This is a genomic window from Chryseobacterium sp. MHB01, assembly GCF_034651565.1.
GTDB lineage: Bacteria > Bacteroidota > Bacteroidia > Flavobacteriales > Weeksellaceae > Chryseobacterium > Chryseobacterium nepalense.
This window is the reverse complement of sequence record NZ_JAYEDA010000004.1, coordinates 1-115,343: the sequence shown is the minus strand read 5'-3', so window position 1 is coordinate 115,343 and position 115,343 is coordinate 1. Positions and strand designations below refer to the sequence as shown.

The 115,343-nt window shown below is 37.4% G+C and carries 94 protein-coding genes and 7 tRNA genes (1 of these 101 running past the window's edge); 63 read left to right on the top strand and 38 right to left on the bottom strand.

Features of this window, described 5'->3' with window-relative positions:
• Together U9K52_RS08470 and U9K52_RS08465 are read left to right on the top strand one after the other, a co-directional pair.
• Positions 1-1,378, top strand: partial view of a tape measure protein gene (locus U9K52_RS08470; RefSeq protein ID WP_322925969.1) — the final stretch only. It extends 2,933 nt beyond the left edge of the window; the window shows 1,378 of its 4,311 coding nt (coding positions 2,934-4,311); its start codon lies beyond the left edge, outside the window; its stop codon occupies positions 1,376-1,378.
• Complete coding sequence (locus U9K52_RS08465; protein ID WP_322925967.1) at positions 1,365-4,043, top strand: hypothetical protein; 2,679 nt, start codon at positions 1,365-1,367, stop codon at positions 4,041-4,043. The genes U9K52_RS08470 and U9K52_RS08465 overlap by 14 nt, the downstream gene beginning before the upstream one ends.
• A gap of 93 nt (positions 4,044-4,136) precedes the next feature.
• On the opposite strand, the gene U9K52_RS08460 is transcribed toward U9K52_RS08465, so the two are convergent.
• Positions 4,137-4,715 (bottom strand): hypothetical protein, encoded by a 579-nt coding sequence (locus U9K52_RS08460; protein WP_322925966.1) that lies wholly within the window; start codon positions 4,713-4,715, stop codon positions 4,137-4,139.
• Positions 4,716-5,125: 410 nt separating this feature from the next.
• Between U9K52_RS08460 and U9K52_RS08455 the strand changes: the two genes are divergently transcribed.
• The 13 genes from U9K52_RS08455 to U9K52_RS08395 all read left to right on the top strand — a co-directional run bounded on the left by U9K52_RS08455 (position 5,126) and on the right by U9K52_RS08395 (position 14,775).
• A complete protein-coding gene (locus U9K52_RS08455; protein ID WP_322925965.1) occupies positions 5,126-7,234 on the top strand; it encodes a hypothetical protein in 2,109 nt (702 codons plus the stop codon).
• Between the two features lie 10 nt (positions 7,235-7,244).
• Complete coding sequence (locus U9K52_RS08450) at positions 7,245-7,778, top strand: hypothetical protein (RefSeq protein ID WP_322925964.1); 534 nt, start codon at positions 7,245-7,247, stop codon at positions 7,776-7,778.
• A 19-nt stretch (positions 7,779-7,797) separates the two neighbouring features.
• Positions 7,798-8,313, top strand: coding sequence for a hypothetical protein (locus U9K52_RS08445; protein ID WP_322925963.1), 516 nt, complete (start codon positions 7,798-7,800; stop codon positions 8,311-8,313).
• 2 nt (positions 8,314-8,315) lie between these two features.
• On the top strand, positions 8,316-8,990 hold the full coding sequence (locus U9K52_RS08440; protein WP_322925962.1) for an SGNH/GDSL hydrolase family protein: 675 nt from the start codon (positions 8,316-8,318) through the stop codon (positions 8,988-8,990).
• 1 nt (position 8,991) lies between these two features.
• Positions 8,992-9,768, top strand: coding sequence for a hypothetical protein (locus U9K52_RS08435; RefSeq protein WP_322925961.1), 777 nt, complete (start codon positions 8,992-8,994; stop codon positions 9,766-9,768).
• Between the two features lie 16 nt (positions 9,769-9,784).
• Complete coding sequence (locus U9K52_RS08430; RefSeq protein WP_322925960.1) at positions 9,785-10,699, top strand: T9SS type A sorting domain-containing protein; 915 nt, start codon at positions 9,785-9,787, stop codon at positions 10,697-10,699.
• A gap of 9 nt (positions 10,700-10,708) precedes the next feature.
• The gene (locus U9K52_RS08425; RefSeq protein WP_322925959.1) at positions 10,709-10,945 is read left to right on the top strand and encodes a hypothetical protein; all 237 of its coding nucleotides are present in this window, start codon (positions 10,709-10,711) and stop codon (positions 10,943-10,945) included.
• A gap of 306 nt (positions 10,946-11,251) precedes the next feature.
• A complete protein-coding gene (locus U9K52_RS08420; RefSeq protein WP_322925958.1) occupies positions 11,252-11,542 on the top strand; it encodes a hypothetical protein in 291 nt (96 codons plus the stop codon).
• Positions 11,514-11,987, top strand: coding sequence for a M15 family metallopeptidase (locus U9K52_RS08415; RefSeq protein WP_322925957.1), 474 nt, complete (start codon positions 11,514-11,516; stop codon positions 11,985-11,987). Before U9K52_RS08420 ends, U9K52_RS08415 begins: the two co-directional genes overlap by 29 nt.
• An 84-nt stretch (positions 11,988-12,071) precedes the next feature.
• Positions 12,072-13,022: a hypothetical protein gene (locus tag U9K52_RS08410; protein ID WP_322925956.1), complete on the top strand. Its 951-nt coding sequence runs from the start codon at positions 12,072-12,074 to the stop codon at positions 13,020-13,022.
• Positions 13,019-13,522 (top strand): hypothetical protein, encoded by a 504-nt coding sequence (locus U9K52_RS08405; RefSeq protein ID WP_322925955.1) that lies wholly within the window; start codon positions 13,019-13,021, stop codon positions 13,520-13,522. The genes U9K52_RS08410 and U9K52_RS08405 overlap by 4 nt, the downstream gene beginning before the upstream one ends.
• A gap of 143 nt (positions 13,523-13,665) precedes the next feature.
• A complete protein-coding gene (locus U9K52_RS08400; protein ID WP_322925954.1) occupies positions 13,666-14,442 on the top strand; it encodes a GLPGLI family protein in 777 nt (258 codons plus the stop codon).
• Between the two features lie 45 nt (positions 14,443-14,487).
• Entirely contained in the window at positions 14,488-14,775 is a 288-nt protein-coding gene (locus tag U9K52_RS08395; RefSeq protein WP_322925953.1) for a hypothetical protein, read from the top strand.
• Between the two features lie 329 nt (positions 14,776-15,104).
• On the opposite strand, the gene U9K52_RS08390 is transcribed toward U9K52_RS08395, so the two are convergent.
• From U9K52_RS08390 to dinB, 3 genes are all read right to left on the bottom strand, one after another.
• Entirely contained in the window at positions 15,105-15,329 is a 225-nt protein-coding gene (locus U9K52_RS08390; protein WP_322925951.1) for a hypothetical protein, read from the bottom strand.
• Positions 15,330-16,208: 879 nt separating this feature from the next.
• The gene (locus U9K52_RS08385; protein ID WP_322925950.1) at positions 16,209-19,262 is read right to left on the bottom strand and encodes a DNA polymerase III subunit alpha; all 3,054 of its coding nucleotides are present in this window, start codon (positions 19,260-19,262) and stop codon (positions 16,209-16,211) included.
• A gap of 10 nt (positions 19,263-19,272) precedes the next feature.
• Positions 19,273-20,415, bottom strand: coding sequence for a DNA polymerase IV (dinB, locus tag U9K52_RS08380; protein WP_322925949.1), 1,143 nt, complete (start codon positions 20,413-20,415; stop codon positions 19,273-19,275).
• Positions 20,416-20,476: 61 nt separating this feature from the next.
• Between dinB and U9K52_RS08375 the strand changes: the two genes are divergently transcribed.
• From U9K52_RS08375 to U9K52_RS08365, 3 genes are all read left to right on the top strand, one after another.
• Positions 20,477-21,256 carry a LexA family transcriptional regulator gene (locus U9K52_RS08375; protein ID WP_322925948.1) on the top strand — a complete coding sequence of 260 codons (780 nt, stop codon included), beginning with the start codon at positions 20,477-20,479 and terminating at the stop codon, positions 21,254-21,256.
• A gap of 86 nt (positions 21,257-21,342) precedes the next feature.
• On the top strand, positions 21,343-21,570 hold the full coding sequence (locus U9K52_RS08370) for a hypothetical protein (RefSeq protein ID WP_322925947.1): 228 nt from the start codon (positions 21,343-21,345) through the stop codon (positions 21,568-21,570).
• Positions 21,558-21,887 (top strand): hypothetical protein, encoded by a 330-nt coding sequence (locus U9K52_RS08365; RefSeq protein ID WP_322925946.1) that lies wholly within the window; start codon positions 21,558-21,560, stop codon positions 21,885-21,887. Before U9K52_RS08370 ends, U9K52_RS08365 begins: the two co-directional genes overlap by 13 nt.
• A 28-nt stretch (positions 21,888-21,915) precedes the next feature.
• Here U9K52_RS08365 and U9K52_RS08360 read toward each other — a convergent pair whose 3' ends face one another.
• From U9K52_RS08360 to folB, 7 genes are all read right to left on the bottom strand, one after another.
• Positions 21,916-22,488: a hypothetical protein gene (locus U9K52_RS08360; protein WP_322925945.1), complete on the bottom strand. Its 573-nt coding sequence runs from the start codon at positions 22,486-22,488 to the stop codon at positions 21,916-21,918.
• The gene (locus U9K52_RS08355) at positions 22,469-22,801 is read right to left on the bottom strand and encodes an STAS-like domain-containing protein (protein ID WP_322925944.1); all 333 of its coding nucleotides are present in this window, start codon (positions 22,799-22,801) and stop codon (positions 22,469-22,471) included. Before U9K52_RS08355 ends, U9K52_RS08360 begins: the two co-directional genes overlap by 20 nt.
• 3 nt (positions 22,802-22,804) lie before the next feature.
• Positions 22,805-23,884 (bottom strand): hypothetical protein, encoded by a 1,080-nt coding sequence (locus U9K52_RS08350; RefSeq protein WP_322925943.1) that lies wholly within the window; start codon positions 23,882-23,884, stop codon positions 22,805-22,807.
• Between the two features lie 288 nt (positions 23,885-24,172).
• Positions 24,173-24,243: transfer RNA gene (locus tag U9K52_RS08345), tRNA-Cys, on the bottom strand.
• Between the two features lie 60 nt (positions 24,244-24,303).
• On the bottom strand, positions 24,304-24,810 hold the full coding sequence (locus U9K52_RS08340; protein WP_322925942.1) for an RDD family protein: 507 nt from the start codon (positions 24,808-24,810) through the stop codon (positions 24,304-24,306).
• 13 nt (positions 24,811-24,823) lie between these two features.
• Entirely contained in the window at positions 24,824-26,188 is a 1,365-nt protein-coding gene (locus U9K52_RS08335) for a DUF4403 family protein (protein ID WP_322925941.1), read from the bottom strand.
• Positions 26,189-26,223: 35 nt separating this feature from the next.
• Positions 26,224-26,592, bottom strand: a complete 369-nt coding sequence (folB, locus tag U9K52_RS08330) for a dihydroneopterin aldolase (RefSeq protein WP_248394806.1) — start codon at positions 26,590-26,592, stop codon at positions 26,224-26,226.
• Positions 26,593-26,814: 222 nt separating this feature from the next.
• Between folB and U9K52_RS08325 the strand changes: the two genes are divergently transcribed.
• Entirely contained in the window at positions 26,815-27,006 is a 192-nt protein-coding gene (locus tag U9K52_RS08325) for a bacteriocin-like protein (protein WP_248394804.1), read from the top strand.
• A 62-nt stretch (positions 27,007-27,068) separates the two neighbouring features.
• On the opposite strand, the gene nadA is transcribed toward U9K52_RS08325, so the two are convergent.
• The 4 genes from nadA to U9K52_RS08305 form a co-directional block, all read right to left on the bottom strand.
• Positions 27,069-28,088: a quinolinate synthase NadA gene (gene nadA, locus U9K52_RS08320; RefSeq protein WP_248394803.1), complete on the bottom strand. Its 1,020-nt coding sequence runs from the start codon at positions 28,086-28,088 to the stop codon at positions 27,069-27,071.
• A gap of 119 nt (positions 28,089-28,207) precedes the next feature.
• Positions 28,208-28,807, bottom strand: coding sequence for a guanylate kinase (gene gmk / locus U9K52_RS08315; RefSeq protein WP_322925940.1), 600 nt, complete (start codon positions 28,805-28,807; stop codon positions 28,208-28,210).
• A gap of 64 nt (positions 28,808-28,871) precedes the next feature.
• On the bottom strand, positions 28,872-29,729 hold the full coding sequence (locus tag U9K52_RS08310) for a YicC/YloC family endoribonuclease (protein WP_248394801.1): 858 nt from the start codon (positions 29,727-29,729) through the stop codon (positions 28,872-28,874).
• Between the two features lie 30 nt (positions 29,730-29,759).
• Complete coding sequence (locus tag U9K52_RS08305) at positions 29,760-29,897, bottom strand: hypothetical protein (protein ID WP_322925939.1); 138 nt, start codon at positions 29,895-29,897, stop codon at positions 29,760-29,762.
• 17 nt (positions 29,898-29,914) lie between these two features.
• On the opposite strand from U9K52_RS08305, the gene miaA reads away from it, so the two are divergent.
• Positions 29,915-30,835, top strand: coding sequence for a tRNA (adenosine(37)-N6)-dimethylallyltransferase MiaA (gene miaA, locus U9K52_RS08300; protein ID WP_322925938.1), 921 nt, complete (start codon positions 29,915-29,917; stop codon positions 30,833-30,835).
• Positions 30,836-31,063: 228 nt separating this feature from the next.
• Here miaA and U9K52_RS08295 read toward each other — a convergent pair whose 3' ends face one another.
• From U9K52_RS08295 to U9K52_RS08280, 4 genes are all read right to left on the bottom strand, one after another.
• A complete protein-coding gene (locus U9K52_RS08295) occupies positions 31,064-32,476 on the bottom strand; it encodes an efflux transporter outer membrane subunit (RefSeq protein ID WP_322925937.1) in 1,413 nt (470 codons plus the stop codon).
• A 277-nt stretch (positions 32,477-32,753) separates the two neighbouring features.
• Entirely contained in the window at positions 32,754-35,936 is a 3,183-nt protein-coding gene (locus U9K52_RS08290; RefSeq protein WP_322925936.1) for an efflux RND transporter permease subunit, read from the bottom strand.
• Between the two features lie 224 nt (positions 35,937-36,160).
• Positions 36,161-37,321 (bottom strand): efflux RND transporter periplasmic adaptor subunit, encoded by a 1,161-nt coding sequence (locus U9K52_RS08285; RefSeq protein WP_322925935.1) that lies wholly within the window; start codon positions 37,319-37,321, stop codon positions 36,161-36,163.
• 331 nt (positions 37,322-37,652) lie between these two features.
• Positions 37,653-38,249, bottom strand: coding sequence for a TetR/AcrR family transcriptional regulator (locus U9K52_RS08280; protein ID WP_248394793.1), 597 nt, complete (start codon positions 38,247-38,249; stop codon positions 37,653-37,655).
• Positions 38,250-38,552: 303 nt separating this feature from the next.
• Here U9K52_RS08280 and U9K52_RS08275 point away from each other — a divergent pair, with 303 nt between their 5' ends.
• Positions 38,553-39,107, top strand: coding sequence for a thioredoxin family protein (locus U9K52_RS08275; RefSeq protein ID WP_248394791.1), 555 nt, complete (start codon positions 38,553-38,555; stop codon positions 39,105-39,107).
• Between the two features lie 90 nt (positions 39,108-39,197).
• Here U9K52_RS08275 and U9K52_RS08270 read toward each other — a convergent pair whose 3' ends face one another.
• Positions 39,198-39,821, bottom strand: coding sequence for a response regulator transcription factor (locus U9K52_RS08270; RefSeq protein ID WP_263602337.1), 624 nt, complete (start codon positions 39,819-39,821; stop codon positions 39,198-39,200).
• A 657-nt stretch (positions 39,822-40,478) separates the two neighbouring features.
• On the opposite strand from U9K52_RS08270, the gene U9K52_RS08265 reads away from it, so the two are divergent.
• The 6 genes from U9K52_RS08265 to pelA all read left to right on the top strand — a co-directional run bounded on the left by U9K52_RS08265 (position 40,479) and on the right by pelA (position 58,200).
• On the top strand, positions 40,479-41,105 hold the full coding sequence (locus U9K52_RS08265; RefSeq protein WP_322925934.1) for a hypothetical protein: 627 nt from the start codon (positions 40,479-40,481) through the stop codon (positions 41,103-41,105).
• A gap of 99 nt (positions 41,106-41,204) precedes the next feature.
• Positions 41,205-51,896: a hypothetical protein gene (locus U9K52_RS08260; protein WP_322925933.1), complete on the top strand. Its 10,692-nt coding sequence runs from the start codon at positions 41,205-41,207 to the stop codon at positions 51,894-51,896.
• A gap of 73 nt (positions 51,897-51,969) precedes the next feature.
• Complete coding sequence (locus U9K52_RS08255) at positions 51,970-52,500, top strand: hypothetical protein (protein ID WP_248394783.1); 531 nt, start codon at positions 51,970-51,972, stop codon at positions 52,498-52,500.
• Positions 52,501-52,727: 227 nt separating this feature from the next.
• Positions 52,728-55,715 (top strand): VIT domain-containing protein, encoded by a 2,988-nt coding sequence (locus U9K52_RS08250; RefSeq protein ID WP_322925932.1) that lies wholly within the window; start codon positions 52,728-52,730, stop codon positions 55,713-55,715.
• 274 nt (positions 55,716-55,989) lie between these two features.
• Complete coding sequence (locus tag U9K52_RS08245) at positions 55,990-57,174, top strand: DUF4861 family protein (RefSeq protein WP_322925931.1); 1,185 nt, start codon at positions 55,990-55,992, stop codon at positions 57,172-57,174.
• A 3-nt stretch (positions 57,175-57,177) separates the two neighbouring features.
• Entirely contained in the window at positions 57,178-58,200 is a 1,023-nt protein-coding gene (gene pelA / locus U9K52_RS08240) for a pectate lyase (protein ID WP_263602342.1), read from the top strand.
• Positions 58,201-58,270: 70 nt separating this feature from the next.
• Here pelA and U9K52_RS08235 read toward each other — a convergent pair whose 3' ends face one another.
• From U9K52_RS08235 to U9K52_RS08175, 13 genes are all read right to left on the bottom strand, one after another.
• On the bottom strand, positions 58,271-59,380 hold the full coding sequence (locus U9K52_RS08235) for a pectate lyase family protein (protein ID WP_263602343.1): 1,110 nt from the start codon (positions 59,378-59,380) through the stop codon (positions 58,271-58,273).
• 231 nt (positions 59,381-59,611) lie between these two features.
• Positions 59,612-59,950, bottom strand: a complete 339-nt coding sequence (locus U9K52_RS08230; protein ID WP_322925930.1) for a cupin domain-containing protein — start codon at positions 59,948-59,950, stop codon at positions 59,612-59,614.
• A 20-nt stretch (positions 59,951-59,970) separates the two neighbouring features.
• Positions 59,971-60,708, bottom strand: coding sequence for a rhamnogalacturonan acetylesterase (locus tag U9K52_RS08225; RefSeq protein WP_322925929.1), 738 nt, complete (start codon positions 60,706-60,708; stop codon positions 59,971-59,973).
• A 53-nt stretch (positions 60,709-60,761) separates the two neighbouring features.
• The gene (locus tag U9K52_RS08220) at positions 60,762-61,739 is read right to left on the bottom strand and encodes a pectinesterase family protein (RefSeq protein ID WP_322925928.1); all 978 of its coding nucleotides are present in this window, start codon (positions 61,737-61,739) and stop codon (positions 60,762-60,764) included.
• A gap of 180 nt (positions 61,740-61,919) precedes the next feature.
• Entirely contained in the window at positions 61,920-62,828 is a 909-nt protein-coding gene (locus tag U9K52_RS08215; protein ID WP_322925927.1) for an alpha/beta hydrolase, read from the bottom strand.
• 36 nt (positions 62,829-62,864) lie between these two features.
• Positions 62,865-64,532: a glycoside hydrolase family 28 protein gene (locus U9K52_RS08210; RefSeq protein WP_322925926.1), complete on the bottom strand. Its 1,668-nt coding sequence runs from the start codon at positions 64,530-64,532 to the stop codon at positions 62,865-62,867.
• 1 nt (position 64,533) lies between these two features.
• Complete coding sequence (locus U9K52_RS08205) at positions 64,534-65,379, bottom strand: rhamnogalacturonan acetylesterase (RefSeq protein WP_322925925.1); 846 nt, start codon at positions 65,377-65,379, stop codon at positions 64,534-64,536.
• Between the two features lie 81 nt (positions 65,380-65,460).
• Complete coding sequence (locus tag U9K52_RS08200; RefSeq protein ID WP_322925924.1) at positions 65,461-67,104, bottom strand: glycoside hydrolase 43 family protein; 1,644 nt, start codon at positions 67,102-67,104, stop codon at positions 65,461-65,463.
• A gap of 54 nt (positions 67,105-67,158) precedes the next feature.
• The gene (locus tag U9K52_RS08195; RefSeq protein WP_322925923.1) at positions 67,159-68,412 is read right to left on the bottom strand and encodes a glycoside hydrolase family 88 protein; all 1,254 of its coding nucleotides are present in this window, start codon (positions 68,410-68,412) and stop codon (positions 67,159-67,161) included.
• Between the two features lie 46 nt (positions 68,413-68,458).
• On the bottom strand, positions 68,459-69,871 hold the full coding sequence (locus U9K52_RS08190; RefSeq protein ID WP_322925922.1) for a hypothetical protein: 1,413 nt from the start codon (positions 69,869-69,871) through the stop codon (positions 68,459-68,461).
• Positions 69,872-69,902: 31 nt separating this feature from the next.
• The gene (locus U9K52_RS08185) at positions 69,903-70,925 is read right to left on the bottom strand and encodes a pectinesterase family protein (RefSeq protein WP_322925921.1); all 1,023 of its coding nucleotides are present in this window, start codon (positions 70,923-70,925) and stop codon (positions 69,903-69,905) included.
• Between the two features lie 77 nt (positions 70,926-71,002).
• Entirely contained in the window at positions 71,003-72,838 is a 1,836-nt protein-coding gene (locus tag U9K52_RS08180; RefSeq protein ID WP_322925920.1) for a RagB/SusD family nutrient uptake outer membrane protein, read from the bottom strand.
• A 10-nt stretch (positions 72,839-72,848) separates the two neighbouring features.
• Positions 72,849-75,866, bottom strand: a complete 3,018-nt coding sequence (locus tag U9K52_RS08175) for a TonB-dependent receptor (RefSeq protein ID WP_322925919.1) — start codon at positions 75,864-75,866, stop codon at positions 72,849-72,851.
• A gap of 846 nt (positions 75,867-76,712) precedes the next feature.
• Between U9K52_RS08175 and kduI the strand changes: the two genes are divergently transcribed.
• The 8 genes from kduI to U9K52_RS08135 all read left to right on the top strand — a co-directional run bounded on the left by kduI (position 76,713) and on the right by U9K52_RS08135 (position 86,845).
• Positions 76,713-77,549: a 5-dehydro-4-deoxy-D-glucuronate isomerase gene (gene kduI / locus U9K52_RS08170; protein ID WP_263602355.1), complete on the top strand. Its 837-nt coding sequence runs from the start codon at positions 76,713-76,715 to the stop codon at positions 77,547-77,549.
• Between the two features lie 8 nt (positions 77,550-77,557).
• On the top strand, positions 77,558-78,340 hold the full coding sequence (locus U9K52_RS08165; protein WP_322925918.1) for a gluconate 5-dehydrogenase: 783 nt from the start codon (positions 77,558-77,560) through the stop codon (positions 78,338-78,340).
• A gap of 18 nt (positions 78,341-78,358) precedes the next feature.
• Complete coding sequence (uxaC, locus tag U9K52_RS08160; RefSeq protein WP_248394753.1) at positions 78,359-79,756, top strand: glucuronate isomerase; 1,398 nt, start codon at positions 78,359-78,361, stop codon at positions 79,754-79,756.
• Positions 79,757-80,058: 302 nt separating this feature from the next.
• Positions 80,059-81,063 carry a sugar kinase gene (locus U9K52_RS08155; RefSeq protein WP_322925917.1) on the top strand — a complete coding sequence of 335 codons (1,005 nt, stop codon included), beginning with the start codon at positions 80,059-80,061 and terminating at the stop codon, positions 81,061-81,063.
• Between the two features lie 78 nt (positions 81,064-81,141).
• Positions 81,142-81,801 (top strand): bifunctional 4-hydroxy-2-oxoglutarate aldolase/2-dehydro-3-deoxy-phosphogluconate aldolase, encoded by a 660-nt coding sequence (gene eda / locus U9K52_RS08150; protein WP_322925916.1) that lies wholly within the window; start codon positions 81,142-81,144, stop codon positions 81,799-81,801.
• A 155-nt stretch (positions 81,802-81,956) separates the two neighbouring features.
• Positions 81,957-83,495, top strand: a complete 1,539-nt coding sequence (locus tag U9K52_RS08145) for an MFS transporter (protein ID WP_263602359.1) — start codon at positions 81,957-81,959, stop codon at positions 83,493-83,495.
• Between the two features lie 265 nt (positions 83,496-83,760).
• Positions 83,761-85,224, top strand: a complete 1,464-nt coding sequence (locus U9K52_RS08140; RefSeq protein WP_322925915.1) for a tagaturonate reductase — start codon at positions 83,761-83,763, stop codon at positions 85,222-85,224.
• A 4-nt stretch (positions 85,225-85,228) separates the two neighbouring features.
• Positions 85,229-86,845: an altronate dehydratase family protein gene (locus U9K52_RS08135; RefSeq protein ID WP_322925914.1), complete on the top strand. Its 1,617-nt coding sequence runs from the start codon at positions 85,229-85,231 to the stop codon at positions 86,843-86,845.
• Positions 86,846-87,023: 178 nt separating this feature from the next.
• On the opposite strand, the gene U9K52_RS08130 is transcribed toward U9K52_RS08135, so the two are convergent.
• Positions 87,024-87,473 (bottom strand): hypothetical protein, encoded by a 450-nt coding sequence (locus tag U9K52_RS08130; protein ID WP_322925913.1) that lies wholly within the window; start codon positions 87,471-87,473, stop codon positions 87,024-87,026.
• Positions 87,474-87,688: 215 nt separating this feature from the next.
• Between U9K52_RS08130 and U9K52_RS08125 the strand changes: the two genes are divergently transcribed.
• Positions 87,689-88,249, top strand: coding sequence for a hypothetical protein (locus U9K52_RS08125; RefSeq protein WP_322925911.1), 561 nt, complete (start codon positions 87,689-87,691; stop codon positions 88,247-88,249).
• A 154-nt stretch (positions 88,250-88,403) separates the two neighbouring features.
• Here U9K52_RS08125 and U9K52_RS08120 read toward each other — a convergent pair whose 3' ends face one another.
• The 3 genes from U9K52_RS08120 to U9K52_RS08110 all read right to left on the bottom strand — a co-directional run bounded on the left by U9K52_RS08120 (position 88,404) and on the right by U9K52_RS08110 (position 90,298).
• Positions 88,404-88,601, bottom strand: coding sequence for a hypothetical protein (locus tag U9K52_RS08120; RefSeq protein ID WP_322925910.1), 198 nt, complete (start codon positions 88,599-88,601; stop codon positions 88,404-88,406).
• A gap of 188 nt (positions 88,602-88,789) precedes the next feature.
• Entirely contained in the window at positions 88,790-89,275 is a 486-nt protein-coding gene (locus U9K52_RS08115; RefSeq protein ID WP_323673786.1) for a hypothetical protein, read from the bottom strand.
• A gap of 228 nt (positions 89,276-89,503) precedes the next feature.
• Entirely contained in the window at positions 89,504-90,298 is a 795-nt protein-coding gene (locus U9K52_RS08110; RefSeq protein WP_322925908.1) for a hypothetical protein, read from the bottom strand.
• A gap of 248 nt (positions 90,299-90,546) precedes the next feature.
• On the opposite strand from U9K52_RS08110, the gene deoD reads away from it, so the two are divergent.
• The 19 genes from deoD (at position 90,547) to U9K52_RS08015 (ending at position 106,626) form a co-directional block, all read left to right on the top strand.
• The gene (gene deoD, locus U9K52_RS08105) at positions 90,547-91,257 is read left to right on the top strand and encodes a purine-nucleoside phosphorylase (protein WP_322925907.1); all 711 of its coding nucleotides are present in this window, start codon (positions 90,547-90,549) and stop codon (positions 91,255-91,257) included.
• A gap of 272 nt (positions 91,258-91,529) precedes the next feature.
• The gene (locus U9K52_RS08100; protein WP_263602367.1) at positions 91,530-92,558 is read left to right on the top strand and encodes a LacI family DNA-binding transcriptional regulator; all 1,029 of its coding nucleotides are present in this window, start codon (positions 91,530-91,532) and stop codon (positions 92,556-92,558) included.
• A 36-nt stretch (positions 92,559-92,594) separates the two neighbouring features.
• Positions 92,595-93,236, top strand: a complete 642-nt coding sequence (locus tag U9K52_RS08095) for a hypothetical protein (protein ID WP_322925906.1) — start codon at positions 92,595-92,597, stop codon at positions 93,234-93,236.
• Positions 93,237-93,473: 237 nt separating this feature from the next.
• Entirely contained in the window at positions 93,474-94,607 is a 1,134-nt protein-coding gene (locus U9K52_RS08090; RefSeq protein WP_322925904.1) for an AAA family ATPase, read from the top strand.
• Entirely contained in the window at positions 94,580-95,323 is a 744-nt protein-coding gene (locus U9K52_RS08085) for a hypothetical protein (RefSeq protein WP_322925903.1), read from the top strand. The genes U9K52_RS08090 and U9K52_RS08085 overlap by 28 nt, the downstream gene beginning before the upstream one ends.
• The gene (locus tag U9K52_RS08080) at positions 95,314-97,713 is read left to right on the top strand and encodes a hypothetical protein (protein ID WP_322925902.1); all 2,400 of its coding nucleotides are present in this window, start codon (positions 95,314-95,316) and stop codon (positions 97,711-97,713) included. Before U9K52_RS08085 ends, U9K52_RS08080 begins: the two co-directional genes overlap by 10 nt.
• On the top strand, positions 97,697-99,376 hold the full coding sequence (locus U9K52_RS08075; RefSeq protein WP_322925901.1) for a hypothetical protein: 1,680 nt from the start codon (positions 97,697-97,699) through the stop codon (positions 99,374-99,376). The genes U9K52_RS08080 and U9K52_RS08075 overlap by 17 nt, the downstream gene beginning before the upstream one ends.
• Complete coding sequence (locus U9K52_RS08070) at positions 99,366-100,385, top strand: soluble NSF attachment family protein (RefSeq protein ID WP_263602372.1); 1,020 nt, start codon at positions 99,366-99,368, stop codon at positions 100,383-100,385. The genes U9K52_RS08075 and U9K52_RS08070 overlap by 11 nt, the downstream gene beginning before the upstream one ends.
• Before the next feature lie 738 nt (positions 100,386-101,123).
• Positions 101,124-101,195 (top strand) — tRNA-His (locus U9K52_RS08065).
• A gap of 88 nt (positions 101,196-101,283) precedes the next feature.
• Positions 101,284-101,357 (top strand) — tRNA-Lys (locus U9K52_RS08060).
• A 93-nt stretch (positions 101,358-101,450) separates the two neighbouring features.
• Positions 101,451-101,521: transfer RNA gene (locus U9K52_RS08055), tRNA-Asp, on the top strand.
• Between the two features lie 513 nt (positions 101,522-102,034).
• Positions 102,035-102,107 (top strand) — tRNA-Phe (locus tag U9K52_RS08050).
• Between the two features lie 202 nt (positions 102,108-102,309).
• Positions 102,310-102,380 (top strand) — tRNA-Trp (locus U9K52_RS08045).
• A 119-nt stretch (positions 102,381-102,499) separates the two neighbouring features.
• A complete protein-coding gene (locus U9K52_RS08040) occupies positions 102,500-102,985 on the top strand; it encodes a ribonuclease H-like YkuK family protein (RefSeq protein WP_248394728.1) in 486 nt (161 codons plus the stop codon).
• A gap of 77 nt (positions 102,986-103,062) precedes the next feature.
• Complete coding sequence (locus tag U9K52_RS08035) at positions 103,063-103,434, top strand: cyclic-phosphate processing receiver domain-containing protein (RefSeq protein ID WP_322925900.1); 372 nt, start codon at positions 103,063-103,065, stop codon at positions 103,432-103,434.
• Complete coding sequence (locus tag U9K52_RS08030) at positions 103,435-103,992, top strand: DinB family protein (protein WP_322925899.1); 558 nt, start codon at positions 103,435-103,437, stop codon at positions 103,990-103,992. It begins immediately after the preceding gene.
• A 78-nt stretch (positions 103,993-104,070) separates the two neighbouring features.
• Positions 104,071-104,634 (top strand): metallophosphoesterase family protein, encoded by a 564-nt coding sequence (locus U9K52_RS08025; RefSeq protein ID WP_322925898.1) that lies wholly within the window; start codon positions 104,071-104,073, stop codon positions 104,632-104,634.
• A gap of 336 nt (positions 104,635-104,970) precedes the next feature.
• A tRNA-OTHER gene (locus U9K52_RS08020) sits at positions 104,971-105,035 on the top strand.
• A 493-nt stretch (positions 105,036-105,528) separates the two neighbouring features.
• Positions 105,529-106,626: a slipin family protein gene (locus U9K52_RS08015; protein ID WP_322925897.1), complete on the top strand. Its 1,098-nt coding sequence runs from the start codon at positions 105,529-105,531 to the stop codon at positions 106,624-106,626.
• Between the two features lie 57 nt (positions 106,627-106,683).
• Here U9K52_RS08015 and U9K52_RS08010 read toward each other — a convergent pair whose 3' ends face one another.
• A complete protein-coding gene (locus U9K52_RS08010) occupies positions 106,684-107,133 on the bottom strand; it encodes a VOC family protein (RefSeq protein ID WP_312173537.1) in 450 nt (149 codons plus the stop codon).
• A gap of 162 nt (positions 107,134-107,295) precedes the next feature.
• On the opposite strand from U9K52_RS08010, the gene U9K52_RS08005 reads away from it, so the two are divergent.
• From U9K52_RS08005 to U9K52_RS07970, 8 genes are all read left to right on the top strand, one after another.
• A complete protein-coding gene (locus tag U9K52_RS08005) occupies positions 107,296-108,834 on the top strand; it encodes a SulP family inorganic anion transporter (protein WP_322925896.1) in 1,539 nt (512 codons plus the stop codon).
• Between the two features lie 265 nt (positions 108,835-109,099).
• Entirely contained in the window at positions 109,100-109,774 is a 675-nt protein-coding gene (locus U9K52_RS08000; protein WP_322925895.1) for an HAD-IA family hydrolase, read from the top strand.
• Between the two features lie 3 nt (positions 109,775-109,777).
• Positions 109,778-110,602: a phosphoribosyltransferase family protein gene (locus U9K52_RS07995; RefSeq protein WP_322925893.1), complete on the top strand. Its 825-nt coding sequence runs from the start codon at positions 109,778-109,780 to the stop codon at positions 110,600-110,602.
• A complete protein-coding gene (locus U9K52_RS07990) occupies positions 110,592-111,146 on the top strand; it encodes a TerD family protein (protein ID WP_248394717.1) in 555 nt (184 codons plus the stop codon). Before U9K52_RS07995 ends, U9K52_RS07990 begins: the two co-directional genes overlap by 11 nt.
• A 7-nt stretch (positions 111,147-111,153) precedes the next feature.
• A complete protein-coding gene (locus U9K52_RS07985; RefSeq protein ID WP_322925892.1) occupies positions 111,154-112,323 on the top strand; it encodes a toxic anion resistance protein in 1,170 nt (389 codons plus the stop codon).
• Between the two features lie 15 nt (positions 112,324-112,338).
• The gene (locus U9K52_RS07980; protein ID WP_322925891.1) at positions 112,339-113,289 is read left to right on the top strand and encodes a hypothetical protein; all 951 of its coding nucleotides are present in this window, start codon (positions 112,339-112,341) and stop codon (positions 113,287-113,289) included.
• Between the two features lie 45 nt (positions 113,290-113,334).
• Entirely contained in the window at positions 113,335-113,946 is a 612-nt protein-coding gene (locus tag U9K52_RS07975) for a TerD family protein (RefSeq protein WP_312173517.1), read from the top strand.
• A gap of 166 nt (positions 113,947-114,112) precedes the next feature.
• Entirely contained in the window at positions 114,113-115,153 is a 1,041-nt protein-coding gene (locus tag U9K52_RS07970) for a TerC/Alx family metal homeostasis membrane protein (RefSeq protein ID WP_263602381.1), read from the top strand.
• Positions 115,154-115,343: the final 190 nt, after the last annotated feature.

The window sequence follows — 115,343 nt, the reverse complement described above, 5'->3', positions numbered from 1 at the left end:
GCATGAGGTCCAAAACATTTATGCTCAAAAGGGGTTAACCAATGCTGAAAAGGAGTATCTATTATCAATCGCTGATCTAAAGGCGCAAAGAGAAAAAAATAATCTTCGTAAGCAAGAACTTTTAGATCAGGCAAAAGCAATACAAGATAATGCTACTAAAGTTAATGTCAACGGGTCTGAAACCTCTTTATTAACTCCAGATCAGGCGCAAAAGCTTAAAGATATTCAAAAAGAGATCAAAGAACTTGAAAATGCAAATGTTCAGATCAATATCAATATTGATGATGAATCTTTGAAACTTTTTGAAGATAAATGGGCGGGCCTCAAAGAAACTCTTTCGCAAGGATTTTCAGATCTGGGACTGGAAAATATTGCCAACAAAATAGGAGGTCTATTTGATTCTATTTTGATGTCCCAAGAGGAATTTAATAAGAAATATGGTGAAAATGCTGAAAAATGGAAGGTTGGAATTCAGGCAGGAATAGCGGCAGTTCAGGATATCGCCAATCAGCTTATTGAAGAATCTACAAACAAAAGAATTTCCGAACTTGATAAACAACTTGAATATGCCAAAGACAACAGTGATCAGGAAATAGAGTTTTTGCAGGGTCGTATTGACCAGCTCAACGGTTTGGAAGAATTGACCGCCGAGCAGGAAGCCGACCGCCGGGCAATGGAAGATGAGCAAAGAGCTTTACGGGAACAGCAGGCGCAACGAGAAAAACAAATCGAAGCGCAGAAATCCAAAGCAGAACAAAAGGCGGCAGCGCAAAAAGCATTGATAAATGGTGCATTAGGAGCTACTATGGCGCTAGCAACCCAAGCTCCTCCGGCCTCTTATATCATGGCGGCTTTAGCTTTGGCTTTCGGCGTTGCACAATCAGCAACTATCATGTCAAAAGATCCGGTTCCAAAATACTTTGTCGGCACCGATTACGCCCGGAAAGGTCTTGCTTGGACAGATGAGAGAGGAGCGGAAATCCACACCGATAGACATGGGAATATTAAGGATTTCGGTAGTTCTGGCGGTCCGCGATTAAAATACCTGGACGAAGGGGATAAGATTTTCACCGCTGAAAAGTCGAAAACAATGATGGGGCAAATGTTTAAAGCTCCGGAAATGCAAAGTGAGGATTATTTGAGGTTGGCAATGAGAAGAATACATTACCCGCTAAATATCAAAAATGAGGTTAATATCGATTATGATCTTTTGAGCGATAAGATAGCCCAGAAGCAGGAAGCTATTGCACGAAAATACACTCCGGTGAACACATTTGAAGTAGAGGGCTATGTCTACATGCAGGAGCCAGGAAAACTGCCGAGAATAGTTGACAGAATAAGAAGAACAAGTAACAGCGTAAGAAATGCAAAAGATTAGCAACATAAGACTGGAGGATGGTGTAAATGATATTTTCCATCTAAAAATAATTGAAAGTGAAATCTTAAACGGTTCATACGCCATCCAACCGCCGGACGGGATTGATGATACTGATTTCGTTGTAGATATAAACGAAGAGACTTTCAACGTAGAAAATATGATTCTGGGTGATTCCCTGAAGCTTAAAATATATCAATATTACGACAGACAAACATACGATCTTCTGACACAAGTTTACAAAGAACGTGGCGGCGATTCCCGGGCAATATTCATCTGGAAAATCCAGAAGGGAAACGATGTTATTGATCTTCTCAATGAAGATTATGAGATCAATTTCAATAAGTATATCGATAGGTATGGAAAGTCCGGAAAATACATTGAGTTTGAAGTAAAGAAAAGGGAAAGCCAAAATAAATTCTATGCCCGAAAAGATAAAACAATTGACCTCTTTTCAACCAAAAATATTGATAACAATGATATTCTTCCGGTGGTTCCCACCAAAGGAATTTACAAGGAAAGCGACAGAACCCTGGAAAGCTTTTGGTTTTACGATGGGTTTTATGATAATGATGATTTGCTTTATTATGAGACAGATTTTAACGACAATGATTTTAAACCAAGCAATCCCTATTTTCCACGAATGCGCAGAAGCGATGACAGTCAACTTGGAACTTATTATGAACATTTCGGAAGCAGGGTAGAGGTTGATTCAAGTTTCTATGCTAATAATGATATGGCTTTTTCATTTCCGCTTACAGTTCCTCCTTTTACAAAAGCTGAATGGGGGACAATGCTCTATGCAGAAGCTGATTATAACGATATTACAATCACAATTTCAAACCTCGTTTTTCGGTCCCGTAGAGTGCAAAATAATACACCTATTCCTTTTACGATGTATTTGATTAAAGGATATAAAACTGTCATCTCACCAAACGACTGGCAGAATCAAATTTTAGTTGAAGAGGTGATTTGGTCTAGTGAGAACAAAAACGAAAACGGATTAAACTGGGCGGAACTGGATATTTCCACCCATCCGTTAGCAACTGGAAATGCTACAAACAGCGAACTGAAGTTGACAAAGGCAAATTTTCCGAACTTGCTGACATCATTGAGTAAAGATGAGCATCTCCGGATTATGATCAGAAATAACAATGGTTATGTGTTCGATGAAGAGGACACCTTTATAATTAGAAACACAGGCTTTTCAATTAAAGCGAGCATTAATGGCACTCCTCCTGCGAGAAGAGTTTTAATGGTCAACCTTCGTGAAGCGATTGATAAGATCAGCGAAAACATCACTGATAACGGAATCAGAATTGAAAGTAATGTTTTGTCAAGCGGAATTTTCAATCATCAATATATAAGCACCGGACAGTTTTTGAGAGGTACTGTGTTTGAAAAATATTTATTCCAAACAAAATTAGAGCTTGATTTCGAGACTTTATTTGAAAAAGGCGCTGCCAAATTGCTTGGTCTTGGTTACGATGTTTATAACGGGAAAATCGTAGTTGAAGATCTGAAATACTTTTTTAAAGATGTTGAAAGCTATGATTTCACCGACAAAGAATTTGTTGAGGACGAAACGTACTTCTCCAACGACAATGAACTTTGTTACAACAGCATAAAGACCGGGGGGAAAAAATATTCAACCGAAAGGCAGGACGATATAAAGAACTTTAATACCTTTCTTGAAACACAGACACCGATCATTTCTAAAGGCAAAACATTAGATCTACAGAGCGAGCTTATTGTGGATGAAAAGAAAATTCAGGAACTCATACTGGATACTTCATCATCTACCAATAATAATGATGATGACATCATACTGATTGATTGCCTTGAAAGAAGCAACTTTTCGGACCGTGGTGTTTTTAAGAAACTGAAACATTTCAACAGTGGCGGTTACCTATGGATTCAACAGTTTGAGCAGGCGTGGGACACGATCCCGATTGTAGTGAACCAAAATCTCTCAATTGTAAACGGAGGTCTTAATATAGGAACTTACCAGATTCTTGAAATTACAGCTACCAGAATCAAACTGAATAAAACTATGAACATCCAGACCGGGGAAGGCTTCGGGGAGATAGAATACTTATTTACTTCATCTGCTATTAAAAGCCGTGTCGGAATCCCGGATGAGGGCATTATAAAGGCAGAAGGCGTACTGAATAAAAATACCAGTTCCAACTTGCTACACAATCCAAAGTACCAGCTTGCAAGATGGTTTCCTTTCTTTTCCGGAATGCTTGAAAAGAAAAAAGGCAGCGAGTTATTGAAAACCCTGAAGTATAAAAATAACGGCAAAGTTCAAATTGAAGTTAAGCCGGAACTTTACGAATTCGGATTGCAGGGTGAGATTACTTTGCAGGATGATATTTCTCTCGAAACTATGCGATCACAGAAAGATACATTCTTTTCCAGCGGAATGCAAACGGTAAGGCTGAGGGATGTAACTTTTTATGAGTATCTGGAATTTATGAATAACTGGCGATACGGAAAGCTGGAGTCTGGTAACTTCAACCGGGAGACCTGCCGGGGATATGTAACGGTTAACCTACAAGGTGAGATTGTGAAAATTTATCCTTTCGGCAGCGGAAGCATTAAATATTTCAACAAGTATAATGAGCTGGAGATTTCCGGGAAAATAAAGAGTAGTGTACCATGATTTAAATAAAATTCCCTGGCAAATTGCCGGGGAAACCCAATTTAAAAATCTGCTGTTTCCAGCTTAGAATAAGTATTAAAGTTAGTTGTATAGTTATTTTAGTAATGATTTTTTGTGATAATCATTTTTAATAGAAATTTTAATTTTTTCTATATCAATTCTATTTATAAATTGAGTAAATAATTTGTTGTCAGAAAATATTAGAATAGATGGCTTTACATCGTTGTAAAAGGGAGTTCCAATAGAGATAAAGCTTTTCCCATTTTTTATAAAATAGCGAGTGTGTAGTAAAGTATCCGACTTACTCGGACCATCTTCATAAATGCAGTTTATTTTAAACTGATCTTCATATTCAATAATTTTATCGCAATCTAATATCTTATTTTTTAAACTTATTGCGTCCCACTCTATTTTTTTATTTAATAAGAACTTTAAATATTTTGAAAAACTTTCTATTTGATCTCCTTTTATATAAAATTTTGATTTATTGAATATGATATCTAATGATTCGACATCAATAATTAGATAATTTAAATTTTGCGAATTGTCGTAAAATACATTTATTTTATAAATTTTACGGGGATCATCCGTTTTGAATGAGGAGTAATTAAAGAAATTTTGGCTATAGCAAAAACTGCTAAAAAAAAATATTAGTAGTAACAATTTCTTCATATCTGTATTTTCCCCAAAGAAAGTAAAAATTTTGATACCACACAATACCGGGTTTTTACGGAAAAATTCCGAGAGATCATAAAAAAGCCTTCCGAATTAATGGAAGGCTTAAAAATAAATTATGATGACAAAAAATACTTACACAAAAACCCTCTTTAACCAGAGGGCTTTACACAAATTACATCAAAGCACAAAAATGCCACTTCTAACGTAATTGCAAATATATAAAAAATTTTAATCCCTATTTGTGCAAAAAGCCTTCTGCAAGAGAAGGCTAAAAACACAATCGTCTCAAAGTACAACAAAGCGACTTCACACGTAACTCAAAAGTAAGAATAATTCAGATAAATTCAACTGGTCAAGTCTTTTTCCTAACGAATCTTTAAAAATTTGCTGGATATTTTTGTTTCATGCAAGAATTTCCATATCTGTCGCCTGTGAGATTTTATCCTAATGAGGATTATCTTTCTGATATGAAAAACCCTGAAAATACTATATTCTGGGGTAAAAGAGCAGACATCCATTTTTTACATGCATATCCTTTGGAAATTAGGGAAATACACCGTTTTCCGGTTCCCATGAACTGGGATGATGTGAGCGGAGCTGAAAACCTAAAACTATTTTTACACTCCGGAAAAAATGATTTTCCTTTAAATTCTGTATTCAGCACCTACAACAATAAAATCAGCTGTATCTCATTCAAAAGTTTTGATGAACAATGTGGTAGATTGGTTGTTAAGGATAATGATAGTGATATACTGATTAGTAACGAAGTCAAATTCATTGACAGCAGTGACGGTCTTGGAAGAAAATATATTACACTTTCGTCCCGGCATTCTTATAATATTAATCGCTTTCCTTTTGAAGATGAAAATTGCTGGTTTCATACAACTATTCCTGCCTATTGTTTGGGGCAATCTTCAGTAGAATTAGAACTGGAACATAATCGTATCGGCGGAGTTTCTTCTAAAAGAATTAAAGAAGCATACTCAGACTATGCAACTTCTTACGAAATAGAAGCAGCTTGCGATAGTAATATTTTGAATTTCATTGAAAACGCCGGGAGAAATAATTTGTTTTTCATAGATGGTATTCAGCGCACTTTGAATGAAAAATTAGAAAGAACGGACAAAAATGCAACCGGAATTTTGAAAGTTGTAAATGTTCTGGATAAAGACGGCAATAATGTGCTATTAACCGATGAGCAGGTTTTTAACGGTGTAATACCGGTTTTGAAAAAGATCTACTACAACATTAAGAGTAGCCCTAATGAGGAATATTTTGAAATTACACAAAACGGACAAAGTATTGATTTCAATACATTGACTTCCGGTGTTATAAGTTTTGCATTAGAATTTAACATCATTGTAAAAAGAAGTCCCGATTTGCCTTACCGAGGTGCAATCTTCAAAAATGGGATTTTGCTTACTGAATTCAATTTACAAAGTGGCGCAAATTTCCTGCAAACTCACTACACGGAATTTATTTCTATAGCTGGATTTAACCAAGGAGATGATATAAGTTTAGCAGTTTATCCTGAAGCTTTTCAAAACAATCTTCTTATTCCAAACTCTTCACAACCGGCAATTGTTCCTAACACTTTAAGCATTTTAGCAGTAGAGTTAAAGGGAAGTCTCACATGGGGTAACGGTACCGTAGAATTACGTTCAGTACTCTCAAGCAGCAATGATGTAAAATTTACAATAACAGAAGGGCTGTCAATTTTTTCGAAGTCTGAAATACAATTCAGTACAGATAACTCAAACTGGATTACTGCGAATACAAACGTCATTCAGAATTCAGTTTATTTCATATCAGCAATGGTGAATCCTGATTGGTATTTTGTAAGGGTTGAACTTGAAGATATCTACGGAAATAAAACATATACAAATACTTTACGAGAATATATATACGGATTTTCAACACCAACCTGCGGAAATTGGCTTGCAAATATAGGCGGCTTACAAACAACAGATGTATTGGAAATTGAATATTTCGATTGTTCGCAATCACCTGCAGGATCTACGAATCAGGGAAATTATATAATTCTTTCAGAAATTGTGGGAGATCTTACAGGCAGCCCGATATTCTGTGCAAGAGGAAATAGTCCAAGGTTAATGGTTAATGGGATATTAAATAATAATTTATTGTCAAATACAGGGTCTTGTGCCGGAACCTCGTATAATCCAGTGCAGGTTATTCCAGGAAATTATGCAAGCCCTATAGATCCCAATATTGTAGGAAGCAGCATTTGTTTCACTGGAAATCAATGGACGAAACAGGTAAAGCTATCAGGACATCCTTCTACAAACCCTTTCATTTTTTTAATGGACGGGGTAACGCCTGCCGTACCAGGAAATTTGGCATCATTTGATAATGCAGGAGCTTCCGGTTTCAATACGAATGGCATCCGCTGGATAAGGTTTGTTGGTTTACCAACCGGAAATAATGTGATTTATGATGTGAACCCAGCAACCGGGAAAATTATAGGGCCATCAACAGTATATAATTGTATTTAAACTTTAGAATATGGCATTTGAATTAGGAAAAACAGCAAATGGAGCCAAATATGTAATTGGAAACAATGGTAATAGAGTTGATTTTACTCAGGCGGTAGTATTAATTAAGAAAGAAGTAGACGGAAACAATGTGTATGTAGAAGGAATTGGTATGGAGCCAATATTCTGTGGAGCATTGGATAACCTGCTTTACATGGGTAATTCTCTAAGTTCAAATCCTCAAACAGCAATTGATTTTTTTAAGACAGAAGGGTGGGTGTATGGAGACGGTAGCGGTTCAGGGTCAAATTCTGGAACTGAGATTTATACAAAAGATTATGAAATCGATTCTGAAATAGAGAGCGGGGCTTCTTTACCAGTAGCAATTCCTTTTGCAGAATTATCGGAAGGCATCCCTTATAGTATCTCATTTGCAGGAGTTCCCACAGGATTAATTGTAAACTACACGATAAGTACTTCAGGATCTATTGATGTAGAGTTCTCCAATACTTCTCCGGATTTAATTCCTTTTCATAATACAATAACAATAACAGCAAAAAAATAACTTTTAAAACAATTCAAAAATGGCAACATCTTTAAAAAGACAAAATGGCAAAATCGTGTATGCAAACATTGCAGCACTTCAGGCAAGAACAGGATTCGTAGCAGACGAAAGCTACGATGTAGAAGTAAAGACTGTGAGTACGGATATTGCAGACTTAGTGTATAACCAGAAAAATGACACTTTGCTGGCTGATGATGGTATAGTTTGCATCCATTCAACATCCGACAACGGCGGTTCCGGTGTGAAATGGCTGAGAGCTGATTCCAAATCGGTAGGATCTTTTAGCGTTACTACAACTGTAGACCTGGAAGGCGGAGCAGAATTTAATATCACTGGCGTAACAGCTTCCGGTATTTTGGCAGCGAACTTTTATCATTTTTCAAGGCTAAATGATGCGACCGGACTGGAACTTATTGAGGAGCCGACTGTTACTGCTGACGGGTTTGTAACAGTGAAATTGCGAAATGCAAGCAATGTAACTGTAGCGAGTGGTGCAGTGATCACTTTTAACTGGGCAGAGCTGGGAAAGCTGTAGCGGTGTCTTCACCGCAAATAATTGACTTAAACGGAAAAGATATTTACTTCTTTGGAGACAGTATAACTCTAGGGGTGAACGCCAGCATTACATACTCGTCTATTGTAACAGATGCCTTCAATGGGACTTTTGTTGAGGGAAATGGAACTGTTGGTTTTGCGAACTCGGGCGCGACTATGATGAAGCAAAATCCTGTTAATGTTATAGGTTTTCCTAACATGGAAGACTGGGCAACACCTCCATACACGCCTATTTATAATCCATTAACGAGCGGACTTTTGTTTGTAAGCTTTTTGACAAATGATGTAGGAATTAATTTGCCAAATTATAGCCTTGCTAACTTTAATACAGCAATTGATAACGTCGTTGCCGGGCTAAATAATGCAGGATGGCCAAATAATCGGATTAAGTTTAATGTTAGATATTATCTTACTGCTCAGGGACTTGATTACACTTCGCTTATAGCAACCACTCCCGCTGATATTACCAGATATAATCAGTTTGCGGATGCGTTAAAATCTAAGTTAGATGGATATGGCATTCAATACTTTGATCATTGGGATATACTATCTCAAATTCCTGATGTTGAAACTCATTTAGATGCAGAAGGAAGACATATAGACAACTATCTACATACATTCGTTGCGGATAATATTATTCAAAATTGTACTATTTAAAGTGAAAAGAATACTTTTTTTTACACTCATAATACTATTTGATTTAGGTTTTGCACAGGTGAGTACCCCTTATTGGGGTACTTCCGGCATAACTGCATCAGGTAGTTACTGGCTGGGAACAAAAAATCCATATCCTTTAATTTTTAAAGTTAACAATTTAGAAATCGCGAGATTTTCTCCTGGAGTCTCAAACAGCAGCGGACTTCGTTTCGCACAGCTTACAAATTCTACAGTATCGAATTCACCGCTAAATGTATCTCCAATAGGTGTTGACAATAATGGTGAAGTAATACGCATTAGCAGCTTAATGGCAAGTATTACAAGCTCATTAACTATCACCAGGCTTGTTACAAATACGGCTACTGCAATACCTTTTAATGTAGATGATAACGCCGCTTTCGGAACTGTTTTACACTCTACAACAGTAAATAATACCAGATTTACTGTTACAAGGAATGGGAAATATGTAGTGTTTGCACAACCGCAAATTGAAAGAATTTCAAATGCTACAGCCGCCTGTATATTTTGGCTAAGAAAGAACGGAACCACAGCAATTGCAAACAGTGCAATAAGATATCAACCAGGATCAAATTTAAATATCGCAATACCTCTATTTGTCACACTTGACTTAATGGCAAACGATTATATTGAAATTATGTGTCAAACACAAGATACTAACACATATCAACTTACCAATACTGCTGGTTCTGGTAGTGGTTCTACACAGATACCAAATACACCAGCAATTATAATAGATATTAAAGGTTTTTACAATTAAAATAAGTTTTATAAACATGAAACAATTATTCTTTTTACTAGCAATTATGCTAAGCGATGTTACAAATGCTCAAACCTCAAAAGCTTATGTAGCACCTGGTGATCTGAGAACATTTTTAGATTATAATTTAGGAGCTGATAAATCACTTCCGGCAACTACACCATCTTTAGGAATTAAAGGTGTAAGATATCAATGGGGTAAATCTGATCCTGTAAGTTTTGCCAGCTGGGGATCGCCTTATGCAACAGATAATTCTTGGACTGATTTAGCTAAAAGCATTTCTGATCCATGCCCAAGTGGATACAGGGTGCCAACTGCAGCAGAATGGCAGGGCGTAATTGAGAATAACAGCATTCAATGGGTAGGAGATTTTGTAGAAGAATCTACCAATCAATACACAAGACATTCCAGCGGTTTGCTCATTAATAATTCGCTTTTTTTACCAGCTGCAGGTATTAATAATCATGTAAATGGAGGTATATTTTCTAACAATGCTTCAGGAACATACTGGAGCTCAAATTCAACCGGTTATTCTAACTATGCAAAAGCCCTTACTTTCTATAAGTCTTTGCTGAGTAATAATCAAATTCTGCACGTTGGCTATTCTGCTGATAAAAATACGGGCGCCAATGTTCGATGTATTAAAGATCCTGCATTACCATCTTCGTTTATACTTTCTACTGAAGAAAATGAAGCTGCCAAAAGTTATTTGCTTTATCCCAATCCGGCTAAAACAAGTTTTAGTTTAAAATTAAAAGGCGAAAGTAAAGTTGAAGTTTACGACAACACCGGAAGACTTCTTGTAAAAAGAATTTTAAAAAGTGAAAGTGATAAAGTAAATATTGACAATCTGAAGGATGGATTGTATTTCGTAAAAATCATGAACGGGAAAACCATTCACACGGAACTTCTTTTTAAATCAAATAATTAAAATATAACGATGAAAAAGTTTTTAAAAAATAATTGGGCTTTAATTGGTTGGATTTTATCCATTGCTTTAGATCAGCAATTTAAAATTGTTGAGACTTTGGTTAAGAATCCCGATTCTGTAAAATTGATCTATGGAATCGGATCTGTGATTCTGGCAAAATTCTGGAATACCAATAAAGCGAATAAAGGATTATTAACTTCCGATTTAGGAGGAACTAATCCTCCACCTAATAGAGATGAGAAGTAGACATTTACTGTTGGTTTTGCTTATTCCATTAACCGAAATTAAAGAGATTTTTTATAACTCTGATCTAAGAGTATCATGGTATCTATTTTCCGAAAAGAAAAGGTACTTGTGTAATGTGGTTGAGGATTATTCTAATATTATCATTTTTGGAATTGTTTTCTGGTTTCTCATTAAAGGATATAACGACAATTACACAAAGCAAATCGCTTTATTTCTTTTCGTTTTAAATGTGCTTGATCTATTCCATTTAGGATTAATGGACATGCAGTATTTAATTTTTGTTAAACTGATAATATCCTTAATAATATGCAGGCAATTAAGAGCTTTATTAACTTAATGGATTATGTGGTGGCCACATTTTGGGGACTAACAGTATATGATATTGTTGGGGTGTTATTTGCTGGCAATAGCATTGCCAATCTTGATGGAATTATCAAAATTTTATTTGCTATAGTCGGTCTTTTTTATTCTTGTGTAAGGCTTTATGATTTTTGGCATAAAAGCAAGATTGAGCGTAAAATAAAATCTGAAGAACTTGAGAAAATTACAAGGGAAAACGACAAAGAAAATGGACCAGGTAACAAAAAAAAGAATTAGCAAACTTCATCCAAGTGTAAGGGATGAAGTTTCCCGAATTATACTGGAATGTGATGCTGCACTTACCGGAAGAGCTAAAGTAAGAATTACACAAGGTCTGCGAACTTTTGAAGAGCAGTCGCAACTCTACGCCATCGGCCGGACTAAGTCTGGGAAAAAAGTAACCAATGCTAAAGCCGGACAGAGTATTCACAATTATGGGTTGGCTGTTGACATCTGCTTGATAATTGACGGCAAAACAGCCAGCTGGGAGACTGTAAAAGACTGGGATAATGATCAAGTGTCTGACTGGTATGAATGTGTGAAAATTTTTGCTAAACATGGCTGGCTATGGGGCGGTAATTGGAAAACTTTTAAAGATCTTCCTCACTTTGAAAAGAAAGGTTATGAGTGGCGAAAACTCGTTCAGATGAAAAAAGATGAAAATGGATATGTTAATTTGTAATCAGAAATTTGAATAAATAGCATTACGGAAAACCGTAAATGCATTTTGTAAATATGTGTATATTTGTCCATTAACTTATAATTCATGGACGAAAATTTAACAGAAATACGGTATCATTTTTACTCACTGAAATTTACACCTTTAAACGGTGTGAATAAAACTAGTAAGGATATTGTATTTGAAATTGTAACATTCATATCAAACAAACTATTTCAAGAAAAACAAGGTTATCTGATAGATAAACATCATGCTCAACGCAATAAGCGTAGGGAAATTTTCATGGATAGAGCTGTAATACTTCCTAGAGAGAGAAGAATCAGATGCTCAATGGCTCTTCTAAGAAATAAAAATCCATTGATTAAACCACATGAGGAATTTAAATTAGTTCCTATTAGTGACATGGGAAGTGTCGCCGAACAAACTAATTTTTTTATTGATTATAGCAGGGATCCTGTTATTATTTGTTGCGAATATCATCATGAAGGGCCACGTATTTCAGATATAGAGTATTATTTTAGAAACATTGCACATAGAGAGCTTCGATTAAGTAAAGCAACAAAAATTGATTCTTTTTTAGACAGCCCTATTGAAGAAGTTTTAGCAAAAATGAAGAATGTACTTAATTTTACAATTAAAGTAGATCCTAAAGACTTGAATAGGCTATCAACTGATGTACATAATCAATATTTTACGGGAATGAGAAATTTAAGTAATATGATGGAACCTAGGTTTCTAAGAATTGAAGCCTACTTTCAGTCGCCTGGCAGCAAGTTTAAGACGAAAGCAGTAAATACAAAGGCTAATAATGTTGTTAAGGATTTGCTTACAAAGATCAAAGGTAGTAAAATTGATATTGATACATTTAAAGATTTTAGATTTGTATACGAAGATAAAGAAGGCATTGAAGAAGTTTTTAATTTACTAAGTGGTAAGAAGGAAATAGTTCTCAATGTTGATCTTAGCCAAAGAATCTCATCAACGAGATGGTATGAGTTTATAAAAAATGATTTTGATGATTTTATGCAAAATTTATGATATTAGATAAATATTTCGCGAGGCCTGTAATCTGGGATTTCTGTATTGCCACAGTGCTAACTATATTTTTATTTTATGCATTTAAAAATGACTGGATTATATTACCAAATGTTACTGATACGTACAGTTTAACAGGTGATTTGACTAATATTACATTAACATTAGCAGGATTTGTATTAACAATATTAACAGTTTTAATAACCTTTAAAGATAATTCTAGTTCTCGAGCCGAAAATGTAGAATACTCAGCATTCGGTCGGTTTTTTGCGTCAGAATTTTATTATGTGACTGTAAAACATCTAAAAAACTGCATTAAGGAAGTTATTATTATTGCAAGTATTGGCTTTTTCATTAAATTATTTGTTCCAGAAAACTATAGATCCTTTTTCTTTTTTTACAATGCATTTGGAGTAATAATCACAATTTTTACAGTCTGGAGATGTTTGGCCATACTTAGTAAAATTTTGGTGCTTCAAAGTAATAATACTATAGACGATTAAATAAATAATCCCCAAGATTAGTAGTTGGGATTTTTATTTCTTCAAGTTATACTTAACATAAAAAAATAATTTGAAAATATGCTGTTTCCCTTTGTGGAGATATAAATAATATTTGTAATATTGCTTTACAAGCAAATGATTAAATGAAAAATAGTTTATTATATTCAGCAATTCTTTTTTTAAATTCTACCTTATTTTTCGCTCAAAATAATAGAGCTGTTATGGAGATTAATTATGAAACAAAATTAATCTCTGATAGCTTGAATAGGGATAAAATTAATGTTTTTGCATCTACGCTGATATGCAACAATGTAGAATCTGCATATTACAGTAAAGAAGCCAAAGCATTTTATGATGGCACTTCAACAAATACTATTAATACAAATTACGGATCAATTCCAAAATATCCAAAATCGGTAGGAAGTGTTTATAAAACCAAAGAAAACCTTTTGGTTTCATTGCCTGTTGGAAAGTATATTTTCACTTATGAGGAACCTCAATTAAAGTGGGAAATACTCAATGACCAGAAGAACATTAAAGGTTTTAAAAGTCGTTTGGCAAAAACAACAACAGACACCGGTGATACTTTTTACGCTTGGTTTACAAATGATATTACGATCCCAGACGGCCCCTTCCGTTTCAAAGGACTTTCCGGATTAGTTTTGGAGGTGTATAATAAAAACAAAACGATTGAAATTTACGCTACAGATATTAAAAAATCCGATGTCTTGATTGAGCCTCTGAATTACGGGAATTCTGTAAGAACTAAAACAAAGCAACAGTTTTTGGAAGCAAGAAAAAATTACACCGAAAACCCGTCTATGTACAACGGTGGTATCAAAATACTTGATGCAAATGGTAATGACAAAACAAAAGTCATGACTGATCGCTTGAAAAGCATGAATACTTTCCTTGACTAAGAAATTTCCAATATTTAAATACAAATAACTTTAAAAAATTTCAAGATGAAAAAATTATTTATCGTTGGAGCAATTGCTCTTTCAACATTTACGTTTGCAAATACTAAGGAAGAAGCAAAACAATCGGTTAACCAGGAGAAAGCAACTGAAGTAAAGGAATTAACCAAAGAACAAAAGGAAGCATTAGCTTTAATCAGATGGTGGTCAGTTTCTTATACTAATGCTTGTGGAAGTGTAAACACGATTTTATTTCAGTCGGATAATCAGGATGGAAGCCCTGCATTCATCAGAGAATTAGCCTTTGCGGTTAACTCAACTTACGATGTGTGTTAATGAAATTAAAGGCGCTCTCGGATGAGAGCGTTTTATTCTTTAATTAAAATTATATGCAAAAGCTTTGGCAGAAATTTGATGGATATATTCACTCAATTTACTTTGAAAAGGATTACCGGAATTATTATGAGAGAGGTGGTAATACTCGCTATTTTGTAAACTTACCTATATTAATGTTTTGGGGAGTAATGGGCTTATTCTTAAAATTATTCAGACTTAGATAATTGAAGAAAATTTTAGCTTAAATATAAATATCTACAAAATAATCTGCAAATCAGTTTATATAAAAAAGCTGTCCTATTTGAGACAGCTTTTTTATTATTTCTTTATTATTTCGCTATTAAGTATCCCCTAAATGGTGCTTTTGTAGCTATTGTTATAGTATTATTTTTTTGCATTATTGCACAATCGGTTTCGTTTACAAGTACATATCCATCTTCTAAATCTTTAAACACTTGAATCAACATTTTGTCGAATGAATCGAGATTCGTGTCAATTCTGTAGATACCCCCTGGCTCTACTATCCAGGTTTGTTCTGTAAATTCTCTTAACATGATTATTAATTTTTAGTTAGTTTGCTAATTTACAAAAATTTATGATTCTTCAAAGAAGTTGCGTAATTGCAATATTAAAAAAGCTTTATTTAAAGAGTTTAATAATGATTGTGGATAAAAAGTAAGAATTGCTGTAATTTAATTTCGGTTTGTAATTCGTAAATTTGAGAGTAATTAAAAATTCAGAACGACACTACATCGAACAAGTTTTTGTCAAAATAGACCACCCTAAAAAATTCGTATCTTTGTATAAAGATATTAAACGATTATTTAGATGAAATATTTAGCAAAGAATAATTTATTATATGAAAAAAAATACTTATAATATTTATAAACAAAAAACTACCTGTGACGCCAATCATTTAAGGTAGTTCTAGTTTGATCAAATCATTTCAAATAAAAAGTAACCGTTTGAAGTGATATAAACCAAGGTTACTCTTTAATTATGGATTCAATTATTCAAATCCTCAATTCTGAGGTTGTTGTTAATGCTGAACAACATTTGAGCTTTTGCTACATGATTTATCAACTCTTAAAACCAGTGATAAAACAAAAGTAGATTTTAATTGGCTTTAGTAGCTGGAACTACTAAAGCTTCTGATACAAAGATATATATTATATATATTATACGCAATAGTTATTTTAATATTTATATCAATAGTTAAAATATCTTTTAATTTAACATAAGTAATATATAATAGAATAATATATCTTTTATCAATTTTATCAAGGGCGGCAGCATCTATTTTAACGACTATTATTTACTTCCCCGGTTAGTTCCGGGGATTTATTTTTTTGTGGAAAACTTTTTTAACACGTCAAGTTCTGTCGTAGTGGAGCTTTTCCAATATTCATAACAGTTTTGTAGATCTGGTTGATTCATCGCATTCTTTGCCGTGGGAGACCGATCTCCTGTTCTTGCGGATAGGGCTTTCTTTGCGTCATGCTTATATCTTCACGAAGTATACCTGCTGTCTCCAATGATTTGGATCGATCCATAGAATATCTCGGATCCGGAATAAAAGGCATTTTGGCCATTTTATGAATGGTGATCGTCGGAAAGTGAAAGTCTACTTCGACAGTCCCAAGTAGCAGATAACATCCGCCGCCCTGAAAAGGATATTCCTCCAGACAATTGGGAAAATGCGCCGTGTCAAAATATTCACCTTCAGAATCAATCCAGGTTCCAAAGAACATAGCTCCTCTTTTAGTAGGAACGTGCTTTCTGGAGATCAGATAGGCCAGCATCTTAACCTGTTGTTTGTGAAATTTGTTAAGATCTTTCGCCATCACATTGCCCCGGTATTTGGTCTGCAATAGATCAAATGGACTAAACGATACGGGAAAACCAAGGATCTCAATCTCGTCAAAGGCATCTTCAAACGGATCTCTTTCTATAGAAGGAAGCTGATATTCTTTCTTGGGCTCTTCAAGCAGGGTTAGTTGTCTGTTATCCGGTCTGTTTCCAGCCATTAGAAAGCGCGCTTCGATGAGCAGCTCATGCTTTTGTTTTCCGGTAAACCGGAAAGCACCGATGAATATCAGGATCTGCAAGGTTTCAATACCGATAGGAATCCTTTTGACAAAGTTCTCAAGAGAAGTAAAATTTCCATGATCTTCTCTTTCTTCCGGAATCATCTGTGCAATCCTTCCTTCCAGTTTCTCAATATGCATCAGGCCTAAATACACCTTTGTGTCATATACCGTGGTCTGAAACTCACTAAGGTTTACACACGGATTATGGATCGTGGCACCGGACATTTTCGCTTCATGGACATAGACTTCGGTGCGATAAAAGCCACCACCATTATTAATGGCGCATACCATAAACTCAATAGGGTAGTACACTTTCAGATATAGACTCTGATAGCTTTCGACTGCATAAGAAGCCGAGTGTGCTTTACAGAAAGAATACCCCGCAAACGACTCAATCTGCCGATAAACTTCTTTGGACAATTGTTCAGGATGCCCTAATTCCTTACAGGATTTAAAAAAATGATCTTTCACTTTCTGTAAAGCGGATAGTGATCTGCCTTTACCACTCATGGCCCTTCGCAAAACATCGCCGTCAGTAGCGGAAAGCCCACCGAAGTGCAGGGCGATCTTGATCACATCTTCCTGATAAACCATAATACCATAAGTTTCTCCCAGCTCCTGTTCAAATACCTCATGGAAATACTCAAACTTATCGGGATTGTTATGCCTGAAAATATATTCCCGCATCATTCCGCTCTGCGCTACGCCCGGACGGATAATTGAGGAGGCGGCCACCAGAACCTTATAATTTTCACATTTTAACCTTCTCAACAGCCCCCGCATTGCCGGACTTTCGATATAGAAACAGCCTATCGTCTTACCTATGCTCAGGAATTCATTACACCGGGCTTCATTTTTGGAGAGGGTCGTGTCTCTTATGTCTACGGTGATCCCTCTTTTTTCCCGGATCAGGTCAACCGTATCTTTGATCGTCCCCAAACCTCTCTGTGAGAGAATATCAAACTTTTCAAGGCCAATGGCTTCTGCAGTATGCATGTCAAACTGTACGATTGGAAAACCCTTGGGCGGCATTTCTAATGCTGAATACGTCGTGATGGGTTCTTCAGATATCAGGATCCCGCAGGAGTGCATGCTTCTCTGGTTAGGGTATTTCTCCAGCATTTTTCCGTAATAATGGACCGATCTGAATACGGAATTGTTATCATGCTGATCCATTGGCTTTCCAGCGAGAACGTCGAGTTCTTCCTTTGGCAGCCCAAAGGCTTTTCCTACCTCACGGAAGATTGATCGGTATTTGAACTCTACATTGGTACCGCAGAACGCCACATGGTCTTTGCCGTATTTTTTGAAAATATATTCTAAAATAATGTCCCGGGTTTGCCAGCTCCAGTCGATGTCAAAATCAGGCGGAGTTTTCCTGTTAAGGTTTAGGAAACGTTCAAAATACAGATCGAGTTCCAAAGGACATATGTCAGTGATGCCGATACAATAGCTGACAATGGAATTGGCACCGCTACCACGGCCGACGTGCATAAAACCCATCCGATTGCTGTATTGAATAATATCCCAGGTGATTAGGAAGTACCCGCAGAAATTAAGCTGGTCAATAACTTTCAATTCCTTGTTAACCCTTGCAATCGCATCGGGATTGCTATCAGGATATCTTATCTTCAGGCCTTCAAAAGCTAATTGCCTTAACAGCTCAAAATCCTGTTCCTTACTGTCCGTAAAATATTTTTTATTCTTAGGCGTGGAAAAGTCGAAATCAAAACTGCAGCTGTTGACCAGGTATTTTGTATTCTCAATGATTTGGGGATAAGGCTTATAGGAATTCAGAAGCTGTTTCTTATTGGCAAAGGTTTCGGTGCTTTTACAGTAATCCGTTTCTGAGAGTTTACTAATCAGGGTATTGCCGTCAATCGCCCTCAAAATTTTATGCAGCTCATATTCTTCGGTACTGTCGAATGTCACGGGATGCAGGATCACCATCTTTTCAACCCATTTTTTCATGTCAGGTCTTATCAAAAGATTCAGTTCCTCCTGTCTTATGCCAATAAACTCATTTTCATACAATATTTCAGGAATATTGCTCAAAGGATAAATAACATAGGTATTTGCAAATGATGGATTTGTTTTGGGAATAGCAATGCCATCACAATTGTAACCGGTCAACAGTCTGTTGATCTCTGCGATTCCTGCAGCGTTCTTAGCCAGGCAAATGTAATATAGTTCATTTTCCACCCTGATCTCTGAACCGACGATGGGTTTGATATGATGCTCCTGGCACAATCTGTAAAAATCATAGATTCCAGTGACTGTATTAATATCTGTCAAAGCTAATGTTTTAATATTTAGTTGCACAGCCTGATGTATCAAATCCTCCAGGGAAATGGTACCGTATCTTAGGCTATGATAGGAATGGCAGTTGAGAAACATAGGACGGATATTATTTTAAAAAACCGGACGCTCTTCCAACACTGGATGCCCCGAACCTGTTCTTTATCCTGTCCATCGTCTGATACAAAGAGATCAGTTCTTCGGTATCTTCAAAAAGATCCATCTGGTGGCAGCCATGAACAAGACCGGTAAAACGGACCCCGATCAGCCGAATCCGCATCCTGCGGGTATAGACTTTATTAAACAGTTCAAGAACAACACGTAGCAGGGTATGATCGGCAGAGGTATACGGAATCCTGCATTGCTTGGTCTCCGTATCGAAATTCGAGTACCTGATCTTAACGGTAACCGTTGAGGTTAGCCACTTTTCCTGCCTTAGCTGAAAGGCCAGCTTTTCTACCATTCCAGAAAGAATACTTCTGATCTGATGAACATCGATCGTATCCTCTGAAAACGTGTCTTCTGTAGATATGGATTTTCGTTCAGAGTAGGGAACCACAGGAGTATCATCAATCCCGTGGGCCTTTTTCCAAAGTACCGTTCCATTTTTTCCGATCAATTTGTGAAGAACTTCCACCGGCATTTCAGACAGGGTTTGTATGGTTTTGACTCCTAATCTTGAAAAAAGATTGAACGTTTCAGTACCCACCATCGGAATCTTTTTTATGGACAATGGATTTAAAAAATTCTGAATATTAGGAGCCTTGACCTCTAATCTTCCTATCGGTTTTGCTTCGCCGGTTCCGATCTTGGAAACGGTCTTGTTGGTAGAAAGTGCAAAGCTAATCGGAAGCCCCGTGTTTTTAGTGACGGCATCGACAATTCCATTGGTCCATTGGTAACATCCGAAGAATTTGTCCATACCGGAAAGGTCGAGGTAAAATTCATCGATGCTCGCTTTCTCCATAACCGGAACTCTTTCCTGAATCACCTCGGTTACCAGATGTGACATATTAGAATAATATTCCATATCTCCTTTTATAACCTTTGCCTCAGGGCATAATCTCAATGCCATTTTAATCGGCATCGCACTGCGGACGCCGAAATACCGCGCTTCATAGGAGCATGAGGCCACAACCCCACGGTCTCCACCACCTATAATAACAGGCAGTTTTTCCAATGCGGAGTTCTTCAGCCGTTCACAGGAGACAAAAAACGTATCAAGATCCATATGGGCAATTGCTCTTTCCATGCTACAAACTTAGTCACGTTTTTAAACAAAAATTGTATATTTGTTGTCATAAATAATGACAATGTCAATTTTTTCAGATAACATCGTGTTTTTGAGAGGTCAAAAAAAGCTGTCGCAGCATAAGCTGGCGGAAGAACTTATTCTGACCCGGTCAAGGTATGTCTCCTACGAATATGGGGCAGCAGAACCGCCTATTGAGGTCCTTATCAGGATTTCCAAATACTTTAACATAAGTATTGACCTTCTGGTCACGGTGGACATCAGGAAGTTTCCTTTGGAAGAAATGGTCAACCTTCCCGGAAACAAGATCTTGCTACCCGTTGTGGTGGATCCGGAAGGCAACAATTATATCGAAATTGTTCCCCAGAAAGCATCGATGGGCTACCTGAAAGGATACAGCGATCCTGAATTTATTGAAAGCCTCCAGAAGATGCAGCTGCCATTCTTAAAGAATGGAAAGTACCGGGCATTTTTAGCTGATGGCGATTCAATGCCTCCTTTTGCCGACCAGTCGATCATCATCGGTGAGTATGTTGAAACATTGGAGGACCTGAAGACAAACAAAGAATATATTTTTGTTACCAAAGAAGGCATCACGTACAAGACCTTTCTGAAAAAAAACAAAAAGTCTATTATTGTATCAGCGGACAATTCATTGTATGAGCCGTACAACATTGCCCTCGAAGACATTGCTGAGGTATGGCGTTATGTCAGAGGTATACTACCCCAAGATTATAAACCCTATACGCTTCCTGACGAGACGAACCTAAAACATCTGGTGGAAGAAGCAAAAAGAAGCATCAGCAATCTGGAAAACAGCATCCTGAAATTGGATCAGTAAATTAAACATAAACAAATAACACAAATTATTGCGAAATGTAAGATGCTTTTTGTATGTGATTTTTTATCTTTATGTAAAATATAAAAATGCCAACAGTAATATTAGCTCAACAAGAATTAGATTTTGCTAAAGAAGCACTGGAGACTTTTGCTGAAAACAGACTGCAAGAAAGAGGCTGGTTTGATTTTATTCTGCATTTAGATTTATGTTTTATTAGAGCCGAAAGAGAATGTCAAGATATTAGAAACAAATTTGAACCATTTCAAGGTAAGTTTAAGGCATTAAGAAGAAGGGATCGTTGTTGTCTTATTTAAAAAATGCCAGAGATGCAATTAATCACTCTTTAGTATCAGGTATAAATTACTCTATAATAGAAAACGCAGAGCCTATTCCTATTACAATTGGCTTTGGTCTAGATGGTGAAATGCATACATGGAAGGAAGTATTAGGATTTCCTATTGAATTGAAATTACAACCAATTTCAATAAATGGACAAATATGGCAGCCGCCTACGCCGCATTTAGGAAAAGCATTGATTGGTGATAGAGATCCATTAGAAGTGGCTAATCTAGCTATCGAATTTTATCAGAATTTCTTAAATGAAATAAAGAAACAATTTTTAATTTTATAAAAAAATATCCCCACATTATTAGGGGGATTTAGCTATTATTTATTAAATAGATTATATGAAAAAGCTGCTTTCTAATATGCCTTTCATGGTCATCAATCAAGCTTTTATCAGCATTGGATATTGGCGTTGATTGAGTGCCAGGATTTATGGTACTATCTACTCTACGAACCATCAGGTTTAATGCTGCAAATATAGTATCAACATTTATAGGTATATTTGCTAGATGAATTATTTGCTTAACATTCTCTATTTCATCTCTAATTTTAGTTATATATGGCAAATAGGTGTTTAAATCATAATTATCTGCCTTGAGTTTTTGAAAATTTTCCACGCAAATATTATAAACAAATTTAACCTCATCAATTATAAGATCCTTTTTTTTCCTCTGCGAATCATAGTTTTTTGAAATAGATCGAGAAATAAACATTACAAAAATAATATTTACAATAAAGGTAAATATATCTTTGTATTCTAACTCATTATTAAACTTTAAACCGTTATCAATTATTAGATAAAAAAAAACAACAATTAAAGAGCATATAATGCTTACAAGAGCTGTTTTATAATTTTCCGTAATAAATTCATTTATTTTTTGCATCATTCATGTAATCATTAACATCATCGATATAATAAGGTCGTTGAATCGATACAATTTCTATTAGTCTTTTTACATTTTCATACCCAAACTTTCTTACAATTCCTCCAAAAACCTCTTCTAAAAAAGATGTGGCATATCCTAATGTTCCGTCTAAAATAATTTTAATTTTTTCGCCGGAATTTAAGGATTTTCTTATTTCTGGTTCCAAAAATTTAGTTCTATATTCCTCACCAGAAAAAGGTCCTTCGTCTTTACTTCTTACCCCAGGGGTCGTTGAAAAATCTTTAATTCTTAGAGTAACCATTTGATTTATCATTTATTATAATAATTGTATAAATTCGTTATTTGCATCAATTGTCCAGTTTACTAAAGTTCCAGTAAAATTATCAGCTAAATTAATATATTTTTCGTTTTTAAGATCAACAAATATGTTATTTGTTAAAATATTAACATCATCGTAAAACCGCTTTTCATAATTTTCTTTTATACTTGGAATCCCTTTTCCCCTGAAATATAATCCAGTCGAAGATTTGAAAACGTTGGAATTTGCATTTAACATATCTTTGAAAATATTAGAATTTGATTGAAGAATATTTAAAGCATATCCAAACCATTTCTCGTACACTTTTGAATTTTTTAAACTTTCAAAAACGCCAATACCAAAATCAATAAATTGAAATTCAATTCTCTTTTCAATTTTGTTAAATGACATAGTTAGTAACCATAAATTGTGACCATTAGGCTGTGAAGACCATTTAAATGTATTTGCCATCAATTCCAGCAGCATTGTCTGTAACCCATCATTTACCAATCCTGCTTTGCCAAATAACTTATTTGAGACGTAGTCAGCAATTTCTATGCCCAATTCAGGTTTTACTTTCGAGTCGCCTTTGATAGTAATTTTGTCATTTTTTTTCCCTAAGCTAAAGTGAATATCTTCATAGCTTGGCACAATGCCCATTTGTTCTAAAAACTGATATTCACCAAGCAAATTACATAATTCCTGTTTTTTCGGATTACGTCCATTGAAATCTATACTATACAGTTTTAACTTGTATCTCAATGCAATTAATAAAGAAATTCCAGAAAAATCTAATTCTTCGACATGTAACAAATCAAAGAAAAATGGCTTTTTATTATTACTTGATTTGAGATTCTCGAATTTTTTTATAAAGTCCACAAATTGGTAGGGATCTTTATTGAGTGATAAGATATTAGGGACTCTAAGTAAATTATATGTATTTAACTTTCTATCTAAATATGAATAATTCTTTCTTAAATCTGATCTTAGAGAATTAAGAAGTCGTCTTTTAACCTTTCGGTTAGTTTTAAATGCCAGTTTTCTATTAAACCTTTTTAGTATTATTTTTGGATTTTGTATCTGTAGTTTTTTCTTCAATGGTTATTTGTTTATTTTAAATAAATGATTCGAATATACAATAAATTAAAATTATAAATGTAATTATATAACTAATATCTATGATAAAATTAAAATACTATAATCTGATATAAAGTAATATTGTGAATATAGTATAAATTAATAAAACACTGGAATATTAATGTGTCCAAATAATTTGAAATTTAAGAGGGGAATAATTAAAAATACATTTATCGGGAAAATATCGGGAAAACTACAAATAAAAAACCTCTAAAAATCATTGGATTAGATACTTAGAGGTTTGTAATGAGGTACCTAGCGGATTCGAACCGCTGTAGATGGTGTTGCAGACCACTGCCTAGCCGCTCGGCCAAAGTACCATGTCTTTACCATTTTTAGGTGTGCAAATATAACAAAATATCTGATTCAACAAAAATTTTTCAGGCGATTTCTTTCACTCCGATGTTTTCAATTTCTCTTTTCATCTGGGTTTCAGCCGTATATTTTTTTATATCAATCACACGGGTATCGCTCCAGCTGTCGTGCCAGCCGTTTTCGCCCAGAAAAGATAAGGCATCAAAAGGGACTATTCTTGAAAATGTGCGACCCAATATTTGCATAAATGTCGGTTTTTCTCCATCGATGCTAATAACTTTTGTTCCGGTAATATATTTTGCAGGCGTTCTTCCCAGGTAATATTCCATCAGACAATAATAAGCAAATATGTAAGTAAGATAAATGAGTATAAAAACAAAATCCATACTTGTATTTTCTTCTTCAAAACTTTCATCTATATTCTCATTAAAAAGAGTGACATTTAATATTCCAAAGATAAAAATTGCCCCATAAAAAATGACCTGTATAAAGATCCTGTCCAGTATATACTCTGCAAATCTTTGCCATTTTGTAGCTCTGTTATTGTCTACTACGCGTAAATATTTTCTCATATTAGTTATTAGTTTAAATTCCGTTTACTATAAGTTCTAAAGTTGCTTTCGTATCAATTACGGCGGTAATTCCAAAAGGATTCATCAAAATGTTTCCGGGTTTTAAAGTAAACACCTTTCCGGACATTTTGAGCCCTTTATAATATTCTTTGTTAAAGGCTTCTTCAATACTTTTCCTAGAAGTGTTTTCAAGATCCTGAGTCGGAATACCATATTCTTCCTCAATCATTTTTACGATTCTTCCCCGGAAGAGCAGAGTGGCCGTTTTCTGTAATATATTGGATGTTTTGAGCCTGAATTTGGTTTCAGAAAGCACAATCTTCTTTTTGCCCTCATCATATACCGGAACTCCCGAAATATAGGCTGTTCCGTTAACGTATCCTTCTGTTTCCGCCTCTACCATCACGCGGTTGTCTTCACCATATACTTTTATATCCTTAATCTTTACCGAAGAACCTCTTACATCATATTCTTTATTCAGGAACATATTCCGTGCAATGGCCGTTGCTTCCGTAAAAGGAACATTTGCTGTGGTCTGAAGCAGAAACTGGTCTTCCAGCGAAGCAACAAAGCCAAAATCCGGAGCTGATTTTACAAGCTCTGAAGATTCGGGTTTACGGCCGGTATAAGTTTCCGAATATATATCTATTCCCAGGCTTGTATTGATTTGATTGGCGTAAAACTGCAATGGTGTAATATGAACATTAATCGGTGTAATTTTCAGCCAGGTATTGTATTCTTCCGAAACCTGAAAGGGATTTGCAAAAACATTGAAGGCCATAACGGCATAATTCTGAAAGTTCAACTGTCCGGCCATTTGCTGGTCAATCGTTGTGCAGAATTTCTTTTGTTGTTCCACAAGGCTTTTTTCTACCAGTGACGTGATAGGGATTTCGATTTTTCCAAAATCCAGTACCGGTTTTGTCACCCATCTGAATCCGTTAGGGCGGGTTTGTGTAAGAATTGTCCAGTTATTTTTTAAACTGATGGAAGTATTGAAAGACATCACCGTTTCAAAAGTTGTGCTTTGGTAAGTGTACAACCCGAGGGTTCCAATTCCTTTTTCTGCCCATATTTTTAAGGGGACCTCAATCAGAATGTTTTGGTTGGTACCCCCAACAAGACGTATCGGGCGTGTTTTCCATACTTTCACTTTAAACTGGTCGTTATTGTTGTCAGTATAAGAATCATCCTGGTAGATGAGATCTTTTACAGAAGCATTGATAATGTTGCTGATCTGAGATAGGGGAATGGTTACCGGCATGGTAATGCTGGATTTTAGCTTCGGGAAATTGTAAACAGGCACCTGATTATCTGAACCAGTCTGACCGCAAACGGTAATAAAAGCTAAAAGAAATAATATTTTTATGAATTTCAATTCTTTGTATAATTTTAAACGAAAATAATAATTTTTTAATTATCGGGTTTAAAACTTTTTTCCAGTTCGATGCTTGCCCCCTTCATTTCACCTTTCATCGGCGGTGCGGTTTTGGTGATTTTCAGTCGGATATAGGAAATTTCCGGGAATTTTCCATGAATCTTTGAAATAATTCTTCCGGCTACATGCTCCAGCAATTTAGATTTGATTTTCATTTCGTTATGAATAATTTCATTAACATCTGCATAACTGATCGTATCTTCTAGATTGTCTGATTCTGCCGCTTTCCACAGATCTGTGTGGATTTCTGTATTCAGAATATAATAAGTTCCGATGATGTTTTCTTCCGGTAGAACACCGTGGTAGGCATAAATTTTTACATCTTCAAGATATATTTTGCTCATCTTTTTTTAAGCAAAAATCGTTTTAATTCTTCAGAATTCCAGTGTATTTCCATATTTTTTTGTCTTATTTAATTATTTTAAAACACAAATTCCAGTGTAGCATCACCTTTCGGTTTATTACTATTCAGATCTAATAACAAATGTTTGTGTTAATTATTTTCAATATGTTATCATTTCTCAAAAATAATATTAAATTTATAAAATTAACTAAATCAATTTATTATGAAAAATTTTAAAAAATTAAGCAGACGAAATTTAGAACAGATTAATGGAGGAGCGGGTCCTAAAAGCTGTAATGAATGCCCTCAAGGTTCCAATTTTACTTGTGATGAATACTGGGCACTTTCAGAGTTTTGCAGAAACTGTGTTCTTATCAATTCTGAATGTTATGTTCCTGGTCCGAATGATCTTTAAATAGTGAAATTCGATGAGAATAAAAATGCCCCAATAAGTCTTACTTTTTGGGGCCCTTTGTTTTATTTTATACTTTTAGAAAGATCAAGCATCGCTTCAATAGGCTTTAATGCTTTCAATCTTAATTCTTCGTCAATAATGATTTCCGGAAGCTCATATTTCATGCACAGATAGAGTTTTTCCATGGTATTTCTTTTCATGTAAAAACATTCCGAACAATTGCAGGTTTCATCGAAAACCAGTGCCGGAATAAGTTCTTTGTGAGGTGCACGTTTTTTCATTTCATGAAGGATGCCTTCTTCCGTAGCAATAATAAATTTCTGGCAGTCGTCCTGTTCTACATAATTAAGCAGGGCGGAAGTGGAACCGATAAAATGAGCCAGTTTTAAAACCGCTTCTTCACTTTCCGGGTGGGCAATAAGCTTGGCATCGGGATTTTCCGCCAGCTGTTTCGCAATTCTTTCCATGGAGAAAGCTTCGTGAACGATACAGCTTCCATCCCATAGAATCATATCACGGCCGGTTTTCTGAGATAAGTATCTTCCCAGATTTTTATCCGGAGCGAAAATAATCGGACGGTCTTTCGGTAGCGCTTCAATTACCGTTTCCGCGTTTGAGCTTGTCACGATAATATCACTTTCAGCCTTTGTTTCCGCATTACAGTTGATATAAGTTGCTACCAACGCATTTGGATGCTGCTCACGCATTTTTCGCAGTCCTTCTCCGGAACATCCGTCTGCTAAAGAACATCCCGCCATCGTGTCCGGAAGAACAACTTTTTTTGTAGGATTAAGAATTTTTGCAGCTTCGGCCATAAAATGTACTCCGCAGAAAACAATCATATCTGCATTGGTGTCTTTTGCCTGTCTTGCCAATTGAAGTGAATCGCCAAGAAAATCAGCAATATCCTGAATTTCTCCGGGCTGGTAATAATGTGCTAAAATCACTGCATTTTTCTCTTCTTTTAACGCAAGAATGGCTTTTACAAGCTCTTCTCCCTGAGGAATGGCAATATCTTTTATATCCAAAAATCCTCTTACGGGAATTGCAGATTTAGCTTTTTCTAATGTTTCGGTACTCATATTTACCTCAATGTTTTAGAATTAGAAATTAGAAGTAAGAAATTAGAAATCAGAATTTGAAAATGTTTGAAGTGTATGAGCCATCAAACTTCCGTCATCCAACTTCAGGCTTCCATCCTTTAACTTCCAATAAAATTTTTTATTAAACTTTCTATTTCTCTTTTTGCTTCGTCAAGATCATTATTGATCACGATTTTATCAAACTCTTTTGCATAAGACATTTCTTCTTCAGCTTTTGCCACACGGGTTCTGATGGTGTCCGCATCGTCCGTATTTCTTGAAATCAATCTTCGCTCCAGTTCATTAATTGAAGGCGGTTCGATAAAAATCGACAATGCCTGCTCTCCAAAATATTTTTTAAGGGAAATCCCGCCTTTTACATCAACGTCAAAAATCACCACTTTCCCATGATTCCATATTTTTTCAACTTCGGATTTTAAGGTTCCGTAGTATTTGTCGGTATACACTTCTTCAAATTCTACAAATGCATCTTCCGCAATTTTTTGCCTGAATTCATCAGGCGTTAAAAAATGATAATCCACCGCATGAACTTCGCTTCCTCTCGGCTGCCTTGTTGTGCAGGAAATGGAAAACTGCAGTTCTTTAAATATTTCCAGTGAATGTTTTACCAGTGTCGTTTTTCCGCTTCCCGAGGGCGCTGAAAATATGATAACTTTATTGTTCAAAGTTTTTAGTTTAAAGTTTAAAGTTTCGTTCATAATTCAAAGCATATGTTTTATATCAAAGCTTACAACCTTGAATTTTAAACATTAAACCCTGAATTTAAAGTACATTTAACGTTTGTTCTTTGATTTTTTCCAGATCATCCTTCATCATCACTACCAGCTTCTGAATTTCAGAATGATTGGCTTTTGAACCTAATGTATTGATCTCACGGCCGATTTCCTGAGAAATGAATCCCAGTTTTTTACCGTTAAAATCTTCATTGTCCATTACTTCTTTATAGTATTTAAGATGTTGGGAAAGCCGTACTTTCTCTTCGGAAATATCAAGTTTTTCCGTGAAATAAGCCATTTCCTGGTAGAATCTGGTTTCATCTATATTTTCGAATTCTTTTAAAGATTTCTGATAACGCTCTTTCACAGCAGAGATTCGCTCTTCTTCAAAAGGAATAACTTCGGAAAGGCTCTTTTCAATATTCTGTATGTTTCTTTCCAGCTCTTCATGCAGGATTTTACCTTCCGTTTTTCTGAATTCTCCAAACCGGTCAACCGCAGCATGTACAATTTTAGCCAATGCTTCCCATTCTCCTTCCGAAAGTTCATCGGGCCTTGAAGTGATGGCATCCGGTAATCGTACTGCCATTTTCAGATATTCGAAATCGGGGCCGTCTGAAGCGATGTTGCGAAGTTCGCTGATGTAAGAATCAATTAAATTTTTATTAATTTTCACATCCGTAGATTCTTCAAGATTCTCAAGGTTAATGTAGCAATCCACTTTTCCACGGATAATCCTGTCGTTGAGAATTTTTCTGATTTCAAATTCTTTTTCTTTATAGCGTAAAGGGATTTTAATATTCAAATCAAAGCTTTTGCTGTTCAGTGACTTAATATCTATGGTAATCTTTTTGCCTTCAAAAACACCTTCGGCTCTACCGAAGCCGGTCATTGATAAAATCATAGTTTTTTATTGTTGTACAAAGATAAACATTTAAGTGTATAGTTTAGCTAAAGTAGTAAGGATGGAAGTTGGATGCAGGAAGCGGGAAGATTGTCTTGGATATAAATGACCTCCAATTTTAACTTCCATCTTCAGGCCTCCATCTTCCAGCCAAATAAGTAAACTCATTTTCGTAAATTAGCTTCGTGAAAAATAAAACTTTAATTTCTGTTGTAGGCCCCACCGGAATTGGAAAAACGAGACTCGCAATTGATCTGGCAAAACATTTCAACACGGAAATTATTTCCTGTGATTCCCGACAGTTTTTTAAGGAAATGAAGATTGGCACTGCTTCGCCTTCAGAGGAAGAGTTGGCGGAAGCTCCACATCATTTTATCGGTAATCTTTCGGTGGAAGAATATTATTCGATCGGGCAATATGAGGAAGATGCTTTAAAAAAACTCAATGAACTTTTTGAAAAATACGATACGGTCATTTTGGTGGGCGGAAGTATGATGTACGAAAAAGCCGTAATTGAAGGTCTAAATGATTTGCCGGAAGCTGATGACAACAATCAGAAAAAATTACAGGAAATCCTGGAAAATGAGGGAATTGAAAAACTTCAGGAAATGTTGAAAGAACTCGATCCTGAATATTTTTCTATAGTTGATTTTCACAATCACAGAAGACTTTTACGTGCTATTGATGTCATTTGGCAAACGAATAAAAAATATTCTGAACAAATTGCTGTTTCTCAGGATTCCAGAGATTTTAATACCATCAGGATCGGAATTGAAGCACCAAGAGAAGAATTATATGACCGAATCAACAGCAGAGTGGATATTATGATGGAGAAAGGGTTATTGGAAGAAGCAAAAAGTTTAGAAAAATTTAAATATCTGACGGCTTTAAATACTGTTGGTTACGCTGAATTATTCAAATATTTTGATGGCGAATGGGATCTGGATTTTGCCGTTTCAGAAATCAAGAAAAACAGTCGGAGATACGCAAAACGCCAATTGACCTGGTATCGGAAAGCGGATGATATTCATTATTTGCCGTTGGGATATTCTCAGGAAGATTTTGATGGGTTGATTGGATATATTAGTCAACAGACTTTGAAGTAATTTTTTATTCCCACAGATTTCGCAGATCTGCAAAGATTTTTGGAAATATTTTAATGTAAAGAGTTATTGATTGTCATTCTGACGAAGGAAGAATCTCCATAAATATTTTATAGATTCTTCACTTCACGTTGTTCCGTTCAGAATGACAGCGTGAGTGTTTTTTTAATCTAAAAACAAAAAATGCAGCCCCGAAAGACCGCATTCCATTAACAATATAATTTAAATTTACTACTTCCAGCCGCCACCTAACGCACGGTACAAATCTACAATGCTGCTTAATCGTTGTCTTTTTACTGACGCTAAATTAAGTTCTGCCTGCAGAGAATTTCCCTGAGCGGTTATCACTTCTAAATAGTTTGCCATGCCGCCTTTGTAGAGCATTTCGGCACTTTTAATTCCGTTTTTTAACGTTGCCGCCTGTTCGGCTGCCTTTTGTTCCTGAACCTTCAGACTTTCATTAGAAACCAAAGCATCTGAAACTTCACCCACTGCATTCAAAACAGATTGACGGAAAGCCAATACATTTTTCTCTCTCTGAATTTTAGCAACATTTAAATCCGTTTTCAATTGTCTTTTCTGGAAAATAGGCTGAGTCAATCCTCCTAAAACAGATCCGAACAATGAAGCCGGAATCTGGAACCAGTTGTCAATTTTAAATGAATTTACGCCTCCGTTGGCGGTGATTTTCAATGAAGGATACATATTGGCCTGCGCAATTCCGACTATTGAGTTGGATTCTAACAACACCAATTCCTGCTGACGGACATCCGGACGACGGCTCACCATTGCTGCCGGAAGTCCTGCGGAAATTTCCTGTGGTAAAGAGGTTTCGGACATCTCAATCGTTCTGCTGATTGTTCCGGGATTTTCGCCCACCAGAATACTTAATGCATTTTCCTGAATGGCAATATTTTGCTCCAATTGCGTGATCAATAGTTCCGTCGATTGCTTTTGTGCAGTGGCCTGCTGAACTCCCAAAGAAGTCGTGTCACCGCTTTGCCATAACTTTTCTGTGAGAGCAAGGGTATTATTGCTTAATTCTAAATTCGATTTTGCAATCTGCATTTGTTTATCAAGCATTAATAAATTATAATATCCCTGAGCTATCGCTGCAACAACTTGTGTCTGAATGGCTTTTGTTGCTTCATATGTCTGCAGGTACTGCATTCTTGAAACTTCCTGCTGATTTTTAATTTTCCCCCAAATATCCGCTTCCCAGGATAAATTGAACGCTGCATTGTAATCTTCAACATAGCTTTTTCCTAAAAATAAGTTTAAGCTTTGCCCATTCATGCTGTTTTTTGAAGGCTTTGAAATCTGTGCAGAAACGCCGAAACCAACGTCAGGATATTGAAGATATTTCGCCTGTTTTAATTTTTCCTGTGAAGAAGCAACCTGCTTCAGAGCGATTTGTAAATCGTAGTTGTTTTTAATTCCTTTTTCAATCAATCTTTGTAACATCGGATCGCTGAAAAACTGTCTCCATTCCAGGTTGGCAACGCTTGCGGTATCTGCTGTTGCGGTATATTTGAATGTTTCGGGCAGCTCGAGCTCAGGCTCCTTGTATGCCAGTTTGGACACACAGGAGACCGAAGCTAAAGCCAGTCCAAAAGTGATGATGATATTTTTTATTCTCTTCATAATTTTTAATTTTAATGGATTACAAAACTTTGAGAAATTGTTTCAGAAATTGTTTTGTTATAAATTTTTTCAACGCAAAGAAATATTTAATGTGGAAAATATTTGAGTGAGCAAAGTTTAATCAATTTATATTTGATTTGAATAAGCGTACTTTAATCTTTAGCTTCATCAGCGACTGTCGCTCCCTTTACTCTTTAAAATATTTGGTGTTAATAATTAAATCTTTGCGTTTAAAATCTTAGTCTAAATTTTTCTCAAAGCTTTGTCAAGCATATTATTAATGAGTTGTAGCTAAAAGTTCAGCTTCCAGTTTTTGTCTTTGAAGTCTTTTCTTTTTTCTGCTTGGCATTTTTTCATGTAAATACTGGAAGATCACAAACATCACCGGAATAATGAAAATTCCGAATACAACGCCTGTCAACATTCCGCCAACGGTACTGAAGCCGATTGAATGATTTCCTTTTGCAGAAGCTCCCTGCGTAAATACAAGCGGCAACATTCCGACAATGAATGCAAATGAGGTCATTAAGATCGGTCTTAAACGCAATCTTGAAGCCTGAAGCGCAGATTCCAGTAATGATCTTCCTGCATTTCTTCGTTGTACAGCGAACTCTACAATAAGGATTGCATTTTTCGCTAATAATCCGACGAGCATGATCAAACCAACCTGAACGTAAATGTTATTATCAATTCCTGCCAATCCTGTGAAAGCAAATACTCCAAAAATCCCTGTTGGAATCGTTAAAATAACTGCGAAAGGAAGAATATAACTTTCATACTGAGCAGCCAAAAGGAAGTATACAAATAAAATACTTAACATAAAGATAAATGCTGTCTGTCCGCTTGTTTTAATTTCCTCACGGGTAATCCCTGTCCATTCGTATCCAAATCCTCTCGGAAGAGATTTTTCTGCCACTTCTTCCACTGCTTTGATGGCGTCTCCGGTACTGTAACCTGGTTTTGGCGTTCCGTTGATGGTCACTGCGTTGAATAAGTTGTTTCTTGTCACCGTTTCAGGCCCGAACGCTCTTTTTAAAGTCACCAATGTTTTCACGGGAACCATTTCGCCTGATTTATTTTTAACATAAATTCCTTCCAAAGAATTGGCATCCGTTCTGTATGGAATATCCGCCTGAGCCATTACTCTGTAGTATTTTCCAAATCTGTTGAAATCTGAAACGAAGCTACTTCCGTAATAAATCTGCATCGTTTGCATTAATTCTGTGATGGAAACTCCAAGCTGATTGGCTTTATCACTATCAACCTCGATCGTGAATTGTGGATTTCCGGCTGCATAGGTTGTGAAAGCAAAAGCAATTTCCGGACGTTTCATCAACTCTCCGATGAAGGCTTGTGTTGTTGTCCCTAAATTTTCCAAAGAACCGTTGGTTTTATCCTGAAGCATAAATTCAAAACCGGAAACGTTACCAAATCCCTGAACGGTAGGGAAATTGAAGAAGAATGCATTGGCATCTTTTACCTGCGAAACTTTCCCTGTCAATGCTGCTGCAATTTGATCAGGATCAGTTACTTCGCCACGCTGGTCGTGATCTTTTAATTTAATGAAACCTGCAGAATACGGAGAAGCATTGGCATTACTGATGAAATTCAGACCGTCTGCCACCCAAAGGTGATTTTTAGCTTTTTCACCATTGATAATTTGATCGATTTGTTCGGTTGCTCTGTGGGTTCTGTCCAATGAACTTCCCGGAGGCGTGTTCACGGCATATAAAATAAATCCCTGGTCTTCTGTAGGAATAAATCCTGACGGTGCTTTTTTAATTAAGAAAATACTTGCGGCAGTAATTAATACCAATCCTCCTACGGCAACCCATTTGTTTTTAATTAAAAATTTGAGGCTGTAAATGTATTTTTTAGTTAAATTATTAAAGCTTACATTAAATGCATTAAAGAATCTTGCACCAAAGCCTGTTTTTTTACCGTGCTCTCCGTGTTCACCCTGAGGATCATTTAAGAACATGGCACATAAAGCCGGACTTAATGTCAATGCATTCACCGCAGAAATCATAATGGCAATAGCTAATGTAAAGGCAAACTGTCTGTAGAAAACTCCCGCAGGACCCTGCATGAAGCCAACCGGAATAAATACCGCACACATTACCAATGTAATGGAAATAATAGCTCCGGAAATTTCACTCATTGAGCTCATTGTTGCGTGCTCAACTGGCATTCCTGTATGTTCCATTTTAGAGTGAACAGCCTCTACCACAACGATGGCATCATCCACCACAATACCGATGGCGAGTACCAATGCGAACAGGGTCAACATATTGATACTGAATCCAAATAGCTGAAGAAAGAAGAAAGTACCAATAATCGCTACCGGAACGGCAATCGCTGGAATTAAAGTAGATCTGAAATCCTGAAGGAAAATATATACTACGATAAATACCAGTATAAAGGCAATGACCAACGTCTCAACAACCTGATGTATAGAAGCATCCAAGAAGTCTTTGGAGTTGTACATGATGATTGGCTCAACACCTTTCGGAAGGGTGGTTTTAAACTGATCTACCTGCTTTTCAATTTCAGTTAAGATTTCGTTGGCATTAGATCCTGCCGTCTGCATAATCGCAAAACCTGAAACCGGTTTTCCGTCAACTCTGTTGGCTGCTGTATACGTATAGGAACCGAATTCTACTCTTGCCACGTCTTTCAGTCTCAGGAAAGATCCGTCGCTGTTGGCTTTGATGGCGATGTTTTCGTAGTCTTCATTTTTGTTTAATTTACCTTTATACTTTAAAATATATTCGTACGTTTCCTTACTTCCTTGTCCCAAACGTCCGGGAGCGGCTTCCAGGTTGTGATCCTTCACAGCATTTAAAACTTCCTGCGGTGAAAGTCCGTTGGCTGCTAATCTGTCCGGCTTCAGCCAGAGTCTCATGGAATAATCTCTCGTTCCGAAAACCTGCGCCTGGGCAACACCCGGAATACGCTGGATTTGTGGAATAATATTGATTTTCAAATAGTTTTGTAAGAAAAGCTCGTCGTATTGTTTAGGATCATTACTGGTTAGTCCCATAAACATGATCATACTGTTCTGAACTTTCTGTGTGGAAATTCCCGCCTGTACAACCTCTTGCGGAAGTTGACTCATGGCTTTCGATACACGGTTTTGAACGTTTACCGCTGCATTATCGGGATCAGATCCTTGTTTGAAAAATACGCTCAGCGTCATGGTACCGTCGTTACTGGAGTTGGAAGTCATGTAGGTCATGTTTTCCACACCGTTTACCGCTTCTTCGATAGGAGTTGCTACCGAACGGGCTACAACTTCCGCATTCGCACCCGGATAAAACGCGGTCACCTGAACACTCGGCGGCGCAATATCCGGAAAGAGGGCGATGGGTAAATTAAAGAGCGACAAAGCACCCAATAATAATAGTATGATGGAAATAACCGTTGAAAGTACCGGTCTTTCTATAAATTGTTTTAACATAAGAAGTTTATTTTTTAATGTTGTTTAAACGATATTTTTACCACAAAAGGCGCAAAAGTATATCTTGGGTTTAAAGATGAATTGCTAATGTTTTAAAGTTCACAAAATGAAAATCAAAGATTTTCTAAAACTCATGTGTTCTTATTATAGCGAATGATTTAAACCTGATGTGACTTATGTGTTTAAAAGCTTTTGTGACTTTTGTGGTTAATAAATTTAAACAGTTATAAAGGTCTTGCTTTCAATAAACTATCAGAAGAAATAGTTTTTGGCTGAATGGCAACTCCATCTTTCAATACACCGATTCCTGTAAATACGATTTTATCTCCTTTCGATAATCCTTCAGAAATAAAATAGTAGCTGTCTGTTTTTCCGGATATGGTTATCGGTTTTCCCGTAACCTTTTTATCCTTCCCAACTACATAGACGTACGTTTTATCCTGAATTTCGTAAGTGGATTCCTGCGGAATCACCAATGTTTTATCGAATAGCTGTGGCATACGAACTCTGCCTGTATTTCCGGTTCTCAAAACTCCGTTTGGATTCGGGAATACGGCACGAACGCTAATGGCTCCGGTGGTTTTATCGAATTGTCCGTCAACAATGCTCATTCTGCCTTTTTCAGTATAGATGCTGTTATCGGCGATTACCAAATCTACCAGTGGCATGTTTTTCAGTTTTTCATTTAGAGTTGCTCCCGGATATTTATTCTGAAAAGCAATGAAATCCAGTTCGCTTAAAGAAAAGTATGCATAGATTTCGCTGATATCAGACAGTAACGTCAATGGATTGGGATCTGTTCTTGAAATCAGGCTTCCTTTTTTATAAGGAATTCTCCCGATATATCCGCTTACCGGTGCGGTAATGGTTGTAAATCCTACATTGATTTTTGCGCTTCCAACAGAAGCTCTTGCCTGTGAAGCGGCTGCCACTGCGGCGGCATAATTTGCTTTTGCGGTTCTCAGCTGTACCTCGGAAACCACTTTCGCGGCAACAAGAGGTTCAAGGCGGTTGACTTCTACTTTCGCTTTCTGAATGTTGGCATTGGCAACCTGTAAGTTGGCTGTTGCCATATTCATCTGTTCGCCGTAGCTTCTTGAATCTATTTTGAACAGAGGCTGTCCGGCTCTTACATAAGCACCTTCTTCCACATAGATTCTATCTAAATATCCGTCAACCTGAGATCTTATTTCCACATTGTTTTTTCCTTCCAATGCGGTAGGGAATTCCTGGTAAACAGTTGCTGGTGAAGTGATAACGGTATAAACCGGAAGCTGTGGAGGTGGCGGAGCTGCGTTTGATCCTTCTGCTGCTTTGGTACAACTTTGTAAAAGGATAATGCTTGCGATGAGTACAATAATCCTCGTTTTTCCAAATATTTTCATTTTGAGTTTAAATTTTTAATGAAGTGTTAAATAAAATAATAAAGTTTTTAATTTAATATCTGTTATATTTCCTAACGGTGTTAATGAAGTATTAAAAAAAATATACAGAAATTTAATATTGGCTTTAAGCAGTTGTTTTCATAATGTTTTTAAAAAGATTGATTTAGATTTAACGTGTTACTTTTTCTAACGGTGTTAATTTAAGTGTAAAAAAATCTACAGATAATTCTAATTTTACATGATAGTTTATTTTAAATGTTTCTTAATGAAAAAGTTTATATTAATTCGGTGTTAATATTCCTAACGGTGTTAATTATAAATTCAAAAAAATTTATAATGACTTAATGAAAGCAGAAACAGTTTCATCCAAAGTCGTTTTATTCATCGTTGAAGGAATATCATCATTGCGCATCATCATGATGGAAATCAATCCATGAACCGCTGAGAATAATGCGTGAGACATATGGCAGGCATTATCAGTATTGGATCCGTTTTTCTTGATGATTGCGTATGTGCATTCGTAAAGCATATCCTGAAACGACGAAAATTCTTCTTTCATCATTCCTTTTCCGCTACACTGCATTCCCAAACCAAACATCAGCTGGTAGTATTCTTTGTTTTTGAATGCAAACTTCCAGTAAGCATCTACAATAGCTTTCAACTGATCTTCAGGATTGTCGTGTTCTCTCTGAGCTTTCAAGAGTTCAATGTGTAAACAATGAAAACCATTCAATGAAATTTCATATAAAATAGCTTCTTTATTTTCAAAGTGATCATAAACTACCGGCGCACTGTACTCAATAGCATCGGCAATTTTTCTCATGGAAAGTGAAGCCCAGCCTTCGGTTTTAGCCAAAGAAAAAGCCGCATCCAGAATACTGGCACGTATATTTTCTTTTTCTCTTTGGCGGCGTTCATGTAAGCCCATGATTTTTATATTACTAACAGTGTTAGCAAAACTACAAACTTTTTAACATAACTTCCAAACAAATTTTTAGGTTTAACTTTTGAAATAAGGTTTTTGGAGGACTTTAAAATTTGGCTGGATGCTGGAAGAATGGGAGGCTATAAGTGATATCAGATTGTTAATCTTTTAATTATTGTAAAAATTAATATACTTTATAGCCCAATTCAATCGACTGTAATTTTAAAATTTCCAACTTTCCACATCCATCTTCCTTACTAGAATAATCAAGAAAATCTTTTATCTTTGTGAGCAAATAAAAAAGTTATGAATACTCCCTCAAATATGATTGATTTAGGTACAAAAGCACCTTTTTTTGAACTTCCTAATCCTTCAAAAAGCAATGAAATGCAGTCATTAGATGATCTGAAAGGAGAAAAAGGCACTTTAGTGATCTTTATGTGCAACCATTGTCCGTTTGTACTTCATGTTATTGACAAGTTAAATGAACTGTACGAAGATTATAATGAAAGAGGAATTGAATTTATAGCCATTAACTCCAATGATGTCGAAAAATATCCTGCAGATTCTCCTGAAAAAATGATTGAATTCCAGATTGAAAGAAAATTTGATTTTCCTTATCTGTATGACGAAAGCCAGGCGATTGCAAAGGCCTATGATGCCGCATGTACTCCGGATTTCTTTTTCTTCGATGAAAAGCTGGATCTTATTTACAGAGGGCAGATGGATGATTCCAGACCGGGAAATAATAAAGATGTAACGGGTGAAGATCTGATTATTGCCTTTGAAAATCTTTTGGCGGGAGAGCCTCAGGAAGAGATTCAGAGACCAAGCATGGGCTGCAATATCAAATGGAAATAATTAAATTATAACCTGATTTTAGATGATTTTTCAGTAAAACAATTACTTAAGACCATTTAAAATTAGGTTGTAATCATTTTCAGCATTTCATTACAATGAGTATTTTCTGTTTATTTCTAAAATATCAATAAGATTGTTGGTTCCCAGTTTTTGAAAAATCCTTCTTTTATAGGTACTTATTGTGGCAACATGAATCTTCAGCTCATTGGCAATTTCCAGATTACCATATCCTTTAATTAATAAATTATACACCGTTTTCTCTCTCTCAGAAAGATTTTCCAGTGGATTGCTTTTGCTGGAAACTGAGTGATGAATCAGTGCATCCATAATTTCTTTTGAATAATATTTACCTGTATTTAAAACTTCTAAAACTGCCCGTGCAATTTCGTCTTCGTGAGAAAGTTTGTTCAGATAGCCATCTGCACCTTCCAGAATAAAGGGGACCACCTCAGCAGTATTGTGTGTTGAAAAAATAAGAATTTTTATATTTGGAAACTTGCATTTAATTTCGGCAATTATCTTTTTTTGGTTTCCTTGTAAACCAGGATCCAGAATGAGAAGCGCATAATCATTTTTATCAGCTAACTTTTCGAAAACCTCATCATAATTTAGAGCATATTCAAGGTCGATATTTTTTAAATATTTTTTAAGGATCATTTTAATGCCTGTCATCACGACGAAATAATCATCGGCAATAAGTATTTTTTTATTCATATCATTTGTATTTATAAGGCTGATGTGTTTTTTATAAGCTTTTTTATTTGTGTTCTGTTTAGGAAGTTAATATATCTATACCATCCTGTGCATTAATTGTTTTGGTTTAAATATAAAAAATATTATTTATTTAATCATAATAGATCTCTATTTAAAGCAGTACTCATAACAATATCATTTCCGATGCTCTTTTTTAATACCATATTTAAAGGGCTAATGGTGATGTATGTTTTGTAATTTAAATATTACAAATATATCATTATTTTATTACGCTAAAATGAATTGTTAATCAATATGTTGAACGTAAATTTGTAGAAGTAAAACAAACGTGATTATTAGAGTTATTTTCTACAAATGAAATTCTTGGATTGCTATCCGAATTCATAAGTCTAAAAAATAAAATTAGAGAAAATTGATCTAAGTTGTTTTGTAATTAATAAAGAAAGACATAAAGATTATAAATTTTTTTAAAAAAAGGATTTGCCGGTTTGAAAAATGTTATAACTGTGCAAAATATCCCAATATTAGAGATATTATAAATAAGTCTAACAAATGTGATAAAAATGTTTTTCCGATGGAAAAGCATAAAAGATAAAACACAAACGCTGAATTTTATAAGTTATGGATAACCATAGCCGAAGCAATTCATAAAGCAATATGATGAAAATAAAACTATTTGTTCCCAAAGCAGTAGCTTTCCGACATTACGGAAAGCTGCTTTTGGCATGTTATATTTTTGTCGTTTGTTTTTTTAAATCACAATCTTTTTCTGAAAGCAATGCCGTACATATTTCAGGTGGAGCTTCAGTATTTTATTTGGAAACTAAAAGCGGAGCAGCTTCAGAATACAATGCACAGCTAGAGATAAGTGATGAAGGTTCGTCAAATCAGCCGCTTAACAAACTAGAAGACTCTTTTAAAAATAGCAAAAAGGGAAAGTTGAAATTGAAAGTCTCTTTTGGAAAAAGAAAAAAAAGACTCAATCAAGACCTTAGGGATAAAAAGAGCAATGTGTATGCGTATCCGCATATATCCGGTTCAAAAAGCAAATATGCTGAAGGTGCTTTGGGAAATTATTTCTGGATGGGTACCTTAAATGACAGCCAATGGTTCAGGTTTATACTGGCATTGTGTGTTATTTGTTTTTGTGCTGCTCTTCTGTTTGTTGCGAAGGTATTGTTTTCTTTTTTTTACAGTAGTTTCTCTTTAAACAAAATTTCCATATTATTTTGTAGCCGTCCTCCGCCTTTTATAGTTATTAAAAATGAACACAAATTCTTGTGACATTTTGGGGATCTTATTATCCGCAGATTCATAATTCATATGAGCTATGGATTTCCCGTAAAATTTCGCAAGGTTTTTTTAACTATTAAAAAATTTCGTATGAAAATATTTATTAATTATGAGCCGCCTCAAAAAGGTGCGGTTCTGCTAAAAGCGTTCCTGTTCAGGGCGGTAGCTTTAGTGCTGCTGCTCACGGTAAGCTTTATATATGCGCAAAATCCCGGTGGAGTTAGCTCTAACCTCGCACTTTGGTTAAGCGCAGACTCCGGTGGTGCATCATGGACAGATCGCTCGCCGCTAAATACTACAGTCACCAGAACAGGTACTGTTGTATCAACCAATAATCAGGTTAACTTTAACCCGGGTCTTGTCTTTTCCGGCACCAACAGCTATTATGACACAGGTCTTAATATTGCCAGAGGTACTTACGCCAATGTTTCAGTATTTGCTGTAGGGAATGGTAGAGGAGAAAATTCAAGACTGATGTTTACTTCAAGTTCGGCAAATAATCACAGGGGGTTAACATCTAATGTTTTTGCCTGTGGAAATGTTCCCAGCTATACTGCAAAGAACGGCTATGGTGTATATAGAGCAACGTATGTAACAAATACTTCAAATGCATCTACATTATCCTTTAATGGTGTACAGCAGCTGGCTACAACAGATAATAACGGGACAGCCATCAATATGAAAATAGGAGCGTACCTAGCTAATTCTTTTGATATTGCTGAAATATTGGCCTATCGCGGTACACTGACGCCTACACAGGTAAATCAGATAGAGTCTTATCTGGCATTGAAGTATGGTGCGAGCTTAGGGTCAAACTATATTTTGTCAGATGGCTCTACAACAGTTTGGAATACAGTAACCAATGCGGGGTATAACAATAACATCGCCGGTATTGGTAGGGATGATGATTCCGGGCTTTCTCAGAAACAGTCGCAATCGGTAAACAGTGGCTTGCAGCCGGTGATTGGGAACGTTACTATTGCAGCGACCAATCAGTCAAACTCCAACAGCTTAAACACGGACATGAGTTCTATGGTTTGGGGTTCTGATACGGGGAGTACTAATTTTACAACGGCTTTTGCTTTTGGCGGATTGAATAACCGCATGGCAAGGATATGGAGAGTACAGGAAATCGGTACGGTGGGAACAGTAAAAGTTGCCCTGAAAGTCAGTGATGTACCAGGCAGTGTTACCAATCCGACCTTATTGGTAAGTTCAGATGCCGTATTTGATGGCACTGATACCAGACAAACCATGGTTCTGGAAACGATTGGCGGGGTACAGTATTACACCACGACGGTAGATCTTACTTCCGGACAGTTTTTCAGCTTTGCTGGATTTGTTACGGCTCCGGGTGGGGTGTTAGGGTCGGCAGTTTGGCTAAGACCTGATTATGGAACTGGTACAACAATTAATAATACAGGTATTGCCCAATGGAATGATTCAAGTGTTAATGGAAATAATTCTACACAAGTTACAGTAAGTAAACAACCAACTTTTAGAAATAATTTTGCTGATAACTTTAATTTTAATCCTGTAGTAAGTTTTGTTTCTTCTTCAAGTCAAGCATTTAATAATACTTATTCATTTCCTTCAGGAACCGGTAAAGCCTTTGATTACTTTGCAACTGATAAAGATACTGGAGGTGGTCCGGGATTTATTTCAACATCTACGGCTAATGGATCTATACAATTGAATTACTGGACGATGAATGGATATAATTTAGGTTATTCCTCAAATTCAACATTCCAAACTCCTGGAATGGTTAATTATTATAAAACAACTTCCAGCGGCGCTTTTGCTACCAGCATGGGAGGGAGTCCTGCTAGTTCCAATTGGCCAAATGATTATACAATTCCAGCTAGTACAGGAAGTTATTTAGGTTTAAATAATGGGGGCGTAACTTATGCAGATACACGAGCTGGTGATATAATTATTTACGATCGACTTGTTTCTAACGCTGAACGACAAAGAATTAATTCCTATTTAGCGATTAAATATGGATTAACTCTTAATCAAACAACAGCTCAGAATTATCTGGCATCGGACGGATCCACTATTTTTTGGGATGCAACGGCTAACAGCACTTATAAAAACAACATCGCCGGGATTGGTAGAGATGATGCTTCTGCATTGTCACAAAAGCAGTCCCAATCTGTAAACAGCGGCATCCAGCCGGTAATTGGTAACGGAAACATTTTTGATACCAATGCCAATAATTCCAATAGCTTCAGTACGGATAAAAGCTTCCTGGTTTGGGGGTCAGATACAGGCAGCACCAATTTTGCAACTGCTTTTGCTTTTGGCGGCTTGAATAACCGTATGGCAAGAATCTGGAAAGTCCAGGAAACCGGAACGGTAGGAACAGTGAAAGTAGCTTTGGCGGTAAGTGATGTACCGGGAAGTGTCACCAATCCAACCTTATTGTTAAGTACGGATGCTGTCTTTGACGGTACTGATACCAGACAGACCATGGTTTTGGAAACAATTGGCGGCATACAGTATTACACCACTACGGTAGATTTTACTTCCGGGCAGTTTTTCAGCTTTGCAGGATTTGTTACAGCACCGGGAGGGGTTTCTAACGGACTTACGTTGTGGCTGGATGCACAGAAGGAAAGTGTTGGAAATAAAACATCACTAACGAACTATGCAGGAACAGGAATCGATATTACCAAAGGAGGATTTGGTAGTGCGAGGGTAGTGGCAGGCAGAGCTAATTTCAATAATCAGATTTCAATGTCTGATGCAGCAAATACCTTTGTAGATAATAGTTTTTTCCTTTCTTCTGCTCCAGTTCTTGCTAACGGGGAAAATTCCTTTGCGGAGTTTTATGCTTTCGGTAAACCAGATTTTCAGTCAGGACTTAATTTCGATGAAATTGTAATATATAATGAAAGTGATCTAAACTCTCATAGAATTGAGAATGACCGTACAAATAACGCTTATACAATTTGGGACAATAATTATCCTAGTCTTTTAGGCTTTGGGTTTACTTCATTTTCTCCATCTTCCTTCTTACTATCCAGTGCTCACAACGGCTCGGTTTATAAAGGTTATTCAAATGGGTTTCAGATAAATAATTTAAATACTACTACAGGTATAATAGCAGGGGGTAATTGGAAAATTGGTACAGATGTTTATAACAGTGGTGATTCCAATTATAATGGAACCAATTTTAATGAAGTTGTTGTTTATTCAGAAGCATTATCGGATGCGGAAGTTCTCAAAGTGCATTCATATTTAGCACTTAAATATGGGATCACAATGGATCAGTCTACTCCTACTTATAATTTTAATAACGGAAATTTTGCCAGCAATTTCAATTATTGGGCTAATTCAGGAAATGTGGTTGTTTCTAGTGGAAGCGCCGTATTTAATAGTGCTAACACTACACCCAACGGGGTAATCAGTCAGTCCATTAATACGGTTAATGGACAGGTATATACATTTACCGGAAATCTTTTGCGCTTTGATGGCGGTGGCTCAGGTACCTTACGCCTTAGGCTGGATATAATAGACAATGTTACCTCAGCTGTAATTGCTACGCAAACTCTAACTGTAGTTTCAGTTTCAGCACCATTTACTCAGACATTTACCGGGAATGGTAACAGCTTTAGCATTAAGTTTACCGATACATCCTTAGTAACAAATAATATAGATGTTGGAGTAAATAACTTACAACTTTCGCCTAATGCTTCTACTATAGGAACCAATTATGTGAACTCCCAGGGCAGCATATTTTGGGATGCGACAGCTAATGCATCCTATAACAAAAACATCGCCGGTATTGGTCGGGATGATGCGTCCGCATTGGTACAAAAACAATCCCAATCTATAAACAGCGACATTCAGCCGGTAATCGGGAATGGCAATATTTTCGATACCAATGCCAATAATCCAAACAGTTTCAGTGCAGATAACAGTTTTATGGTATGGGGTTCAGATGCGGGAAGCACTTCTTTTGCGACTCCGTTTGCATTTGGCAACTCCAACTTTAGAATGACACGCATATGGAAAGTACAGGAAACCGGAACAGTAGGTACTGTTAAAGTAGCTATCCCGGCATCTCAGCTGCCTGTATCTATTGCACAACCGACATTATTGAGAAGTACGGATGCTGTATTTGATGGAACAGATACAAGTATTTCAATGAACCTGGAAACCATTAGCGGTGTGCAGTACTATACAGCGACTATAGATTTTGCTTCAGGGCAGTATTTCACCTTTGCTGCATTTTTAACAGCTCCGGGTGGTGTGTCAGGAGCTAGTGTATGGCTAAAAGCTGACATGGGCGTAACTGCTGCCATTAATACTGATAGTGGAGTTTGGGATGATAGTAGTGGAAATAATAATGATGCATTATCATCTTCAGTGTCAGGAAGAAATCCAAGCTTGAATTCAACATCTAATTTATTGAACTTTAATCCTAACCTTTCCTTTAGTGGTAATGCGGAATTAAGAATCAATAAAAATATTAATCCACCAGCGGTAGGAACTATTGATTTTTTCACTGTTACTAAAGGTTCGGGAGGAATTCTTGGTAATGATAATGGTTTTACAGACAGATTTATAGATGCATTTACGGTATCTTCTGGCCAAAATGATGGTGGAGGTAATCCTATAAATTCAAGCTCTTTTGTAGGTGTTAATACCTCATTGCCTGAAATAAGATTTGTAGGATGGAGAGCTACTTCCAATAGTGCGACAACTTCTTTTCAAAGTTTAAACTCAGGAAGTGTCGTATCTTTTACAGAAGCCAATTCTGATGGAGGATATGGTTTCTTCGATATCGGAGATACTGGTGACTTTAGCCCTCTTAATGGAAATATTGGAGAGGTTATTGCGTATGATGATCCTATATCTACTCAGGATCGCCTTCGGGTACACTCTTATTTAGCAATAAAGTATGGAATAACATTAAATCAATCTACTGCCACAAATTATGTAAGCTCTTCTAACAATATAATTTGGGACGCATCTGCAAACAGTACTTATAATAAAAACATAGCAGGTATAGGAAGGGATGGTGCTTCCGCATTGATACAAAAACAATCCCAGTCAGCTAATACAGGAAATCAGATTATTATGGGCCTTGCATCTGTTGCAGCTACCAATACGGCAAATACGGGAAGCTTTGCAGCAGATAACCAGTTCCTGGTTTGGGGGGATAATGATCAGAGCAGCAGTTCTGCATTTACGGGTATTCCTGGTTATAACAGCCGTTTGAACAGGGTATGGAAAGTTCAGAATACCAATAGCCTTAATCAAAATGTACAGGTATTGGTACCTCTTACTTTGGTACCGGCTACAAGCAGCCTTCTTGCGGGTACGGATGCTACTTTTGCAGGAAGCTACCAGGTGTATAATCCTACGGGTACGGTTACGGTTAATTCCGTAAGCTACAGGGCTTTCACTTTGCCTGCTGTGATGGTAAACCAAGCTTCATTCTATATGACATTTGCTTTCTATGAGCAGTCTCCGGGTGGGGTAAGAAGCGAAGCATTATGGCTTCGTGGTGATGCAGGCCTTGCCGGTGTTACCAGCTGGCTGGATCAGAGCGGAAACAACAGAAACCTGCGTTGGGATATTACCAATTGCCAGGGCCATACCTCAAGGGGACAAATGGTTCTTGGAAAAACACTCAATTTCAACAGTGTGGCAAGTTTTAGCGACGCAGATTGGACGTGGGGCTTTACCCAAACGGATATTTCCCGTACAACGACACCAAATGCAGATGTTGCTATAGTATATAAAGCTGTTTCACCTTCTGTACAGGATGTATGGAGTACAGATTGGGGTGGTGCTTTGGACGAACGTGCGCTGACAACCACACAGGTTTCCAATGATAATACCGCTATTGCGTACAGCGGAGGAAACTCAGGTTCTGCAACTATTAATGTGGCCTCATTTAAAAATACAACAGCCAACGGATCCAATGTACTGATCAACGGAAACAATATCCTTAACTTCACAGGAAATACAAAATACGTTGGGTGTTCTCAGATTACTATCGGAGACGTATGGGGAGCTCAGAATCCGTTCAAGGGGCTTATCGGAGAATTCGTGGTGTACAGAAGTAATATCACGGCAATAGAGCGTATTCAGCTGAACAGTTACCTTTCATTAAAATACGGTATTACGTTAGGCCGAAATAATAATGGTAATGCTACTTCAGGAGAAGTTGTATCAGGTGCGGTCCTTGAAGGGGACTATCTTGCAAGTGACGGGATCACCCGAACCTGGAATTCTGATGCGGTGTACCAGAATAACATAGTAGGTCTTGGAAGAGATGATATCTCCGCTTTCCATCAGCGTATTACCACGAGCCAGTCGGCTTCGCCGGATATTATCACGCTGAGTACGGACGCCAACTTTACGAATAATAACCAAAGCGGCGGAAGTGGTCACACGGATATTGCTAATGACAAATCTTTCTTTATCACGGGCAATAATAATGCGGCAACATCATATACATTGAAATCAGGATTAAGCAATGGAATGAATTCTCTCATGAAACGGGTGTGGAAGACACAAAATACCGGTACTTCATTTGATGTATACATAAAATCTTCAAATGCCAAAGCTTCTTATTTAGTGTATAGCGCAGATGCTACGTTTTCTTCAGGAGTTACGTATGTGCCGCTTACGGCAGGTGCTACACCGGGAATTCAGATCCCGAATGGAAATTATTTTACATTCGCAGCATTCCTCGAAGCTCCAGGAGGAGTTTTTGATGAATCGTTATGGTTGAAAGCTGATGCAGGAACTTCCAGTACCACAAATGGAACGGGTCTTTCTCAATGGGATGACCAGAGTGATGTGGGTAATAATGCAACACAGTCAAATGCAGGTAATCGTCCGGTATACAGTAACTTGGCTTCATCGATGATGAATTATAATCCGGTTGTAAGCTTTAACGGTTCAAATTATTTGGCATTGAAAAGACAGCTGCTTCCTATAGGGACAACTGGCAGAACTGAATTTGCAGTCTATGCTGCTAATTCGGGCTATCTTCTATCTTATGGAGCTAACGCGAATAGTGCATCGTATTATGGACTTGTTGGAAGACCATTAGGGTTAGACTCTGGTCAGTCTAATTTTCAAAGCGGTGGAGGGACTAGTGATTCTAATCCTTTAATGATAAGTCATTTATTTGCAGGATCGGGTGGAGCAAGCGCTTTTTACCGATTTGGACGTGCCTTTAATAGTGCTAACAGAAACTTAAATACATCATCTTCTGGTATAGCTGCAGTTGGAGCAAACGTTTGGAATGGTGGTTACAATACATTATTTAATGGTCGTATGCCTGAACTTATTGTTTATCCTAAAGCATTAAATGGTACGCAACGTTCTCAGGTAGATTCCTATCTGGCGATCAAATATGGTTTAACACTGGATCAGACAACACCTCAGAACTATCTTGCTTCAGATGGAGTTACAGTTGTCTGGACAGCTGCTTCGGGATACAACAATAATATCATAGGTCTGGCTAAAGACAGAACGGCTACCTTGCATCAGCGTATCAGTACCTCACAGATGCCGGTAAAAGATATTATTACCTTAAGCACGGATAATAACTTTACCAATCCTAATCAGAGTGGTGCAGGTGGTCATACGGATATTGTCAATGACAGATATTTCTTTATGACCGGAAACAACGGACAGGCAGCTGTTTTCACCCAAAAGACAGGGCTTGCCAATAATTTACGTGTTGTGATGAGCCGTGTATGGAGAGTTCAGCAGACGGGAACGGCACAGAACATTTATATTAACGTGAATAATAGCAGGGCTACGTACCTTATCTACAGTACGGATCCTTCTTTCTCATCGGGTATTACTTATGTGCCGCTTACATCAGGAACAACATCTGCATTGCAGATTCCTACTGGAAATTACTTTACTTTTGCAGCTCCTGCAACGGGTCCTGGCGGAGTTACGGATAATCTGGTGAGATGGTACCGTGCAGACCGCGATGTAACTACGGGAAGCACATTGAGATGGGCAGACCAGATGCAAAATTCAGATGCTGTACAGAGTGTTGCCGGCAATCAGCCGACCTACAATACTACAGGTTCAGCACTGCTGAATTTTAATTCCTCATTCACATTTAATTCTGCTAATGCGAATTACCTTTCATTTAGTGATACAGGAATGGCGTCCGGTAGTACATCAAGATCTGTTTTTGGTGTAGGAAGGACTTCGGTAACAGGTGGTACTTTCGAATGGATCAGTAGCTATGGAACAAGTGGTAGTGGTCAGAACTTTGGATTGATGAGATCCGGAAACAATGTATTGGTAACTACGTTTGGAAGTGATCTTTTAGCTTCAACCTCTAATCCATATGCATCCAATACACCTGTTCTTTCTTATGGTGCCGCTTCTGGAGGTACTTTATTTGGTACATTTAATGCGCGACCGCTTACTAGCATCGGCGGTTCAGTGAGTACTTCATTGAATGTCGGAAGAATAGGAACCAGACAGTCTCTCGGAGAATACTGGAACGGTATTATTAGTGAAGTAGTGTATTACAATAAAATTCCTACTGCCAATGAGAAACAAAGGGTTGATTCCTACATGGGACTGAAATATGGAGTAAGTTTAGGAACTTCTTCCAATCTGTTTACTTATTTGGCATCAGACAGTACACCATTCTGGACAGGAGATGCTACATACCAGAACAATATAGCAGCGATCGGAAGGGATGATTTCAGTGATCTGCAACAGAAGCAGAGTCAGAGCGTGAACAGTGGTAATCAGGTAATTCTTGGTCTTGATACGATCACAGGAAGCAATGATACCAATACCGGAAGCTTTGATAATGACCTTCAGTTCCTGGCATGGGGAGATAATAATACCGCAGGTACGACTTCATTCACTGTATTGTCACCATATCAAGAGAGATTAAGTAGGACGTGGAAAGTACAGAATACAGGAAGTTTTGCTAAAGATGTGCAAGTGTTGATACCAGCAGCATTTATTAGGTCAGTAGGAACTTCATCACTTTTATATAGTACCAGTAGCACTTTTGCTTCATCAAACCAAGTATTCACTAGTTCTGCAACTACAACTGTAAATGGAAACACGTATTATATTTATTCAATTCCTGCAACACAGGTCAATACGCCTATTTTCTATTTCACTGTAGCTTACTTCAAGCCTTCTCCGGGAGGTGTTAAATTCGAAAATCTGTGGCTTCGTGCGGATGATGGTACATCGGCTACTGTAGACAATTCATCAGTTTCCCAATGGAATGATCAAAGTGGTTATGATAGTAATGCGGTACAGGCGGTAGCAAGCAAACAGGCTGTATACAGAAATAATGCGACAGACAATATTAACTTTAATCCGGTAATGAAGTTCACAGGATCTTCATCCCAAAATTACGATTTTGTAAATGCCGGCGCTACTGGTTTTAATAGTATTACTGGTGCTGAGCCTGTAAATGTATTCTCAGTGTCTGATACTTCAACCGGAAGTCGTTATTTTCTGGAACCAAAAGGAACAGGTAATAATCTTTTACAGTTCCGCTCTAATACTCCGGGTAACTCATTCATCTCTTTGAGTAACAGTACCTCGGCAAATGGCTCATTATCTGGTATAGGTTCTGCGGCATTGTATTCTGGTTGGAGAAACTCTGGCACTTTATTCAGCGGAGTTAATGGTAAGCAGGCTGGTTCTGCTGCAACTTCAGTTGCTTGGTCTGCTGCACCACTTTCACTTGGTGCCGCTTATAATCAATCTGCATTTACTACCGGAAAAATACCTGAAGTTGTGCTGTATGTGGAAGCTCCTTATTCGGATAGCGACAGGCAGCGTATTAATAGTTATCTATCTATCAAGTATGGTATAACAATGGATCAATCTGTTATTCAGGATTATCTTGCATCAGATGCTTCTGTAAGCTGGGCGAAAGATGCTGTGTATAAGTTCAACATCGCGGGTATCGGAAGAGATGATCTTACAGCACTGAATCAGAAACAGAGCCAAAGTGTTAATAGTGGAGTACAAGTGATAACTTCATTGGGATCCATAGCGAATACAAATAGTGAAAATACTACCGTATTTAATACTGACAAGCAGTTTTTAATATGGGGTGATGACAATGGTTCGTTAAGTACAACCACAACAACGGGTAATGTATTAGCATCTAATGGAAATACCTATACCAAGCGTATGACCAGAGTATGGAGAATGCAGAACAAAGGCAGTTTTGCTCAGGATGTCACCGTATATTTCCCTGCTTCTGCATTCCCATCGGCTAGTGCAGCAGGACTGATTTATGCTACGACAGCAGCTAAGCTGAGTGATGGTACTGCAACAGTAATTCCGGCTATAGGTACAGCTACCGTAAACGGAACGGATTACTATGCCTTCCCGGTGTCTGCTGCTAGTTTAGCAGGTTTAAGCTACATGTCTTTCACTACCGCTACAGCGGTATGTTATAAACCGGCAGTTACAGCAGGTACAGCACTTAACACCAAAGCAGGGATCACCTCACTTGCGAGAGCAGGTTCTGCTGGTGATAACTGGCCGATGGTAAGGAATGGCGGCTGGCTGGCACTGGAAGCCAAGACGAAAGGAATGGTAATCAACAGGGTAAGGTTTAATGCTTCCAATCAACCTGTTGCAGACGATGGAACGACCCTTATCCTTACCTCTCCGATAGAAGGAATGATGGTAATGGATGTTACGAACAGGATCTTTAAGATTTATACAAGTAAAGATGGCGGAGCAACATACGGATGGTATGCATTCGGTGAACAATCCTGTCCTGATTAATAAATGATTTGTCAGCTCTTCTTCATAATTTGCATTATGGAAAGGGCTGGCTTTTAATTCAAAAAAAATAATAATGAAAATTTTATTAATTTTATGTATAACGGTTTCCACAGCATGTTTCTCGCAAGTTGCTGTAGGTAAATCTTCAGTAACCAATTCTAATGTATCATTGGAGTTTGGGAATTCAGAAAACAGGGGTTTGATATTACCATGGGTAACTTCGGAAAACGATATCATTAATCCGGTAGATGGAACAGTGATATTTGATACAAGCGATACTAAAGTAAAGTATCTGGCAGCAGGAGCCTGGATAGGTCTAAATGCCGATCCTAATTTAGTTACTCCTGTAACAATAGATACATCCCTGCAGGATACCAAGACTGAAAACACAAATGCCATGGTAAGAATAGGAACAAATGTAGATCCTGATGTTGATGGTATCCTTGTGCTTTCGGATACTAACAAAGCGATGGTGCTTCCTAAAGTAGCAAGCCCTCATCTTAATGTTGTAAACCCTGCGCCGGGAATGATAGTCTATGATACGACGTCTCGTTTAGTAGCGGTTTTCACTGGAGATGCGTGGAGTTTTTGGGGACCTCGATAGTGCATTGTTGATTTATTATATTTGGCTGGATAAGAGATTATCCGGCCTTTTTTGATAATATGGTTCTGTTCAGTTAATTAAATTACAGCCTACATACAATGTATCATGTTTAAAGTATCAATTAACTCTTCTCTTTCAGTTACTAAAAGTTAAGCTAAATTATTCTTTCCAACCTTTTCTCGATTTTATGCATCTGTATAAATAGAAACAGTTGTAATCAATAAATTATGAAAAGGTTATATACACAATTACTATTATTTTTTCCGCTTTTATTTCTGGCTCAGATACCGGTTGTTGAAAGTCCGGACGGGAAAGGGAAATATAAAAAAGACAATCAGGTAATTCTTCAGAAACTGGAGATTGAAACAAAAATTGCCGGGAAAATTTCTACCAATACCATTACAATGGTTCTTAGGAATAATTCGGGACGTTTGAGAGAAGGCAGAATTACCTTTCCTCTTCCTGAAGGTGTTAATGCGAGCGGCTATGCTTTAGACATCAATGGAAAGCTTCGAAACGCTGTTCCCGTTGAAAAAGAAAAAGCAAAAGAAGTATATCAAACCATCAGGAAAAGAAATATAGATCCCGGGCTCCTGGAAAAAGTGAGTGGGAATAATTTCCGGACAACAGTATATCCTATCGCCCCAAACGGAGGGGAAAGGACTGTTCGCATTACCTATCAGTATGAATTAAAAAAGTCGGGGGATTTTCTCCAATATTTTTTACCTCTGAATCAAACCGCTGAGATTCCCGAATTTGACATAAAAACAACCGTTTTTCAGAATTTGGATGCTCCTGTGCTTGAAGAAAAGCCTGACGGTAGCTATAATTTTGTTAGTACCGGAAACGTATGGACTGCCGAAATGCACAAGAAAAATTACAGACCAGACAATAATCTAAAAATCAATTTTCCTGTACAGGATAAGAGCCAGCGGATTGTCGTTCAAAAAGCAGCGGATAACTTTTCCTATTTTCTGGCTGATATCTCCGTATATTCAAATGAAAGAATGAAAAAACTTCCGAATAATCTGGCCGTGGTCTGGGATCATTCGTTGAGCGGAAAGAATCGGGATCATGTAAAGGAAATGGCCTTGCTGGAGGAATATTTTAAATCGAATAAAAATCTTACGGTAAACATTTATTTCATTAACAATATCTTCGAACAAGGACAAAGTTTCAAAATTAACAATGGAAACTGGAGTGAGTTAAAGACTTATCTTTTAAAAACAATTTATGACGGCGGAACAGATTTCGGAAAGCTAAAGCTGCTGAGCGAAGACGAAGTATTGTTTTTTACGGACGGTTTGTCATCTTTCGGAGAACTGAACATGCCTTTGAAACAGCCTGTCTACACTATTGCTGCATCCAATAATATAGATTTTAACCAGCTGAAATTCATAAGCAGTACCACAGGAGGAGAATTTTTAAATCTAAATGAAAATAATCCTGAAAAAGAAGTTCGGAAATTAGTTTTTCAACCTTTGAGATTTTTAGGTATTGAAAATAATACTCAGCTTTCAGAAGTCTATCCTTCATTGCCTCAGACTATAACAGAAGATTTTGTATTAACTGGAATTGTTAAAGGTGACCATACAACAGCTACTCTTAAATTTGGGTACGGAAATGAAGTGACAGAAACCAAAACCATTGATGTCAATATCAATGAACAGGCTGTAAAGGATTGGGAAATTTCAAAGTTCTGGGCTCAGAAAAAACTTAACGAATTGGAAATTTTTGAAAAGAAGAATAAAAACGAAATTAAAAATGTCAGCAGGCAATTTGGCTTGGTAAGCAATAATATGAGTTTAATGGTGCTGGAAAATGTGGAGGATTATGTCCGTTATGATATTGCTCCACCTGCAGAATTAAAAAAGCAGTTTGATGAGATTGTTAAAAATGACAAGGCAAAAAAAGATGAACGAGTAAAAGATCTCATGGAAAATGCAGAAAAAATGACTGAAAATCTTAAGACCTGGTGGGAAAAAGAGTACGATCAAAAGAAAAAATTAAGACAATATCCTAAACCTGAATCCCGGCGTGCTGCAAGTGATAGTACATCAAGACAAACTGAAATTGAAGAAGTTGTATTAATTGGATATAATAACAGCAGAACTGATGATGAATCAGAAGTTTCAGAACCAAAACGGGAACAACTTCAGATGAGTGTCAGGGGAATGTCATCCATTGCATCGAATACAGTACCTAATGCGCTGTCAGGATCTGTCCGTGGGGTTGAGGTGAGAAATGTAACTCCTGCAGAAAGGCCGTCAGATATCATTAATTCCGGAAGAATTCTTACCGTTGATATTGTTTCTAAAGCAAAATACATGAAGCTTTTCAGAGACATGAATAACCCGGCAAATATATATAAAACTTACCTTCAGAACCGTAAAGAATATGAGGAAATACCACAGTATTACTTTGACGTTGCACAGCTTTTGTTAAAAAATAATGATAAAAAGCGTGGCTTAAAAGTGTTGAGCGCAATTGCCGATCTTGAGTTTGAAAATGAAGAGTTGTACAAATTACTGGCTTATAAATTGAAGCAGGCTGAAGCGTATGATAAAGAGCTTTTTGCTGCAGAAAAAGTGTTGGAATGGCGGCCTTTTGATCCGCAAAGTTATAGAGATCTCGCTCTTGCACTGGAAGATAACGGCCAGTATCAGGCTGCCCTGGACAATTTTTACAAAATTCTCACACAGTCTTACACAAAGGAACTTGCTGACCGGGATGATGGTATTGAAGAAACGGTTATTATGGAGATCAATCAGCTGATTGCAAATCACGGATCCCAATTAAACCTTAGCAATATCAATCCTAAAATCATAGCAGATCTTCCGGTAAATATCCGCGTAGTCATTAGCTGGAATAAGGATGATACGGATATTGATCTCTGGGTGACCGATCCTAATAATGAACGATGTTATTATTCGCATAAGGAAACAGAAATAGGAGGAAGACTGAGCGACGATTTTACAGGAGGCTTTGGCCCTGAACAGTTCTTACTTAAAAAAGCGATGAAAGGAAAGTATAAGATTCAGACCAATTTTTTTGGAGAGCAGCAGACAGGAATTGCAGGTCCTACAGCCATTATGGCGGAAATTTATATCAATTATGCTACCGGCAAGCAGGAAAGAAAGATCGTGGTATTCCAAAATCAGAAAGAAAATGGAAACAAAGAAGATGGTATTCTTATTGGAGAGTTTGAATTTTAGAACTGATGATCTGTGATAAAGCGGTTTTTATGTAATATCCATGTTAAAAAATAAATAAACACAATAAATTTAATATGATAATGTTAATATAATGATCAATGTGTAGTGAAGAAGTTTGAGTTTGAGTGCCTGCAGTAATGCAGGTACTTTTGTTTTAAATCAATATCTGAATTAAAAATTATGAAAAAAGAAAATGGTAAATTGAATAAAAATTTAAGCAGTTTTAATTGTTTTATTTTTATTACTTTTGAAAACTGACTCAACTGATATAATTATGACTACAGTTAAAAATTCTTTTGTCGGATTGATGTGTGCAATCGGTTGCATAAATTCAAGTAGTATACATGCTCAAAAAATTATTGAGTTAAATAATACACTTGATTTTCCCAGAAAAGAAGTTGTCGCTGTCCCTGTTTCTCAGTTAAAATCATTTTTGGATAAAAGTAAAGCGACTGATCTAAGGATTAGAGATACAAAAGGCCAACTTGTTCTGATCCAATGGATTGATAATAATGGAGACGGAAATAATGATGAATTGCTTTTTCAGGCAACAGTTGAAGGACATCAAAAAGCAGTGTATACGATCTCAGCTGAACCGGCAATACCAATCCTCAAAACTGAAATTTCAACGTACTCCCGGGTGGTTCCGGAACGGGTAGATGATTATGCATGGGAAAATGACAAAATAGCATTCAGAATGTATGGCCCGAAAGGTCAGCAGGAAGCATTGCAGGGGGTAAAAAGCAGTACGCTCTCAAGCGGTGTGGACATCTGGCTGAAAAGAACGGAGTTTCCGGTCATTAATAAATGGTACAAAGGCTATCTTACGGATCCCATGTATTATCATAAAGATACAAGGGGGGAGGGTTATGATCCTTACCATGTCGGAAACAGCCGCGGAACAGGTGGAATCGGAATATGGATAAATGACAAGCTTCAGGTTTCGCAAAATTTTGTTGCCTCCAGAACCATTGCAGAAGGTCCTTTGCGTACGGTTTTTGAATTGACCTATGATCCGTGGAGTGAATTTGCAGTTAAAGAAATTAAAAGAGTTTCATTGGATCTTGGATCAAATTTTTCAAAATTTGAATCGTATTTTAGAGCAGAAAAACCGGCTCCCAACTATACCATTGGAATAACTTTACATAAAAACGAAGGTGAAGCAAAACTAAATGACCAAAAAGGATACTATCTTCACTGGGAAAAAATTGATGACGCTTTTGTAGGTGAAGGTATTGTTGTGGATCCGAGTATTGTTGAAAAATCAATTGTTTTCCGATCTGATGCTCCGGATGAAAGTAATCTGTATGTCGTTACAAAACCTCAGGATAAACTGGTTTATTATGCAGGATTTGCATGGCAGAAAAGCGGTGATATCCAGACTCGGCGGGACTGGGAAAATAGGCTTCAAAAACAATCTGAAATCATCAGAAATCCTTTAATCATTACAATTAAATAAATCATGAAATTCAACATCTGTACTCTTGCTCTGGGATTAGTTAGCTTAAATATATCCGCTCAGGTAAAAAAAGATACGCTGGCAGAAAAAATGATGCTGTATCAGCTTCCTGTGGGAGGCTGGGGAAAGCAGCTGGAAGATAAATCAGTAGTTGATTATAGTCTTCCGGTTGACAAAAATCTTTTAAGAAAAATAAAATCCACGGGTGATGATCACGCGACCATTGATAACAACGCTACCTCAAGGGAAATTAACGCTTTAATGAAAGCATATTCCGAAACGAAAAATCCGGATTATCTGAAGGCAGCGGAAAAAGGAATCCGTTATCTGCTTACCATGCAGTACGAAAATGGTGGTTTTCCTCAATATTATCCTAACAAAGGATTATACCGAAAGCAGATTACTTTTAATGACAATGCCATGATTAATGCGTTAACGGTTCTCTACAATACCGCAGAAGGGAAAAACGATTTTATCGCGGTAGATCAAAAACTGAAAGAACAATCTAAAAAGGCTGTAAAAAAGGGAATTGAATGCATCTTAAAAGCACAGGTTCTTCAGAACGGAAAGCCAACGATTTGGGCAGATCAGTACAATGAAATTACCCTGCAGCCGGATAAGGCTAGGGCTTTTGAACCTGTTTCCCTGGCAACCGCAGAATCCGTAGGAATTGTACGGTTTCTCATGTGGCAGCCCGTAACGCCTGATATTGAAAGATCCGTGAAATCTGCCGTAAAATGGTTTACAGAAAATGATATTGAAGGATACAGCTATAATGTCGTAAAACAAAACGGAAAGACAGTAAGAGTTCTTGCAGAGGATAAAAATTCCGTTGTCTGGGCAAGATTTTATGATATTCATGATAACCGTCCTCTGTTTGGCGACCGCGACGGAAGTGTAAAATACAATTACAACGAAGTTTCCGAGGAGAGAAGAAACGGCTACAGCTGGTTTGGCGATTTTGCAAAAAAGCTGATCGATAAAGAATATCCTAAATGGCTGAACAGCAATAAACTTTCTCAATAAGAAATTTACTTAAAAACAACCGCGCGGGCTGAGAATCAGCCCGCGCGGTTTATAATCAGCGTTTAAATTCCTAAAAAGTATCGCAGATATTTCCGCTTAATGTGGCTCCTGCTTTTGCCGTTACATCAGATTTTACATCAGAAGCATTAAGTTTATTGACGGAATAGGGTGGGGTAAATGCAGTCCCGCTTCCGGATGTATTTCCGGTTACGTTCACAAAACTGTTTCCTGTTTGTGTTACGGCGGTATAACCCGTCATGAGATTGATCGGTTCTTTTACGTTTTCAAATACGTTTCTTTCCACCAGGATATTCGCCTGAACACCCGCAGCAATACATTTATTGCTTACCGAACTGTTGAAGTAGCTGTTAAGGATATGGATCTTTCCGTATCTTACCCTCGGCATACGTTCTCTGCATCCGGGTCCCCACCAGCATCTTACAAAGGTTACGTTCAGTTTGCCTGCATCTGCAGTAGCACCGTCACTTGAGCCGATCAGATTGGAAAAACGGTGATCGTCTGTCCCTCCGGATCCTCCGGGTTTAGGGGCTTTCAGATAATGAAATTTGGTGTAGGATACAGTGACGAAATCCGATTTGTTTTTAATATCGAAGTTTCCGTCTACGCCGTCCCGGAATTCACAGTGGTCGATCCATACATTTCGGCAGTCATCGAGAATCGCATTGTCCCAACCGTCGGTATCATATGCTCCCGGACCTTCAAAAATAAGGTTTCGGATGATGATATTGTTGCATCTTTTAATGTTGATGATCCCTGATCCGTCTTTGGTCTGGTTGGTGGAAACCAGTTTTGCGCCGCTGGCTCCATAGATGGTTTTGCCGCTCTGATCCTGAAAAGATAATCTGGCAGTAATCGTTATGGTTCCGGTAACTTTAATGACTTTTACCGCCGTATTTTCAATTGCCGATTTTAACTGAGCATAAGTTGACACCGTTGTTTCCGCAGCGGTTCCACCACCGGTTGTTCCGCCGTTTTGGGAAGCCCATCCCGGAGCAACACAGTTTGCCAATGGGACAATGGTATTTACGGACATTTCATTTTTTATTTCATTCGGATTATTCGCCAGGTCGGATTTTAGATCTTCCTGTCCGCAGCCTGTTAAAGCAAAAATTGAGCTCAGGGCTGCCGTGAGAATGGCAGCTTTTGTTTTTGTTTTCATAGTAGTAATTATTTGTTGTTGATTCAAATCAAAATTATTAATTTAATATTTAATTGTTTTATATTTTAAACTATCAATATTTATATAATTATAATGTTGATTATTTATATTGTTCAATCGGTTGCATATTATGTATTTAAAAATAATATTTTTTTGCGGCTTGAAACGATATAAAAATAGTTGAATTAACAGATGAACTACTCTGTAAACGATAGCAGTGCCCGGTAATTTTTATTTAATAAAATCTTCTCTGAAAGGCGCGAAAGCATCAATCAATTGTCCTTCTTCAAGACATCTTACCCCATGAAAAATATTGGGTTGGGCAAAAAAGCCGTCACCGGCCTTCAGTATTTTTGTTTCACCGTCAACGGTAACTTCAAATGTTCCCGAAGCAGCATAGGTGATCTGTGAATGAAAATGCTGATGTAAAGCCCCTACTGCATCTTTTTCAAATTTCACAATCACCATCATGATCTGTGAATTGTAGCCCACAAATTGTCTTGAAACGCCGGCTCCCAAGTTTTCCCATTCGGAATTGCCATCGAAAAAAGGCTCTTTTTTAAAATTCATTTCAGATATTTTTATTGATATTATTTGATAAATTTTTCCAGTCCGGTTTTCATGTTTTTCAAAGATTCAGCGGCAAGTTTCGCTTCCAGATCTGCTCCCAGTTTGGACAAGTGGGTATCGTCGTCTTTTCCTTTGGGATAATACGGCTCTTCACCTTCCTTAAAATGGAGATGCAGTTTTTTTGAATTTTCTGGACCATAGGCAATTTCAAGCTGTTCTGTAAGCAGCTGCATGTCTACGAAAGGAACATTCAGATCATTGGCAACCATTCTTACCACCAAGGGATATTCTTTATGGGTGTCTATCAGCACTCCGTTTTCGTTAAAATTTCTTCGTACAATAGAAGTCATTAAAATAGGAATGGCTCCTTTTGCTCTTGTTTCCTTTACGTATCTCTCCAGGTTGGCCCTGTATTGCGTGTACGGATTGGTAAATTTTGTAGAGTCTTTCACCTTCTGATCATTATGCCCGAACTGGATAATGACAAAATCTCCCTTTTTCAGCTGTTTTTCAATGGCAGCCCATCGTCCTTCCGTCCTGAAACTTTTAGAACTTCTTCCGTTCATCGCATGGTTCTGGATTTCGATACCTGTTGTAAAAAATTGGTTTAAAACCTGTCCCCATCCATGTTCGGGATTTTTATCCGGATTTTCTTTATTGGCCATGGTAGAATCACCGATAAGGAATAAAGTCGGCTTTTTCTGAGCCAGAATGAATGTTGAAATTACTATGCTAAACAGTAAAAATATTTTTTTCATTTTAAGATAAATTTAATTGGTTAAGGCAATTAAGAATTATATTTTATTACTCATTACTCATTACTCATGATGGGGTTCCAACCACTAAAAATCTTTTCCAGGGTATAATTTTTCATATCTTTTTTAGTCAGCTGATGCGACCAGTTTACCCGATTTGAGGTATTACCGCCTGCGCCTTTGCTTCCGAACTCTGCGTAATAAGCCGTTTTTTCTTTATCGGGAAACATCTTGTCTCCTTTCCACGGGTTCCAGCCTTCAGAAACAATATGACCTCCCATTTCGGTATTGATGAAAACCGTTTTGGCGTAAGGTCTCCAGGGTCTTCCAAGAAAAACTTTTGTAACACCTTCTTTTGCGATAAGTCTGCAATCAAAGAAAACAAAACCATATTTCCTGTCTTTTTCCGTTGCAGCAGCTGTGATATAAGAGTCGGTTAAACTTTTAATGGTACAGTTTTTAAAAACTGCTGTTGCCTGCCCGAAAATAAAATCGGTAGTACCTTCTATAAAACAGTTTTCAAAATACTGCCTGCTGTGATTTGTTGCACAATATACCGTATCCTGACACCCCAGAATATTTGAATTTTTGATGATAAAACGATCGCCTTCCACATGGAGTGCAACTGCCTGTCCTTCATTGCATGAAGAATTCTGAATCGTTAGATTGCTTATTTGTATATCATCACCCATCACCAGCAAGGTGTAAGAATTGAATGTCGTCATTTTTTCATTGAACGAATCCTGTTTTCCTGAGAAATCATTGTTGGTGATCATTGTATTGTCTTTATTTTCACCTTCTAACGTGATTTTATGTTTTGAAGATGAAATGACCACTTTTTCATTATATGTTCCTGATTTTATATAAATCAGTGCTTCTGCCGGACCAAGATCTCTTACGGAATTGATGGCTTTTTGTATGGATATAAAGTCGCCGCTTCCGTCTTTGGCAACGGTAATTTTGATATAAAGATTATTTCCGGCAAAAAGAAAATTTGCCATTGAGACAAGGAGAATTAAAAATAATTTTTTCATAAACTGATTTATTATTTTCTGACGCAAGATTTGTTTTATATTACCTGATTTTTAGACAGCAAGGACAAATAAATTTGCTGCGCGAAGCGATGACGATAGCTTCATAAAATCAACTTATTGATTCGTTTTTGCTCACTAAAATATTTTTTTAATTAAATTAACTCCTTTGTGTTAAAATTATTATTTCAAAACTTTATCTAAAAAAGCAGCGGTAAGATTCAGGGTTTCCGTAAACCAGGGTTCTGCTGACCAGAAAGAGTGCGGCGAATCCTTAATCTCATGGAATTCTGTCTGAATATTATAATTTCTTAATTTATTCATCATATCGTCTCTGCCAGCATGAAACCGGGGTTGCGAACTGTTAATGAAAAGAGTCGGTGATGTATTTTTATCAACATATTCCAAAGGTGAAGCGGTTGTCCAGTTTTTCAAATTAACATCTCGGTCGCCATCCAGCCAGTACGCTGCGTAGGTACTTTCTTCGGCTTCAGGATGAATAAATGAAACAATTCCGTCCACATTCACGATGGCCTGGATTTTATTCTTTGATTTTACACCGACCAAGGTGGCCATTTGTGCTCCCGCAGACTCTCCGTACACTGCTATTTTCCTTTTATCTAAAGCATATTTTTTATGATTTTTCTTCAGCCATTGAATTCCGGTTTCGATATCTTCCACACCGGCAGGAAATTTTGCGACATCTGCCAAGCGATAGCCGACAGCAATCACAACATATCCTTTTGAAGCGAGCTCCATGGCCATATATTTTTCATTTTCCTTGCTTCCGGAAATCCATCCGCCACCGTGAACCATTGCAATTCCGGGATATTTTTTAGATCGATCTTTGGGATAATAAATATCTGCTTTTAAAGAAATTCCGTTGATATTCTTGTATTCTACGTCTTTATCAATAATGACATTTTGAGGAACCGGTCTTTCAATCGGGGTTAAAAAAGAATATTTCTTTTTTAGTTTTTCAAACGTAATTTCGTTGGTATAAGGAGTGGCATTCGGCCGTTTTACCTGTCCGAATGCCATGGTCCCCATTAAAAAAATAGAAATATAAGTATGTTTTATGCTAAAAATCATCCGCTTGTGGAGTTTTTATACTATTTAATTAATTAGTTATTTAACTGCATTTTTCGCTACATCTGCACCCACAGAAAGTAAACTCCTGTCAGACCCAATTTCTTTCGGCAGCAGGACTGCTCCGGTTTTATTTCCTAAAAGTTTTACGTAAGGTTTGTTTGCTGATTCAAATTTCACCGTTGAAAGGTTGATGTTTTTACTGTTGTAAATTGTTGCACCTGTTCCTTCGGTATATTTCAGCTTTACATTTTTAAGTTGAATTCCGTCTGCGTCTGCAATGGTTAATGCTTTCCGGGTATCAAACTGCGAATCTTCAATTACAATATTTTTAAGGTTCATTTCCGCAAGCCCGAATAAAGTTATGGCTTCATCAGAATTCACGGCATTGATATTTTTAAAGAAAATATTTCTGAATACCGGTGTTTTTTCCGTTACCGGAAAAACTTTTTCAGGGGTTTTGTTTTCTTCCTTTGTCTGCCCGTCTTCCAGCACAGGAGATGCGCCTTCGTAGAACATATTAAAACCGATCGTCTGTGTCGGGATGTTGATCATATCGATATTTTTAATGTAAATATTCTCCACAATTCCGCCTCTTCCGCGGGTCGTTTTGAAACGCAGACCGATATCGGTACCGATAAAAGTACAATCGGAAACATGAATATTTCTTGCGCCGCCGGACATCTCGCTTCCTATCACAAACCCTCCGTGACCATGATACACCACATTATTTTTAATAATGACATTTTCAGTAGGCATTCCTCTTTTTCTTCCGTCTTCATCTTTTCCGGATTTGATGCAGATCGCATCATCACCAACATCAAACGTATTATCATAAATTAAAACATTTTTACAGGATTCTAAATCTACACCGTCTCCGTTCTGGGAAAACCACGGATTCCTGACCGTAAGATTTCTTAGAATAACATTGGAGCACATTAGAGGATGGAGATTCCATGCCGGAGAATTCTGGAAAGTCGGCCCGTCCAGCAGGACTTTGTCGCAGCCAACTAAGCTTACCATTACCGGTCTGAGAAAATCTTTTACGGTAATTAATTCATCTTTGGAAATTTTATCCGGAACATTAAAATTAGAGCTGCTTTCCAGTCCTTTTTTATAGCTTTCCGAAGGATACCAGTTTTTACCGTCCGCAGACAGAACGCCGCCGGATTTTACGATGTCTTTCCATTGAGATTCGGAAACTTTACTTTTTTTGATGGCTCTCCATGCGTCACCGCTTCCGTCGATCACGCCTTTTCCTGTAATGGCGATGTTCGTCGCATTTTTTGCTGAAATAGGAGACTGGCAGCGAATGGTGTTTAGCCCTTCAAAGCTTACGTCCACCAAAGGATAATCGTTTTTATCTTTACTGAAAATAATGAATGCGCCTTCTTCAACATGAATGTTAATATTGCTTTTAAGCACAATCGGTCCTGTAAGCCACATTCCTCTCGGTACAACTAATTTACCGCCACCTTTTTTGCTTAATTCATCAATAGCTTTTCTGAAAGCCTCCGTATTTTTTACATTGCCTCCGGAAATTCCTCCGAACTGTGTAATAGAAACCGTATTGGCAGGAAATGAGGTTTCCGTTACATGAGGCATTTTAAACTCAATATTTTTATAAATATCCAGGTTTTGGGCATTTATCTGGGCAGAAAACAGTAACGCTGTCGCCAAACCGATCATTTTTAAAGACTTCTTCATTTTATTTTTTTTGAGTTGTAATTATTTTTTTAAATTCCTGATAAACCAGCGAAGCAACCGCTTTTGCACCTTCCGGCTGAAAATGGGTATTGTCTTTCTGCCCTTTCGGATAAGCTTCGTATGTATTTTCAGGTAAATTCATAAAGTAATGATTCGTGGTGAAATCCTCTCCCTTATGGGTAAAGTATTCCATAGACAATTTATTTAAATCGATGTACGGAACATTCATTTCCATCGCTACATCAATCGGAGCTTTTGCATATTCACCATGAACATTTTGGAGTTTTCCGTCTTTCCACGGATAATTTCTGGCCACCGGTGTCAAAATAATGGGATTGCCCCCTTTTTGTTTTGTCTGGGTAACAAATAATCTTAAAAATTCTTTATACCCTTCAATATTCACATATCGCTCCGTATGCTTTTCAGAACTGTCGTTGTGACCAAACTGCATTAAGACATAATCTCCGGGCTTCAGGTGTTCATAAACGTATCTCCATCTTCCTTCCTGAAAAAAAGTTCTTGTGCTTCTTCCGCCATGCGCTCTGTCGATAACTGCCACAGAATCTGCTGTAATACCGGGCTTCAAATCCGGCAGGCTGTCTTTTTTAAAGAAGAGCTGAAAAACCTGTCCCCAACCGGTAATCGGATAGCGTACTTTCATATAATCTTTTCCCGGTTCATAATCTCCCGTATAATCTGCCACGGTAGAATCGCCGATGAGGTAAATATGGGTAACTTTTTTATCGCGTTTTGCCGTTGTTTTCTGAACACTGCTCTGTGAACTGCATCCTGACAACAGCAAAACGACTAATAAAAATGAAACTATATAAAAAATTTTGTTATTCATTTATTATAAAATATTTATATTGTAAATCCAAAGGCGCAAAATCAAAGATTTTCGACAAATTTCCAGTGCGATTTAACAATTTTAATTTTTAGTTATTCTGAACCAGTCGAAATCGGCATAGCCGCCGCGTGGTGCCTTAGCGCTACTTAAGCTATACAAACCGACTTTTGCACCGATCCATTTTCCGGGTTTTGCCTGAAAAACTTCTCCTATTTTCATAAAGCTTTTTCCGTTTTCACTATAGCTAAACTGGCATAAACCATTCGGTTCGCTCACATGTACTTTTAAATAGGCTTCATTTCCGTTTAACTTTGTTTCAGCTAAAATTTTTTCCTCGCCGCCTTTCTCTGCTTTTTCAGCTTTTCTCAGTTGGATGTAAAATCCGTCCGGTTTATTGGTGATAACAAGGGAAGCATGATCGGTTCCCATAATCAATAATCCTGCAGTTTTTCCTTCTTTAGCTTCTTCAGGAATTAGTTTTACTTTCGTTGATGCTGTAAAATTTGGAGCCGGGAATTTCTGGGTTAATAAATTCGGGACATTCCAGAGATTTTTTTCGCCTTCGGGAACTTTTATGGAAAATAATCTTAAAAATTTCTGTCCCGGCAGTTTTGAAGACCACACAATGTTTTCATTGGCGCTCCATTGCCATTGCAGACCTAATTTTTCACCATCAAATTCATCTGTTTCCGGGGGAGTAACAATAGGATAAGATTGCCCTACATTTGGTTTTTTATAGGTTAAAACAGGTTCCCCGATTCCGTTTTTATTGGTATCTATTCCCATTACAGGCCAGTCTTTTTCCCATTTCATCGGCTGAAGATGAACAATTCTTCCATAGGTGTCCACATCCTGAAAATGATAAAACCAATCTTCTCCGGAAGGCGTATCTACCCAGGCTCCCTGATGAGGTCCGTTGATTTTTGTAGAGCCCTGTTCAAGGACAATTTTTTCTTCGTAAGGGCCATAAATATTTTTCGACCGTAGTACCAGCTGCCAACCTGTAGCCACCCCGCCGGCCGGAGCAAAAACGTAGTAATAACCGTTTCTTTTGTACATTTTCGGACCTTCTACGGTTGGGTGCTTGTCGTGGCCGTCAAAGATATGAATGCCTTTGTCCAATACTTTTGTTCCCTCCGGATTCATAGTATTTAAGGTTAATATGCTTTTCACTCCGGCACGGCTTCCCGCCCATCCGTGAACCAGATAAGCATTGCCATCTTCGTCCCAGAACGGACAGGCGTCAATCAGGCCTTTTCCTTGCATAACCAAAACAGGTTTTTCCCATTTTTTCAGCGGATCTTTGGTTTTAACCATGTAAATCCCGAAATCCGGGTCACCCCAGTAAATATAAAATTCACCTTTATGAAAACGCATGCTTGGTGCCCAGATTCCGTCGCCTCTTTTCGGAACGGAGAAATGTTTGGCGGGCAAAACATCTTCAACAGCATAATTGACCAGATTCCAGTTGACCATATCCTTGGAATGAAGAATGGGTAATCCTGGGGCTTCGTTAAAGCTTGAAGCGGTCATATAGTAATCATTACCGACACGAACTACATCCGGATCTGAGTAATCTGCGTGGAGAATAGGGTTTTTATAGTTTTTTCCCAGATCAGCCGTCCACACTTCGGAAACATAGTTTTTTTCCTGTGCATTCAGATAATTCGATGCTATCGAAAAAACAGTGACTGAAAGTATATTTAAAATTTTTTTTGTCTTCATAATCAGATTTAATCTGTCTTTATTTAACACAGGGAGCGCAAACTGTTTAACAAATTACTTTTCAAATTCCAGACTTGCCAGAATGAATGGTCCGGTTCCTTTCGGATCGTTGGACCGGATTTCTTCGTTAATATAATATTCGTAGGAACCGCTTCGGTATGGATTTCCTCCAAGACCTGCAACGGCGCAGCATCTGTTTAGATTTACCATTCCGTTTTCATCGACAGTAATTAAATTTTTAAGAATGCCTTCGTACCCTTTTTTAGCAAATTTTTTATAGGATTTCGGAAGATAATTTTTGTTAACGGATTTCATCATGGTGTAAACAAACATGGATGAACCGGTAGCTTCCAGATAATTTCCTTTTTCGCCGCCTTTATCCAAAACCTGATACCACAATCCTGTTTCGCGATCCTGAACTTTAATGACAGCGTCACAATATGATTTCAGATAAGAAAGCAATCTTACTCTTCCGGGATGATTCTGTGGAAGGTAATCTAATACATCAACGATGGCCATACCGTACCAACCCATTGCTCTGGACCAGAAGTTCGGGGAAAGTCCGGTTTTCTTATCGGCCCACTGTTGTTCTCTGCTTTCATCCCATGCATGATAGAGTAGCCTTGTTTTTTTGTCGAGCAGATGTTTCTGGATAAGATCAAACTGATTCACGATGTCGTTATACGCTTTTTCTGCATCCGCACCTTTGCTGAATATGTTGGTATAATGAGCATAGAATGGCTCACCCATGTACAATCCATCCAGCCACATCTGATTAGGGTAAATTTTTTTGTGCCAGAAGCCTCCTTCTGAAGTTCTCGGCTGTCCGTCAATCTGAGAACGGAGGGTCTGTAATGCTGTCAGATATTTCTCTTTCTTTTCTTTCTGGTATAAATACAAAAGAACGTTGCCGCAGTTCAGCATGTCGATATTGTATTTTGAAAGATCGTATGAAAGAATACTTCCGTCTTCTTTTATCATGGTTTCTCCAAACGTAGAAATGTATTGATAATATTCTTGATTGCCGGTTTTTTCAAATATTCTTTCGGCACCTTCCAGGACGATAGCGGTAGGATAGCTCCATTTCGGAGTTTTGTTATAATCAAGCATCCAGGCTTCGGGAAATCTTTTCATTTCGGAAAGAAGCATTCGCTGTGACCACGGAAGATCAACCGGGATTTTTTCTGTTGTGGTTACTGTTTTTGCTTCACCGGAATTGTGTAAGGCTTTTTGAGCGCATGAGAAGAAAATTCCTGAACATAAAGCGGTAATGGCGTAAATTTTAATATGATTCTGAATAAAATTCATTCTTTTTTAATATTTTAAATTGATTACACTTTAGTTTTTATGGACATTAATTTTGTGCTTCGGTTATCCTTTGTACAATATCATTAAAATACATTTCAATATTATCGTAGTTTTTATCTAAATCTCTTCCGTTGGCATTGTATGTTTTGGGATCCAGTTTGTTTCTGATTTCCCATTCATCGGGCATTCCGTCCATATCTGAATCAATAATCGGCTGTCCGGTTTTCAGATCCGGAAATCCGCCTGCATCTTTCTGGGAATCTATAATTCCGTTTGTACTTCCTTTTGAACCCTGATGTGTAAAACTTCCGTTTTTAATATCTTTTAAAATCTGAAGATCAATGATATCTCTTACAAGACTCGATCCTCCAATTTTCAAGATCCTGTCATAAGCTTCTTTTGAAGAGTGGGTTTTTACATTATTCGATATATTATGTGGACGGATTATTCTGATTGTATTTTTGTCTTCGTCTGTTAAGTTGTAACGGTTCATCTGGCTGAATACGCCTTCTGTCCAGTTGTCTTCGGTGACTTCCGAACTGCCTTCCATCACATTTCCATTTATATAGTATTTTCCCCAGATATTATATACTTCGGCTTCCGGCTTTTCATTTTTATCAATAGCGGCAATTCTTTTTCTCGTCATCGTGGCCGGACCTGGCTTATAATAATTATTGACGATATTCACATTCATTCCTTCGCCGCCATACATGCTGTTGTGTCCCCAGTTGTAAATGACATTATTTCTGAAATCGGTAAGGTCTGTTAAAGCAAATTTGCTTCCTGCGTATTCTCCCAGTCTGGGATTTCTGCTGTCATGATGGGCATAAACATTATGATGAAAAGACGCAAATTTCCCGCCTGCAATACCACCATATCCGTGAGCACCTTTCTGATGTACTGAATTTCTGAGGCTTTCCGCAATGATACACCATTGAAGCGTTGTGTTTTCATTGGCATAGATCGAAACTGTTTCGTCGGTAGACCAGCTCATGGAACAGTGGTCAACGATTAAGTTTTTAATAAACCTTGCTCCTAAAGCATCACCTTCATAGTTTTTCAGATCGCCCATTCTGAAACGCATATACCGGATAATGACGTTGTCTGCTGCTACAAAAGTTTCATAGTTGGCTACTGTGATGCCGTCTCCCGGAGCGGTTTGTCCGGCAATGGTTACATTTCCTTCCCGTATTTTTAACGGAGATTCCAGATAAATGGTTCCTCCGGTTCTGAAAATAATATATCTCGGGCCTTTTTGATCCAGGGCATATCTTAAAGTTCCTTCAGAGCCGTCGTCGGTTAATTTTGTTACGAAATAAACTTTACCGCCGCGTCCTCCGGTGGTGTATCTTCCGAAACCTTCAGCACCCGGAAAGCTAATGACATTCTGGGCTTCAGCAACATTTGAAATGCCACAAAAAATAGCTGTTAGTAAAAGTATGCAGAAGTTTTTTGTCATAACTGAGCATATTTGTTGATGAACGGCTGGATTATTTTAAATTTTTTTTGAAATTCCAGTTATCTTTTCCTTTTAGGATATTGCCTGGGGTATATTCTTTTGCTTCGGTCTGGGTGAGCTGATGTGACCAGCTGACTCTTGAGATATGATTAGCTCCTGGACCTTTTGAATCATATTCTGCGTAAAAAGCCGTTTTTTCGGCATCCGGTTTATTCCAGTTGTGCCATCCTTCAGGTTTTATCGTTGAATTCAGCATACAGTTGATATAAACCGTTTTGGCGAAAGGTCTCCATGGTCTTCCGAGGTATACGGAATGTTCTTTTGCATTGCCTGCAATGTTACAATTAATAAATACGAACCCGAAGCTGTTTTCCTTTGGGGTAGACGCTGCAGTTATATAGCTTGCGGTTTCTTTGGAATAGATCATGCAATTTTCAAATACAGCGGTCCCTGCTCCGAAGATATAGTCAGTTGTTCCTTCGATATAGCAATTTTTAAAATAATTTCTTGAAGGTTGGGTTTTATCTTCAAGATCCTGTGCTCCTTTTAAATATAAGGTGTCCTGATTTCCGAGGAACCTGCAGTTTTCAAAAGCAATTCTGTCACCTGCCGTTAAAACTGCTACAGCTTGTCCCACTTTTCCGGAACTGTTTTCAAACGAGATATTTTTGGCTGTGAAATCGTCGGCATATATAAAAAGGGTAGCAGAACCTGTGGTTCCGATATCTTTTCCTTCCTGATTTTTTTTAGAGGCAAAATCATTAAAGGTTATTAAAGTATTTTCAGGATTTTCTCCTTCTAAAATAATTTCTCCTTTCGTTTCAGGAATGATGATTTTTTCTTCATAAATTCCTTTTTTAATAATGATTTTTGTTCTCCGGGAAGAATTGTTTTCAATGGCATCCACAGCTTTTTGAATGGTAGTAAAATTACCTTTTCCGTCTTTTGAAACCACGATCAGTCGGTCGGCAGTTTTAAAAGAAAGAAAATTAAATATTGCTGTGAGAATCATTAAAAATACTTTCAGATTTTTAAAAAATGGGGAGCTTTTCATTAAATCATTTTTAGTTAAAATACAGACTTCCGCTTTTGGCAGAAGCCTGTATTTCTGATATGAATGTGAAACTTTTTCTAATATCCGTAATCCTGTGTAAGATTATAATTGGAGTTGATTACATCTGCTGCAATGGGCAGAAGTTCCTTCCTGTTCGGCTGGAAATAATAAGCATAACTTTTCACGGGATCTCCGCTGATGTAGGATTGTGTCATGGCCAGCCTCCAGTTTACTTTTGTATATCCTGATGGCGTTGCAACACTTTGGTTAGGACTGTAGAATACATCGTCTTTTGCAATTCCGTTGAGATAGAAATCAATATCCAGAACATTCTGCTGTGCTGTTTTTGCAGGTGCATAATTGGCAACGCCGCTAGCAGGTTTTTTATAGAAAATATATTCCGGTACGTTGGTATAAGCTCCCGTTCCGTTCATAAACTGGGTAAGTTTCTGTCTGGTTTCATTGATTTTTGTTTCCAGAAGATTCCAACGGATGAGATCGTATTTTCTTAATCCTTCACCTCCGAATTCCAGCATTCTTTCTTTTACGATATAATTAAAAAATCCGGGCTTGTCTGTAGGAATGGTTCCAACCTGGCCTAAATTCCCCGCATAAGCTCTTTGTCTTACGGCCATCACAGCATTGATAGCTTCCTGGGACGGACCGTTATGCAGCTCATTATCGGCTTCCGCAAACATGAGAAGAATATCGGAATATCGTAACAGAGGCCAGTCGATTCCCAGGTTTTGGGAAGTTCCTGTGATGGAAGTCCACGATTTTCTGAATTTACCGTCGTTCCAGTTGATTGATGTCTGGAGTTCTTCCTGTTTTGAAGTACTTACCCTGAAAATAGCAATATTAACATCTCTTCTTACATCATATTTGGTAAACTCATAAAAATAAACCGGAATGGCATTGATCCCTCCTGAAGATTTCCAGTCTGTGTCATCATGTCTTAAACCATTATAATATCCGATTTTACTGTCTGTTCTTGAATTCCCTCCGAATGCTCCGATTGCATAAATGATTTCATTGGTGGTATCCGGACTGTTGGTATGCAGTGATCTGAATAATCCTTCATAGCTTGGATTAAGCTGGTGCTGCCCGGAATTGATGATGTCTTTGCATTCGTCATAAGCGATCTGATAATATTTTTGGGGATTAGATCCCTGCATCATCATCTGTGGATTTCTTCTCAACGAATATCCCGCTCTTGCTAATGCGATTCTCGCTCTTAAACCTTTTACGGCAGCCTTCGAAATTCTTTGTGGAGTAGTACCTCCTTCTGATCTCCATGGCACGAGGCTTTCCGCTTTTAATAAGTCATCCAGAATTTTATCATAAATGATATCTCTGTCTGTTTTAGCCAGATAAAGATCGGGAAGATCTGCAGAAGGAACATCCTGAAAAGGAACGTCACCCCAGTTTTTAATAAGATCATGATAAAAGTGTGCTCTTAAAGTAAGGGCTTCCCCCAGATACCTGTTCATCATTTTTTTATCCGCTTCAGAACCTGTCTGGAAAACCGGAGAAAGCGGAATGTTTTTGATGACAAGATTCGCTCTTTCAATACCAGCATAGGTATCCAGAAAAGGTCTAAGAAGTTCAGTATTGGTAGGAATGGCACCGAAGCAGCTAACGCCTCTTCTGTCATTGGCATTGTAATCTCCTGAAGTTCTCATATCATCTCCCGATTGCGAAAGGATAAGATTCATTCTCTGTCCGTATGTATTGTCACCCATTGTGCTGTTATACACTCCTACCAATGCAGAGAAGGTGTCAGAAACTGAATCAAACTGTTGTTTTTCAGCAGTATTGGATAAGCTTTCTACGTCCAGATACTCTTCGCAGGAATTAAAAGATAAAAGTCCTGCAATGGAAAAAACGATTATTAAAAATGTATTTTTTTTCATAATAGTAAGATTAAAAAGTGATATCAACTCCCGATAAAATGAATCTGCTTCGCGGATAAGCGGCATAATCTACACCAGGTGTTAAAGGATTTCTTCTTGTATTGGCTTCCGGATCATATCCTGAATATCCTGTAATGGTAAATACATTATTCATGGTGAAATATAATCTGAAATTGGAAAGTCCTAGTTGTTTGGTAAAGTCTTTTCCAAGAGAATACCCTATGGTCAGGTTATTCAGACGAAGGAAAGAGCCGTCTTCGATAGCATACGAATGAAGGAAATAAGCACCTGCCGGCGGAGTCCACATAGTCGTATTGGCGTTCAGTGCAGCTAAAGCATTAGGATCATTTACTTTTACCCCGTTATCATCAAACCATCTCCAGCGGTCAGCAACTTCAGCAAGCATATTGTTGTCCCTGTAAAGGTATTGGGTAGAATATTCGATTTTGTTGGCATTGTAAACTTTGTTTCCAACTGAGAAATTAAACATTACACTCATATCCCAGTTTTTGTAACGGAACGTCTGGTTAAATCCGCCATAGAATTTTGGCTGTGCACTTCCGAGGTCGGTCATGTCATTGTTATCAATTACACCATCTCCGTTGAGGTCTTCCAGTTTCAGGTCTCCTGGCTGTACAGGTCTTGCTCCGTTGGCGGCGGCTGCAGAACTTGCGATTCCTGCTTTCAGGGTATAAGCCTGGGTTGTTGGGTTATAATCAAAATCATTTATTTCATACCTTCCGGCGGTTACATATCCCCAGTAAGTACCAACGGGCTTGCCCACCTGTACTAAGAAATCATTGAGGTTATTCTGCCATCCGGAAGGAAACAGGTAGTAGTTGGAACTTGCAGAGGCACTGTTTCCTAAGCTTTTGATGGTATTTCTGTTGGATGAAATGTTAGCATCAATTTTCCAGGTAAAGTTATCATTGCTGATGATGGTACTTCCTACTGAAACTTCAATTCCTTTGTTGGTTGTGCTGCCGGAATTCTGGTATTGGTATTCATAACCTGTTGTCTGCGGAATTTTTGCCAGTAAAAGAAGATCTTTTGTATCGGTTTGGTAAACATCAACGGAACCATAAACTTTTCCTTTAAACAAGCCAAAATCCAATCCTGCATTTTTTGAAGTCGCGGATTCCCATTTAACATTTTTATTAGCCATGATATTACCTGTAGTTGCTCCAGGGGTTACATTTGTTCCGAAAGCATAACCGTAGTCAGATGACGTGGTAAAAAAAGTATCATAAAGGAAAGCTTTAATTCTGTTGTTTCCGGAAAGACCATATCCCGCTCTCAGCTTCAGTTCGCTGATAACACGGCTTTCTTTCAGGAAATTTTCTTCATTGATCTTCCATGCAACGGAAGCTGCGGGAAAATATCCCCATCTGTTTCCGGGACCGAATACACTTGATCCGTCTGCTCTCATGGAAGCTGTTACAATATATTTGTTTTTGAAGATATAATTGGCTCTTCCGAAAAACGATACGATTCTGTCCGGCAGCAATTCTGTTCTTGGATTATCCTGAACCAACCCTGAAGGCGGACTGGCCGACTGGATGTTGGCAAATGCTTCCTGAGGACTGATTGATTTCGGAAGCCATTTGATATTCATTGATAACGATTCGGCATCGGTTTTTACAGTTTCCTGTCCTAAAAGGAAATCTACTTTATGACTGCCGTATGTTTTCCTGAAATTTAAAGTATTGGTATTGGTAATTCTTCTTGATTGAGCTTTGCTTAAAAATACGACAGGCTGATCATTATTCTGTCTTGCGAGACTGGTAACCACACCCGAAAACTGATTTACAGATTCGTCTCGCTGCACGTATCCTATAACACTCCGGAAGGTGAAATTTTTATTGATCCTGTATTCAATGACACCATTCAATAAGAGATCATTTCTGCCGTTTTCTTTCACTTCATTATCAGCAAGGATGAGAGGGTTTACAAGGTTGGTTTCATTCGCAAATAATGGATCAAACTCATCAATGTTTTGAGCGGGTCCTCCCTCAAAAGGTTGATATCTTACTGCATTTCTCAATCGGTTGGTACTTTGTGATCCTGTTGCGGAAGTTCCGGCACCGTAGATGGTCTGTCTGCTGTATCTTGCATTGAGCGTCATGCTCAGCTTTTTGGAGAGATCATAATCATATTTGAAATTGGCCATATTTCTCTTAAATCCCGATCCAATCATGATTCCGTCTTCCTGAACATTATTTAATGACAATGAAAAAGAAGAATTTTCAGACCCTCCCGTAACAGCAATATTATGCGTGAAGTTGAAAGCTTCTCTTCCAAAAACCTCATCCTGCCAGTCTATTTTCTTAATATTTCCATAGTTTTTTCCGATGTCCTGAAAACTTCCGTATCTCTTATTAAAGGCATCAATGTCCGTTTGTACACCCCCTTTATTGTAGATTTCATACTGATACAATACATACTGATACGGATCCAGCACATTAATTGTATTCTGGATCGATCGTACTCCTAAAAATCCGTTATAATTGATAGATGTTTTTGCCCTTTTACGACCGCCTTTTGTGGTGATCAGGACAACCCCATTTGCTCCTCTGGCTCCATAAATACTGGTAGAAGAAGCATCTTTTAGAACTTCAATAGACTCAATTTCTTTCGGAGATAATATTGTCAAAGCATTGTCCATCTGAACTCCGTCAACAATATACAGGGGAGCATTGCTGCCGGTAATGGAGTTTCCTCCTCTGATCACGATATCAACGTCTGCTCCCGGAGATCCTTCGCTCAGGGAAACCTGCACACCGGCAAGTCTTCCCTGGATGGCTTCTGCAGCATTGTTGGATGGCATATCCTTTATAGCTTCTGCTTTTACTGAAGAAACGGCATTGGTAACATCCTTTTTAGAAACCTTGGTGTATCCTACCAGGACTACTTCATCAATATTGGTTTCTTTATCCTTTTTGGTTTCTTTTTCTTGAGCCATAGCAAGGACAGGAAGTAGAAAGGCAGTTAGGTATAACCACTTTACTGATTGTACTTTTTTATCCATTTTGTATCCTTATAGTTTTAATTTTGGTTGAAAGTTTTTTTCAATTTTTGTTTTGTGGTGGATTTTTAAGTATTCTATTTTTTAGTGGAAAATATTTTTCAAAAAATTAACGCTTATCATTGTGCAATCGATTGCGTAATTTTTCATGACAAATATCTTGGCTTCTAAACTAATATTATTTTCCAATATGCAAAGAAAAAAATATTATTTTTTCATTAATTCAGGTTTGAAGCTTATTCATTTTAAAGTAACAGTAATTAAAATAAGTTATTTAAAATGCTGTAAGATAGTGTTTTATATAATTTATGTTAAAAAATGACGTTGATGAAAAAATAATAAAAAAAATTATTGCTGATTAATTTTTAGCTTAAAATTTAATTAAAATCGCTGAGTTTTTGAAGTAAAATATTTACCAAAATTGAATGTAAGAAATGAGATTTCAGATTTTTTACTGATTTTTATCATCTTTTCATGTGCTGTGATTCAATAAGATTATTTACAATTTAATCAAACTTAAATATTGAATTGTATGAATTTTGTTTTTTAATATTAATAAAAACTCATTACATATGTTCAGTTTTTTTAAATTATAAATGTTACTGTTTAATATTTTGGGTGATTATCTCAATTCTAAAAAAGTGTTTTTATTCTAGAATTGCTTAATTCAATTATACTTTATTAACTTATAATCAGCTTTTTATAAATTTAAATTAAATTTTTGTTAAGGATTTAAAGAATAGTTATATATTTATCCCCATAAGTATTTCTAAAGATTTTTAGTGTAATTTATGCAATCGATTACGCAATGTTTAACTGGTTTTGATAAAACCGCAAAAAATAAGAAGTATGCAAAAATCAGAATTTCGCTACGCCCATCACCCTGACGATGTAAGAAAATATACAACAGAAGATCTCAGGAGGGAGTTTCTGATCGATGATCTATTTAATGAAGACGAGATAAAATTAGTCTATTCTATGTATGACAGACTGATTGTAGGAGGCGTGATGCCCTCAACAAAAGCTTTAAAACTGGAGCCTACCGACGATCTGAAAGCGCAGCATTTTCTTGACAGAAGAGAATTGGGGATTATCAACGTTGGCGGAGCAGGAAGAATAACAGTAGATGGTGAAGTATATGAACTGAACAACAAAGAAGCTTTATACATAGGAAAAGGCGCGAAAGAAGTGATTTTTGAAAAAGCGGGTGATGCACAATCCTACTTTTACATCAATTCCGCTCCGGCACATCATAGTTACCCGAATAAAAAGATCACGAAAAATGAAGCTGAAATCGTAGAACTAGGTGAAGAAAAGTATGCTAACAAGCGCACCATAAATAAACTCATTGTAAATTCTGTGTTGGAAACCTGTCAACTGCAAATGGGAATGACGGAACTTCATCCGGGAAGCGTTTGGAACACAATGCCTGCACATACTCATGCTAGAAGAATGGAAGCTTATTTCTATTTTGATCTTGAAGAAGGGCAGACGGTAAGCCACTTCATGGGACAGCCCCACGAAACCCGTCATATCTTTATGACCAACAGACAGGCTGTTTTGTCCCCGGAATGGTCTATCCATTCAGGAGTTGGAACCTCCAATTATACTTTTATATGGGGAATGGCTGGCGAAAATATGGATTACGGTGATATGGATGGTATCAAAACAAACGAACTAAAGTAATTTTTCAAATGAATTTATTTGATTTATACGGAAAAGTAGCAGTTGTTACCGGCGGAACTCACGGATTAGGAATGGCAATGGCAGAAGGTCTTGCAGCTGCAGGTGCCGAACTGGCAATTACAAGTACAACTCCGTCCAAATTAGAAGAAGCTTTAGACTATTATCATTCAAAAGGATACAAAGCAACCGGTTATATTTTTGATGTAACGGACGAACTGGAAGCTGCACAGAAAGTAGCTCTGATGGAAGCCACCCATGGAAAAATAGACATCCTTGTCAATAATGCAGGAATCATCAAACGTATTCCGGCAATTGATATGGAAGTAGAAGACTTTAGAAAAGTAATCGACGTAGATCTTACAGGTCCTTTTATCATGTCCAAACTGGTTGGGAGATACATGATCAAAAGAAGATCCGGAAAGATCATCAATATCTGCTCAATGATGAGTGAGCTGGGCCGGGACAATGTAGTAGCATACGCTTCTGCAAAAGGAGGCCTGAAAATGCTGACCAAAAATTTAGCAACAGAATGGGCAAAACATAATATTCAGGTGAACGGTATTGGTCCCGGATATTTTGCCACCTCACAAACTGAACCTATCAGGGTGGATGGAAATCCGTTCAACGATTTTATCATCAGCAGAACTCCGGAAGGAAGATGGGGAAATCCTGAAGATCTTGCAGGGACAGCTATTTTCCTGGCATCCGAAGCAAGCAGATTCATCAACGGACAGATCATTTATGTTGATGGAGGAATTCTCGCCACTATCGGAAAACCTGCTAATGAATAACAAAAGAATTACACGAGAATGAAACCTTTTATAACAGATCAATTTTTATTACAAAGTAAATACGCTGAAGAATTATATTTCAGATTTGCAGAAAAACAACCGATCATTGATTATCACAATCACCTGATTCCTAAAGATATTGCAGAAGATACTGTTTTCGAAAATATTTCTAAAGTATGGATTGCCGGCGATCATTACAAGTGGAGAGCCATGCGTACTTTAGGCGTAAACGAAAAATTTATTACAGGAGATTCTTCAGACAAAGAAAAATTTCAGGCATGGGCAAATACGGTTCCTTACACCCTGAGAAATCCTTTATATCACTGGACGCATCTGGAATTAAAAAGATATTTCGGAATTGATGAATTGCTGAATGAAAACAATGCTTCGGAAATTTACGATAACATCACCGCACAGCTTCAGACTCCTGAAAAATCCACCAGAGGATTATTAAAAATGATGAATGTGGAATCTCTGTGTACAACAGAAGATCCTACCGATACTCTCAATTATCATCAGGATCTGGCGAAAAGTGATTTCTCCATCAAAGTCAGTACTGCCTTCCGCCCGGATAAAGCCATTTTAATAGAAAATCACAACTTTGCAGATTACATTTCAAAATTGGGCGAAGCTGCCGGAATTGAAATCAATTCATACCAGACATTATGTGACGCTTTATTAAAAAGAATTGAATACTTCCACGAAAACGGATGCCGGCTTTGCGACCACGGGTTAAATAATATCTCTTACGAGGAAGCTACAGAAGCGGAAGTGAACGCAATCTTTAATGATAAACTGAATGGAAAAGTTATCGCTGAAAAACAGGTGAACCAATTCAAGACAGCGATTTTATTATTCTTAGGTGAAACCTATCATCAATTCGGCTGGGTTCAGCAGTTTCACTTGGGAGCATTAAGAAACAATAATGAAAGAATGCACAGAATCCTTGGTCCGGATACAGGATGGGATTCTATCGGAGATTTCGTGCAGGCAGAAAATCTATCTAAATTTTTAAATGCGTTAGACGGAAAAGATAAATTAACGAAAACCATTTTATATAATTTAAATCCTGCCGACAACGAGATTTTCGCAACCATGATTGGAAACTTTAATGACGGTAGCATTAAAGGAAAAGTACAGTTCGGATCAGGATGGTGGTTTCTGGATCAGAAGGACGGAATGATCAAACAAATGAATGCGCTTTCCAACATGGGATTAATCAGCTGCTTTGTGGGAATGCTTACGGATTCCAGGAGTTTCCTTTCTTACCCGAGACACGAATATTTTAGAAGAGTATTATGTAATCTTTTCGGGGAAGAAATGAAAAATGGAGAATTGCCGGACGATATAGAACATGTCGGTAAAATAATTTCCGATATTTGTTACCATAATGCCAAAAATTATTTCGATTTTTAAATTTAAATAAGAATTCTCGCAGATTAAGCAAATCTAACAGATGATTGTATTAGAAAAATCTGCGTAATGTGCTCAATCCGCGAGAAACAAAAAAATAGTAAAACTTTGAGATCTTAGTTAAGTGAAATCGAAGATTCGACGTAGTCAAACGTCTTTGCCTCAATTTATAATATAATTTATAAGAATCGGCGAAACTTTGTTTTGTGAACTTAAAAATATGCATTAAGTTTTAAAAGAAAATCTTTGAGCACTTTGCATTTAAACCAAAAACAGATATTCAAAAATCAAGGTTAGTAAAACTTATGGGTAAAATACTTACTTTCGGTGAAATCATCATGCGGCTTTCGCCACCCGGAAACAGAACCATGAAGCAAAGTCACGAAATGGAATTCTTTTTTGGCGGAACGGAGCTTAATGTAGCGGCATCACTGGCAATAATGGGTTGTGAGGTTAAACATGTCAGCAGTGTTTCCGATGATTTTGTAGGGGAGTCAGCACTTTCTTTTGTAAAAAGCGTTGGAATTGATACCAACTTTATTTCTAAAAACGAACATCCTTTAGGTTTATATTTTTTAGAAGTAGGATCGGCGGTTCGAGCAAGCAGAATTGCATACAACAGGTTAAACGGTTCTTTTGCGAATATTGAAGCCGGGAATCTTAACTGGAAGAAGGCTTTGGAAGGTTGTGATTATTTTCACTGGACAGGAATCAGCCCCGGAATTTCAGAAGCAGCGTATGAGGCACTGAAAGAAGGTCTTGAAACTGCCCGTGAAATGGGAATCGAGATTACAACGGATCCTGCTTATCGTTCCAATCTTTGGAAATATGGTAAAAAAGGAAATGAAGTGTTGAAAGAACTGGTTTCCCTGTCAACAATTTTCATCGGAGGAACCAATGAAATCAACGAAATTCTGGGAACTCAGTTTTCATCAGATCAAAACGGATTTCTGGAAGCATGTGAAGAATTAAAAAAACAGTGTCCTTCCATTCATAAAATTTTCGATAAAATAAGAATTGGTGTTACAGCGAGTTCTCAGCAAACGCAGGGAAGAGCTCTGGTTAACGGAAATTATTTTGAAACAGAATTACTGGAAGTAAATCCTGTAGTCGACAGAATTGGAACAGGTGACGCTTTTGCAGCAGGCTTAATTTATGGCTTACAAAATTTCGATGACGAAAAAGCACTGAATTTTGCCAACGCCGCGTGTGCCATCAAACACACCATTTTAGGAGATATCAATTACAGCAGTGCAGAAGATATCCTTGAAGTAATGGGCGGAAATTCAGGAGGAAGAATAAAAAGGTAAGAACCTCAGCCGTGTTAGAGCTTTAAGCTCTAACACGGCTCCCAACTTTGCACTTTTGCATTAAAAATAAAAAATAGAATGACAAAAATACAAACCGTTACCAACGCCATCATTAATCAGGGGATTTTACCGCTGTATTATAATGCTGATGAAACGGTAACTTTAGATATACTGAGATCACTTTATAAAGCGGGAATCCGCGCAGTAGAATATACAAGCCGTGGTGAAGCAGCGTTAAGCAATTTTACCAAAATGATCGAAATCCGTAATGCAGAAATGCCGGAGATGCTTTTAGGAATCGGAACCATAAAAAATTTGCAACAAGCCGAAGAATACTATAAGGCAGGTGCAGATTTTTTCATTAGTCCAGGATTTGTAGCGGAAGTTGCAGAATTTCTAATTCCAAAAGATATCTTGTATAGTCCAGGCTGTATGACGCCAACTGAGATTATTGAAGCTGAAAATTCCGGGGTAACTTTCATTAAATTATTTCCAGGAAACGCTTTAGGAACAGGTTTTATAAGTGCGGTGAGAGATGTTTTTCCAAATCTGAAATTTATGCCGACCGGTGGAGTTGACACTACGAAGGAAAACATTGAAAGCTGGTTCAAAGCCGGTGTTTCTGCAGTGGGAATGGGAAGCAAGCTGGTAAGCAAAGAACTTATGGCTGCTAAAGATTACGCAACCATTGAAAATGAAACAAAGAAAGTTCTGGATATTATTCAGGCTTTAAAATAATGATAAATAAGCTAAACACTTTGCGATCTTAGCTGAGCAGAGCGCCTTTGCGAACTTAAAAATAGTTAGTAGTCAAAAAAAACTTCGCGGACTTTGCGTTAAAACAAATACCATCATTAATAAAAAACAAAAAATAACTAATTCAAAAAACTAATATGAGTTCAGTTAAATTACTTAAACCAACGAATTTCAGGTGGACAATTTGTGTCCTGCTGTTTATTGCCACAACAATCAACTATCTGGATCGTCAGGTTTTATCTTTAACGTGGAAAGATTTTATTGCTCCGGAATTCCACTGGAATAATAATGATTATGGAAATATAACCGCCTTATTTTCCATTTTTTACGCAGTGGGAATGTTATTCGCAGGTAAATTTGTTGATTGGATGGATACGAAAAAAGGATTCCTCTGGGCAATTGGTATTTGGTCTGTAGGAGCCGTATTACATGCATTCTGTGGTGTTGCCACATCAGGAATCCTCACAGGAAACTGGACGGCAGGTTTTCATGGATCAAAAGAACTGATCGCAACGGTTTCCAATACATCTGCGATTATCAGTACCAGCGTTTCGCTGTTTATCTTTGCCCGTTTTGTCTTGGCTATCGGTGAAGCTGGTAATTTCCCGGCAGCTATTAAAACTACGGCAGAATATTTTCCCAAAAAAGACAGAGCTTTATCCACAAGTATCTGGAATGCAGGTGCAACGGTGGGTGCCTTAGCTGCGCCAATTACTATTCCGTTTATTGCAAAATCAATGGGATGGGAATGGGCATTCATCATTATTGGTGCCTTAGGATTTGTATGGATGGGGCTTTGGGTTTTTCATTATAAAAAACCTCACGAGCATCATAAAGTAAACGAACATGAGCTTACCTATATCAATCAGGATCATCAGGAAATAACTGTTGAAGAAAATCAGCTTGCTGAAGAAAGAAAATTCACCTTCAAAGAATGCTTCAGCTACAGACAGACCTGGGCATTTGCTTTCGGAAAATTCATGACAGATGGAGTTTGGTGGTTCTTTTTATTCTGGACTCCGGCCTATTTAAGTTCGGTATACCAAATGGATTCCACGCAAAGTGCATTCCCTTTATTTATACTGTACATGATTACGTTATTCTCTATTATAGGAGGATGGCTTCCCAAGTATTTTGTAGAAAAAAAAGGGATGAATGCCTATAATGGAAGAATGAAAGCCATGCTGATCTTTGCATTTTTCCCGTTGCTGGCTTTACTGGCTCAGCCATTAGGTTCTATAACGTATTGGATTCCGGTTTTAATTATCGGCGTAGCAGGCGCAGCACATCAGGCGTGGTCGGCCAATATATTTTCTACTGTCGGCGATATGTTCCCGAAAAAAGCCATCGCAACCATCACTGGCATTGGCGGAATGGCAGGCGGAATCGGTTCATTTTTAATCAATAAATCTTCAGGAGTTTTGTTTGATCACGCGCATAAAGCATGGACAACCGTTGACGGAGTTCCTTTATTAGATAAATATCCGCAGTATATCAACGAAAGGCTACCGGACGGCTTCTTCGAGCAACTGGAAAAATCAGGAGCAGTTGTAGTCGACGGAATTGATAAAGGCTACATGATCATTTTCTCAGTCTGTGCGGTTGCTTACTTAATCGCCTGGGCAGTAATGAAAACACTAGTCCCGAAATATAAAGTGATTAGTAATAAAAACTAAACCTATAAGATTTTAAAACCTTATAGGTTTGGCAAAAGTAGTATTTAAACAAATTCTTAAGTCAAAATAAAAACTTTGAGTTCTTTGCTAAGTAACGACTTTGCCTCAATTTATAATTGATTCAGTAGAATCGGCGAGACTTTGTTTTGTGAACTTAAAAATATACATCAAGCATTAAAAAAAATCTTTGCGGTCTTTGCGTTAAAAAACATCCTGCATCAAGATTTAGCAGAATTAAAAACACAATTTAATTCAAATTAGAAAAATGGAAAATCAGATAAAACAAAAATTAAATCGTGAATTAAGCAATGCTCAGGAAAAACTTCCCATTAAAATCGTTCAGTTCGGTGGTGGGAATTTCATGAGAGGATTCACGGATTATATCATTGATAAATTAAATAAGGAAACCGAATGGAAAGGTGGAATTGTCAATTTGCAGGCAACGCCCAACGGCTCCATTCAGAAAATGGAAGAGCAGGATAATGTATATACGCTTTTCACAAGAGGAATTAAAAAAGGAGAAATTCATGATGAAAAGCAAGTGATTTCTGCCATTCAAAAATCGGTTAATCCTTATTCAGACTATGATGAATTCTTAGCGCTGGCAAAAGAAGAAGAGCTGGAATTTGTATTTTCAAACACAACAGAAACAGGAATCGCTTACGACGAAACGGAAACCTCTTACGAAGGTCCGCACAGAAATTTTCCTGCAAAAGTGACGGTTTTACTGCACGAAAGATTTAAGCATTTCAACGGAGCGGCAGATAAAGGATTGAGAATTATCCCTTGCGAATTAATTGAAGACAATGCATTTGCTTTAAGAGAGATCATCCTGAAATATGCACAGCTTTGGAATTTGGAAGATCGTTTTGTGCAATGGATTAACCAATATAATTATTTTCATAATACGTTGGTTGACAGGATTGTTCCTGGCTATCCTAAGGATGATGCAGGATCTTATGAAGATCAGCTGGATTATGAAGACCAGATGATGGTGGTTTCTGAATGTTTCCTGCTTTTTGTAATTCAGGAAGCCGGAAATTTAAATGAAAGAATTCCATTCAACAAAATCAACGAGCAGATTTTGGTGGTTGATGATATTCAGCCGTACCGTTTAAGAAAAGTAAGAATCCTGAATGGTGGACATACTTTGATGCTGGCTCCTGCGATTTTATCGGGCCAGGAAACGGTAAAAGAATCCATCGACAATCTGTTTATCGGGAAGTTTTTAAGCAATGCCATTTTTAATGAAGTTAACCCGACTTTAGGTTTGGATGAAGCAGAATTGAAAAATTTCGCGGAAGAAGTTTTTGACCGTTTCAGAAATCCGTTTATCAAACATTATCTGGCGAGTATTGCGCTGTATTTTGTTTCCAAATTTAAAGTAAGAGTATTGCCCAGCTTATTAACTTACGTTGAAACCAAAGGAAAATTACCGGTCAATCTTACCTTTTCTTTAGCTAGCTTAATACGTTTCTACCAGGGAAGTTTTGGTGAAAAGGCCCTTCCCCTGAATGATGAAGCCGGAATTATCGCTAAATTCAAAGAAATCTGGACAAATGAAGATTACGAAAAAGTAGCTGAACGGGCACTTTCCGAAACGTTGTTCTGGGACACAGACCTTACTCAGGTTGAAGGATTGAACACAGCGGTTGCCAAAGCATTATACGAAATCGATCACCATGATATGGAAACGGCGTATAACAATTTTGTAGAATTTAATTCTTAAAATCATGCAAAAGAAAGTACTGAAAGTAAATCCCAAAGACAACGTTATTGTGGCGCTGCTGGATTTGCCTGCCGGAGAATCGGTACATCTTGACGGAGCAGATTATACCGTAGTAAAAGATATTAAGGCTAAACATAAATTTGCGGCCACCGATTTTGAAGACGGAGATCACATCATCATGTACGGAGTTATCGTTGGAAAGGCAAATCAATCCATCAAAAAAGGAGAAGTTATTACGACGGAAAACGTAAAACACCAAAGTGCAAAAGTAGAAGGTAAAACCGAAACTTTAGGCTGGATTCCGCCGAATATAGATAAATGGAAAAACCGTACCTTCATGGGCTATCACCGCGAAGACGGACAGGTGGGAACGGAAAACGTATGGCTGTTCTTTCCTTTGGTTTTTTGCGAGAATAAGAATATCGAAACACTAAAAGATATTTTTGAAAAAGAACTGCTGCATGAAAAAGCAAGCAAGCATCAGCTGTTATTAAGGTCTTTGTTAAATGGCGGCGAAACTTCTGATATTGCGGTAGAGGACGAAGAAGATACGAGAGTATTTAAAAATATAGACGTAAGGTTCATCACGCACCAGGGTGGTTGTGGCGGAATCCGTCAGGATGCCGAAGCATTGGGAAGATTATTTGCAGGATATGTCAACAATCCTAATGTTGCAGGAGCAACAGTTTTGAGTTTGGGATGTCAGAATCTCCAGGTGCAGATTTTTATGGATGCCCTTCACACGTTGGCTCCAAATAATAAAAAACCGATTGTCGTGTACGAACAGCAAAAATCAGGAACCATCGACGAAATGCTGACCGGCGTGATTAAAGATTCTTACGAAGGAATAAAAAAAGCCAATGATATTGAAAGAAAACCGGCACCCATTACCAAACTGAATATCGGTTTGGAATGTGGCGGATCAGATGGTTTCTCAGGAATTTCCGCAAACCCTGTTTTGGGAGAAGTTTCCGATATTATGGCAGCTGTTGGCGGGACCACCATGCTTGCAGAATTCCCTGAACTGTGTGGAGTAGAGCAGGAGCTAGTGAACCGTTGTATCAACGATGAAGACGGTGTGAAGTTCCTTCAGCTGATGAAAGATTTTGAAAAATCCGTTGTCGCTGCAGGATCAGGTTTTGATATGAACCCGTCTCCCGGAAATATCAAAGACGGATTGATTACCGATGCCATGAAATCGGCAGGTGCAGCCAAAAAAGGCGGTGCCGCACCCATCGTAGAAGTGTTGGATTTTACGGAATACGCCACAAAGCCAGGTCTTAATCTCCTTTGTACGCCCGGAAATGATGCCGAATGTACAACTGCGTTAGTAGGATCAGGAGCAACAGTCGTTCTTTTCACAACAGGCCTCGGAACACCGATGGGAAATCCTATTGCCCCGGTGATAAAGATTTCTTCCAATACAGCCTTGGCAGAAAAAATGCCGGATATTATCGATTTTAATGCCGGAACCGTGATCAGCGGGGACAAAACAATCCCGGAGGCGGCAGACGAGCTGTTAGAATACATCATCACAGTAGCCAGCGGCGAGGTCAAAACCAAAGCCGATCTTTTAAATCAGAATGATTTCATTCCATGGAGACGAGGGGTCTCTTTGTAATGGGTTAGTTATATTAAATATTAGGGTTGAAAATGCTTCCTGCTTCGGTGGGGAGCATTTTCTTTTTTTTGATAATAGCATGTGAACTTTGTCATTCTGTAAGAATCTCGACATGCCGAAATATTGGGTTGAGATTCTTATGGAATAACAAAAAGATGTTAAAGTTTAAAAGAGCACTTTATTTCTCTGTCCAATATTTCTTTTTTAAATGTTCCGTTTTCAGGATGTCACAGCCTAAAACAAATACTCTGTACACCGGCCTTTCGAGTCCGTAATACGGAATTTTATCTTCAAAGTATTCGATGTTCATGGAGGCTAATTTATTTTTCAGATCGGTAATTTTACCAATGTCCGCTGAAAAACCGATACAATGCGTTTTCGCCCATTTGTCGGATTTAATTTGGTTAAAAGCATACGCTGTGATTTCTGCTTCTGTGTTGAAGGTTTCCAGAACCTGCTTTTGTCCACGTTCCGTATAATACCAGGTAAAATGATTACCGGATTGTTCGATTCCCATACCTTCATAAATAGGATTTCCGTTGATCGAATAACTGTTGAAATTAAAACAGTGTTCTTTCATCCAATATTCAAGTTCACGGATGGTCTTTGGTAAATGATTGGTATCCATTGTCAGTTTACATAAATATACGTTGGCGCAGCATCCTGCTCGTGCGGCAAATATAGCAGTTAGGTTATAAATTTCATAAAGCTATGAAAACAAACCACCCCGTCTTAATTTTACGGAAAATTAAGACGGGGTGGTTAAATTGAATCATGACGATATTACGCTTTTTGAAAGTCACGGACTACAAATCCGAGACATCGGGTTTTTGATTGAGGAATATGATTATATTTGTCAAAACTATAACCATGAAACATTTTATAATTTTTTTGTTGCTATTACCCTGTTTATATCTTGCTCAAAAAGAGAATTTTACTTCTGTAAATAGACAGATACAGTGGCAAAAAGTATATGAAACTTCTTTTTCACAAAACGAGATTTTATCTATTATAAAAAATTCCGGAAAGTTTACAAATATTTTTACCGATAATGATTCTTTAACAGGCTCTTTCAGCGATTTGATGGCTGACTATAAAGGCGCAGGTTCAACAACGATGGGAACAACTATTTATGTTCAGAACTCGTCAATTAATGCAAATTTTAAAATCGATTTTAAAGAAGGTAAGTACAGAGTAACCATTACAAATATTTTATTGAATGAATTAATGGATTTGGGATTGGGAATTAGCAATACAAAATCACCTATTGAAAATTATACTTTAAAAAACGGTAAGGATGAATTTCGTAAAACATTTGAACAACGTGATGCAAGAATTTATAATTATACTTTTACTAATTTTTTTGACTTTTCAAAATACAGGAAATCTGAAGATAATTGGTAAGATTGCATGGATCTACAACTCTACTTAGAATTAATCACGGATTGCAAATCCCCCCCGCTAGCGCGAGCGTCTCGCTCGTGCTAATATTGGACACGAGCGAGACGCTCGCGCCAACAAAAAGAAGATTTGCACGCTACCATTCATAAATTCCACATCAAAAACCTTTCCCGATACGTCCTACCACCTGTCCCGACACGTTCATCAGAAGTCCGCCGCGGTTGTTCATGCCTCCGACGACGTCATGAATGCCTCCGGATACGTTATGTAACCTGTCAGGATACGTAAAAGACCTATCCGGACAGGTTGAAAGACCACTCCGAACCCGTCCGGAACCTATTGCGACTGCTTCCACCACCCCGCCCGACCATTAAACAACGTCTCCGGATCGGTAAAAGACTCCTCCGAACCTGTGATCAACGTATCGGGAACAGTAAACAACGTCTCCGGATGATGGCACAACCTCTCTAGTGAAGTAAAAGTTTAGGTGAAATCATAAAAATACCCCTCCGTGAATGGAAGGGGCGATTTTTGGTTGCTGTTTTATTTTTTTTCTTCAGGCGGATTTGCAGGACCCGTACTTTTTACAAAGAACTGTTTCAGGTCTTTATACTTGTTCTCAAATCCCGGTACCGTAGTTCCCGCTTTGTAGGCAGTATACGAATAATCCATCAATGCCGACTGGTAATTGTCGAAATCATGCAGTGTTTTCGCATTGTTGAGTCTCGTGATAATGCTTTCGAGCCTGCTAATCAGCGCTTCCATAGCGTTGCGGGAGCTGTGGTCTTTGTTGAACTCGTTCCAGTCGACTTCCGGAGAACTCAGACCTGGCTGGCTCTGGTTGTAATCGTGGACTTTGTTTACAAAAAGCTTGTTTTGCTCATTGATGCTGCCATACCGTTTGCGGTCTTCCGCTGAAAGGTTGATTGTGATTTCAGCAAGCGCTGATTCCAATGCCGCGATGGCATCCTGGGCCGCAGTGATCTTGGCACTGCTCAAATGGGTGGAGTTTAAATTTGTTAATCCCATCATTTTGATTTTAAAGGTTAATATATTAAGAGTATTAAAATCGTGTGTTTTTTTATAGAAACGAAGGTAACAAAAAATTTTAAAAAGAGAAAACTAGCATGTGCCTATTAAAAGCGGGGCCACTGTAAAGAAAAAAGTCGATGACGCGGATTTGTAATCCGTGCTGAAAGTAAATGTGTATATATAAGAAGTCACGGATGAAAATCCGCGACATCTGGATGTTTCTTGTTATTCAATTGTTGGTAAAACTTTGTCAGACAAATATTGCTTCCACTGTGTTCCCGTAAATTCACAATTTCCGCAATGTATTTTGGCATTTGGAAAATTCGCTAGAATCAATGTTAAATTATTCCAAACTTTTTTCAATTCGTCATCCTTATTTTCAAAACTCAAATTTAATTTTCCATTAACTATTTGTAGATGCTTTAGAAAAATACCTTCTTGTGTGTGCTTAATTTTGTCTGTAAGTTGTATAAAGTATCCTTGATAATCAGGGTAAGGGACTTGGTTCGGTAGTCTTTCATCACCTGCATAATAGCGAAACGATATGGGGTGCCCATATTTATTTAATTTCTGCTTCCAAAATTCAGGTTTAGGGATTTCATAAAGATCACTTGTCAAAAATATTTCTTTGTCACTAACCCAGGGTTTAAAAGTTGTTTTTATTAATTCCTGCTCTTCAATAACAAGATTTTCTGCGGTAAGTCGGATAATTGCAGGTGTAAAAAACTCCAGACAGATTCCATGTTCAACTTCAATAGATTCTATGGATTCAATGTAGTTGTCTTCTCCTAATAATGCAGATTTTTTATCAAAATCCCATTCTATAATATTAGAAGAAGTTATTTTAAAAGATAAAATATGTCTTTCAGAATTTGCCTTATAATTTGCTTTTGTGTTATAACCAACTACAATTTCTAAAGGATTTTCCTTTATTGATAATATGTGACCATCTTCAAAATAAAAGTTGTCAGACAACCACTTGTTAAGTTCATTGAAGGAAGTTATCGTAGTATTTAGCATAAAATACAGTATTTATCAATCTAGATTAGATTGTCATTAAAAGTAGTTAAAATAAATCAATAGCGCGTATTTGCCATCCGCGCTACAAGTAAAGTCACGGATTGAAAATCCGCGACATCTGCTATATCAATAGTTACGGGCTTTAGCCTAAATCTACATTCGCTGACATCAATCATTCAAAATCACTTATTGTATAAATCATCCCCAAAATATTTTCTTGCTATCTTTGCCTCATTGAAAATAAAAGTATGAGTATTCACATCAGTGCAGAAAAAGGACAAATAGCCAAAGTCGTGTTACAGCCGGGAGATCCGCTTCGTGCGCAGTTTATCGCCGAAAAATATCTTGAAAATACAGAATTGGTAAGCAAAACACGGGGCATATTTTATTATACGGGTTTATATAAAGGAAAGGAAATCACAGTAGGAGCCAGTGGAATGGGTTTTCCGAGCATCGGGATCTATTCTTTCGAGCTATTCACGGAATATGAAGTGGATACCATCATCCGGATCGGAACCTGCGGGGCGTACAGCACCGATCTTCAGCTTTTCGATATTTTAAATGTAGATAATGCGGCCAGTGAAAGTACCTATGCGAAATATGCCTGGGAAATAGAAGACGAGATCCTTCCGCATCAGGGTAGCATTTACAATACCATTAACCAGACTGCAGAAGCACTTTCCCTGAAAACAAAATCCATCAACGTTCACAGCAGTGATATTTTCTACAGGAAAGATCCTGCAGTACCTGCGATTGCCACAAAATATAATTGTCCGGCCGTGGAAATGGAAGCTTTCGGATTATTTGCCAATGCAAAGCATCTAGGGAAAAACGCTGCAACCATCCTTACGGTAACAGATATTATCCCGACCCACGAAAAGATCTCTGCGGATGAAAGAGAGCGCGCTTTGAAACCGATGATGGAGCTTGCCCTGGAATCTGCGTTGAAAAGCCTTTGATGTTGCAAAAGATAATTATCCTTAAAAAATATATTTCATCAAAAAAGAGCTTTATTCAAGTCGGTAAAGCTCTTTTTTTATTGGTTGAAAGATCCAACTTAAATCACTGAGAGTAAGTTCGGAGGAGTACTAGATCTAAATTTTTACAACAGTTTATATTATCAATGCTTAAAATCTGAGATAAATGCTTACATTTCCTTTCCGGTAGTGAGAATTTGATTAAATTTACCTCAATAATATACATTCGTTTAGAGACATAACTAAAAACCTGTATGAATAAAAAAAGTGCCACCATCTATGATATTTCGAAGAAGCTTAACGTAAGTGTGGCAACTGTTTCGAGAGCGCTGAACAATCATCCCAGAATAAGCCAGGCCACAAAAGACCTGGTGACCAAAACGGCGAAGGAGATGAACTACAAACAGAACAATCTTGCCAAAGCTTTAAAGAGCGGGGAAACCAAAAATGTAGGGATCATCGTTCCGTTTGTCAATACCAATTTCTTTTCATCCGTGATCCGTGGAATTGAAGAAGAACTTTCTCCTTTCGGGTACCACGTCATCATCTGTCAGAGCCATGAGGATGTGAATATTGAAAAAAGACATCTCAACACCTTGCTGAATGCACAGGTAGACGGGATTTTTATGTCGGTTTCAAGAACAACCATCGATACGTCCCATATTCAGAATATACTGGACACCAGTAATACGCCGATCATTTTTTTCGACCGTAAAAAAGATATTTCGGGAATCAGCACCGTAACCATCGATGATTACCGCGGAGGGTATATGGCCACCGAACACCTCATCAAAGAAGGGTATAAAAATATCTGCCATTTTTCAGGAGATCTGAATCTTGAAATTTACCAGAATCGTTTAAACGGATATAAGCAGGCTTTAACGGATCATCATTTTCAGGTAAAAGAAGAAAATATCATCACAACAGGCAGCTCTATAGAAGCTGGCATTGAAGCAATTAAAACACTTTGGGACAGGAAGTCTGTTCCGGATGCGATTTTTTCCGCCAGTGATTTTGCAGCATTAGGTGCCTGTCAGGAACTGAAAAAGAAGAAAATAAAAATCCCGCATGAAGTGGCGGTAATCGGGTTTTCCAATGAACCTTTTACCCAGTTTATGGAGCTGCCGATAAGTTCTGTGGACCAGACACCGCTGATCATGGGTAAAATGGCGGGTCAGGTTTTTCTGGAAAGCGTAAAAGAAAGCGGATCCGGTATTTCCACGGAAAAGAAGGTTGTCCTGGCTCCTCAGTTGTACATCAGAAAATCTTCTAAAAGAAAATAATTCTCCTGCTGTTTATTTCTGCAAATTGTTATTGATATGATGCCATCCGGATTTTCTTTTTTAGATACTTTGTTTCTTCTTCGGAAAGAAGAATGCATCACGATTTTCACAGATTTTTATGAAATATCAGGAAAAGAAATTCAGGATACGGCAGACTATTTAGAAGCAGAATTTGAAAAAGAAAGACTCGAATTTTTATCCCTGGAAATAAACTTTGATAAAGAAGCCGCGGTATGGGCCGCAAAAGTGCTGTATCACAGTGCACAATTATATCTTATCAGGCAAGATACTGCCAAAGATATCCATAAGCTCATTCCTGCATATAAAGGAAAAAGAGATATTTCTTCCATATTATCAGCAGATTTATCTTTACGGTTTTTACCACAGGTCATTTCGGTATTACAAAATGCAGATCCCGAAGATCCATTGATTAAGATACTGGAAAATATCCTTCAGCAATTTCATTATTCAGGAATTGGTTTTGATATAGAGTCGGGAAATATCAATTGGGAAGAAGAATTGAAAGACAGCACCTACCGAAAATTATATCTTGAAAGAATTGTAGAAAAAAGATCCTATCAGCTTGCTGAAATTCCTTATATCAACAACTTGCTGATTGCTGAATTTGGCTTATATAAAGATATTTATTGGAAAGAATTAAAAATAACAGAAAATTAACTTCTGTATTTCTCTTTTAAAGGAAAAGGTTTATGCTGAGCCTGCCGAAGTAATTTTCTATTAAAAAATATTAAAATATAGAATATCAATACAAATTTTTTGTTATCATAAGAAAAAAAGTTTTGTTTTCTTTGCTAAGTAGAACGCCTTTGCGAACTTAAAAACAGTAGTAGTTCAAAGAAACTTTCTAATCTTTGCGTTTAAAAAAGAAGCCAAAAAATTATAACACAAAAACAAATGACTCAAAATATAGAAAAATTAAACCGGGTTCTCACATACGTCAAAGATACTTTTGTCGGAAAAGATAACGTCATCGATTTATTGGGAATCTGCCTGCTGGCAAGGGAAAACGCATTTTTGTATGGCCCGCCGGGAACTGCTAAATCGGCGATGGTAAGAACGTTGGCCAAAACCGTAAAAGATGGAAAAAACTTCGAATATCTTTTGACCCGCTTTACCGAACCGAACGAGATCTTCGGTCCTTTCGATATCAGAAAACTAAAAGAAGGAGAGTTGCTTACCAATACCGAAGGTATGATGCCCGAAGCTTCCCTGGTTTTTCTTGACGAAATTTTCAACCCAAATTCTGCCATTCTGAATTCTTTATTAATGGCTTTAAATGAAAAGATCTTTAAAAGAGGAAAAGAAACAAGGCATCTTCCGGCGCTTATGTTCGTTGGTGCCAGCAATGTCCTTCCCGAAGACGAAGCATTGAACGCCTTGTTCGACCGTTTTCTCATCAGAATCAATGTCGATTATGTAAACCCGGAGCTTCTTCATCAGGTGCTTCTGGCCGGAAGAAAACTCGAAAACAATACCGAAACGGAACTGCCGGAAATCCTTTCGCAAGAGATCAGAGAACTGCAAAATCTTTGTAAAACGGTAGATCTGAAGCCGATTTATGAAGTGTACCTCAACACGATCATCAGCCTCCGCAATACAGGAATTGCCATATCTGACCGAAGAGCCGTAAAAATGCAGAATCTTATTGCCGCAAGCGCCCTGATCTGTGGAAGAAATGAGGCTGTCATTTCTGATCTTTGGGTACTGAAACACATCTGGGATACGGAAGAACAGATCGAAATCTTGGAAGGCATTATCAACCGGACCATCGAGAAAGACGAACATCCGAAAGTCCATCCGCAGGCACTCCAGAACAAAACTCCTGATCCCGAAGAGGTCATGAAAGATGTACAAATTCTTGTAGAGAAGTGGAACAGCGGAACACTGAGATTTGAAGAACAGAATGTGATCAAAGATAAACTGAGGTATCTTCAGACCCGTTGTGACTGGATCAGAAATCCTGAACAGAAACAGTATATTCAACAGGAAATTGAAAGTCTATGGCAAAAGATCCTTCAGAGTATATAAAAGAATTCTGGGCTGAAATTCCCCGCCCGCATGAAGAATATTTAGGTTCGATCCGCGACTGGAGAAATATCCAGGTCGCATTGGATGATGAAATGATCTGGCTTAAAGGATTTACGGCTGAGCAGGCTGTTTCAAAGGAAATCCAGCAATTGCCTAACTTCATACTGTACGAACTGCGAAACGGATTGTTGTTTCGCAAAAGTGCTTTGGTTCCCAGTAAGAAAATAAGATCAGCATTGCTTTGGACGCCTATCGATAAAGCCTTACGGCTTACATTCCCGATTTCCAACAATAATTTTTTGGGAATTGATGAAAAAGTTGAGGTGAAACTAAAACCTAGCGAGGATGAGAAACCTGCTGTTGCTTTATTAAGTTCAATTAATGATATAAAAGACAGCCTGATCACCTTACCCAAATTTAAACTCGAAAAACTGGATTGGATTATCATTGATGATAAAGCGCTTTTTCTGGGAATGCCATTACTAAGCTTTCCGGGAAAAACATACTGGACAAAGGATGATCATCTGATTCCTGCAGGCTTTGATTTTGAATTTAAAAATCTGAGTTCTTTACTGCAAAGAAAATATAATGCGAACCGCGACCATTGGATTTTATGGAGTGAGAATGGTAGTTTTCTTCCTATTCTTAAAAGCGATTTCCGGAAGTTATCTGTAAGTTCGTTCCGTCTCACCGAAAAAGCAAAAGAATGGATGTAAGAGAATATTTTCGGTCTTACGAGAATTATTTCTGGGAGTGGACGACCGATGAAGATGTTCCCGATGATACAGGCTACCATGAAAACAACCTTATTTCTATTCCGAATGTAGGACCTCTTGCCTACAGAGCCTATGTCATGGGTATTCTCAAAGAATTAAAAGGACAGGGATTGCCGCCGTTCGGTTCATTATTGCTCGTGCTCTACGCGATTCAGGACGGACATCTAAACATGGATGGGATATTTTTCTATATCAGAAAATACAAAAACGCATTTCCGGGAACAGATATGGAGAATGACGTCTATGATGCGCAAAGCTTTTTAAAAAATCTGATGCATCTCGGGAATTCGTTAAAAAGATCTTCCAACAAAATTATTCTGTTAAGGACTATTTTCAATTATGCCCACATCCGCATGTCCCCGGAATATTCCGAAGGAGTTATCCGGAAATTTGAAAGGAAACCTCATGCTATTGCTGAATTTGCCAGAAAAGAAGAGCTGAATGTAACGGTCTTCAGGAACGATATCGAAACACTCGCTTATCTTTATAACGAGTTTCCAACGACAGAATCGATCATCAATGCCATGAATGATGAGATTGGTCTTCCTGATTTAAAAGAAGAAGTCCTTGAAGAGGAAACGACCATCGAAAGTGGAGCAGAATTCATTGAAGAACTGATTGAAGAACCGAAAACCTTCCAGGTCGGAAGCCTTATCAAAAGAATATGGAGCGGACTGAAAATCCCGATGCGTCACCTTTCGCCGGGAGATCAGCCCATCGGTGGGATTTCTGATATGACCAATAAAGGCGAACTTCACAGAATGCTGTTGTCGGAATTTGCCCATGATGATGAAATCTTTATGAACCGTGTCGCCAACAATGAAGCATTGTATATCCAGAGGGAAATTCCGCCGGAAGAAAATATCTTTGAAAGGATCATTCTGATCGATACTTCCCTGAAAAACTGGGGAACTCCGAAAGTAATGGCCTTTGCTTCTGCCATCGCCGTCATCAAGCATCCGAAAGCACATTCTGAATGTAAAGTTTTCGCATTAGGAGAGCATACTGTCCCCTTATCATTGAATAAAGTGGAAGACGTTATTGACAACCTGAATTTCGTGAGTCCTGTTCTGGAAGTTTCAAAAGCGCTGGAAAAGTTTTTTAATGAAGAACATACGGGTAAGGATCTGGAAGTCTTTTTCATTACACATGAAGATAATATAAAAAATCAGAACCTCCAGAAAATTATTAATGAGAATCGCGACCGGCTCAAGTTTCTGGTGACAACTTCGGCAACCGGCGAACTGAATTTTTTTAAGCATCAGAAAGGAATCAGGAAACATATTCAGAAAATCGTGCTTCCCCTGAAGGAATTATGGGCAAATCCCCCTTCAAAAAAGAGAAGAAGATCCAATAATGTTACAGAACAGGGGGCTAAAACGGATGTACCTAAGAATTATCCGTTACTCTTTCCTGCTCCCAAGCAACAGATTGCAACCTTTCTTTATGAGGGCGAATTCTTTATTTTGAGCAGTAAAAAGCAATTGCTGAGGACGCATCTCACCGATAATTATTATAATAAAGGATATTATGGAAGCTACTGGACACATCGGGGTTGCGAGGTCCTGTATGAAAATATTTCCGTTAAAGATCAGGGACAATTTGCCCTGGCAAAAAATAAGCAGCAACAATTTATTCTGTGCCAGTATCAGCCGGCTAAGAATTTGATCTCAAAACTCAACATTGAAACGAAAGAATATTCGGAGCTGAATGTCTCCGGATTTGATATTCCTGCCAATGTGCAGCTGGTCTACTTCGATAAACATTTTTATCTGCATGAAGAAAAGCTGGATGAGATTTTTAGTATTACTGTAGAAGGAGAAGTTTCCATGCAAATGGTTCGAAATGATGCTGAAATTGCTAAAAACATCGGGAAAGTCTATATTGAACTGGACAAGCTGAAGTTTAATAAATTTAAAATATTAAGCAATTTTACTCTAGTCGGAATCAACAGTGAGCATAATCTCGTTTTCTCTAAAAGTGAGCTGAAAAACTATGGAAGTACGCTTTATTTCATGAAAAATAAATTGCCGATTATCATTAAGGCAAATCAGATTAAAAATAAATTTACTTTTTCTGAAGGAAGTGAGATTATTACAGATTCACGAGGGATCATTACATTCAGAAGTATTAATGCCAATATTCCGGTATTTTATATGCCTGCTTTGGAACATCGTGCTGCTGCGTTGGCTTCGGATACCGAATTTACCGGTGCAGAATATTATCTGCCACAGCATACGTTGCTTAAAGTAAAAGAAATGCAGGAAATGTATGAAGCTTACCTGAAAAGATTTATCGACCAAATACTGGAATATGGAACTGAAGATTAAGCCTTTTCCGAAAAATAATTACCCAAAAACTGGAGTGCTGATCAGAAGCTCCTCACCACAGGTATGGCTACAGGAAATGGAATTGCTGGGTATTGATCTTAATGCAGTTCAGTCATTTGCGATCCCTTCGCAGGAACCGAATGTTTTGTACGGATGTTTTTTGGTCTTTACTCATAATGCTCCCGCTGATATCGGGCAGCACAGTTATTTTCAATGTTTCGACAATCGATTATTTATCCCTGAAAATACAGATTTCTATCCTAAGCTTATTGCTGAAGACTGGAAATATCAGGATGCCCGATATATTATTATGCACCCGGGCTTCGGGCTTGTCCGACTGATAGAAGAGATTGACTGGATAACCGTTTTGCAGGACTCCTCAAAAACAGAATCAGTCATCAGAAAGCCACTAAACGGAATAAATATTCCACAAAAGATCCGGAGTTTTCAGGTAAACATGAATGATGACGATCTGCTGGAACAGCTGATGAATCCTCAAACGGACGAAGAATGGATGAAAAATCTTCCTTTTGATCTGAAAAAGGTAATGGAAGGAAATCTGGAAGAAATAGAAAAATATATCGCTTACATTACTAAGTATCCGGAACGGGCAGTTTATTTTGGCGTTCCGTTGGATATTCACGGGACTTCAAGAGGGGGGTGGGGAGATTTTAATTTTGATTTCGGAATGTTCGGGATGGGCGGCGACCCTATTGGTGCGGATAAGCAGTCTCAAAATTCATCTGAAAAATCGAAAGATTCGTGGAAAGTATTAATCGGATTTATAGTGCTTGTTGTTATTATCATTTTTGTCTTAGACTCAAAGAAGAACAATCCGGAAGAAATCCAGGTTTCTAATGTTTCAACAGATCTTTACAATGATCACACTGTTGAGACGGTACCAGAAAACAAGCTTGCTTTTGAATCCGGAGTTACCAAAATTGATATGGTTATCGATTCTCTGTACGGAAAAGAAAGAAGGCAGCTGATACAGGAATATGAACAGGTGAATGGAACCGGAGACGTGATTTTGTGGAAAATCGAAGAGTACAGATTAAAAGAGAAAAAATCCAGAGATTCTCTAAAGAATGTTTATCTTAAAAAGACAGAAGATCTGGTAAAACTTAAAACAGAAGGCTATCACACAAAAATCCTTGATTCCATCAGAAAAGATACTTCCAATACGATGACAAAAATTTCTCAGAAACTTCTTGCTGATGATCTGTTGGAAATGAGAAAAAGAGTTGTATCTGATTCGTTGTCAAGAATCTATGGGACTTTGCATACTACAGATCCAACGGTGGTCTTCCATAAAGAAACAGGAAAGAAGATTTTTAATACATCTGGAGATGTCGAAAAAGGGAAAACTTCCGTTTCAGAAATTACCTGGATGATCCTGGCAATGATGGGTTTGGTGGCCGGGTATTCCTATTTTGTAAGGAAAAAGCCATTATATATGGGCGGTGAATATGTTTCTGAAGGAATCAAAATGATTCTCATTATTATACTTGCTGCCTCCTTATTGTATATTTTCTATCCGCTCATCAAAACATTCGGCTATAATTGGCTGGTATGGCTGCTGATTATCGGCGTTATTGTGCTTCTGTACAGATTATTCAGTAAGGATATGGACATTTTAAAATCAGGAAAGAATGAGAAATAGAAAATTTTTAGATAAATTCCTGGTTGCTTTTTTTGTACTGGTGCTTTTTAAAATAATTGCAATTATTGCACAGTGGTCACAGCAAGCGATACAGGATGCATTAGCAGGTGTATTTAAGTTTATATTTTTTGTCTGCATCGTTGTGGTATTGATTGTTTTGCTTCAAAGTAAAGAGAAAGATCCTCTGCCGCCCGTGCAGAAAAAATATGGTGGTAACGGAGTTCCTTTAGATTCATCGATATTCGATCGATTAAAAAGCATGTATGAAGATATTGCCGAAAAGCATATTCAGAATAATGAATACAAAAAAGCAGCGGTCGTTTATATGAATTTGCTTAAAGATTATTACCGAGCTGCTAAAACACTGGAGAACGGCGAATTTTATAACGAAGCAGCAGCTGTCTATCTCAAAAAGCTTAATAATAAAGCGGATGCTGCAAACTGCTATGTGAACGCTAAACAGTACGACAAAGCAATTATTCTCTATAAAGAACTTCAGCAGAAAGAAAAAGTGGGCGACCTGTATAAAATGATTGATGATTTGGAAAATGCTTTTCTCTTTTATCAGATGGTTGTAGACGATTATCTAATGAGTTATCAGATGGTAAAAGCTTCCCTGATATATCGGAATAAAATGGATATGCATCAGGAAGCACAGAAAGTACTTCTCAGAGGTTGGGAAGAAAATCACGATCCGCTCAATTGCCTGCAACAGTATTTCGATAATATTGGTGATGTTAAAAAGCTTGAGCACGAAATTCTGCAAATCTTCGGACAGACGCCTTCTGATAAAAAGATCATTTACCTGGAAGCCATGAAGCAGGAATTTAAAAAAGCTCCGGAGCTTCGGGTTCCTACAAGAAACATTGCGTACGAAATCATCGCTGAAAAAGTAACGACGCGTTCGGAAATCGTGAATGAATTAAAACATTTCAATCCCGATGATGAGGTCATTTTAAAAGACATTTCAAGGTATAAAACAGGCAGGAATAAAATGTTCAGAAATTAAACTTTTCAAAAAAACGTTTATCTTTGCGGCAACAAAATTATGACAATACAAAGAGCACATATCAGTTTAAATCTATGCGATCGTCCTGTAGTAAAGGGATCGTTTGGATATGAATGGATGTTGTTGAATGAGGCAAAATGTGCTTTCTTTGAAAATTGTTTACTGTAAACCCGTAAAAATTTTATCAAATAGTACAGGAACGCCTCGATTTTCGAGGCGTTTTTTTTGTGTTTTAGGAGAGAAATTATTTAGAATGAAAAAAAATAACCATAAAATTGAATATTTTTTAATCAACAATGAACAATTAATAAGAAAATAAGAAGTGATCAATAAACCGATGAGAGACAGTCATTTAGGTAGTAAGAGTATCTGCAATCCGTTGCGGACAGGTATTTTCTATATTAAAAATAACGTTTAATGTGTTGATTTTCAGGTGATTGAATGAAAAATAAATTTGTGAATTAAAAAAAATCATATTTACTTTGCAACCGAAAATTGAAAGCAACAGGTTTTCAGCATTTCAAAAACTTTTTAAAATAATAAAATGAAACAATTTAGAAACATATTTCATCAACATTCAGAATTACACGGACAAAAACCAATGGATTTGGTGTGTGCATGTGTTCTTGATAATGGATTATTAAATAAAAGGTGCTTATATAAATGGGTCAGTTAGTACACTGACACGTCTGAAAATATAAAGCGCCTCCCCTAAAGAGGCGTTTTTTTATGCTTTATGGTTTCTCTAGCTTATTGGTAAAGCGTCGGTTTGTGGCACCGGAGAATAGGGTTCGATCCCCGGAGATACCCAAAAATGTGAATAATGAATTTGTTTCACAAGTGAATTTAAAAAATTGACAAGCAAGTGAATTGATAATTTACTATTCACAACATTAACAATCTCATAGCTCAATAGGTAAGAGCACCGGTCTTTTAAACCGGGGGTTGAAGGTTCGAATCCTTCTGGGATTACAAAAAGTGAATGGTCAATGGTGAATTTATTTCATAAGTGAATTTAAAAATTGACAAGCAAAGCGGATTTACATTGACTATTCACAAATCAAAGGTCTATTGAGGTAATGGTAACCTTCCCGACTGTCTCTCGGGCACTGCGAGTTCGATTCTCGCATAGACCGCAAGAATGATGGATGTAATTGTTTCAAAAAGAGAAGAGGAAAAGTCTGTCAGCGCAGACGATCTTTAGCCAAAAAAACACAGGAATGTAGACAGGCTTTTCTTAACTCAGATTGATGCTTTAATAAAAATGAATGGTTTAACATAATATAAATTTTAGATAAATAAAGTCTGTCAGAGCGCAGAAGTTCTTATATCAAACACAATAGGACAGGCTTTATTTTAATGAAATTAAGAAAATGATCAGTAAGGTTTAAAAAGTACTCATCAAAACGATGGTTCGCCGAAGTGGAAGAGTCGGGGCGGTCTGCAAAACCGTTGCGTAAGCTGAGTGGGTTTGAAATGTGAAACATTCGTGAATTTAAATAAAAAATAAATAAGGTTATGAACAACCCCACAACCATCTCAAATAACTAAAATGAGATTAGTTCCGAAGAAAGGAAAAGTCTGTCAAAGCGCAGAAGTTCTTATATCAAACAAAAATTAAGACAGGCTTTGTTTCTTCAAAAATAATTGGAACAGTTGTGTAGATGGTCTGCACGTTAGTCTGAAAAACTAAAGGTATAGGTTCAATTCCTGTCTGTTCCGCAGAATAAGAACAAGCAATATATTAAAGTACTTATTAAATATGATTTAATTACTCATTACCTATTGCTTATAAAATTGATTCATAATTGGCAGCACACAAGACTTTGACTCTTGTTGTTCAGGTTCGAAATGCAAAGCATTCGTGAATACATAAAATGAATAAGAAAGGAAATGAACAATCCTGATGAATCAGCAAAAAACTACTCCGATGATGTAATGGCAGCATCTCAGTCTCCAAAACTGATGGTATTGGTTCAAATCCGGTTCGGAGTGCAAGAATGTTAATGGTCAATGGTGAATTTGCTCCGCAAATGAATTTTAAATTGAGAGTACAATGGATTTACGATTGACATAATTATTAAAATTTAAACAAAACAAAAACATGTAGAAAAATGGAAACGCAACAACAAGTATGGCAAAATATGAACGGAAAAATTTTCCAAAACTCTATCACACAGCTGGTAGAAGAAGCCATCATCCGCGAACAAGGCAGTGGATACCGACTGAAAGTATGTGTGGGATCAGATTCCCATGTTTACGGAGATGTCATTAATTATGCTACGGCAGTAGTTTTTATTCGCGAGGGAAAAGGAGCGTTTACCTTTATCAGAAAAGAAAAAGAATTCCAGCGCATCAGTATCAAAGAACGTATGTTGAATGAGGTGAACAAATCCGTAGAAATTGCTTATGCGATCTGCGCAGTACTGGATGCTTACGGAGTAGAAATGGAGGTGCACGCAGACATTAACACCGATCCGGATTTCAAGTCCAATGTAGCGTTAAAAGATGCCATGGGATACATTCTCGGAATGGGTTATGTATTTAAAGCAAAACCTTACGCATTCGCGAGTTCTAACTGTGCGGATATGATGGTATAATAGCTAAAAGCAGCGCAAATAATTACAAATCTAAACTTGCGTTTTAGTACGGAAAAATAAAAGGATAAAATAAAAAAATGGAATTGACAAAAAGATTATTGTTTCTGGATGATATACGATACCCAATTGAGGTGTATCACTACACCAAACAGGATATTTTCCTAAGAGGCGATTGGCATATCGTTCGGAATTACAAGCAGTTTATCAACAGAATTTTGGAAAACGGCTTACCGGACATGATCTCTTTTGACCATGATCTTGCGGATGTACATCATCTTCAACAGGATTCTCAGCAATTTGTCGAAAAAACAGGATACGACTGTGCGAAGTGGCTGGTAGAATATTGCATGGATAATGGCACGGACTTGCCGCAATTTTACTCTCATTCCATGAATCCTGTAGGAAAGGAAAATATTGAAAGCCTTTTAAGAAACTTTAAAAAATTGTAAATGGACATATTTAGATGTATACAGTTTATACAAACGCATTTGAAATTCACTTTTGATGAGGTTGACAGATGGTTTGATAAAGAAAATACGACGTTGAATTATCGATCTTTGAATGGTGGTTGGACTGTTCTGCAGATTTTAGAGCATATTTATCTTACTAATTTTTATTTGTTGATTCTTATTGAAAAAGGTTCGAGAAAAGCAATACGGAATTATCATCATCTCGATGTAAACTCTGAAATAAGAAATTACAGTTTTAATAAAGAAAAGTTTGAAAAAGTAGGAGAGCACCGAGCTTTTGAATGGGTAAGACCGGAACATATGGAGCCGAAAGGCGATTTGAATTTGTATGAAATCAGGGAATCAATTATTCAGCAATATCAGCAATGTTTACATTATTTGAATTTAATGAAAAATGGTGAAGGTCTTCTCTGCAAAACAACAATGACAGTGAATGAATTAGGAAAGATTAATGTCTATGAATATATTTATTTTCTTTCACTTCATGCTCAGAGACATCTTACTCAAATGAAAAATAATGAATTACAAATAATTTAATACTTGCGTAATAGTAATGAAACCTCAAAGGTTTTCAAACTTGTGAGGTTTAAGTAAAAACAATTAAAATTTAAAACAATGAAACAAAATATATTTTTTACAGCAGACCATCATTTCGGTCATGCCAATATTATAAAATTCTCCGAAAGACCTTTTGAGTCGTTGGAGCATATGAATGAAGAACTTATTAAACGATGGAATGAGAAAATAGGTAAAGATGATACCGTCTACCATTTAGGAGATTTTAGCTTAGGCAAACCGGATTTTACCAAAGAAATTCTGGATCGTTTGAATGGAAATATTCATTTGATAAAAGGAAATCATGAAGGAGCAGCATTAACGTATCCAAAACGATTTGCGTCCATCAGAGATTACCACGAATTAAGAATTGATGAAGCCGACAACAGCAACGGCAAACAAAAAATTATTCTTTTTCATTACTCCCTCAGAACATGGAACGGCTCACACCGTGGTGTCTGGCAACTATACGGCCATTCGCACGGAACATTGCCGGATGATGAAATGACATTAAGTTTCGATGTAGGGGTAGACTGTCATAATTTTTATCCTGTTTCCTACGAAGAAGTAAAGGAAATCATGAATAAGAAAAAATGGACTCCGCCTTTTGCACCGAGAAATTAAAGCAATGTGGAAAGGATGATGGAAGCAGGAAGTAAATGCGTATGTTAAAACTTCTCTCCCTTAAGGTTAAAAAATAATTTTACTACGCAAAAACACTGCGCAATAGGGATTTTATTTTGCATCATCAAAAAGAATAATACTAAAATTTTGAAAGACAGATTTTAGTCAAAAATATCAGGCAGGTCTTGTTGAGTGTTTCGGTATATCACCATTGCAGAATGATTTGTTGAGGAACATGATTTCGTTCTGTTCAGCTTGACCTGAAGGTTTGGAAGTCGCCAAAAACTTCTACCATACGCTATGGGTCGGAGGTTCGAATCCTCCTATTTCCTAAAAGGGAATATAACTCAGTCCGGTTAGAGTAATAGCATTATGATTTGTGGGTTCGAGTCCCACTGCCAATGATGATTGGTATGGCGGAAATGGTATACGCCTACATTTAGTTTGTAGATCAATTTTTAAATAGACTCAAAATCTATTTTTTCGCGAGTTTTGGGTATTCTCATCAAAAATATCCGCACTGGAAAATCCGGGATGTTTTCGGTTGTTAAATCAGCATTCTGAAAAAGCCTGTAAGAAAAGAGGTTTTCTAAAATTGAAACGGTATGGAAGAGCTTATCATTTCAGACAAATGCTGAAAGTACGGTCTTTAGCGTGAGCGATGGTAACGGATATCCTTTTTTGTAAGCAAAAAAGATAGAAGTGAACGTAGCGACCCGGGCTGCAGGAAATGCTGTGGCGAGGGACACGCCCAAGATCTGAATTTCAGTATAAATCTGAAAATTGAGTTTGAAGTCAGTGGATTTTTTGTTAAACGCTTTGCTTCCGCATTTTTTGGAAGAAGAGATCAGGGATTTCCTTTTATTAAATAATAACTGTTAAAAAATAAAAATCATGATAAAAAATGTACACATTAAAGCATACGAGAGAGGTCTTGTTTTCAGAAACGGAAACCTGATCGACATCCTGAAAGAAGGGAGCTTCTGGATTTTTGGGAATAAAACGGTAGAGATCTACGATATGAAATATTCTTTTAAAAGCAATACTGATCTTACTCTTTTGCTGAAAAACGAAGGACTGAAAGACATGCTTGATGTTGTTGAGATAAAAGACGGTGAAATTGTGCTTGTTTACGAAAGCGGAATTTTCAAAGAAGTGCTGAACGTAGGACAGTACGCTTTCTGGAAAGGTATTTTCAACAGAACATTTCAAAGAATCGATTTAACGAAAGTGGAAATTACCGAAAATATTTCTAAAACAATTCTGGAAAATACAAAGCTCAAGGGTTTTGTTAGAAAATTTGTCATCACCAACCAGTATAAAGGTCTTTTGCTGATCGACGGAAAGCTGGACCGTGTTTTAGAAGCCGGAACATACTATTTCTGGAACAATGAAATTTCTGTAGAGGCAAAAGCCATCGATACCAGAATGCAGCAAATGGAAATTGCAGGCCAGGAGCTTCTGACGAAAGACAAAGCGATGCTCAGAATTAACTTTTATGTCCGTTTCCAGGTGGAAAATATTGTAAAAGCCTTAATGGAAAATAAAGAATATGATAAGCAATTGTATATCCTTATGCAGTTGGCTTTACGGGAATTTGTCGGAGCTTTAACTCTTGATGAGCTGCTTCTGAAGAAAGATTCCGTGGGAAAAGAAATTCTTCAGAACCTTGGAAATAAAGCCGAAGATCTCGGTCTGAAAGCTGCTGATGCCGGAATTCGGGATGTGATTTTAACGGGAGAAATGAAAGAGATCATGAACCAGGTTTTAATTGCTGAAAAGAAAGCCCAGGCCAACACCATTATGAGACGTGAGGAAACAGCTTCTACAAGAAGCCTGCTGAACACCGCCAAACTTATGGAAGAAAATGAAGTGCTCTGGAAGCTGAAAGAAATGGAATATATGGAGAAGATTGCCGATAAAATCGGAGATATTACCGTATCCGGAAATAATAATATTGTTTCTCAGCTGAAAGAGATTTTTGCAAGATAAACTAATACCTGTCTTTATAGATTCCGGCTTTGCGAATGCAAAGCCGGAATCGTTTTGTCACGAAGTCTTCTCCAGCCATTCTTCGTAAGAAAGAATTCCCAGTTCCGGTTTTTCCTTACCTTCAAGGATAGAGATGAATTCCAGCTGATTTCCGTCGGGATCATTAAAGTAAATCGCCAATGCTGGCATCCAGGCAAAAACCATTGGTTTTTCAGATCCGTTTTTCAGGAAGTTGTAGGGGATTAAATCTTTATTTTTGAGAAACTCAACAGATGTATTCAAAAGATCTTCCTTATCAACTCTGAAAGCAAAATGACGCGTTTGCAGGTTTTCTTTCTGTTCCCAGAGACCCAGCATGAAATCTCGATCTTCTCCCACCCATAAAAAAGCAATCCGGCGGTTTTCATCCTGATGAGCTAATTTCAATCCTAAAACCTCTGTATAAAAATTGATGGCATTTTCAAGGTTACTTACCTGAATATGGGTTTCGTATAATCCTTTGATCATAATTTTAGTTTTAACAGAACAAAGCTATAAAACAGATGTATCAAATATTAATATTATCCATTTCTTAAACTAAAACAGCTGATAGATAAATTTAATTTTTACTAAAGCCAATAATAGCATACTATTGGATGAGGGTTGTATAGTCACTACCTTTGCTGCAAAATGAAAAATACCACCGCTTTATTCGATTTCTCACAGAAAATAAATTTTAAAAATGAGTTGCTAGCCGGCTTCACGGTTGCTATGACCATGATTCCTGAGTCACTTTCTTTTGCGATTCTGGCCGGGCTTTCACCACTTACGGGTCTCTATGCAGCATTTATGATGGGATTGGTGACCGCAGTTTTCGGCGGCCGTCCCGGAATGGTTTCCGGTGGAGCTGGCGCTACCATTGTTGTTCTTATTGCCTTAATAAAATCGCACGGTGTAGAGTATCTCTTTGCCACCGTAGTTCTGGCCGGGATATTTCAGTTGATGGTAGGTATTTTTAAATGGGGTAAATTTGTAAGACTGATTCCGCAGCCTGTAATGTATGGTTTTCTGAACGGTTTGGCTGTTATTATTTTTATGGCTCAGGTGGAGCAGTTTAAAACTGTAAATGAAAACGGAATCACCGGCTGGCTTCAGGGAACAGCACTGTACGTAATGCTGGGCCTCACTTTGCTTACTGTTGCCATCGTTTACTTTTTTCCGAAAATCACGAAGGTGGTGCCGGCTTCTCTTGTGGCTATTCTCATTGTGTTTGGAATTGTTATTGGTTTTGGAATTCACACGAAGACTGTTGCCGATATTGCAAGCATTAGTGGGACTTTGCCACATTTTCATATTCCGGATCTTCCTTTTTCACTTGAAACATTGCAAATTATTTTTCCTTATGCACTCGTTATGGCAGGAGTCGGACTGATAGAATCACTTCTTACCTTATCAATGGTGGATGAAATTACCAATACAAAAGGAAATGCGAATAAAGAATCGGTCGCACAGGGACTGGCCAATATGACCAACGGATTTTTCGGTGGAATGGGAGGCTGTGCCATGGTTGCACAAACCCTGGTAAATCTTAATGCTGGTTCCCGGGCAAGGCTTTCCGGGATTATTGCATCCGTCACAATCTTAATTATCATCTTAGTTGGGGCTCCTTTCATAGAAAAGATTCCGATGGCAGCACTCGTTGGCGTTATGATGATGGTGGCCATCAGTACTTTTCAGTGGGTTTCTATCCGAATTGTCAATAAAATGCCGAAATCTGATATTTTTGTTGGGATTACAGTCGCTTTAATTACAATCATATTACATAATCTTGCACTTGCCGTATTGGTAGGTGTTGTTATTTCAGCATTGGTTTTTGCATGGGACAATGCCAGAAGAATCCGTGCAAGAAAATATACGGATGAAAACGGAATTAAATATTATCAGATTTTCGGACCCCTGTTTTTCGGATCTGTTACTACTTTTATTGACAAATTTGATCCTGTAAACGATCCCGATCAGGTGGTAATTGATTTTAGAGAAAGTAGAATTGTGGACATGAGTGCCATTGATGCTTTAGACAAATTATCTAAAAAATACGCGGAACAACAAAAAACTTTACATTTAAAACATCTCAGCGAGGATTGTCGCAAAATGCTGAAAAACGCTGAAGCGGTAATTGAAGTCAATATTCAGGATGATCCTACGTACAAGGTAATGCCGGGGAAGTAGAGTAGTTGTGTTTGAGGGGTTTAGGTTTTGATAATGTTTGTGTATTATCATCGCTTAAATAAAATTCTCTTTCACTAAATATTAAATTCAATTGCGGAAAATCATAAAAATTTCTTAAAACACCGCACAACATTTACCCATTAATTTAAAAATTTTATCTTTGGATTAAATTGACATCAGAAGAAAAATCGATGATAAGAATAAATGTAACTTATTGACATCTTTTTTCAGGAATTAAGCTAAATAAACTTTTAACTAAACCGTTTTGAAAACAGATATTGACATCCATAATCATTCACATTTTTCCTTTGATTTATGGCTTACCTTAATAAAATCTCACCCCGAATTTAAAACAAAAAGAGTTGAGCTCTTTTCTTCATTTTTTGAAGTGAAAAAGCCGATAAATGAAGTGGCAAAAATTGTAAAATATTACGATGATCTTTGCAATTCCATTAATGAGGTTATCGGAGGAAATGTAGATACTTTTGAAATTTATCTTCTTATTCTGAGTGCTTTACAAGTTGATATAAAACAGATTAATAAAGGTACATTAAACGAATTCTATCAAAAAAGTGAAGAATTGTTTCTGGAATATAAACCTGTGGTGATTTTCGAAAACCTGCATGATTTTTTTGATGAAATTAAAAATCAGGGAAAAACAATTAATATACTAAGCAATACAGGTTTTATTAAAGGAAAAACAATGAGGAAATTTCTGATTAATGAAGATCTTGATCAGTACATCGATTTTCACATTTATTCTGACGAAGCCAACTGCTCCAAACCGGATCCGAAAATATTTCAGGAAGTAAAAAATCAGCTTAAAAATCAGGATCTAGATTCCGCACAGATATTACACATCGGAGACAATCCTATTGCAGACTACAAAGGGGCAAAAGATTTTGGTTTCAATGCACACTTACTTAGACCCAAAATATAAATTATGAACAAACGATACAGCTTACATCACATCCATTCTGCAGATGAATTTACTTTCTCACCCGCAGAATACAGCTATTTCAAGTATGGAGACAAATCGTATGCTGCAAAATTTGCAAAAGAATTATTCGAAGGATTTATTTCAGCACATGAGAACATCCTCGATACAGATAAAGATATTGTTGTTTTGCCAAGTCCGTACATGGCAATTCCTACTGCCTCCAATTTTTTATGCTTTTACTTTAAAAAGCATCTGGATTTTTATCTGTTTCAGAAAGGAAAGAAATCAAGCATCCTCTCAAAAATCAACAGAAATCATACATACACGACGGATTATGGAAATTTGAGCTTCGAAGATCGCAAAAATCTGATTGCCAACGACACTTATTATCTTGATAAAGATTTTCTTAGGGGAAAACTTTGTATTTTTATAGACGATATCAAAATAACAGGAAGTCATGAGTTTACTGTGAATAAAATTCTTCATGAATATAAGGTAGAGGCAGATTTTTTGTTCATGTATTACGCGGAACTGATGAATTTTGACCTTGATCCGAAAATTGAAAATTATTTTAATTATTATGCGGTAAAAAGTGTAGAGCACGTTGCAGAAGTAATGCTGAAACCAGGTTTTCAGTTTAATACCAGAATTGTAAAATATATTTTAGGCCTCGATTCAGGTAATTTTGATTATCTTTCGTCTAAAGTAAAGAAAGAACAGATGGATCAGCTGTTGGAACTGGCGATCAGCAACAATTATCATTTAATAAAAGAATACGAAAACAATATTAATACATTAACACAAACTGAACTATATTATGGCTATTAACTTACAGAAAGGACAAAGAGAAAACATAAACGCCCCAAAATTTACCGTAGGTTTAGGATGGGATATCAATAATACTTCTACGGGAACAGCTTTTGACCTCGATGCCTCTTTATTTTTATTGGGAGAAAATAAAAAATTGGTTTCCGATAATCACTTTATTTTTTACAATAACCTGGAATCTCCTGATAAAGCAGTGATTCATACGGGAGATAATTTAACAGGAGAAGGCGCAGGCGATGATGAACAGATTAAAATCGACCTTACAAAAATTGATCCGGCTGTGAAAGAAATCACCGTTGTGGTAACGATTCACGAAGCAGATTCCAGAAGACAAAACTTCGGACAGGTAAGAAATTCTTTCATCAGAATTTTTAATACAGATACCAACGAAGAAATTTTAAAATACGAACTTGACGAAGATTTCTCCATTGAAACAGCAGTAGAATTCGGAAGAATCTATAACAGAAACGGCGAATGGAAATTTGAAGCCGTAGGAAGCGGTCAGAGAGAAGGTCTCGAAAAATTTGTAGAAATCTATCAATAATCTTATCATGGATAACCAACCCAATCAACCCATAGATCCGTTTGGATCAATTGAACCCTTAAAAACATTTGAACCGACTCCGATGGATCCTCCACCGGGACAGGTGCCAAATACACCTCCGGCCCCAGTGGTAGACAGGGAAGGAAATGTAAACCTTACCCAGTTACCATCTGAAGAACGCCAGAAATACGAAGTTCTTGCAGACTCTATTGATGAAACCAATCCGGGATCCATTGTGAATTTCGGGGCAGATCTTCAGAGAACTTTATCTAATCAGAGTGACAGTTTCCTTGGGAATGTAAGACGGTCCAACTCGGGAGAAGTCGGAGAACTGATCAATAATTTATTGGTCGAGCTGAATTACGTTGATGTAGAAGAGCTTAATCAGAATAAATTCAAGAGCTTCTTAAGCAAATTGCCTTTCATGAAGAGCGTAATGACCCAGATTGAAAATCTATTTGCAAAATATGATAAGATCATCAACAATATCGATCAGATCTCATATAAAGTAAATGCAGGAATTATTACTTCTACAAAAGATAATGCTGTTTTACAGACCATATTTGAAAGTAATATCACTGCAATCAAGCAAATCGAAGAGCTGGTAATCGCCGGAAACCTAAGAATGGAAAAGGCGGGAACTGAACTTGCTGCAATGGAAGCTGTGCCACAAAACTATCAGGATTACCAGATTGCTGACAAAAGAGATTTTATTGCGAGATTAGACAGAAGATTAGCCGATCTTAAAGTCGTTCGTCTGATCATGATGCAGTCGCTTCCGCAGATCAGACTGGTTCAGAACAATAACGTATCTATTGCTGAAAAAGCGCAGACTATTCTTACGACAACGCTTCCGCTTTGGAAAAATCAGCTTTCTTTGGCAGTGGCCATGTACAGACAGCAGCAGAATATTGAAATTCAGCAGAAAGTTTCTTCGACAACCGAAGAGATTTTAAGAAAAAATGCAGAACGTCTCGGTCAGAATTCAATCAATGTTGCAAGAGCCAACGAGCAAACCGTTGTATCAATTGAAACGCTGAGAGAAACAACGTCAAAACTTATCAATACATTGAACGAGGTAAAACAGATCCAGAAGCAGGGTGCGGAAGGAAGAAGAAAGCTGGATCAGGATCTGATGACTCTGGAAGACGAACTTAAAGCAAACGTTAGAGGATAATAGCATTATACAAAGGTGAATGATGAAGCCGTAAACATACTGTCTCAAAGTAAAAGAAGATTAACAAAACTTAAACTTCTTGCCAATTTTTTTGAAAATGTGGATATCATTTCCATCTACATTAAGACGGATATCATCCATAATCTTTTTCAGGAAAATAAGGGACTTGATTACAGTAAACTGGAATTGTTTCACCTGCAGTACACCGACAGTCTTATTGAACTTCTTACGAAAATAAAAAAACAGAAGGAAAATGACATGCTGGCCGTGATCAATGAAATAGAAATCAACAGGAAATATATTTCCGGATTCGAGGAAAAGCAGGCAGACGGTTTTGAGACCGACCGGAAAATATACAGCGGAAATTTCTCGCGTCACATGAAGGATTTATATCATGACCTCACGGAAAACAAATTCACGGTCAACTGGGAAGAGGTTTTATATTTCTATAAAAAATATGCTGCTGAGTTTTACAGATCAGAAGTTGATGAAGAACTGCTGAAACCTGGTAATTTTCCGGCTTACCGGTATCAGGACTATCAAATTGAAAGAAAGCTTTTGGGGAGACTTAATATTCAGAGCTTTAAGGTTCGTTTTGTGTGTGGTTTTGCGGTTTCGGGAAATGAATATGAACTGTTTAAGATTTTCCAGTCAGAAGATTTTTTCATCTTTGATATTGAAGGGCATAAGATGTATCTGGCGGATCCTAAAAAAATGGAAAAGCTGAATACGGCTCCCAACGAATCAAATCGCGGGATCATCATCAATCAGCTCAAAAAAAAGAATGAGGATCTTGAAGAAGCAATGACTGAAAGAAAAAGAACATTACCCGATCAGGTGACAGCAGTCCTGAAAGATTATATTAAAAACCTCGAAAATACGGATGTGATGAGCAAAATGTTCGATATTAATGAAGAAACAAATATTCTGCGCGCAATGCTGAATTTAAATTTAAATAATAATTAACGACTTTTACAACTCGTAAAATATAAACAAACTAAACATAAAAAGATGGCTATTAACTTACAAAAAGGTCAACGGATAAACCTTACCAAGGAAAACGGAACTACTCTGACACAGGCGTGTGTAGGAATAAACTGGGGTGCAATTGAGAAAAAAGGTTTCTTCGGAGGGATAACTCGCGAGGCAGTAGACCTGGACGGAAGCTGTATTTTGTACGATTCTAATAAAAATGCAACGGAAGTTATTTATTTCGGGAATCTTAAATCTAAAAACGGTGCGGTTAAACACAGCGGGGACGATCTTACAGGTGATGTGAACGGTGACGACGGGCTGGACAATGAGGTGATTACCATAGATTTCAGCAATCTCGATTCTAATGTAGAGCATGTTGCCCTGGTTCTGAACAGTTACAAAGGGCAGGACTTCGGAACAATTCCTTTTGCTTCAATCAGAATTTATGAAGGAACTCCTACGAATGTAAGAGAAGTTTTTGCAAAATACGATATTGCCAATGATGCCTCTTTCAAAGGTCACGTTTCGATGGTAATGGGCGTTTTCTACCGAAGAAACAACGAATGGAAATTCAACGCCATAGGAGATCCTACAAAAGACAGAAAATTGCAGGAAACCATTGAAACCGTAAAACAAAATTATTTATAAAGATTAAGGTTCAATAGGAGCGGGCTTTAGCCTGCTTATAAAACAGGATTTCGATCCGGCTTTAACCAAGGTCTATTGAATTTAATCTGAAAATATAATAAACTAACAGCAATATTTGTATTCGTACAGCTATTGCTTTTATCATTTTAACAACAACACATTAAAAGTGGGACAAAATACTAGCATTTTAGATCTTCATCCCGGTCTGGTTTGGGGATTTGCGGTAACCGTAGTTATCATGTTGCTCCTGGATTTAGGAGTTTTCAACAAAAAAAGTCATGAAGTTTCTTCCAAAGAAGCCACCATCTGGTCAATTGTCTGGATCTCGCTGTCAATGGTGTTTTCGGGAGTGGTGTACTGGGTGTACAATTCAGATCTGGGTCCCGGAAGCCATGCGCTTGCTGTAGAAAAATTTACACAGTATCAGGCTGCTTACTGGATTGAGAAGGCACTTTCGGTAGATAATTTATTTGTATTCATTCTTGTTTTCGGATTCTTCAAAGTTCCGAAATACCTTCATCACAAAGTGCTTTTCTGGGGAATTATTGGTGCGCTTGTCTTCAGAGCGATTTTCATTTTTGCCGGAGTAGGATTGATCAATCTTACCTATCTTCCTGAAATGAATATTTTCGGGCACCCTGTGAAAATTAATGTTGTAATGACTTTATTCGGGCTGTTCCTCGTATATGCGGGAATCAAGTCCTGGGGTGATGGAGATGACGACGATGAGGAAGATTACAGCAATACGGCTGGAGCAAGGCTAATCAAAAGATTCTGGAAAGTTTCTGACAATTATGTGGGTGATAAATTTTTTACCGTTCAGAACGGAATGAAAATGGCGACTCCGCTTTTGGTAGTGGTGGCGGTAATCGAATTTACGGATGTGCTTTTCGCTGTGGATTCCATTCCTGCAATATTTGCTATCTCCAATGATCCGTTTATCCTTTATACATCAAATATTTTTGCGATTTTAGGATTAAGATCGTTGTATTTCCTGTTGGCAAATTTTATTCACATGTTCAGCAAATTACCTTATGGACTGGCAGTTATTCTGTCTTTCATTGGAGTCAAGATGCTGATTGCACCATGGATTCATATTCCGTCTCCGGTTTCTTTAGGGATTGTAGGAGGCGTATTGATAATCTCCGTTATTTTATCTCTCATTTTCCCGGATAAAAAAGAAGAGAAGGAAAAGATAGAAGAATAATCTGTTATTCTAATAATATAGAAAGGCTTTACATTATTATTATGTAGAGCCTTTTTATTTGAACGATGCCTCAATAAAAATTTCCACAAACAATTTCACACTTTCACACGCTCCAACCTCCCTTTATTTCAGGAGCTTAATCCGGCTCTCGCTACTCGCTTTTCCTGTTGTATTGGTTGGGGGGGGGGGG

Bases quoted from the DNA above. Each gene is read 5' to 3' on its own strand.
- U9K52_RS08175 (WP_322925919.1), bottom strand. From the start codon at position 75,866: ATGGATAAAAAAGTACAATCAGTAAAGTGGTTATACCTAACTGCCTTT.
- gmk (WP_322925940.1), bottom strand. From the start codon at position 28,807: ATGAACGAAACTTTAAACTTTAAACTAAAAACTTTGAACAATAAAGTT.
- U9K52_RS08405 (WP_322925955.1), top strand. From the start codon at position 13,019: ATGATATTAGATAAATATTTCGCGAGGCCTGTAATCTGGGATTTCTGT.
- U9K52_RS07975 (WP_312173517.1), top strand. From the start codon at position 113,335: ATGGCTATTAACTTACAAAAAGGTCAACGGATAAACCTTACCAAGGAA.
- U9K52_RS07990 (WP_248394717.1), top strand. From the start codon at position 110,592: ATGGCTATTAACTTACAGAAAGGACAAAGAGAAAACATAAACGCCCCA.
- U9K52_RS08260 (WP_322925933.1), top strand. From the start codon at position 41,205: ATGAAAATATTTATTAATTATGAGCCGCCTCAAAAAGGTGCGGTTCTG.
- U9K52_RS08415 (WP_322925957.1), top strand. From the start codon at position 11,514: ATGGACCAGGTAACAAAAAAAAGAATTAGCAAACTTCATCCAAGTGTA.
- dinB (WP_322925949.1), bottom strand. From the start codon at position 20,415: ATGGAAAGAGCAATTGCCCATATGGATCTTGATACGTTTTTTGTCTCC.
- U9K52_RS08280 (WP_248394793.1), bottom strand. From the start codon at position 38,249: ATGGGCTTACATGAACGCCGCCAAAGAGAAAAAGAAAATATACGTGCC.
- U9K52_RS08325 (WP_248394804.1), top strand. From the start codon at position 26,815: ATGAAAAATTTTAAAAAATTAAGCAGACGAAATTTAGAACAGATTAAT.
- deoD (WP_322925907.1), top strand. From the start codon at position 90,547: ATGAGTATTCACATCAGTGCAGAAAAAGGACAAATAGCCAAAGTCGTG.
- U9K52_RS08030 (WP_322925899.1), top strand. From the start codon at position 103,435: ATGGACATATTTAGATGTATACAGTTTATACAAACGCATTTGAAATTC.
- U9K52_RS08005 (WP_322925896.1), top strand. From the start codon at position 107,296: ATGAAAAATACCACCGCTTTATTCGATTTCTCACAGAAAATAAATTTT.
- U9K52_RS08215 (WP_322925927.1), bottom strand. From the start codon at position 62,828: ATGATTTTTAGCATAAAACATACTTATATTTCTATTTTTTTAATGGGG.
- U9K52_RS08410 (WP_322925956.1), top strand. From the start codon at position 12,072: ATGGACGAAAATTTAACAGAAATACGGTATCATTTTTACTCACTGAAA.
- U9K52_RS08310 (WP_248394801.1), bottom strand. From the start codon at position 29,729: ATGATTTTATCAATGACCGGCTTCGGTAGAGCCGAAGGTGTTTTTGAA.
- U9K52_RS08245 (WP_322925931.1), top strand. From the start codon at position 55,990: ATGACTACAGTTAAAAATTCTTTTGTCGGATTGATGTGTGCAATCGGT.
- U9K52_RS08085 (WP_322925903.1), top strand. From the start codon at position 94,580: ATGGCAAAAGATCCTTCAGAGTATATAAAAGAATTCTGGGCTGAAATT.
- U9K52_RS08340 (WP_322925942.1), bottom strand. From the start codon at position 24,810: ATGAGAAAATATTTACGCGTAGTAGACAATAACAGAGCTACAAAATGG.
- U9K52_RS08465 (WP_322925967.1), top strand. From the start codon at position 1,365: ATGCAAAAGATTAGCAACATAAGACTGGAGGATGGTGTAAATGATATT.
- U9K52_RS08195 (WP_322925923.1), bottom strand. From the start codon at position 68,412: ATGAATTTTATTCAGAATCATATTAAAATTTACGCCATTACCGCTTTA.
- U9K52_RS08165 (WP_322925918.1), top strand. From the start codon at position 77,558: ATGAATTTATTTGATTTATACGGAAAAGTAGCAGTTGTTACCGGCGGA.
- eda (WP_322925916.1), top strand. From the start codon at position 81,142: ATGACAAAAATACAAACCGTTACCAACGCCATCATTAATCAGGGGATT.
- U9K52_RS08390 (WP_322925951.1), bottom strand. From the start codon at position 15,329: ATGTTAAGAGAATTTACAGAACAAACCTGGATAGTAGAGCCAGGGGGT.
- U9K52_RS08445 (WP_322925963.1), top strand. From the start codon at position 7,798: ATGGCAACATCTTTAAAAAGACAAAATGGCAAAATCGTGTATGCAAAC.
- U9K52_RS08425 (WP_322925959.1), top strand. From the start codon at position 10,709: ATGAAAAAGTTTTTAAAAAATAATTGGGCTTTAATTGGTTGGATTTTA.
- U9K52_RS08400 (WP_322925954.1), top strand. From the start codon at position 13,666: ATGAAAAATAGTTTATTATATTCAGCAATTCTTTTTTTAAATTCTACC.
- U9K52_RS08385 (WP_322925950.1), bottom strand. From the start codon at position 19,262: ATGTTTCTCAACTGCCATTCCTATCATAGCCTAAGATACGGTACCATT.
- U9K52_RS08025 (WP_322925898.1), top strand. From the start codon at position 104,071: ATGAAACAAAATATATTTTTTACAGCAGACCATCATTTCGGTCATGCC.
- U9K52_RS08450 (WP_322925964.1), top strand. From the start codon at position 7,245: ATGGCATTTGAATTAGGAAAAACAGCAAATGGAGCCAAATATGTAATT.
- U9K52_RS08135 (WP_322925914.1), top strand. From the start codon at position 85,229: ATGCAAAAGAAAGTACTGAAAGTAAATCCCAAAGACAACGTTATTGTG.
- U9K52_RS08305 (WP_322925939.1), bottom strand. From the start codon at position 29,897: ATGAGTTTACTTATTTGGCTGGAAGATGGAGGCCTGAAGATGGAAGTT.
- U9K52_RS08430 (WP_322925960.1), top strand. From the start codon at position 9,785: ATGAAACAATTATTCTTTTTACTAGCAATTATGCTAAGCGATGTTACA.
- U9K52_RS08270 (WP_263602337.1), bottom strand. From the start codon at position 39,821: ATGAATAAAAAAATACTTATTGCCGATGATTATTTCGTCGTGATGACA.
- U9K52_RS08355 (WP_322925944.1), bottom strand. From the start codon at position 22,801: ATGATAAATCAAATGGTTACTCTAAGAATTAAAGATTTTTCAACGACC.
- U9K52_RS08370 (WP_322925947.1), top strand. From the start codon at position 21,343: ATGCCAACAGTAATATTAGCTCAACAAGAATTAGATTTTGCTAAAGAA.
- U9K52_RS08250 (WP_322925932.1), top strand. From the start codon at position 52,728: ATGAAAAGGTTATATACACAATTACTATTATTTTTTCCGCTTTTATTT.
- U9K52_RS08115 (WP_323673786.1), bottom strand. From the start codon at position 89,275: ATGGGATTAACAAATTTAAACTCCACCCATTTGAGCAGTGCCAAGATC.
- pelA (WP_263602342.1), top strand. From the start codon at position 57,178: ATGAAATTCAACATCTGTACTCTTGCTCTGGGATTAGTTAGCTTAAAT.
- nadA (WP_248394803.1), bottom strand. From the start codon at position 28,088: ATGAGTACCGAAACATTAGAAAAAGCTAAATCTGCAATTCCCGTAAGA.
- U9K52_RS08145 (WP_263602359.1), top strand. From the start codon at position 81,957: ATGAGTTCAGTTAAATTACTTAAACCAACGAATTTCAGGTGGACAATT.
- U9K52_RS07995 (WP_322925893.1), top strand. From the start codon at position 109,778: ATGAACAAACGATACAGCTTACATCACATCCATTCTGCAGATGAATTT.
- U9K52_RS08075 (WP_322925901.1), top strand. From the start codon at position 97,697: ATGGAACTGAAGATTAAGCCTTTTCCGAAAAATAATTACCCAAAAACT.
- U9K52_RS08285 (WP_322925935.1), bottom strand. From the start codon at position 37,321: ATGAAAATATTTGGAAAAACGAGGATTATTGTACTCATCGCAAGCATT.
- kduI (WP_263602355.1), top strand. From the start codon at position 76,713: ATGCAAAAATCAGAATTTCGCTACGCCCATCACCCTGACGATGTAAGA.
- U9K52_RS08275 (WP_248394791.1), top strand. From the start codon at position 38,553: ATGAATACTCCCTCAAATATGATTGATTTAGGTACAAAAGCACCTTTT.
- U9K52_RS08010 (WP_312173537.1), bottom strand. From the start codon at position 107,133: ATGATCAAAGGATTATACGAAACCCATATTCAGGTAAGTAACCTTGAA.
- U9K52_RS08295 (WP_322925937.1), bottom strand. From the start codon at position 32,476: ATGAAGAGAATAAAAAATATCATCATCACTTTTGGACTGGCTTTAGCT.
- U9K52_RS08460 (WP_322925966.1), bottom strand. From the start codon at position 4,715: ATGAAGAAATTGTTACTACTAATATTTTTTTTTAGCAGTTTTTGCTAT.
- U9K52_RS08265 (WP_322925934.1), top strand. From the start codon at position 40,479: ATGATGAAAATAAAACTATTTGTTCCCAAAGCAGTAGCTTTCCGACAT.
- U9K52_RS08395 (WP_322925953.1), top strand. From the start codon at position 14,488: ATGAAAAAATTATTTATCGTTGGAGCAATTGCTCTTTCAACATTTACG.
- U9K52_RS08100 (WP_263602367.1), top strand. From the start codon at position 91,530: ATGAATAAAAAAAGTGCCACCATCTATGATATTTCGAAGAAGCTTAAC.
- U9K52_RS08230 (WP_322925930.1), bottom strand. From the start codon at position 59,950: ATGAATTTTAAAAAAGAGCCTTTTTTCGATGGCAATTCCGAATGGGAA.
- U9K52_RS08360 (WP_322925945.1), bottom strand. From the start codon at position 22,488: ATGATGCAAAAAATAAATGAATTTATTACGGAAAATTATAAAACAGCT.
- U9K52_RS08140 (WP_322925915.1), top strand. From the start codon at position 83,761: ATGGAAAATCAGATAAAACAAAAATTAAATCGTGAATTAAGCAATGCT.
- U9K52_RS07985 (WP_322925892.1), top strand. From the start codon at position 111,154: ATGGATAACCAACCCAATCAACCCATAGATCCGTTTGGATCAATTGAA.
- U9K52_RS08180 (WP_322925920.1), bottom strand. From the start codon at position 72,838: ATGAAAAAAAATACATTTTTAATAATCGTTTTTTCCATTGCAGGACTT.
- U9K52_RS08210 (WP_322925926.1), bottom strand. From the start codon at position 64,532: ATGAAGAAGTCTTTAAAAATGATCGGTTTGGCGACAGCGTTACTGTTT.
- U9K52_RS08455 (WP_322925965.1), top strand. From the start codon at position 5,126: ATGCAAGAATTTCCATATCTGTCGCCTGTGAGATTTTATCCTAATGAG.
- U9K52_RS08235 (WP_263602343.1), bottom strand. From the start codon at position 59,380: ATGAAAACAAAAACAAAAGCTGCCATTCTCACGGCAGCCCTGAGCTCA.
- U9K52_RS08110 (WP_322925908.1), bottom strand. From the start codon at position 90,298: ATGCTAAATACTACGATAACTTCCTTCAATGAACTTAACAAGTGGTTG.
- U9K52_RS08420 (WP_322925958.1), top strand. From the start codon at position 11,252: ATGCAGGCAATTAAGAGCTTTATTAACTTAATGGATTATGTGGTGGCC.
- U9K52_RS08035 (WP_322925900.1), top strand. From the start codon at position 103,063: ATGGAATTGACAAAAAGATTATTGTTTCTGGATGATATACGATACCCA.
- U9K52_RS08015 (WP_322925897.1), top strand. From the start codon at position 105,529: ATGATAAAAAATGTACACATTAAAGCATACGAGAGAGGTCTTGTTTTC.
- U9K52_RS08185 (WP_322925921.1), bottom strand. From the start codon at position 70,925: ATGAAAAGCTCCCCATTTTTTAAAAATCTGAAAGTATTTTTAATGATT.
- U9K52_RS08125 (WP_322925911.1), top strand. From the start codon at position 87,689: ATGATTATATTTGTCAAAACTATAACCATGAAACATTTTATAATTTTT.
- U9K52_RS08225 (WP_322925929.1), bottom strand. From the start codon at position 60,708: ATGAAAAAAATATTTTTACTGTTTAGCATAGTAATTTCAACATTCATT.
- U9K52_RS08200 (WP_322925924.1), bottom strand. From the start codon at position 67,104: ATGAAGACAAAAAAAATTTTAAATATACTTTCAGTCACTGTTTTTTCG.
- U9K52_RS08375 (WP_322925948.1), top strand. From the start codon at position 20,477: ATGTCAATTTTTTCAGATAACATCGTGTTTTTGAGAGGTCAAAAAAAG.
- U9K52_RS08095 (WP_322925906.1), top strand. From the start codon at position 92,595: ATGATGCCATCCGGATTTTCTTTTTTAGATACTTTGTTTCTTCTTCGG.
- U9K52_RS08080 (WP_322925902.1), top strand. From the start codon at position 95,314: ATGGATGTAAGAGAATATTTTCGGTCTTACGAGAATTATTTCTGGGAG.
- U9K52_RS08190 (WP_322925922.1), bottom strand. From the start codon at position 69,871: ATGACAAAAAACTTCTGCATACTTTTACTAACAGCTATTTTTTGTGGC.
- U9K52_RS08040 (WP_248394728.1), top strand. From the start codon at position 102,500: ATGGAAACGCAACAACAAGTATGGCAAAATATGAACGGAAAAATTTTC.
- U9K52_RS08220 (WP_322925928.1), bottom strand. From the start codon at position 61,739: ATGAAAAAATTATTTTTAATTCTCCTTGTCTCAATGGCAAATTTTCTT.
- U9K52_RS08090 (WP_322925904.1), top strand. From the start codon at position 93,474: ATGACTCAAAATATAGAAAAATTAAACCGGGTTCTCACATACGTCAAA.
- folB (WP_248394806.1), bottom strand. From the start codon at position 26,592: ATGAGCAAAATATATCTTGAAGATGTAAAAATTTATGCCTACCACGGT.
- U9K52_RS08205 (WP_322925925.1), bottom strand. From the start codon at position 65,379: ATGAATAACAAAATTTTTTATATAGTTTCATTTTTATTAGTCGTTTTG.
- uxaC (WP_248394753.1), top strand. From the start codon at position 78,359: ATGAAACCTTTTATAACAGATCAATTTTTATTACAAAGTAAATACGCT.
- U9K52_RS08255 (WP_248394783.1), top strand. From the start codon at position 51,970: ATGAAAATTTTATTAATTTTATGTATAACGGTTTCCACAGCATGTTTC.
- U9K52_RS08070 (WP_263602372.1), top strand. From the start codon at position 99,366: ATGAGAAATAGAAAATTTTTAGATAAATTCCTGGTTGCTTTTTTTGTA.
- U9K52_RS08130 (WP_322925913.1), bottom strand. From the start codon at position 87,473: ATGGATACCAATCATTTACCAAAGACCATCCGTGAACTTGAATATTGG.
- U9K52_RS08155 (WP_322925917.1), top strand. From the start codon at position 80,059: ATGGGTAAAATACTTACTTTCGGTGAAATCATCATGCGGCTTTCGCCA.
- U9K52_RS08290 (WP_322925936.1), bottom strand. From the start codon at position 35,936: ATGTTAAAACAATTTATAGAAAGACCGGTACTTTCAACGGTTATTTCC.